Origin of the sequence: Leptolyngbya sp. GGD (genome assembly GCF_026735145.1) — a bacterium.
In the GTDB taxonomy this organism is placed as follows: domain Bacteria; phylum Cyanobacteriota; class Cyanobacteriia; order Leptolyngbyales; family Leptolyngbyaceae; genus Leptolyngbya; species Leptolyngbya boryana.
The window spans coordinates 57,672-173,014 of the sequence record NZ_JAPQKE010000004.1 but is presented as its reverse complement, the minus strand read 5'-3'; the positions used below and the strand labels follow the sequence as shown (position 1 = coordinate 173,014).

Annotated in this window: 116 protein-coding genes and 1 pseudogene (2 of these 117 cut by a window edge); 58 read left to right on the top strand and 59 right to left on the bottom strand. The window is 47.0% G+C overall.

The window, feature by feature from the left end:
- Positions 1-1,335, top strand: partial view of a tRNA uridine-5-carboxymethylaminomethyl(34) synthesis GTPase MnmE gene (gene mnmE, locus OU814_RS19985; protein WP_268241892.1) — the 3' portion only. It extends 24 nt beyond the left edge of the window; only the last 1,335 of its 1,359 coding nucleotides appear in the window; its start codon lies beyond the left edge, outside the window; it ends in the stop codon at positions 1,333-1,335.
- Positions 1,336-1,450: 115 nt separating this feature from the next.
- Here mnmE and eno read toward each other — a convergent pair whose 3' ends face one another.
- Positions 1,451-2,746: a phosphopyruvate hydratase gene (gene eno, locus OU814_RS19980; protein WP_017286988.1), complete on the bottom strand. Its 1,296-nt coding sequence runs from the start codon at positions 2,744-2,746 to the stop codon at positions 1,451-1,453.
- Positions 2,747-2,855: 109 nt separating this feature from the next.
- On the opposite strand from eno, the gene OU814_RS19975 reads away from it, so the two are divergent.
- From OU814_RS19975 to OU814_RS19950, 6 genes are all read left to right on the top strand, one after another.
- On the top strand, positions 2,856-2,996 hold the full coding sequence (locus tag OU814_RS19975; protein ID WP_268241891.1) for a hypothetical protein: 141 nt from the start codon (positions 2,856-2,858) through the stop codon (positions 2,994-2,996).
- 61 nt (positions 2,997-3,057) lie between these two features.
- Positions 3,058-4,587, top strand: coding sequence for a hypothetical protein (locus OU814_RS19970; protein ID WP_017286987.1), 1,530 nt, complete (start codon positions 3,058-3,060; stop codon positions 4,585-4,587).
- A gap of 47 nt (positions 4,588-4,634) precedes the next feature.
- Positions 4,635-5,447, top strand: coding sequence for a type I methionyl aminopeptidase (map, locus tag OU814_RS19965; protein ID WP_017286986.1), 813 nt, complete (start codon positions 4,635-4,637; stop codon positions 5,445-5,447).
- A gap of 4 nt (positions 5,448-5,451) precedes the next feature.
- Positions 5,452-6,567, top strand: coding sequence for an anhydro-N-acetylmuramic acid kinase (locus tag OU814_RS19960; protein ID WP_268241890.1), 1,116 nt, complete (start codon positions 5,452-5,454; stop codon positions 6,565-6,567).
- 44 nt (positions 6,568-6,611) lie between these two features.
- Positions 6,612-7,070: a hypothetical protein gene (locus OU814_RS19955; RefSeq protein ID WP_071596146.1), complete on the top strand. Its 459-nt coding sequence runs from the start codon at positions 6,612-6,614 to the stop codon at positions 7,068-7,070.
- Positions 7,071-7,156: 86 nt separating this feature from the next.
- Positions 7,157-8,710, top strand: coding sequence for a serine/threonine protein kinase (locus OU814_RS19950; protein ID WP_017286983.1), 1,554 nt, complete (start codon positions 7,157-7,159; stop codon positions 8,708-8,710).
- Here OU814_RS19950 and OU814_RS19945 read toward each other — a convergent pair.
- The 4 genes from OU814_RS19945 to OU814_RS19930 all read right to left on the bottom strand — a co-directional run bounded on the left by OU814_RS19945 (position 8,707) and on the right by OU814_RS19930 (position 11,780).
- The gene (locus OU814_RS19945) at positions 8,707-9,561 is read right to left on the bottom strand and encodes a universal stress protein (protein ID WP_017286982.1); all 855 of its coding nucleotides are present in this window, start codon (positions 9,559-9,561) and stop codon (positions 8,707-8,709) included. The genes OU814_RS19950 and OU814_RS19945 overlap by 4 nt on opposite strands.
- A gap of 366 nt (positions 9,562-9,927) precedes the next feature.
- A complete protein-coding gene (locus OU814_RS19940; protein WP_268241889.1) occupies positions 9,928-10,305 on the bottom strand; it encodes a hypothetical protein in 378 nt (125 codons plus the stop codon).
- Between the two features lie 97 nt (positions 10,306-10,402).
- Positions 10,403-11,029, bottom strand: coding sequence for a Holliday junction branch migration protein RuvA (ruvA, locus tag OU814_RS19935; RefSeq protein WP_017286980.1), 627 nt, complete (start codon positions 11,027-11,029; stop codon positions 10,403-10,405).
- A 7-nt stretch (positions 11,030-11,036) separates the two neighbouring features.
- Complete coding sequence (locus tag OU814_RS19930) at positions 11,037-11,780, bottom strand: sucrose-phosphate phosphatase (RefSeq protein WP_268241888.1); 744 nt, start codon at positions 11,778-11,780, stop codon at positions 11,037-11,039.
- Between the two features lie 156 nt (positions 11,781-11,936).
- On the opposite strand from OU814_RS19930, the gene OU814_RS19925 reads away from it, so the two are divergent.
- Both OU814_RS19925 and OU814_RS19920 read left to right on the top strand, forming a co-directional pair.
- Positions 11,937-13,910 (top strand): amylo-alpha-1,6-glucosidase, encoded by a 1,974-nt coding sequence (locus tag OU814_RS19925; RefSeq protein ID WP_268241887.1) that lies wholly within the window; start codon positions 11,937-11,939, stop codon positions 13,908-13,910.
- Between the two features lie 212 nt (positions 13,911-14,122).
- Positions 14,123-14,725, top strand: a complete 603-nt coding sequence (locus tag OU814_RS19920) for a hypothetical protein (RefSeq protein ID WP_268241886.1) — start codon at positions 14,123-14,125, stop codon at positions 14,723-14,725.
- On the opposite strand, the gene OU814_RS19915 is transcribed toward OU814_RS19920, so the two are convergent.
- The 3 genes from OU814_RS19915 to OU814_RS19905 are packed head-to-tail and all read right to left on the bottom strand — an operon-like array spanning position 14,722 to position 17,093.
- Positions 14,722-15,747 (bottom strand): ABC transporter permease, encoded by a 1,026-nt coding sequence (locus OU814_RS19915; protein ID WP_268241885.1) that lies wholly within the window; start codon positions 15,745-15,747, stop codon positions 14,722-14,724. The two genes, OU814_RS19920 and OU814_RS19915, sit on opposite strands and share 4 nt — an antisense overlap.
- A gap of 6 nt (positions 15,748-15,753) precedes the next feature.
- Positions 15,754-16,308 (bottom strand): thioredoxin family protein, encoded by a 555-nt coding sequence (locus OU814_RS19910; protein WP_017286972.1) that lies wholly within the window; start codon positions 16,306-16,308, stop codon positions 15,754-15,756.
- A gap of 29 nt (positions 16,309-16,337) precedes the next feature.
- Complete coding sequence (locus OU814_RS19905; RefSeq protein WP_268241884.1) at positions 16,338-17,093, bottom strand: HAD family hydrolase; 756 nt, start codon at positions 17,091-17,093, stop codon at positions 16,338-16,340.
- A gap of 98 nt (positions 17,094-17,191) precedes the next feature.
- Here OU814_RS19905 and OU814_RS19900 point away from each other — a divergent pair, with 98 nt between their 5' ends.
- A complete protein-coding gene (locus OU814_RS19900) occupies positions 17,192-17,971 on the top strand; it encodes a hypothetical protein (protein WP_017286970.1) in 780 nt (259 codons plus the stop codon).
- Here the strand turns inward: OU814_RS19900 and OU814_RS19895 are convergent.
- The 3 genes from OU814_RS19895 to OU814_RS19885 form a co-directional block, all read right to left on the bottom strand.
- A complete protein-coding gene (locus OU814_RS19895; RefSeq protein ID WP_268241883.1) occupies positions 17,968-19,002 on the bottom strand; it encodes a molybdopterin-dependent oxidoreductase in 1,035 nt (344 codons plus the stop codon). The two genes, OU814_RS19900 and OU814_RS19895, sit on opposite strands and share 4 nt — an antisense overlap.
- A 37-nt stretch (positions 19,003-19,039) precedes the next feature.
- Complete coding sequence (locus OU814_RS19890; RefSeq protein WP_017286966.1) at positions 19,040-19,957, bottom strand: bifunctional riboflavin kinase/FAD synthetase; 918 nt, start codon at positions 19,955-19,957, stop codon at positions 19,040-19,042.
- Between the two features lie 78 nt (positions 19,958-20,035).
- Positions 20,036-21,295: a glycoside hydrolase family 10 protein gene (locus OU814_RS19885; RefSeq protein ID WP_242044216.1), complete on the bottom strand. Its 1,260-nt coding sequence runs from the start codon at positions 21,293-21,295 to the stop codon at positions 20,036-20,038.
- A gap of 361 nt (positions 21,296-21,656) precedes the next feature.
- Between OU814_RS19885 and OU814_RS19880 the strand changes: the two genes are divergently transcribed.
- A complete protein-coding gene (locus OU814_RS19880) occupies positions 21,657-22,364 on the top strand; it encodes an SGNH/GDSL hydrolase family protein (protein ID WP_268241882.1) in 708 nt (235 codons plus the stop codon).
- Here OU814_RS19880 and uraH read toward each other — a convergent pair.
- The 4 genes from uraH to OU814_RS19860 form a co-directional block, all read right to left on the bottom strand.
- Positions 22,361-22,720, bottom strand: a complete 360-nt coding sequence (uraH, locus tag OU814_RS19875; RefSeq protein ID WP_268241881.1) for a hydroxyisourate hydrolase — start codon at positions 22,718-22,720, stop codon at positions 22,361-22,363. The two genes, OU814_RS19880 and uraH, sit on opposite strands and share 4 nt — an antisense overlap.
- A gap of 101 nt (positions 22,721-22,821) precedes the next feature.
- Positions 22,822-24,036, bottom strand: coding sequence for a lipid-A-disaccharide synthase-related protein (locus tag OU814_RS19870; RefSeq protein WP_268241880.1), 1,215 nt, complete (start codon positions 24,034-24,036; stop codon positions 22,822-22,824).
- Positions 24,037-24,061: 25 nt separating this feature from the next.
- On the bottom strand, positions 24,062-24,511 hold the full coding sequence (locus tag OU814_RS19865) for a salt stress protein, Slr1339 family (RefSeq protein WP_017286961.1): 450 nt from the start codon (positions 24,509-24,511) through the stop codon (positions 24,062-24,064).
- Between the two features lie 107 nt (positions 24,512-24,618).
- The gene (locus OU814_RS19860; RefSeq protein ID WP_017286960.1) at positions 24,619-25,641 is read right to left on the bottom strand and encodes a LysR family transcriptional regulator; all 1,023 of its coding nucleotides are present in this window, start codon (positions 25,639-25,641) and stop codon (positions 24,619-24,621) included.
- Between the two features lie 210 nt (positions 25,642-25,851).
- Between OU814_RS19860 and OU814_RS19855 the strand changes: the two genes are divergently transcribed.
- From OU814_RS19855 to OU814_RS19810, 10 genes are all read left to right on the top strand, one after another.
- Positions 25,852-26,604, top strand: coding sequence for a hypothetical protein (locus OU814_RS19855; protein ID WP_026148484.1), 753 nt, complete (start codon positions 25,852-25,854; stop codon positions 26,602-26,604).
- Positions 26,605-26,610: 6 nt separating this feature from the next.
- The gene (locus OU814_RS19850; RefSeq protein WP_017286958.1) at positions 26,611-27,096 is read left to right on the top strand and encodes a 2Fe-2S iron-sulfur cluster-binding protein; all 486 of its coding nucleotides are present in this window, start codon (positions 26,611-26,613) and stop codon (positions 27,094-27,096) included.
- Positions 27,097-27,156: 60 nt separating this feature from the next.
- A complete protein-coding gene (locus tag OU814_RS19845) occupies positions 27,157-27,630 on the top strand; it encodes a phycobilisome protein (RefSeq protein ID WP_190647455.1) in 474 nt (157 codons plus the stop codon).
- Positions 27,631-27,715: 85 nt separating this feature from the next.
- On the top strand, positions 27,716-28,396 hold the full coding sequence (locus OU814_RS19840; RefSeq protein ID WP_017286956.1) for a V4R domain-containing protein: 681 nt from the start codon (positions 27,716-27,718) through the stop codon (positions 28,394-28,396).
- On the top strand, positions 28,393-28,707 hold the full coding sequence (locus OU814_RS19835) for a hypothetical protein (RefSeq protein WP_190647457.1): 315 nt from the start codon (positions 28,393-28,395) through the stop codon (positions 28,705-28,707). The genes OU814_RS19840 and OU814_RS19835 overlap by 4 nt, the downstream gene beginning before the upstream one ends.
- A 13-nt stretch (positions 28,708-28,720) precedes the next feature.
- The gene (locus OU814_RS19830) at positions 28,721-29,218 is read left to right on the top strand and encodes a hypothetical protein (RefSeq protein WP_268241879.1); all 498 of its coding nucleotides are present in this window, start codon (positions 28,721-28,723) and stop codon (positions 29,216-29,218) included.
- Entirely contained in the window at positions 29,218-29,874 is a 657-nt protein-coding gene (locus OU814_RS19825) for a V4R domain-containing protein (protein WP_190647461.1), read from the top strand. The genes OU814_RS19830 and OU814_RS19825 overlap by 1 nt, the downstream gene beginning before the upstream one ends.
- Positions 29,875-29,880: 6 nt before the next feature.
- Positions 29,881-31,707 carry a serine/threonine-protein kinase gene (locus OU814_RS19820; RefSeq protein ID WP_268241878.1) on the top strand — a complete coding sequence of 609 codons (1,827 nt, stop codon included), beginning with the start codon at positions 29,881-29,883 and terminating at the stop codon, positions 31,705-31,707.
- A gap of 59 nt (positions 31,708-31,766) precedes the next feature.
- Positions 31,767-32,444, top strand: a complete 678-nt coding sequence (locus OU814_RS19815; RefSeq protein WP_268241877.1) for an NnrU family protein — start codon at positions 31,767-31,769, stop codon at positions 32,442-32,444.
- 51 nt (positions 32,445-32,495) lie between these two features.
- Positions 32,496-32,843: a thioredoxin family protein gene (locus OU814_RS19810; RefSeq protein WP_017286950.1), complete on the top strand. Its 348-nt coding sequence runs from the start codon at positions 32,496-32,498 to the stop codon at positions 32,841-32,843.
- Between the two features lie 70 nt (positions 32,844-32,913).
- On the opposite strand, the gene OU814_RS19805 is transcribed toward OU814_RS19810, so the two are convergent.
- On the bottom strand, positions 32,914-33,300 hold the full coding sequence (locus tag OU814_RS19805; protein WP_268241876.1) for a hypothetical protein: 387 nt from the start codon (positions 33,298-33,300) through the stop codon (positions 32,914-32,916).
- A 101-nt stretch (positions 33,301-33,401) separates the two neighbouring features.
- Between OU814_RS19805 and trxA the strand changes: the two genes are divergently transcribed.
- Both trxA and OU814_RS19795 read left to right on the top strand, forming a co-directional pair.
- The gene (gene trxA / locus OU814_RS19800) at positions 33,402-33,734 is read left to right on the top strand and encodes a thioredoxin (protein ID WP_017286948.1); all 333 of its coding nucleotides are present in this window, start codon (positions 33,402-33,404) and stop codon (positions 33,732-33,734) included.
- Between the two features lie 14 nt (positions 33,735-33,748).
- A complete protein-coding gene (locus tag OU814_RS19795; RefSeq protein ID WP_268241875.1) occupies positions 33,749-34,918 on the top strand; it encodes an LL-diaminopimelate aminotransferase in 1,170 nt (389 codons plus the stop codon).
- Here OU814_RS19795 and OU814_RS19790 read toward each other — a convergent pair.
- The 3 genes from OU814_RS19790 to OU814_RS19780 form a co-directional block, all read right to left on the bottom strand.
- Positions 34,915-35,199, bottom strand: a complete 285-nt coding sequence (locus OU814_RS19790) for a type II toxin-antitoxin system RelE/ParE family toxin (RefSeq protein WP_190647473.1) — start codon at positions 35,197-35,199, stop codon at positions 34,915-34,917. The genes OU814_RS19795 and OU814_RS19790 overlap by 4 nt on opposite strands.
- A complete protein-coding gene (locus tag OU814_RS19785) occupies positions 35,196-35,423 on the bottom strand; it encodes a hypothetical protein (RefSeq protein ID WP_268241874.1) in 228 nt (75 codons plus the stop codon). The genes OU814_RS19790 and OU814_RS19785 overlap by 4 nt, the downstream gene beginning before the upstream one ends.
- A 208-nt stretch (positions 35,424-35,631) precedes the next feature.
- Positions 35,632-36,315 carry a response regulator transcription factor gene (locus OU814_RS19780; protein ID WP_190647476.1) on the bottom strand — a complete coding sequence of 228 codons (684 nt, stop codon included), beginning with the start codon at positions 36,313-36,315 and terminating at the stop codon, positions 35,632-35,634.
- Positions 36,316-36,427: 112 nt separating this feature from the next.
- Between OU814_RS19780 and OU814_RS19775 the strand changes: the two genes are divergently transcribed.
- Positions 36,428-37,840 (top strand): sensor histidine kinase, encoded by a 1,413-nt coding sequence (locus OU814_RS19775; protein WP_268241873.1) that lies wholly within the window; start codon positions 36,428-36,430, stop codon positions 37,838-37,840.
- Here the strand turns inward: OU814_RS19775 and purU are convergent.
- Both purU and OU814_RS19765 read right to left on the bottom strand, forming a co-directional pair.
- Positions 37,790-38,644, bottom strand: a complete 855-nt coding sequence (gene purU / locus OU814_RS19770; protein ID WP_017286940.1) for a formyltetrahydrofolate deformylase — start codon at positions 38,642-38,644, stop codon at positions 37,790-37,792. The two genes, OU814_RS19775 and purU, sit on opposite strands and share 51 nt — an antisense overlap.
- Positions 38,641-39,237 (bottom strand): DUF4340 domain-containing protein, encoded by a 597-nt coding sequence (locus OU814_RS19765; RefSeq protein WP_268241872.1) that lies wholly within the window; start codon positions 39,235-39,237, stop codon positions 38,641-38,643. Before OU814_RS19765 ends, purU begins: the two co-directional genes overlap by 4 nt.
- A gap of 91 nt (positions 39,238-39,328) precedes the next feature.
- Between OU814_RS19765 and OU814_RS19760 the strand changes: the two genes are divergently transcribed.
- Positions 39,329-39,625, top strand: a complete 297-nt coding sequence (locus tag OU814_RS19760; protein WP_268241871.1) for a hypothetical protein — start codon at positions 39,329-39,331, stop codon at positions 39,623-39,625.
- A gap of 2 nt (positions 39,626-39,627) precedes the next feature.
- Complete coding sequence (locus OU814_RS19755) at positions 39,628-40,014, top strand: type II toxin-antitoxin system VapC family toxin (protein ID WP_268241870.1); 387 nt, start codon at positions 39,628-39,630, stop codon at positions 40,012-40,014.
- Between the two features lie 22 nt (positions 40,015-40,036).
- Here OU814_RS19755 and OU814_RS19750 read toward each other — a convergent pair whose 3' ends face one another.
- Positions 40,037-40,666, bottom strand: coding sequence for a rhomboid family intramembrane serine protease (locus OU814_RS19750; protein ID WP_268241869.1), 630 nt, complete (start codon positions 40,664-40,666; stop codon positions 40,037-40,039).
- Between the two features lie 44 nt (positions 40,667-40,710).
- Here OU814_RS19750 and OU814_RS19745 point away from each other — a divergent pair, with 44 nt between their 5' ends.
- Complete coding sequence (locus OU814_RS19745) at positions 40,711-41,793, top strand: acyl-CoA dehydrogenase family protein (RefSeq protein ID WP_268241868.1); 1,083 nt, start codon at positions 40,711-40,713, stop codon at positions 41,791-41,793.
- On the opposite strand, the gene OU814_RS19740 is transcribed toward OU814_RS19745, so the two are convergent.
- Entirely contained in the window at positions 41,759-42,631 is an 873-nt protein-coding gene (locus OU814_RS19740) for a pentapeptide repeat-containing protein (protein ID WP_017286934.1), read from the bottom strand. The two genes, OU814_RS19745 and OU814_RS19740, sit on opposite strands and share 35 nt — an antisense overlap.
- Positions 42,632-42,816: 185 nt before the next feature.
- Here OU814_RS19740 and lnt point away from each other — a divergent pair, with 185 nt between their 5' ends.
- Complete coding sequence (gene lnt / locus OU814_RS19735) at positions 42,817-44,286, top strand: apolipoprotein N-acyltransferase (protein ID WP_268241867.1); 1,470 nt, start codon at positions 42,817-42,819, stop codon at positions 44,284-44,286.
- Here lnt and OU814_RS19730 read toward each other — a convergent pair.
- Both OU814_RS19730 and OU814_RS19725 read right to left on the bottom strand, forming a co-directional pair.
- Positions 44,236-45,180 carry a bestrophin family protein gene (locus tag OU814_RS19730; protein WP_017286932.1) on the bottom strand — a complete coding sequence of 315 codons (945 nt, stop codon included), beginning with the start codon at positions 45,178-45,180 and terminating at the stop codon, positions 44,236-44,238. The two genes, lnt and OU814_RS19730, sit on opposite strands and share 51 nt — an antisense overlap.
- Before the next feature lie 49 nt (positions 45,181-45,229).
- Positions 45,230-45,640 carry a hypothetical protein gene (locus OU814_RS19725; protein ID WP_225885710.1) on the bottom strand — a complete coding sequence of 137 codons (411 nt, stop codon included), beginning with the start codon at positions 45,638-45,640 and terminating at the stop codon, positions 45,230-45,232.
- Positions 45,641-45,960: 320 nt separating this feature from the next.
- Between OU814_RS19725 and OU814_RS19720 the strand changes: the two genes are divergently transcribed.
- Together OU814_RS19720 and OU814_RS19715 are read left to right on the top strand one after the other, a co-directional pair.
- Entirely contained in the window at positions 45,961-46,176 is a 216-nt protein-coding gene (locus OU814_RS19720; protein ID WP_268241866.1) for a hypothetical protein, read from the top strand.
- A 3-nt stretch (positions 46,177-46,179) separates the two neighbouring features.
- A complete protein-coding gene (locus OU814_RS19715) occupies positions 46,180-46,584 on the top strand; it encodes a hypothetical protein (protein ID WP_017286929.1) in 405 nt (134 codons plus the stop codon).
- Positions 46,585-46,755: 171 nt separating this feature from the next.
- On the opposite strand, the gene OU814_RS19710 is transcribed toward OU814_RS19715, so the two are convergent.
- From OU814_RS19710 to OU814_RS19700, 3 genes are all read right to left on the bottom strand, one after another.
- On the bottom strand, positions 46,756-47,901 hold the full coding sequence (locus OU814_RS19710) for an AI-2E family transporter (RefSeq protein ID WP_268241865.1): 1,146 nt from the start codon (positions 47,899-47,901) through the stop codon (positions 46,756-46,758).
- Between the two features lie 154 nt (positions 47,902-48,055).
- Entirely contained in the window at positions 48,056-48,553 is a 498-nt protein-coding gene (locus OU814_RS19705; protein WP_268241864.1) for a GNAT family N-acetyltransferase, read from the bottom strand.
- Positions 48,553-49,149 carry a tRNA-(ms[2]io[6]A)-hydroxylase gene (locus OU814_RS19700; protein ID WP_326498320.1) on the bottom strand — a complete coding sequence of 199 codons (597 nt, stop codon included), beginning with the start codon at positions 49,147-49,149 and terminating at the stop codon, positions 48,553-48,555. The genes OU814_RS19705 and OU814_RS19700 overlap by 1 nt, the downstream gene beginning before the upstream one ends.
- Before the next feature lie 10 nt (positions 49,150-49,159).
- On the opposite strand from OU814_RS19700, the gene OU814_RS19695 reads away from it, so the two are divergent.
- On the top strand, positions 49,160-50,023 hold the full coding sequence (locus tag OU814_RS19695; protein WP_268241862.1) for a DMT family transporter: 864 nt from the start codon (positions 49,160-49,162) through the stop codon (positions 50,021-50,023).
- A gap of 50 nt (positions 50,024-50,073) precedes the next feature.
- Here OU814_RS19695 and OU814_RS19690 read toward each other — a convergent pair whose 3' ends face one another.
- The 5 genes from OU814_RS19690 to groES all read right to left on the bottom strand — a co-directional run bounded on the left by OU814_RS19690 (position 50,074) and on the right by groES (position 54,724).
- The gene (locus OU814_RS19690; RefSeq protein ID WP_190647536.1) at positions 50,074-50,568 is read right to left on the bottom strand and encodes a hypothetical protein; all 495 of its coding nucleotides are present in this window, start codon (positions 50,566-50,568) and stop codon (positions 50,074-50,076) included.
- Between the two features lie 175 nt (positions 50,569-50,743).
- On the bottom strand, positions 50,744-51,409 hold the full coding sequence (locus tag OU814_RS19685; protein WP_268241861.1) for a DUF3226 domain-containing protein: 666 nt from the start codon (positions 51,407-51,409) through the stop codon (positions 50,744-50,746).
- Between the two features lie 2 nt (positions 51,410-51,411).
- Positions 51,412-52,551 (bottom strand): AAA family ATPase, encoded by a 1,140-nt coding sequence (locus OU814_RS19680; protein ID WP_268241860.1) that lies wholly within the window; start codon positions 52,549-52,551, stop codon positions 51,412-51,414.
- A gap of 120 nt (positions 52,552-52,671) precedes the next feature.
- Complete coding sequence (gene groL / locus OU814_RS19675; RefSeq protein WP_026148478.1) at positions 52,672-54,312, bottom strand: chaperonin GroEL; 1,641 nt, start codon at positions 54,310-54,312, stop codon at positions 52,672-52,674.
- Between the two features lie 100 nt (positions 54,313-54,412).
- A complete protein-coding gene (gene groES / locus OU814_RS19670) occupies positions 54,413-54,724 on the bottom strand; it encodes a co-chaperone GroES (RefSeq protein ID WP_017286920.1) in 312 nt (103 codons plus the stop codon).
- Between the two features lie 240 nt (positions 54,725-54,964).
- Here groES and OU814_RS19665 point away from each other — a divergent pair, with 240 nt between their 5' ends.
- Positions 54,965-55,528, top strand: coding sequence for a hypothetical protein (locus OU814_RS19665; protein WP_190647501.1), 564 nt, complete (start codon positions 54,965-54,967; stop codon positions 55,526-55,528).
- A gap of 71 nt (positions 55,529-55,599) precedes the next feature.
- Here the strand turns inward: OU814_RS19665 and OU814_RS19660 are convergent, their stop codons facing one another.
- Positions 55,600-56,352 carry a phycobilisome rod-core linker polypeptide gene (locus tag OU814_RS19660; protein WP_017286918.1) on the bottom strand — a complete coding sequence of 251 codons (753 nt, stop codon included), beginning with the start codon at positions 56,350-56,352 and terminating at the stop codon, positions 55,600-55,602.
- A 544-nt stretch (positions 56,353-56,896) separates the two neighbouring features.
- On the opposite strand from OU814_RS19660, the gene OU814_RS19655 reads away from it, so the two are divergent.
- From OU814_RS19655 to OU814_RS19640, 4 genes are all read left to right on the top strand, one after another.
- Positions 56,897-57,415 (top strand): phycocyanin subunit beta, encoded by a 519-nt coding sequence (locus OU814_RS19655; RefSeq protein WP_017286917.1) that lies wholly within the window; start codon positions 56,897-56,899, stop codon positions 57,413-57,415.
- An 80-nt stretch (positions 57,416-57,495) separates the two neighbouring features.
- Positions 57,496-57,984: a hypothetical protein gene (locus OU814_RS19650; RefSeq protein ID WP_017286916.1), complete on the top strand. Its 489-nt coding sequence runs from the start codon at positions 57,496-57,498 to the stop codon at positions 57,982-57,984.
- Between the two features lie 134 nt (positions 57,985-58,118).
- A complete protein-coding gene (locus OU814_RS19645; RefSeq protein ID WP_017286915.1) occupies positions 58,119-58,934 on the top strand; it encodes a phycobilisome linker polypeptide in 816 nt (271 codons plus the stop codon).
- 172 nt (positions 58,935-59,106) lie between these two features.
- Complete coding sequence (locus tag OU814_RS19640; protein ID WP_017286914.1) at positions 59,107-59,967, top strand: phycobilisome linker polypeptide; 861 nt, start codon at positions 59,107-59,109, stop codon at positions 59,965-59,967.
- Between the two features lie 196 nt (positions 59,968-60,163).
- On the opposite strand, the gene OU814_RS19635 is transcribed toward OU814_RS19640, so the two are convergent.
- Positions 60,164-61,096 carry a manganese catalase family protein gene (locus OU814_RS19635; protein ID WP_017286913.1) on the bottom strand — a complete coding sequence of 311 codons (933 nt, stop codon included), beginning with the start codon at positions 61,094-61,096 and terminating at the stop codon, positions 60,164-60,166.
- A gap of 89 nt (positions 61,097-61,185) precedes the next feature.
- Entirely contained in the window at positions 61,186-61,689 is a 504-nt protein-coding gene (locus OU814_RS19630) for a DUF2243 domain-containing protein (protein ID WP_017286912.1), read from the bottom strand.
- Positions 61,690-61,841: 152 nt separating this feature from the next.
- Here OU814_RS19630 and OU814_RS19625 point away from each other — a divergent pair, with 152 nt between their 5' ends.
- The 9 genes from OU814_RS19625 to OU814_RS19585 all read left to right on the top strand — a co-directional run bounded on the left by OU814_RS19625 (position 61,842) and on the right by OU814_RS19585 (position 76,614).
- Positions 61,842-64,388: a DUF4132 domain-containing protein gene (locus OU814_RS19625; RefSeq protein WP_268241859.1), complete on the top strand. Its 2,547-nt coding sequence runs from the start codon at positions 61,842-61,844 to the stop codon at positions 64,386-64,388.
- Positions 64,381-65,478: an ATP-binding protein gene (locus OU814_RS19620; RefSeq protein WP_268241858.1), complete on the top strand. Its 1,098-nt coding sequence runs from the start codon at positions 64,381-64,383 to the stop codon at positions 65,476-65,478. Before OU814_RS19625 ends, OU814_RS19620 begins: the two co-directional genes overlap by 8 nt.
- Entirely contained in the window at positions 65,478-67,802 is a 2,325-nt protein-coding gene (locus OU814_RS19615; protein WP_268241857.1) for a DUF5682 family protein, read from the top strand. Before OU814_RS19620 ends, OU814_RS19615 begins: the two co-directional genes overlap by 1 nt.
- Positions 67,799-68,998 (top strand): VWA domain-containing protein, encoded by a 1,200-nt coding sequence (locus tag OU814_RS19610; RefSeq protein WP_268241856.1) that lies wholly within the window; start codon positions 67,799-67,801, stop codon positions 68,996-68,998. The genes OU814_RS19615 and OU814_RS19610 overlap by 4 nt, the downstream gene beginning before the upstream one ends.
- 1 nt (position 68,999) lies before the next feature.
- Positions 69,000-70,898, top strand: coding sequence for a hypothetical protein (locus OU814_RS19605; RefSeq protein WP_268241855.1), 1,899 nt, complete (start codon positions 69,000-69,002; stop codon positions 70,896-70,898).
- A gap of 79 nt (positions 70,899-70,977) precedes the next feature.
- A complete protein-coding gene (locus OU814_RS19600) occupies positions 70,978-73,530 on the top strand; it encodes a U32 family peptidase (RefSeq protein ID WP_268241854.1) in 2,553 nt (850 codons plus the stop codon).
- Positions 73,531-73,992 carry an MgtC/SapB family protein gene (locus OU814_RS19595; RefSeq protein ID WP_017286905.1) on the top strand — a complete coding sequence of 154 codons (462 nt, stop codon included), beginning with the start codon at positions 73,531-73,533 and terminating at the stop codon, positions 73,990-73,992.
- Positions 73,993-74,057: 65 nt separating this feature from the next.
- Positions 74,058-75,743: an ArnT family glycosyltransferase gene (locus OU814_RS19590; RefSeq protein WP_268241853.1), complete on the top strand. Its 1,686-nt coding sequence runs from the start codon at positions 74,058-74,060 to the stop codon at positions 75,741-75,743.
- A gap of 103 nt (positions 75,744-75,846) precedes the next feature.
- On the top strand, positions 75,847-76,614 hold the full coding sequence (locus tag OU814_RS19585) for a hypothetical protein (RefSeq protein ID WP_148668931.1): 768 nt from the start codon (positions 75,847-75,849) through the stop codon (positions 76,612-76,614).
- A 75-nt stretch (positions 76,615-76,689) separates the two neighbouring features.
- On the opposite strand, the gene OU814_RS19580 is transcribed toward OU814_RS19585, so the two are convergent.
- The 3 genes from OU814_RS19580 to OU814_RS19570 all read right to left on the bottom strand — a co-directional run bounded on the left by OU814_RS19580 (position 76,690) and on the right by OU814_RS19570 (position 81,415).
- A complete protein-coding gene (locus tag OU814_RS19580; RefSeq protein WP_051077776.1) occupies positions 76,690-77,523 on the bottom strand; it encodes a Ycf66 family protein in 834 nt (277 codons plus the stop codon).
- An 81-nt stretch (positions 77,524-77,604) separates the two neighbouring features.
- A complete protein-coding gene (locus OU814_RS19575; protein WP_026148475.1) occupies positions 77,605-78,531 on the bottom strand; it encodes an NAD-dependent epimerase/dehydratase family protein in 927 nt (308 codons plus the stop codon).
- Between the two features lie 94 nt (positions 78,532-78,625).
- Positions 78,626-81,415: an eIF2A-related protein gene (locus OU814_RS19570; protein WP_268241852.1), complete on the bottom strand. Its 2,790-nt coding sequence runs from the start codon at positions 81,413-81,415 to the stop codon at positions 78,626-78,628.
- 187 nt (positions 81,416-81,602) lie between these two features.
- On the opposite strand from OU814_RS19570, the gene OU814_RS19565 reads away from it, so the two are divergent.
- Complete coding sequence (locus OU814_RS19565; protein WP_268241851.1) at positions 81,603-82,508, top strand: MbnP family copper-binding protein; 906 nt, start codon at positions 81,603-81,605, stop codon at positions 82,506-82,508.
- Positions 82,505-83,635, top strand: coding sequence for a methanobactin export MATE transporter MbnM (locus tag OU814_RS19560; protein WP_268241850.1), 1,131 nt, complete (start codon positions 82,505-82,507; stop codon positions 83,633-83,635). Before OU814_RS19565 ends, OU814_RS19560 begins: the two co-directional genes overlap by 4 nt.
- A gap of 95 nt (positions 83,636-83,730) precedes the next feature.
- On the opposite strand, the gene OU814_RS19555 is transcribed toward OU814_RS19560, so the two are convergent.
- Positions 83,731-85,509: an iron uptake porin gene (locus OU814_RS19555; protein WP_268241849.1), complete on the bottom strand. Its 1,779-nt coding sequence runs from the start codon at positions 85,507-85,509 to the stop codon at positions 83,731-83,733.
- A gap of 131 nt (positions 85,510-85,640) precedes the next feature.
- A complete protein-coding gene (locus OU814_RS19550) occupies positions 85,641-86,345 on the bottom strand; it encodes a GntR family transcriptional regulator (protein ID WP_017286895.1) in 705 nt (234 codons plus the stop codon).
- Between the two features lie 443 nt (positions 86,346-86,788).
- On the opposite strand from OU814_RS19550, the gene OU814_RS19545 reads away from it, so the two are divergent.
- From OU814_RS19545 to OU814_RS19525, 5 genes are all read left to right on the top strand, one after another.
- Complete coding sequence (locus tag OU814_RS19545; protein ID WP_268241848.1) at positions 86,789-87,907, top strand: ABC transporter substrate-binding protein; 1,119 nt, start codon at positions 86,789-86,791, stop codon at positions 87,905-87,907.
- Between the two features lie 59 nt (positions 87,908-87,966).
- Positions 87,967-88,794, top strand: a complete 828-nt coding sequence (locus OU814_RS19540; RefSeq protein WP_017286893.1) for an ABC transporter ATP-binding protein — start codon at positions 87,967-87,969, stop codon at positions 88,792-88,794.
- Positions 88,795-88,799: 5 nt separating this feature from the next.
- Positions 88,800-89,561: an ABC transporter permease gene (locus OU814_RS19535; RefSeq protein ID WP_268241847.1), complete on the top strand. Its 762-nt coding sequence runs from the start codon at positions 88,800-88,802 to the stop codon at positions 89,559-89,561.
- A 226-nt stretch (positions 89,562-89,787) separates the two neighbouring features.
- Complete coding sequence (locus OU814_RS19530; protein ID WP_268241846.1) at positions 89,788-90,435, top strand: TMEM165/GDT1 family protein; 648 nt, start codon at positions 89,788-89,790, stop codon at positions 90,433-90,435.
- 290 nt (positions 90,436-90,725) lie between these two features.
- Positions 90,726-91,001: a GlsB/YeaQ/YmgE family stress response membrane protein gene (locus OU814_RS19525; RefSeq protein WP_017286889.1), complete on the top strand. Its 276-nt coding sequence runs from the start codon at positions 90,726-90,728 to the stop codon at positions 90,999-91,001.
- Positions 91,002-91,090: 89 nt separating this feature from the next.
- On the opposite strand, the gene OU814_RS19520 is transcribed toward OU814_RS19525, so the two are convergent.
- The 3 genes from OU814_RS19520 to OU814_RS19510 all read right to left on the bottom strand — a co-directional run bounded on the left by OU814_RS19520 (position 91,091) and on the right by OU814_RS19510 (position 94,530).
- On the bottom strand, positions 91,091-92,455 hold the full coding sequence (locus OU814_RS19520; RefSeq protein WP_268241845.1) for an FAD-binding oxidoreductase: 1,365 nt from the start codon (positions 92,453-92,455) through the stop codon (positions 91,091-91,093).
- Positions 92,456-92,597: 142 nt separating this feature from the next.
- On the bottom strand, positions 92,598-92,978 hold the full coding sequence (locus OU814_RS19515; RefSeq protein ID WP_017286885.1) for a response regulator: 381 nt from the start codon (positions 92,976-92,978) through the stop codon (positions 92,598-92,600).
- A gap of 67 nt (positions 92,979-93,045) precedes the next feature.
- Positions 93,046-94,530, bottom strand: coding sequence for an ATP-binding response regulator (locus OU814_RS19510; protein WP_017286884.1), 1,485 nt, complete (start codon positions 94,528-94,530; stop codon positions 93,046-93,048).
- A gap of 414 nt (positions 94,531-94,944) precedes the next feature.
- Here OU814_RS19510 and OU814_RS19505 point away from each other — a divergent pair, with 414 nt between their 5' ends.
- The 3 genes from OU814_RS19505 to OU814_RS19495 are packed head-to-tail and all read left to right on the top strand — an operon-like array spanning position 94,945 to position 97,246.
- A complete protein-coding gene (locus OU814_RS19505) occupies positions 94,945-95,421 on the top strand; it encodes a hypothetical protein (RefSeq protein WP_017286883.1) in 477 nt (158 codons plus the stop codon).
- A gap of 46 nt (positions 95,422-95,467) precedes the next feature.
- Positions 95,468-96,463, top strand: a complete 996-nt coding sequence (locus tag OU814_RS19500) for a methyltransferase (RefSeq protein ID WP_268241844.1) — start codon at positions 95,468-95,470, stop codon at positions 96,461-96,463.
- A 21-nt stretch (positions 96,464-96,484) separates the two neighbouring features.
- Positions 96,485-97,246: a hypothetical protein gene (locus tag OU814_RS19495; RefSeq protein ID WP_268241843.1), complete on the top strand. Its 762-nt coding sequence runs from the start codon at positions 96,485-96,487 to the stop codon at positions 97,244-97,246.
- A gap of 42 nt (positions 97,247-97,288) precedes the next feature.
- Here the strand turns inward: OU814_RS19495 and OU814_RS19490 are convergent, their stop codons facing one another.
- The 9 genes and pseudogenes from OU814_RS19490 to OU814_RS19450 all read right to left on the bottom strand — a co-directional run bounded on the left by OU814_RS19490 (position 97,289) and on the right by OU814_RS19450 (position 106,165).
- Positions 97,289-101,161: a PAS domain S-box protein gene (locus OU814_RS19490; protein ID WP_268241842.1), complete on the bottom strand. Its 3,873-nt coding sequence runs from the start codon at positions 101,159-101,161 to the stop codon at positions 97,289-97,291.
- A 4-nt stretch (positions 101,162-101,165) separates the two neighbouring features.
- On the bottom strand, positions 101,166-103,106 hold the full coding sequence (locus tag OU814_RS19485; RefSeq protein WP_268241841.1) for a response regulator: 1,941 nt from the start codon (positions 103,104-103,106) through the stop codon (positions 101,166-101,168).
- Positions 103,107-103,444: 338 nt separating this feature from the next.
- Positions 103,445-103,879 (bottom strand): annotated as a pseudogene (locus tag OU814_RS19480) (transposase family protein); the annotation flags it as partial.
- A gap of 201 nt (positions 103,880-104,080) precedes the next feature.
- Positions 104,081-104,290 (bottom strand): hypothetical protein, encoded by a 210-nt coding sequence (locus OU814_RS19475; protein ID WP_268241840.1) that lies wholly within the window; start codon positions 104,288-104,290, stop codon positions 104,081-104,083.
- A gap of 3 nt (positions 104,291-104,293) precedes the next feature.
- Positions 104,294-104,863 (bottom strand): rhodanese-like domain-containing protein, encoded by a 570-nt coding sequence (locus tag OU814_RS19470; RefSeq protein WP_071596208.1) that lies wholly within the window; start codon positions 104,861-104,863, stop codon positions 104,294-104,296.
- Positions 104,864-105,018: 155 nt separating this feature from the next.
- The gene (locus OU814_RS19465) at positions 105,019-105,213 is read right to left on the bottom strand and encodes a hypothetical protein (protein ID WP_017286875.1); all 195 of its coding nucleotides are present in this window, start codon (positions 105,211-105,213) and stop codon (positions 105,019-105,021) included.
- Positions 105,214-105,238: 25 nt separating this feature from the next.
- Positions 105,239-105,493 carry a hypothetical protein gene (locus OU814_RS19460; RefSeq protein ID WP_268241839.1) on the bottom strand — a complete coding sequence of 85 codons (255 nt, stop codon included), beginning with the start codon at positions 105,491-105,493 and terminating at the stop codon, positions 105,239-105,241.
- Positions 105,465-105,905 carry a hypothetical protein gene (locus OU814_RS19455; protein ID WP_017286874.1) on the bottom strand — a complete coding sequence of 147 codons (441 nt, stop codon included), beginning with the start codon at positions 105,903-105,905 and terminating at the stop codon, positions 105,465-105,467. The genes OU814_RS19460 and OU814_RS19455 overlap by 29 nt, the downstream gene beginning before the upstream one ends.
- A gap of 50 nt (positions 105,906-105,955) precedes the next feature.
- Positions 105,956-106,165: a hypothetical protein gene (locus OU814_RS19450; protein ID WP_268241838.1), complete on the bottom strand. Its 210-nt coding sequence runs from the start codon at positions 106,163-106,165 to the stop codon at positions 105,956-105,958.
- 400 nt (positions 106,166-106,565) lie between these two features.
- On the opposite strand from OU814_RS19450, the gene OU814_RS19445 reads away from it, so the two are divergent.
- Entirely contained in the window at positions 106,566-107,645 is a 1,080-nt protein-coding gene (locus OU814_RS19445) for a hypothetical protein (RefSeq protein WP_268241837.1), read from the top strand.
- Here the strand turns inward: OU814_RS19445 and OU814_RS19440 are convergent.
- The 6 genes from OU814_RS19440 to OU814_RS19415 all read right to left on the bottom strand — a co-directional run bounded on the left by OU814_RS19440 (position 107,610) and on the right by OU814_RS19415 (position 113,840).
- Complete coding sequence (locus OU814_RS19440; RefSeq protein ID WP_268241836.1) at positions 107,610-107,939, bottom strand: hypothetical protein; 330 nt, start codon at positions 107,937-107,939, stop codon at positions 107,610-107,612. The two genes, OU814_RS19445 and OU814_RS19440, sit on opposite strands and share 36 nt — an antisense overlap.
- Positions 107,929-108,114, bottom strand: coding sequence for a hypothetical protein (locus tag OU814_RS19435; RefSeq protein WP_268241835.1), 186 nt, complete (start codon positions 108,112-108,114; stop codon positions 107,929-107,931). Before OU814_RS19435 ends, OU814_RS19440 begins: the two co-directional genes overlap by 11 nt.
- On the bottom strand, positions 108,111-111,800 hold the full coding sequence (locus tag OU814_RS19430) for a PriCT-2 domain-containing protein (protein WP_268241834.1): 3,690 nt from the start codon (positions 111,798-111,800) through the stop codon (positions 108,111-108,113). The genes OU814_RS19435 and OU814_RS19430 overlap by 4 nt, the downstream gene beginning before the upstream one ends.
- Complete coding sequence (locus OU814_RS19425; RefSeq protein WP_268241833.1) at positions 111,800-112,273, bottom strand: hypothetical protein; 474 nt, start codon at positions 112,271-112,273, stop codon at positions 111,800-111,802. Before OU814_RS19425 ends, OU814_RS19430 begins: the two co-directional genes overlap by 1 nt.
- A gap of 104 nt (positions 112,274-112,377) precedes the next feature.
- Positions 112,378-112,542 (bottom strand): hypothetical protein, encoded by a 165-nt coding sequence (locus tag OU814_RS19420; protein WP_268241832.1) that lies wholly within the window; start codon positions 112,540-112,542, stop codon positions 112,378-112,380.
- A gap of 1,070 nt (positions 112,543-113,612) precedes the next feature.
- Positions 113,613-113,840, bottom strand: coding sequence for a helix-turn-helix domain-containing protein (locus OU814_RS19415; RefSeq protein WP_268241831.1), 228 nt, complete (start codon positions 113,838-113,840; stop codon positions 113,613-113,615).
- Positions 113,841-114,058: 218 nt separating this feature from the next.
- Between OU814_RS19415 and OU814_RS19410 the strand changes: the two genes are divergently transcribed.
- Together OU814_RS19410 and OU814_RS19405 are read left to right on the top strand one after the other, a co-directional pair.
- Positions 114,059-114,517, top strand: a complete 459-nt coding sequence (locus OU814_RS19410; protein WP_268241830.1) for a hypothetical protein — start codon at positions 114,059-114,061, stop codon at positions 114,515-114,517.
- A 323-nt stretch (positions 114,518-114,840) separates the two neighbouring features.
- Positions 114,841-115,343, top strand: partial view of a hypothetical protein gene (locus OU814_RS19405; RefSeq protein ID WP_268241829.1) — the 5' portion only. The gene runs 4 nt beyond the window's last position; the window shows 503 of its 507 coding nt (coding positions 1-503); it begins with the start codon at positions 114,841-114,843; the stop codon falls past the right edge of the window.

Sequence of the window (115,343 nt, the reverse complement as noted above, 5' to 3'; positions counted from 1 at the left end):
GCGACTGCAATTGTTCCAGAACAAGGCAGTGTTGGCATTGTCAGATTGTCTGGATCGGAATCAGTTGCGATCGCAAAAAATCTCTTCCACGCGCCGGGTCAGCAAACTTGGGAAAGCCATCGAATTTTATATGGATTTATTCGTCATCCTGAAACCGATCATCTGATTGATGAAGCGTTACTTTTACTGATGCTTGCTCCGCGATCGTACACGCGCGAAGATGTGATCGAATTGCACTGTCACGGTGGAATTATGGCAGTCCAGCAAGTTCTGCAACTCTGCATCGAGCAAGGCGCGAGACTGGCGCAACCTGGAGAATTTACACTCAGAGCGTTTTTGAATGGACGAATTGATCTGACTCAAGCGGAAAGTATTTCAGACCTAGTCGGAGCGCGATCGCCGCAAGCCGCGCAAACAGCACTCGCTGGATTACAAGGTAAACTCGCGCATCCCATTCGCCACTTGCGTGCTACTTGTCTCGATATTTTGGCAGAAGTCGAAGCGCGGATCGATTTTGAGGATGATTTGCCACCCTTGGATGAAGATCTGATTCGATCGCAGTTTGATCAAGTCTTAGCTGATGTCACTCGTATCTTAGACACTGCTGATCGCGGAGAACTGCTGAGAACGGGGCTGAAAGTTGCGATCGTCGGTCGTCCGAATGTTGGAAAATCGAGCTTACTCAATGCCTGGAGTCGCTGCGATCGCGCCATTGTCACGGATCTTCCTGGCACAACGCGCGATGTGGTCGAATCTCAATTGGTTGTGGGTGGAATTCCGATTCAAGTTTTAGATACGGCAGGGATTCGTGAGACTGAGGATCAAGTCGAAAAAATTGGCGTTGAGCGATCGCGTTTAGCCGCTGAATCTGCGGATTTGGTTCTGTTCACGATCGATGCTCAAGCCGGATTTACCGAACTCGATCGCGAAATTTACGATCGAGTCCGCGATCGACCTTTGATTCTTGTCATTAACAAAATCGATCTAGCTGAACCGACTTCAGCCCTACCTTCAGCCCTACAAATTGTGAAAACGGCTGCGGCTCAAAACCAAGGCATTGACGCACTCGAAACTGCGATTTTAGACACCGTTCAATCGGGACAAATTCAAGCCGCAAATATGGATTTGGCGATTAATCAACGTCAAGCAGCAGCACTGACTCGCGCAAAACTGGCATTGCAACAGGTGCAAGTGACGATCTCGAATCAGTTGCCCTTAGATTTTTGGACGATCGATTTACGCAGCGCCATTCAAGCCTTGGGCGAAATTTTAGGTGAGGATGTTACAGAATCAGTGCTCGATCGGATCTTTAGTCGATTCTGCATTGGTAAATGAGTTGAACTGGCTGCGTTTTGGTTGCGTTGCGAAGTGGGGAGTGGGGAGTGGGGAGAACCTAGACTCAGATTGCTCCCTATCCCTTTATCCCCCTATCAGATTGATTGTTGCCGGGTTACTGATAACTCGGAGCCATACCAATCGTTCCGGCATACACCGCACGATCGCCCAATTCATCCTCAATCCTCAGCAAGCGATTGTATTTCGCTACCCGCTCACTGCGACAGAGCGATCCGGTTTTAATTTGTCCTGCGCGGGTCGCGACTGCCAAATCTGCGATCGTCGTATCTTCCGTCTCACCGGAGCGATGGCTGATGATCGAGCGGAATCCATTTCTTGCGCCTAAATCGATCGCTTGCAAGGTCTCGGTCAACGATCCGATCTGATTCAATTTAATCAGAATTGAGTTGCCAGCTTTCTGCTCAATGCCTTTTTGCAAGCGCGTGATATTCGTCACGAACAAATCATCACCTACAAGCTGACACTTGCTGCCGATCTTCTCCGTCAGCAATTGCCAATGCTGCCAATCATCTTCGTGTAAACCATCTTCGATCGACACGATCGGATAGCTGCTGACCAATTGCGCTAAATAATCCACCATTTCCGTTGGTGCATGAGCCGTTCCATCGTAGGTGTATTGCCCATTTTTATAGAACTCACTCGCCGCCACATCCAGCGCCAGCGCCACTTGTTCACCCGGCTTATATCCCGCTTTCTCGATCGCCAGAATTAATAAATCAAGCGCCGCCTGATTCGACTCTAAATTCGGCGCAAATCCGCCTTCATCGCCTACGCCTGTCAGCAAACCTTTATCATGCAACACCTTGCTGAGTGAAGCAAAAACCTCTGCACCCCATCTCAGCGCTTCTCGGAACGTTCCCGCTCCCACTGGCACAATCATGAACTCCTGAAAATCCACATTGTTGTCTGCATGTGCGCCGCCATTAATCACATTCATCAATGGCACAGGCAAAACATTCGACAGCGGACCGCCCAAATACCGATAAAGCGGCAATCCCAAGGAATCTGCGCCAGCCTTCGCCGTTGCCAACGATACGCCTAAGATCGCATTCGCGCCCAAACTTGCCTTATTCGCAGAACCATCGATCGCGATCATCGTACGATCGATCAATTCCTGATTAATCGCATCCAGTCCAATCAATTTTGGAGCCAGCGTTTTTTCAACATTTTCAACGGCTTTCAGCACACCTTTTCCACCGTAGCGACTCTTATCATCGTCACGGAGTTCATGCGCTTCAAAACTTCCCGTCGATGCACCGCTTGGAACTTGTGCAATTCCATAGGCACCATTGGCAAGGGTAACTTCAGCTTCGATCGTCGGGCGACCGCGAGAATCAAGAATCTCACGAGCGCGGATGGATTCAATTGCAGTGTCTCGTGCATCAATCATTGGGATCAACCTTTATAAAGAGGGAGCAGAAAATAGGCAAATCGATTTTTGCCTTTGCTTAGAATACAGGCTATGGCGATAGGCTTGATAGTCTTGAATGTTTAAGTCTATGGCTTACGTAAAAGTCGGGAGAACAGGCACAGTCCAAAGTCCCGTCTCACCCGTTGCGATCGCGTCATCCAATCGTCAAATTTTCCTGACTGCGCCAGAGGATTTTCATCCTGATTCTCTATTGTGTTTGCAGATCTAAAGAGCTGGATTGCGTAGCGTAGAATCAGATAACGCTCGGAGATCTTCAATCTTATTTTCCTATGCAAACGTCTCGTGAATCGCTCCGCAAGTTTCCCCAACCGCTCGATCGAGTCGCGATCGCACTGATGCTCGCCACTGCCTTTTTGATCGGAATTCTGCTGCTGAGCGGCGATCGCAGTGCACCCAGAGTACGTGATTTTAATTGGCAAGGAAAACAAATTGGGGCAGACGATCGCGCCTTCCTGCTCACCTTTAGTCGCCCGATGGATCATGCCAGCGTTGAGAAAAATCTCCGCATCCAGCCCGAATTAAAAGGCAAAGTCAGTTGGGCAGGACGACGCATGGCGTACACTTTCGATCAGCCTGCTCCTTACGGAGCCGAATTCACAATTTCACTCGAAAGTGCCCGCGATCGCTTTAGTAAAGAAGGCTCAAGCAACGGCATTCTCCAACCCTTTCGCGAGACCTTTAAGAGCCGTGATCGCAGTTTTGCGTTTATCGGCGCAGAAGGCAATGAAACTGGGCGGCTGATTCTCTACAACATGACTCAGCAAGATAAAAAAGTCCTCACGCCGGAAAACCTGACTGTGATGGATTTCAAAGCGTATCCCGGCAATGACAAAATTCTATTTAGCGCGATCGAACGCACGAATCCACCGCAATCTCTTGCCGAACAGAAACTCTACACCGTGACAACGGGGATTCACATCAATGATCCGGTGCAGTTAGGCAGTGCCTCAACCTCCACCGCATCCGCTTCTCCCACTCAAGTCGGACAAATCACCGAGGTTCTAGACAATCGAGACTATCAAAACCTGAAATTCGATCTTTCGCGAGATGGCAGCGTGATTGTCATTCAGCGCTTGAGCCGTCGTGATCCCAATGATGCAGGCGCGTGGATTTTGCGAGAAGGGCAACCTGCACAACCGATCGATAATCGCCAAACTGGAGGCGACTTTCTGATCACACCCGATGGAGGATCGCTCGCGGTTGCTCAAGGACAAGGATTGGCAATTTTGCCCCTCAAACCCCAATCTGAACAATCTCAAGCTAATCCGCTCGATTTTCTTCCCAAATTTGGAACCGTGCTCAGCTTTTCGCAGGACGGAAGCGCTGCTGCCATGGTGAAATTCAACACCGACTACACGCGATCGATGTTCCTCGTTTCCCAAGGGGTGCAAAAAGAAATTCTCAAAATTCCGGGATCGATTATCAGTGCCGAATTTGATGCGAACAATCAATTTTTGTACTGTTTGCTGACCAATCTTCTTCCAGGCACAACCTTTCAAGAACAACCGTTCTTAGCCGCGATCGACTTGAAAGCAGCGCGAGAAGGCAAACCGATGGAACAGACCTTACGCCCGCTGGTCTTACTGCCGAATCAGCGCGAAACTACAGTTGATTTAGCACCTGACGGCAAAGCCTTAATTTTTGATCAAACTCAAGCAGACGATCGTGCCAAAGCTGAAGGCGGACAAGCAGTCGCCAACAGTAGACTCTGGCTCCTGCCGCTCAAAGACGATCTAACGGCTAAAACGCAGCCAGAAGAATTACCATTTGCTGGACTGCACCCGCGATGGTTGCCGTAGTTTGAGCTAAGTTAGTAAAGCAGATATTTCTCAATAAGCGCCCTTACATGAACATTCTGAGCAATCTTCTTCCGCAACCCTCGAAAAAACAGCGTCGGGGCATCGAACTCAAATCTCCTGAAGAAATCGCAATCATGCGCCAATCTGGGCGCATCGTTGCCACCGTGCTGAAAGAGATCTCAGAAATGGTTCAGCCAGGAATGACCACTTGGGATTTAGATGCTCATGCAGAAAAACGCATCCGCGAAATGGGGGCGACTCCAAGCTTTAAGGGATATCACGGGTTCCCGGCTTCGATTTGTTCCAGCATCAATCACGAAGTCGTTCACGGCATTCCCAATAAAAAGAAAGTGATTCACAAGGGAGATGTGCTGAAAGTCGATACAGGCGCATTCTTTGAAGGATTTCACGGCGATTCTTGCATTACGATCGCCGTTGGCGACGTTCCCCCAGATGCCGCTAAATTAATCCATGTGGCTGAGCAGGCGTTATACAAAGGCATTGAAAAAGTGCGCGCCGGGGCATTTTTGCTCGAACTCGCGGGCGCAATCCAGGATTATGTGGAAGAAAATGGCTTCAAAATCGTGGAAGACTTCACGGGACACGGCGTTGGGCGGAATCTGCACGAAGAACCGTCGGTGTTCAATTTCAGAACCTATCAAATGCCGAATGTGAAGCTGAGAGCAGGCATGACATTAGCGATCGAGCCAATTGTCAACGCAGGCTCCAAAAATACGAGAATTCTGCCCGATCGCTGGACAGCGGTGACGGTAGATCGTTCTCTGTCTGCACAATTCGAGCATACGGTTTTAGTCACAGAAACCGGATACGAAATCTTAACCGATCGCAATTTGGTCTAATCTCATGCGCGTTATTGGGCTAATGAGTGGTACGTCCGTCGATGGAATTGATGCGGCACTTGTTGATATTTCTGGCTCGACCGAGGATCTGCAAGCGACGTTAATCGCAGGCGCAACCTATCCCTATCCAGCAGACCTGCGCGATCGCATTCTCGCAGTCTGCGGAGGTGCGCCGTTGTCGCTGGCGGAACTTGCAGAACTCGACGACGCGATCGCGACCCAATTTGCCCAAGCCGCGCTGAAAATTCAAGCTAATCAAGCTCCGGCTGTGCTGATTGGCTCACATGGTCAAACGGTCTTTCATCGTCCGCCAAATGCTCAACTCGGATACAGTTTGCAGATCGGCAGAGGGGAGGTGATCGCCCATCAGACCAAAATTGCGACGGTGAGTAACTTTCGGGCGGCAGATATCGCGATCGGGGGTCAGGGCGCGCCGCTAGTTCCGCCGATTGATGCTGCATTGTTAAGACATCCAATCGAGCATCGCTGTGTGCAAAACATTGGCGGCATTGGCAATGTCACTTATCTGCCGCCGCTCAAAGCTGACCTGCCGATTCGAGGATGGGATACGGGGGCTGGCAATATGTTGATCGATTTAGCAGTTCAACGATTTTCCGAGCAAACGTATGATCGCGATGGAGCTTGGGCTGCCCGTGGCACTCCAAATCTAGAACTTGTCGATCGCTGGTTACAACAAGACTTTTTCCAACAACCGCCGCCCAAATCTACGGGGCGCGAACACTTTGGTGCAGCTTATCTCGATGCGTGTCTTGCAGACGCGTCTGGCTTAACTCAAGCCGACATCCTAGCAACCCTCACCGAATTTACCGCTGCCTCGATTGCCGAGAGCTATCAGAGATTTTTGCCGCAATTGCCCGATCGAGTACTCGTCTGCGGTGGAGGCAGTCGCAACACTTACTTAAAGCAGCGGCTGCAATTTTTACTGCCTGACAGCATCATTTGCACGACCGACGACCTGGGATTAAATGCCGACTTTAAAGAAGCGATCGCCTTCGCTGTGCTTGCCTATTGGCGATATCACGAGATCCCTGGTAATCTCCCGGAGGTCACAGGCGCACCAAAATCTGTTCTTCTAGGGGAAATTCACCACGTAGTATAGAAAGCGGCGTGATAGCATGTGGAGCCACCGATCTAAAACTTACCGTGAACCACACGTTTTTAATGCAACCCGGACGTTGGACGCTTCAAGGCAACTGGCTGGAGCGCGAAGAACTTCCGATCGCGGTCAAAGGCAGAATTCTCATCGCCTGGAGCCGCGATGATTGGTTCACAATGATTACGAAGCTCACCTTCCCCTATCACGATCGTGATGAAGTGACGTTGCAATATCGAGGACGCTTGAGTGCAGGCGATCGCCGTTATACATTCGTGCTTCAGCATAGCCAACTCGGACGGGTTGAAGGCGAAGGCTTGGTTGCACCGGAGTCGCTTGTGCAACGGCATTGGGTGTTAAGCGATCGCCAACAGCGCCGCAGTAGTTTTGAAACTCTGTATCGATTGAACGACGATCGCTATTATTTCTCAAGCACGACACTCACCGGACATCACCTGAACAGCACCATGGAAGCGACCTTAGAGCGGCAGGCAGAACAAAATACTTAAGTACAAGATTGTAGCTTCATAAAGTTATTACAAAATCGAAGCTGTCCATACTGAAAGCATCTTGTTCATCGATTCCCCTTCCCTGCATGGCTGACCCTAGAATTGGACAACTGCTCTCAAATCGCTACCAACTGATCCAACTGATCGGTCGTGGTGCGATGGGGCAAGTATACAAAGCAGAAGATGTCCTGCTCGGCGGGGTCATTGTTGCTGTGAAGTTTCTTTCACAGACGTTACTGACTCGCAAAATGCGCGATCGCTTCCGCAGCGAAGCTCGAACCTGTGCCTTGTTAAGTACAAAAAGTATGCACATTGTTCGAGTCATGGACTATGGCGTGGACGATCAAGAAGTGCCTTACTATGTGATGGAATATCTAGAAGGCAATAGTCTGAGTGATGTGATTGGGGTGCAGAATTTACCATTGCCGCGATTTTTAAGCCTAGCGCGCCAAATCTGCGCAGGGCTGCAATGCGCCCATCAAGGCATCACGATCGAGGGCACGACTTATCCGATTATCCATCGCGACATTAAGCCCAGTAATATTCTCGTCATTCAAGATCCAGGATTTGGGGAACTCGTTAAGATCTTAGATTTTGGCATCTCGAAGCTGTTGCAAAGTGATGCTAGCCAAACGAGTTCTTATATGGGCACGTTGGCATATTCCTCCCCGGAGCAAATGGAAGGGCGCGAACTGGATGCGCGATCGGACATTTATAGTTTGGGTGTGCTGCTCTACGAGATGCTGACTGGGAAAATGCCGCTCAAAGCAGATACGCATTCTTTTGGCGGTTGGTATAAAACGCATCATTTTCAAGCTCCAGAGCCTTTTGAAGCGATCAGTCCTTCAGCGAAAGTGCCAAAGATATTGGAGTCTTTGGTGATGAGTTGTCTGGCAAAATTGCCACAAGACCGCCCTGACACGATCGAAGATATTCTCAAAGCGTTGGAGCCGTTAGAACAACGCTACAATGCGACTCGTCAAATTAGTCATCGCATCGGGGAAGCGCTGCTCCGGCGACCTGTTGTGACACCGCCGAGAGATCCGAACGGTCTTTCGCCAGATGAAGCCTGTCAGTTAACGACTTGGCCTAAAAATAAACCGATCGCGCAAATTGTCTTTCCCCATATTCTCGAAACCAAGCGTGAGACTTCTGCAACGCTTTGGGTGATGTTATCGCAGCAAGAAATTGAGAACATTCAAATTGGGAAGCTCTACAATCAGTTTTTCAAAACCTTCTTGTGTATTCAATCCCCGCATCCAGTCATCATGTGGGTCACTGCGCTATACAATCAACTCCAGCATAAAGATGGCAATCCTCGCTGGCTCAAGTGTTTTCTGGATTTGAAGACCGAGCAAGGGCAAAAACTGACGCGATTACTGATCGAGAAAGAAAGCTACTACATCTTATTTTTTGCGATCGAAGATCCTCATCACTGTGCTTACGTGATGCCGTTACAGACAACACCAATGCAGCGATCGCAGTTGCTCGAATGGATGCTCGCGAGTCAAACTTGGGCATCGGTTGGCAATGCTGCTACGAGTAAAGAGTTGCTCAAAACCGAATTTGAGAAAGCAAAGCCAAAAATCATTGCAGAGTTAGCCAACCGCGATTCGCAGATTAAAACGCTGCTGCCTTAAGGAGCAGGAAACAATAAGATTGGATGCATACTTTGACGCAGGAGTTCAGCCGCAAAGCTTGGGATTGCGCCAAATGCATGATCGCTCAAATTAGAAGACAAGGCGATCGCGCTAATATCGTTTTCTTGGGCTGCTTGTAGAATTTGAGTCAGCGCATTCCCTTTACGAAGTTCAATTTCAGCTTGTAGTCCTGCTGCTTGTAGTTGTGCTTTCGCAGGCTCTAAGGTTTCAGTCAAGATCTGCTGTTCTTCTGCGGCTGAAAGTTCATAGTGTCCACTTTCAAGGACGCGACAAATCATACAAGCAGGAGAAGCATTGGCGCGTTTGGCAATTTCAGCGATCGTATGTTTGGACGCATCGCTGTCATCGTATGGAACGAGCAATTCTCGAAACAGATGCTGACAGCGTAAGCTCAATTCTTCGGAAGTCATGGCTGAGATCAACTGCGGACGAATTGCCAGGATGGGAATGGGAGATCGCTGAGCTAATTCTACCGTGGTACTGCCAAATAGCTTTTCTGTGAGCAGATTGCGGCTTTGAGTCCCCATCAAAATGACATCTGATTGATGCTTTTTGACTGCGCGAAGCATCACCTCAATCGGTTTCCCGCTTTCGACTTCGACTTGAACGTCAATCCCGGTTAGATTGTGCTCCAGTGCAGGAGCAAGTTGAGCCTGTGCGCGTTCAATTTTTGCTGCATCCGGTTTTGGCATACCCGGATCTGCCGCAATAGGCACACTGTGCAGAAAGGTAATTTGTTGTATTCCGCCCTGTGCAAGCTGCGGTACGAACCGCACGAGGCGCTGAAGACCGTCTGTCAAATCTGTGCAAATGAGAATTCTGTGAAACATAGGGAGTGAACGATCGCGGTGTTGCTTTTACTGTGCAACATTGGACGCAATCCGACAAGGTTTCGGTGATTTCTGTTGTGTCTTGCCTGTTCCTACTGAGTGCGACATCTTTCCACTTCACAGAATGATGTGAATTCGTTTGAATTAGGATGGCTTGGAATGGTCTTGCAATTCTTGAGGGTGGAGCACTTTGAGAAGTCAAGATCGCATGTTGCAAACGATAATATGCAAAATCCCCTCAGATCTGTGTTCACAAGATTGAGGGGATTCTGTATCTTCAAAGCTCGCTAAATTAGGGGATTTAGCGAACTGAACCGAACGACTGCGATGAGCGGATATTGCTATCCGATCGTCGTCCTGTCCGGCTTAGTCAAGCGCGTTTTTAACGCCACTCACTGCCTTATCAACAGCCTGTTTGGTGTTATCGATCGCTTTCTGAGTCCGAGATGCATCCTCGTTTGCACGCTTCTCGATCCGAGCTGCATCTTTTCGAGCTTTCTTCGCAAAGAAGCCGCCATCGGTGGCATCAGAAACCTTCGATGCATTGCTTCTCGCTGCATCTTTGACGGTCTCACGTGCTCCACGCACAAAGTTTTTGGTATTTGCCGTATCTTCACTCACTTTCGAGTGAACGGTATTCTCTGCATTCATCGGAGCCGCGATCGAGAACGCAGGACTCGCAAAAATCATCGCCGCAGCCAAAGCAAAACTCATCAACGCTTTCACAACATAGTTTAGTTTCATAGGATACACTCCATATGTAATTTCATCTTGTTGTACCTGGTTTGCGCTGTGGCTCAAATCGCTCGACCGATAGAGCTTAGAATATCTCAGGATGTAATCATTGACTCAACCAAGCGATCGCTTGTCGAATCCAAGCTTCGGTATCTGCTGATTTCGACAAGGCTGTATTCTGCCCAACTGCTTGCAACGCCTGTGAAATTTCTTGATCGGTATAGCCGAGCGCGAGTAGCGTCATTTCTACATCTTCGAGAATATTCGCCGCAGGTCCTGCACCCGGAGTCACGACAATTCCCGATTGTTGTCGCCATTCGGATAGCTTCGTTTTTAGCTCCAACGCAATCCGCTCGGCTGTTTTCGCTCCCACTCCTGGCGTTCGAGAAAGCAAGCGCGTATTGCCCGACACGATCGCTTGCACCAAGTCCTGCAATCCCAGAGTATCGAGCAACGCAACAGCTAACTGGGGTCCAATCCCGCTGACGCTCACCAATTGCCGAAATAGATCCCGCTCTGCTGCTGAGCCAAACCCAAACAACGTCACCTGATCTTCTCGCACATTCAAATGCGTAAAAATCTGCGCCTCTTCACCTTGACCTGGTAGAGATTGAATCAATCGCGGTACAACTTGAATGTCATACCCGATTTGATTCACCTCTAACGTCAAGGTGACGCGATTAGTGTTGGTTTTTTGAATTGCAGCGATCGTACCTTTAAGATAGCCAATCATAGAATTTTTACTGAAAGCCGAAGTATTTTAGCCCTTCTAAGATGCCAGCAGCACAATGAGATTGAGCCAGATAATGATGCGGAATCGGATGATCTCGATGCCAAGCGAGCAGTTCTGCTTGAGCATTGCCGACAATGATGCCGCGTTCTTCTCCGACCGCAAATAAAGCAATATCATTCCCCGAATCGCCACACACGATCGTTGCTTCAGGTGCAAAATTTAAGGTCTGCCGCACAAAGGTCAAAGCCGATCCCTTATTCGCATGACGGGGCAATATGTCTAAGTCTCTGCCGCTACTGTAAATCAGTTGTACGTCTAAACCTTGCTGGGTGAGCAGCGTATCGAGTTGTGGTAAAAGCTCGATCGATGCTTCTTCCGTCAAGAAAAAGCTAACCTTAAATTCGCTCTGCTCGGTATCCGGTTGCAGGACAAGATCGGCGAAATGTGCTGTGGTTGCTCTGACCTGTTCAACATTCCACCCGATTTTGAGCTTTTCTGACCAAGTTGCATCCGGCTCTCCTGCTAAATCTGTATAGATCGCAGTACCAACGGCGGCAATCAGCAAATCGGGTTCAAACAGCGGCGCTTCGGCTGCTAACTCTCGGTACAGCGCTAGCGATCGCCCGGTCGAATACACAATTTTGCTGCCGTGCGATCGCGCTTCTAGCAACCACTCATTCAAGGCTTCGTGAGCGAAGTCATCGCCCACCAACGTATGATCCAAATCAGTCACAAATAAAAACGGCGACACATTTCACCTCATAACTGCCACTGTACGAGTTTAGATCTCAACTGCAAAAATATCTTGATTCCCAAGATTGAGCTTTGAAATCCGAATTTCTTGTAGCGAAACTGCTCCTTCTTTGCGACCGTCTCCTAGAATCATTAGGCTGGCTAGATTATTTTTATGGTCATTGATTTTGGGCGGGAAATTTGCGGGGTTCTGCCGTCTGCGGAAACACGAGAATGGTTGGTCACAAACGGAATTGGTGGATTTGCATCCGGCACGATCGCAGGGGTTCTCACCCGCCGCTATCACGGACTCCTGATTGCAGCACTCAAGCCTCCCCTCGATCGCACACTGCTGGTGACAAAGCTGGATGAGTCCGTTCGATACGGTGAAGATGTTTACCCGCTCAGCACAAATCGTTGGTCAGATGGAATTGTTGGCCCGCACGGATACCGACATCTTGAACGCTTTTTTCTCGAAGGAACGGTTCCGGTTTGGCGATACGCTTGCGGCGATGCCATCCTCGAAAAACGCATCTGGATGCAGCAAGGTGAAAACACAACCTACGTTCACTATCAATTACATCGTGCAACACAGCCGTTAACGCTGACGTTCAAGACATTTGTAAATTATCGGGATTATCACGGTAATACCAATGGAAATGGTTGGCAAATGGAAATAGATGAAATTGAGCATGGTTTGAAGCTCTCTGCCTATCCTGATGCAACGCCTTTCTTTTTAATCTGCCGAGGTGCGAGCGTCACAGCCTTTCATGATTGGTACTACGGATTTGATTTAGCCGTTGAGCGATCGCGAGGACTCAGCGATCGAGAAGATCATCTGCATGCTGCAACATTTCAAACCACGCTCTATCCTGGTCAGTCGCTTACCTTCATTACGAGTACAGAAGCGAATCCGAATCTTGATGGCGAAACTGCCCTACGCGCCCAGCATAATCATGAACAAAGACTGTTTGACTGCTGGCGACTCGATCGCGTCAAACAAGTCGAAACCTCTCCCATTTGGGTGCGCCAACTGGTACTTGCGGCAGATCAGTTCATTGTGAATCGTGCTCCGAATGGGAAAACCATCATTGCGGGATATCCCTGGTTTGGAGACTGGGGACGCGATACGATGATTAGTCTTTCGGGCTTAACGCTAGCAACCGGACGAGTAGAAATTGCCCGATCGATTCTCTACACGTTCGCGCAATATCTCGATCAAGGGATGCTTCCGAATCGTTTCCCTGATGCTGGAGAAATTCCTGAATACAATACTGTCGATGCAACGTTATGGTACTTCATCGCGATTTTTGATTACTACAATGCAACCGAAGATCATGATGTAATCGATAATTTATTTCCCATGCTGTCTGAAATTATCGATTGGCATTGTCGTGGGACTCGGTACAACATTCACTTAGATTCAGCCGATGGCTTGCTGTATGCCGGAGAAGCTGGAACTCAATTGACCTGGATGGATGCCAAAGTTGGAGATTGGGTGGTTACGCCTCGGATTGGTAAACCGATCGAGGTCAATGCTCTTTGGTACAATGCGCTGCGAATTATGGCAAAATTCGCTCGGCAACTCGGGAAACCTTACCGAGAATATGACGCGATGGCAGAACGAGTGCTTGCCCGCTTTGAACGCTTTTGGAATGCAGAGGCAGGCTACTGCTACGATGTTCTCGATTCACCTGAGGGCAACGATGCCTCACTGCGCCCGAATCAGATTTTTACGGTTTCTCTGCCGGAAAGTCCATTGAATGTGAATCAGCAGAAAGGCGTGGTCGATGCTTGTTCGCGATCGCTGCTCACATCTTACGGATTACGATCGCTTGATCCACGCGATGCGAACTATCGAGGACGGTACAGCGGCGACTCAGTTCAACGAGATGGAGCTTACCATCAGGGCACAGTCTGGGGCTGGTTGATTGGATCGTTTGCGATCGCGCATCATCGAGTGTATGGTGATCCGGTCAAAGCCCGAGAATTTCTCGAACCGATGGCAAACCATCTGCGTAATCAAGGCTTAGGCAGCCTCAGCGAAATTTTCGATGGAGACGCACCGATGATGCCACAGGGGTGTTTCGCTCAAGCCTGGACGGTTGCAGAAGTCTTACGAGCTTGGATTACTTTAGCCAAGAGCTAAATCATCGATCGACAGAATGCATGAGCGAGGCTGTAATTCAGGCTCTCAATTCTCACAATTAAAGTTGGATTAGATTTGTTGGTACCGTTTCTAACTCTTGGCAGATTAGCATCAATGCCAGAAGACAGAGGGCGATCGTAGATTGAATTTCTACAGTAATAGCGTATCTATCATTACAAAAAATTCACATCTAACGACCTTCGAGGAGAAAAATGAATCTTTTACAACGCACCTTGGCAACCCTCAGTGCAACAGGTACAGCCGCATTGATGGCACTCCCTGTTTTCGCACAATCTGCTCCTACTGCTGCGGAGTGCTCAGCTTATATTAATGGTGGAGTTGGAGGTCCAGTGGATACTCAATCTTCTTCCAATTATTCCAATCAAACCTCGTCTTCTGGCGCTTCTAATCAGACCTCTCCTTCGAGCTACGATACGGCATCAAGCGGCATTCAAGGAAATACCTCAGTTCCACTCGGAAATGGTGCAGTTCCCCCTTCGCCTTCGAGTGTGAATCAATCTCCAAGTTCGACGAACATGGAGCAGTCGATGAATGCAGAAACGATTAGTTCGACTCAATATAATACAGTTCTGCAAGCCGCAGGCTCGCCTCAGCACCGTCAGTTTGATGCAAATAACCGCAGTGCTGCGATCGCATTCCGCAACAATGGTCCTGCTGGAACTTCAGGGCACGAAGCTATGATGAATCTCGAAGCTTACCGAGAAGGTCAGAACTTGATCGCATCGCGGAATTTGAATGAAACTGCGATTCGCACCTCGTCTAACCCGATTCCGGTTGCTTGTCTGCCTCGCTAGTAGCGGATTCGTGGATCAATATAAGCATTGATAATGTCGATCGCAATACTCGCGATCGACACAATTGCCGCAAAGAAAACGACAATGCCTTGCACCGTGGGATAGTCTCTTTGATTAATGGCTCGGTACAAGCGATTTGCAAGTCCCGGCCAAGAGAATGTCACTTCGGTGAGAATTGCTCCTCCTAACAACGCAGCCAGCGTCAGCCCCAGAATTGTAATCACTGGAATCATTGCATTTTTCAACGCGTGATTGATCAGGATTTTCGATTCTGGGATTCCTCTTGCGCGTGCCGCTTCGACATATTCGGCTTGCAAAGTCTGCCTAAGATTGACGCGCACAATTCGCTCAAAAATCCCACTAATCAGCACCCCTAAGGTGATCGAAGGTAAGGCGAGATAGTAAATCGCGATCGCAAATTGCTCGAAATTTCCACTCAGCAAACTATCAATCGTATATAAACCCGTGACATTCGTCGGCGGGCTGATCGTCACTGGGAATCGAGTCCCCAATGGAAACCATCCCAAACCGACTGAAAAAATTAGCTGCAAGACCATTCCAAACCAAAACATCGGAATGGAGTACGTAATAATGCCAAACAGCCGACCCGTCGCATCGAGTGAACTATTCGGACGTGAGGCAGAGATCGCGCCGACGGTTATGCCGACAACGAGCGCGATCGCTAAACCGACGATTGTTAGTTCAACCGTTGCCGGAAAGAACTTGCCAATAATTTCCCAAACTGATTGTCCTTGAGTCGTCAAAGACTTACCCAAATCGAAGCGCAAGAGCGCTCCAATATAATCAAAGTATTGAAATAGCAAAGATTTGTTCAATCCAAGCTGCGCCCGCAACTCGTCTTTTGCGGCTTGCGATGCCCGAGTGCCTAGCATGGCATCAACTGTATCCCCAGGCGTGGCTCTCAGCAGCAGAAATACGATCGTCGTAATCAGCCAGAGCATCAGCGGAGCCATCAATAGACGAGATAAAACGTAGTAGCGTAACGCACTCGATCGAGACATAGCTTTCTATGATTTTTCAACAACCTGGCTGCCATGACCTCGCGGATCGCTTGGCTTGGTTCCAACGGGCGATGAGAACGCCGAAGTTTGTCCAATACTCTGAGCGTGAGGTAAATCTGAACCAGAAGATAACGCTACCAGATTTTCTTCAATAATGGTGCGTGGTTGTTCCCCAATTGCTTGCGCGATCGCGGTTCCTTTGTCATTCAGATAAACGAAATGCGGAATACCATCGACGCGATACGACAAAATCTCTGGCAACCATTTCTCGTTATCCACATTCAGCATGACGAAATTAATGCGATCGCCGTAGCTATCTTTTAACGATTTGAGTTCGGGAGCCATTGCCTGACAGCTTGTACACCAATTGGCGTAAAACTCCATCAGCGTTGGGTTGCCATTGGTGAGTGCCACTTCCAGCGGAACTGCCTCGGCAGACATCGCATTCAGCGAAACGCCTGTAGTTTGAGTTTTCAGCCCAAGTGCGACGGCAACCGAAAGAGTGATTGCAACGATGGCAATAAGAAAGTTTCGGATACGATTTGGGGTTGAGGATTCCATGATTTCTGATATCAGCAATTTTCTATAGTTTACCGACCCTTTAAGACAGCATCGACGAATTCGCAAAATCCATTGCCTTCTTCTGCGATCGTTACATAAGTCGGCAAATGCTGAAGTTGATTCTGATAACGCTTCAGATTCGCAACTCCAATCGAGATGGGAAACTGGCTTGCATCAAATAAACTTTCGTCGTTGGGACTGTCGCCGATCGTGGCAATCTGTTCGCGATCGTAGTGGGTAAAGTCATGCTCTAAAATTCGGCTCAATCCCAATGCTTTGCTTTGTGCTACCAGTTTCAGGTGACATTGAATCGTGCTGTATGTGAAGCCCCAACCTTTGGTTTGGCACAGGAGATTGATGCGTTCGAGTTCTTCTAACGTCAAATCTGCCACATCAAATGTCCAATCTGTTCGCCGAAAGGCATTATCACTCGATTCTTGCAGATTAGGAAAATGAGTCTGCAACTCGGCAAACATCTCTGCTAATTTCTGACGATGCAAATTCACATCGAGAATTGGGACAAGGAATTCTTGAGTTTCACCGCGATAAAACAAGCCGCCATTCTCTGCGATCGCACCCCAGATCGGCAAATAATTCGCTAAGCTGCTCACCCAACCTGCCGATCGCCCCGTCACCACAAGGATTTGAATTCCAGCGTGATGGCATCGATCAAAGGCTGCTAACAGTTTCGTGCTGAATTTTTCCTGAATGGTCAGCGTTCCATCCATATCTGTTGCAATTAATCGAATTCGGTGTAAATTTTCAGCACAATCGAGTGGTGTCATTTCAAAAAAATCCTGACTTGATTTGTGTACAAATTATCAAGTTCCCAGTGACATCGGGGCATTCTGGAATCGACCACCTCTTCCTGTAAAAACGTCTTATGTCGATGGTGTCCCCCCTTTTGGCTCAGACTGCTGCAAAGCCTGTCAAAACTCAATCTGCATCGAGTCAGCCTGCTCGTCCGAATTCTCCTGCTGGCGGTAATGTTTGGATGATGACCTCCGGCGGGCTGTTTTTACTGCTGATCGTTTTAGGGGTTTTCTCGACACTGCAGGCGAATAAGCTGAAGAAACAGGTGAAGTTTGAGATCGTTAAAAATCGCGAAATTCAGAAAAAGCTGAAATATGCGGTGGAAATGATGGGGAAAATGGAGCGCAACCCCGATCTGATTCACTCGCGTGAATTTAACCTCGACTATCTGCGGATGAGAATGGCAGAAGAGGTCTTCCATTTCGCGATCGTCAATCAAATCAAAATCAGAGTCAAAGACAAAATTACATTGGCACTCCGCCCGACTCAAGCAAATCAGGGAGAAATTGGAATTGCGAGCACAGGTCGCCAAGTCGATGAGATCTTTGATGTCTTGTACAAATCTGGCGAATCGGCTCAATCGACTCGCGTCCTGTTTCGGATTCAAATCAAAATTCTCAAACTTCCAACTCAGCCGACTTCTGTGACGATCAATCAAATCATTGATTGCTTTGAAACCTTCCTCAGCCCCACGCATGAAAATGATACGTGGCAACCTGCGATTCAAGGCAGAATCGCGAACATGCGCTGGGATCAAAATGCAAAACCCACGCCGCTCCTAGTTTTAGAACAGACTCAAGAAGGCTCGAACGTCACCTTCAGAACAAATCGCATCGCGAGTAAAAACTAGGCTTCTAAAGTAGTTTGAATTTTCAGGATTCCAGAGCTTCCGTCTTTACTATTCTTATCCTCGATCGCTTGCTGCTGTCGTTCTGAGCTAGCGCGCGCTAATAGCGAATATTTTCCAGCCTGAGTTGGTTTCCACAGATAGCGCCACAATGTCCATTCATGCGGCGATTCTGGACGATTCTGCTCGGCAGCTTGCCAGGTTACACCGTCATCTGTACTGATTTGAATTGACGTGATCGCAGTCGATCGATCCAAAGCAACGCCTGCTAGTAAAACGCCTTTTTCCCAGTTATCGCGGGTGAGTTTGACTTGATGCTGCTTGTTCCAGACTCTAGAATCGTGAACTTGCCGCATCAACGAATGAGTTGGGATTTCGGCAGTATTCGACCAGCCTTGATTCTCCCAAAATCCGGTCTTCGTTTTGGCGATCGCATCAATTCCGACGATCCATTTCGGTTGCTTCTGCCCAAAATGTCCCGGAATGATAATCCGAACCGGATAGCCATGTGCTGCCGTTAAAGGTGTGCCATTCATTTGATGCACTAATCGCACTTCAGAACGCATTAATTCTGCAACAGGTAAAGTCGTTTCATACCAATCTGCGCCTTTCATCGCAAACTCGATCGCGCTTTTTTTCACACCTGCTTTCTGCAAAAACGGCAGCAATGGCGTACCTGTCCATTTCGCATTCCCGATTAAATTCCCACCTGCTGGATTGCCGATACATTCCATCGTTAGATAAAACTCTTCTTGCGGCGCATTGAGAATATCTTGAAAGTTCAAAGTCACAGGTGCATTGACTTCACCCCCAATCTTCAACTGCCATTTCTCAACATTCACCTGAGAAGGCAGTGCATAAGATTGCACATAAAATTCGCCAAGCGGCGTGATCAAATGATCGGGCAGGGCTTCAGCCGGATCCAGCGAAAAGAGTAAATCCATCGATTTAGCTTGACAGCCACCCAAAACACTTGCAGCAATCAGCCCGCCCGAAGTTTGACTTAATAATTTCAGAAGTTCTCGACGATTCACAACAAGCTCACAAGGTAAAATCTCAGACTTATTATCGCTAACTCATTGCAGCAAGTGTCGATCGTGCTGTTTCACAATCTGCTTGAATCTGCGCCTTCAACTCTTCTAGTGACGCAAACTTTTGCTCAGGACGAATAAACTCCTCAAGCTCCACAATCAGCGTCTTTCCATACAAATCACCCGACCAATCGAGCAAATGCACCTCGATCGTTTGACTGAGACCATTCACTGTCGGACGATTGCCAATGTTCATCACACCCAGAATCGAAGTCTCTCCAGCCCCTGACACTCTCACCGCATACACGCCCCGGCAAGGTACAAGCTTATCTCCTAAAAGCTGCAAATTCGCAGTTGGAAACCCGATCGTTCGACCCAGTTGTTGACCCGTTACGACCTGCCCAATCAGTCGATAAGGTCTGCCGAGCATTCGATTCGCAGTCTGCAAATCTCCAGACAACAGCGCTTCTCGAATTGCTGAACTACTAATCCGCTTGCCTTGAAAGAGTAACAACGGCACGATCGTTACCCCAATCCCAAACGTTGCCGCGATCGCTTTCAGATCGTCCGCCGTTCCCGTGCGTCGATGTCCAAAACAAAAATCAGCCCCCACACTCACCTGTCGAGCCTGAAGCTGATTGACCAAAATTTCTTCGACAAATTGCTGCGGCGTTAGCTTTGCCAGTTCACGGTTAAACGGCAGCAACACCAATTGTTGAACCCCGATCGCTTCTAGGTGCAACACTTTCTCTTCTTGAGGCGTGAGCAGCGATCGAGGTTCTCCAGTAAAAAATTCTTTCGGATGTGGACTAAAAGTTACAACCGTAGTCCGGGCAATCCCGTCATTTTCCAGCACAGGTGCAATGACTTGTCGATGCCCCAAATGGATACCGTCAAAGTTTCCCAGGGCAACGGCAGTCGGAGTTAAAGCAGTAGTCGGCGATGAAGTTATCCACACGCTTCACATTTTTACACACTTCGATCCGCAAAAGTTGGAAGACAGTCTTAAAAATAGACAAATCTACCCCTGCACGATCTACCACTGTGCGAGTCGAGTCGCAGGTTCAGGGAAAAGCGCCTGGAATCCCGCTTGGCGATCGCTGGCAGGCTCCGGAGCAATATCCCAAAGGCTCTCGTAATAGAAGTAGGCAACGCCTAACCCTCGTTCCTGAGCCGCTCGCGTTTGCTCTTGAATTTGGCGAATCGAAACGGGATTTGTTCTTTGCCCTGTGAAGACCCCAACCCCGGTTGAGATTCGTTTTTGGGCTTCTTGAATTTCAGGACGTGAAATCTTTTCAATGAAGCTTTGCAAATTCGGACGGTACACTTGCACAATCAATTCATCTGCAATCCCTTGCCGAACCCAAGCGAGCCAGTCCTGCAAATGGAATTTGTAGGCAAAGTCATAATAGTTAGGTGAAATTGAGAAAATTGCATTGGGTTTGCGGTCTCTCACGGCTTTCTTCAATTGCGCCATGAATGCCGTAATTTTGTTGGCTCGCCAACGCATCCAAGCTTGATCCGCTGGATTATTGGGAACGTCTTTTTTTGTCTCTCTCTTATAGAGCGCTCGGGTGTAAGCATCATAGCCAAACTCACGCGGCAGGCTCATATTGTCATCAAACTGAATCCCATCCACGTTGTACTGAGTCACCACTTCTAAGACTAAATCGGTGATGAACTGCTGCACCTGAGGATGAAAGGGATTGAGCCAAGCCACTTCGCCTGCTCCACTGATGGAAGTCTGGTCGCCATTGCGCTGCTGAGTCAGCCAGTCTGGATGATTCAGTGCGAGTTCTGACGTGAACGGAATCATGAATCCGAACTCAAACCAGGGAACGACGAGCAAGCCTCGACGACGGGCGCGATCGACAACATCCGCGAGAATGTCATGTCCATCTGAACCACGATACACAAAAGGCTGGATGCCCTGACGTTGGGCAACTGCACTGGGATACGTCACATAGCCAGAATTCCACACCACCGGATAAATCGTATTGAAATTCAAGCGTCCTAATTGATCCACTGCGTTCTGCACTTTCGTGCGATCTTTCATGACATCGAGATCGTTGAACGTCAGCCATACACCTCGAATCTCGGTGCGAGGAATTTGTGGAACGACGGGTGAAGGTTGAACAGTCGGGGTCGGAGTCGGTTGTGAAGGAAACAGGAGAGGACGTTGCATCTGAGCGATTGCAGGAGTACTCGCCCAAACAACAGTGATAAAAGATGCCAAAAAGAGCGGCATCAGAATCGTTTTTCTCCAGTGACGGAACCAGGATCGAAGCTTAATCATGAGCAACTCAATCAACATCAAAACAGGCAAAATGCACTAGCTCTACAGTTTACAAGCATGGAGGAAGGGCATCGGGATCTGATTTCGTGCAATATCAAAACTTTGTAAACTCAAAACTTTGTAAAATTTCAGATCCCAACCTGACGTGACGCATTTTCTCTCTGGAAGTGCCCGATCGCTTGCCAAGAGGAATGAACAATTCTATGGTGACTGGATATCAGAATTCGCCCTGATGGGATTCAGGGTTCTGGGAAAATCTAACTTGGGGCGACTGAGAAATGTGCTAATACGGATACGAAGTACTGAACTTTTATTTACCATACTAAGTCAAAGAAATTATTGATGATTGGAGTGTTTTTGCATGAAGCGTGTGCTCAAAATTGGCTTACTCTTTGGGTTTACACTTCTTGCTAGTTCGCCCTGTGTTTTGCCTGCGGTTTCGTCTCCGAAAGTAGATAAGCTGCCTTCGGTGGACTGGTGGCGTTCTAAGGTCAGTTCTCAAATTACTGCAAGTACGGGAAAGCGTTATACAGGTTGCGTTTTCGGGGATTCAATTTCTTCTGGATTGGGCAATTCGCTGGGTCAATCAAACTATAACTTTGCGATGGGCGGCATGAGTACTGTGTCGCTTCTCGAACAGTTGAAGCAGCTTAAAGCAGGCAATATTCAGTGCCAAAACGTGATCGTTGCGATCGGCACAAATGACGCGATGTATTCAATTAACAATGTCGATTTCAAAAATAATTTGCGCCAGATTGTGACGTTAACTCGTGGATTAGGAGCATCGGAAATCACCTTGTTGCCTGCATTTTACTCGACGGTTGAAGCGAGTAAAAATCCAAATGTGGCAGGTACACTCGAACGTGTCGATGAAATTAACACTTTGATTCGTCAAGTCGGAACAGAGCAAGATGTCACGGTGCGAATAGACGTGATTCAACCCTTATTTCGCGATCGAGCGCTGCGGGGAGATCTCACCTTAGATGGCGTACATTTAAATAATTCTGGCAAGCGCATTTATCGTCAAGCTTTGCTCGACCTTTTGAATTCGGCTGTGAGTTCGCGCTAACTACCTCGATAGGTGCTGTACGACCACGGGGAAGCTAGCAGTGGAACGTGATAATGGGCAGTCGCATCTGCGATTCCGAAACGGATGGGAACGCGATCGAGAAATGCAGGCTCTACAGGATGAGCGGATTTCGAGGCGAAGTATTCGCCGATCGCGAAAACTAGCTCATAGATGCCAACGTTGATCTCTGATTCATTCAACATTGGGCTATCAGTCCGTCCATCTGAATTTGTCAAAACTGTTTTAATCAAGGTTTTCTGATCCGTTTGCGAATCAATTTGCCAGAGTTCAATCTTGAGATCTGCGGCAGGACAGCCGTGAGCGGTATCTAGAACGTGAGTAGTCAGTTTTCCCATGAGTTTGATGTGGATGGATTCGCGTCGGGGTTCACGGTTTTAGTCCCTCAAATTCCTAAATTTGGGGACTTTAAAATGATGACTGCCGAAGTGTACAAAATCTAGCAGGTTTTCAAGATTTCGAGGAGACGATCGCTAATTCGATCCGCTGCACCCGGTTCTCCCATACGTCGATGCCCATTGTCGGCGATCATTTGAATGCGATCGGGATTTTCTAACAGCGATCGCACTGCATTCCCCATTTGTGAGGGTTGCTCAACCAAGGTAACGGAGGCACCTAGCAATCGAGTTTGCGCTTCAGCAAAAGCGGGCGTAAATTGTGGACCTTCTCCCGGCATGATGAATGCAGGCTTTCCAAGTCCAATAAATTGTTCAGTCGCCGTTCCCGCCATCGCGATCGCAAGTTCACTGCGCTGAATACATTCTGCAAATCGCCCTGGCATTAACTGGAGTGTGGCTTGTTTCTCGCCGTATCCATTAACGTAAATATTTGATTCTGTAGAAATCCAGCGATAACTTAGCAATAAATGATGCAGGTGATCGAGATCGATTCCGGGCGCGATCGCGCTTAAAAATCGCATGGGACGTTGAAAATCGCCCATCATCGCATTGAGCGCGCGCAGCATTAATTCCCAATTGGCAAAACATTCAGGCGGGCGCGAACCGGGAATCAACGCGATCGTCAAACAGTCAGACTCTTTTACACCCGACCACTCTAAGCCATCCATCATCGGATTGCCTAAATCAAACGCTGGCACATGAAAGCGCTTGAGAACTTGAGCCGTTAAGCGATCGCGCGGAAAAACAGCCTTACACTGCGGGCGTTTCATTAACCAACGATCCCAAGGTTGAAAAATACATCCCGTGGAACGTTCTAATCGATCGTCCCACCAGGATTTTCGAGGAATAAAGCCATTCTCATCGCGCAAGTAATACTCAGATTTTGCGGTCGCAACAAAGGCAAACGGCAAGCCACTTGTCCAGGCAAATAGCATCGGCACAATATCGCCAACGGCTAAAATCATCCCGCCTGATTTTGCCCAGGTATGAATCGCTTTAATTTGTTCAAGTGTTAATTTTACTAATCCCCCTTGTATGTCTCTCACGAGCTGTTTGTTATCCATATAAATAAATCCACCGGATGGCATAACTTTCACGGTGCCAATCACTGGAATATCTGCTTTTTGATATGCATGGCCTTCGCCTACGATCGGTAAAGCTTCGATCGTCACATCTGATTTCTGTTGTAAAGCTTGAAGAATCCGAATGGCGATCGTATCTTCCCCGTGACCATTACTTAAGCACAATAAACGCATAGTCGCTCCAAAACAGTAAAAATCCTCAATCCGAAGACGGGGTAATGTCTTGCAGAGCTTCTAAATAATCGATTGCGGCTTCTAGGCGAGACGAATAGTGACAAGCAAATTCCTCAAACCAGCGCCCTTCTGATGATTTTGGCTGAAGAGATTTTAGCCATTGTTCAGCTTGTGCAGCTAATTCAGCGCGGCGTTGCTGTTTGAGTTGCTCACGACGCTGCTGTTTTTGTTGTCGATCTAACTCGACCTGTCGTGCCACTTCTGCCTGCTGTTGTAAGTTTTCTGTTTTGATCTCCTCGACTAACTGCTGAGGAGGTGCAGCAGACCGCGCGGTTCGAGTCTCAGACACGTCAATCTGAGACAAAAGATCCTCGATCGATCGAGTTGAGAAATTGGCAGCAGGTGGAGAGGGTCTTGAAGCAGGGGGAGGTGGAGAGGGATGGAGACTTGCCAACAACTGATCGATTTCGTCCATAGTCGTGAGGGTGCAGAATTTCATCAAAGCTCAACTAAATTCTAGTCCAGCCCAAACCTGCGATCGACAAGCTGTTGAGACAAACCCCATCGCAATGCCGCCAGACTTTATTCCAACTCCGAAATCGCTCGATTACTCGCTGCTTGAAGCATTGCCTTTAAACTCTGTGTTTCTGGAAAAGCTGGAGTCGGACGCTCAAACTCGATCGGCTGATTTGTAAACTTCGGCAGTATCTCTCGACAGAACGCATCCGCTGCTTTTGATCGATAGCGAGTCGGATTAATAATCACTGAAAGAGTCCGCTTCACCACGACATCATCGATCTTAGCGCGATGCAACATCCCCATCTGCAATTCTTTCTCGATCGCGCTAATTGACACAAAAGAAGCTCCTAGCCCAGACTGAACAGCATTCTTAATCGCCTCGATCGAATTGAGTTCCATCTCGATCTTTAATCGGCGTGTCTCAATCCCACAACGCCCCAACACCTGATCAATGACTTTCCGAATCGTCGATTGCGAATCCAGGGCAATAAACTGCAATCGATATAAATCATCTTTTTGAATCGTCTCTAACCTTGCCAATGCATGATTGGGAGGTAAAATTAGCGCGAGTTCATCCTCAGCATAGGGAATAATCTCCAATGAATCTTGAAGTTCTGGAGAAATTTCACCGCCAATAATCGCCAAATCAATTTGACCATTGGCAACACTCCAGGAAGTTCTGCGGGTAGAATGCACATGCAACTGAACCGCCACATCTGGATATTGCTGACGAAACAGACCAATCATTCTGGGCAGCAGATAGGTTCCCGTTGTCTGACTTGCTCCGATAATCAGAGTGCCACCCTGGAGATTTTGCAAATCCTCGATCGCCCGGCACGTTTCCTGACACAGCGTTAGGATTTTCTCGCCATAATTTAACAGTAGATGTCCTGCCTCCGTTAACTGCGCCCGTCGCCCACCCCGATCAAATAAGGGCACATCCAACTGCCGTTCTAGATTCTGGACTTGCAAACTAACGGCAGGCTGAGACACATACAGACTATCAGCGGCCCGTTTAAAGCTACCCTCAGACGCGATCGCTCTTAGGATACGTAATTGATCAAGGGTGAAAGGAAGGTCAGACATACGGCTAAGCCTAAAGTTGTGGGGAGCTTAAAGCGAGTAAGAAATCAAATTTAGCAAACTGTGAGTGCGTTCACTCTAAACTGGGAAGCAAGACCGGAAATGCAAAAAATTGTAAACTTATCCTGAAGTCCGTTGCGTTATCGCACAAATTACATCTCCCTAAAAAATAGATGTGGCAAGTATTGTACAGAACGATGAGTAGATCAGCTTATGAACCAGGAAGTTATACGGGACTTTCTGAATGTACCAGGAATCGTGGGGATCGCCCTACTAAGTGGACACTCTGAGCCAGTTTTTTATACGCACCACCCTGCTTTTGCCGAAGGAAATAAATCTGATTTGCTCCAGAGTATCTTGCAACTCGTGGCAACGATTCCGCCGGAGTATGATGGGTTCGCGTTTCACTTCGCTGAGTACCAGATTGCACTCCATCGATTGCACTCTGATCTGCTTGCCTTAGTGATTAAAAACGATACTTTAAATTCTGAACAATTTATTTCTGCTTTTACGGTGCTGCGCTCCGCGATCGCGACGAATCCGACATTGGAGATCGTAACCAATTCGACATTAGAGATCGCGACGAATCCGACAGTCGAAACTGGCAATCTTCCGCCGCTTCCGTCTCCTGCCCATCCGAAACTCAAGGATGTCATGCAGGTCATGAACGAGTTGAGTGAGTTTACCCAACGATTTTTAGGCATCGCCGTCATTGCGAACTACTGGAAATCAAGCCGTCTAGACGATGTATGGTTCCAGCAATTTCAGATTGAGCGATCGGGGCAAATCATCTTTTTAGGGGAACCCTCAAGCCTAGAACAGTCTGTAACTGCTCAAGACCTCGAAGTGTTGCGACGTTGGATAGCCCGCTTTATTCAACGTTGTTCGCAAGCTGTGCGAGGTTATGCCGCTTTAGTCGAGCAGCAAGCGCTTACCGACTTGCAAAAAGCCCTCCTCTTGCCCTAAAAAATCATGGTAAAAACTGTCCGCCTCGAACCGATCGCCCAAGAGAGTGCGGTCGAAACAATGGGGAATCTCCTCTCGGTTCTAATCAACAAAGATCTAGATGTTCTCAAAGAATGCGGCGGTCGCGGCATGTGTGCGACCTGTCATGTCTATGTCAAATCAGGCATGGACGCTTTGACTCCCACAAATCGGCGAGAGCAACGCACATTAGAAGTGATTACATCGTGCAAGACAAACTCGCGATTAGCATGTCAGGCAAGAGTCATCGGCAGTGGAGTCGTCGTCGAACTGCCCCCAGGGATGTATATCAATTCGATCAAAGACATCGAAGCGTTGATTGGACGCAGAGCAGAACAAGATTTGCTGCATCCTCTGACCGGGCAAGTTTTGGTTGAAGCTGGCAAATTAATCACGCGATCGATGATGAAAAAGATCGAAGATACGACCACCTTCAATATGTCGAATTATTTCTCAAACTCCTCTGAAGTGTGAGTCTCTTAACCCAATCGGGAACGCTGCATACAAATGTAATTGCTGTAATTGCGACCCCCTATGCTGAGCCAAATCCAACGGTTAAGTCAAACAACCGAAGGACGTTACGCGACCGATGAGGAGCTTCGTTTTTTGGCGGAGTATGCTCGATCGTTTGAATTGCGCGTCCAAACCTATCAAAAATTACAAGCGAGCGAAGCTGCGATTGTTCAACAAGTCCTCGCCAAAATGAGAGCGATCGATCCAACCTTACTCCGCAATGGGAGCGAGGACGTCACAGCGAAATGGAAGCGCGACACTTTAAGAGTTTTGCGCTATTCTGCCGTCGCAATGCTGTTGGATGATTCAGAAACGTTGAGAGAACGATTTCTATTTTGGTTTCAGACCATTATGCGTGCCTTCAACGCTCAAAAATCCTGTGGCGTGACTTATACCGTGATGCAAGAAGTGGTCAAACAAGTGCTCACCCCGAGTGAAGCCAATTTGATCCTGCCGATTCTGGAAGTGAATCGTCGAATGCTTGGAACCGTCTAATTTCAGAGCTTGTTCTGGGCACACTGACCACTATCAGCGCAACCTGTTGTTGCTTCCTTTTTGTCCTTCCACCCTTGTCGCGACTATGGCGTTCTCCCTTGCTCACCAAACTCCCTCAAAACTCAAAAATCCCAAAAAGCACAACCATTATGGTTTCAAGGATTTTTTCCAGTTCGACCCCGATCAAGGCACGATCGTGGATTGGAATAATAGTCAGAACGTTCTGACAACTGAAGACTTTATCATTGGCTTAGTCGAAGGGCTAGAAGAAGAAGTCGGAGATGCCTCAGCCGCAACCATGTACACAATCGGGTGTGAGTGGGGGCAAAAAGACGCTTTCTTTTTCGAGAAGTGGTTTGAGAAAGAATACGATCGCTCGATTCGTCAGACGAATTTGATGTTTTTGCTCGAAACTTGGTGGTGGCCTTTCACGGCGCAAGGTTGGGGACGTTGGGAAGTCGATTTGGGCGATCGCAAACAAGGGTTTATGTTCATCAATGTCTTTGATTCGGCAGTTGCGAGAACCTTGGGCGATGTTGGGAAACCCGTCTGCTTTTTGTATGCAGGGTTATTCTCAGGTTTCTTCACGGAACTCGTCAAAAAGCAACTCAGCTGTATTGAGATTCAATGCTATTCGATGGGTGAGACTTACTGTAAATTCTTGCTCGGTGGGCAAGAGCGAATCGATGCGGCATCGTTCTGGCTGAATGAAGGTGCAACCGCAAGAGACATCGAAAAACGGTTACGTTCGGGAGAGTTGAAATGATTTCGTCACTCGCTCCCCAAGATACTCAGAATTGGCTACAGTCCTCCGTTCATTCTTTTTTCACGACTTGTAATTGGGAAAATCAAGCGCAGTATTCGACGGCTGAAGAAGTCGCGATGTTGGAGCAAGCCGTCGCGCCTGAAGTGCTGACCGAACTCTCGTTTGAGCTAAAAGTGAAGCAATTTTTTGCCGCAATGCGTTGGGATGGAACGCCAGCGGTCACGATGGCAGTGGCTCCTGAACCGGAAAGCTTATCTGATGAACTAACTGAGAGTAAGTTTACTCTGACTGATTTCTCTAACCTCTTCTAACTTCTCTAAAACGATGATGCAATCTCCTCTTGAAGGCGTATTTGACGAAGCCGAGAACCGCTATCTCAAACCCGAAGAATTACAAGTGATCGGGCAATATGTTGCTTCGATTTCAGAGCGCATGAGTGCATACCGTGCCCTCCGCAATCATGAAATCGATTTAGTTCAGCGCGCAGCCGATGAACTGCAACTCGAACTGCCGAGCATTGAGACAACCGCTTTGGAGCGCACGATCAAATATGGCATGTTAATCCTGCGTCAATGTGCCATGGGAATGTTGCTCAATGATGCCGAATATGTACAAAATCGCTTGCTGAGTTGGCTCAAGGATGCGATCTCATTGCATCAAGACCAAAAAATCAATGCTGTCTTCTTCCGATTGATACAGCAACAGCTTCGGTTCTCTCTCAATGCTCAGCAAGTTGCGCTGTTAGAACCTTTTCTGAGTCTTGTTGACCCTGTTATTCCAGCCCAGGAAGAAGAAATGCTCACTGTTGCAGGTATTTTCTAATGATTTCTGTTCGCGATTTATTAATTCACGATCGTCTTCCCGCAAACTATTACGCGAGCGATGTCTATGTGCGCGGCGATCTAGAAATGGGATTGCTCGAAAGTCGTCGGGGCGATCGCTTACTCGCACTTCCCGAGACTTTGATCCAAGCCATCTACTCGGGTTTGGCAAAGGAAACAGGACAAGCTTCTCGCCTAGTGTTGTTTAATTGCGGACGCTGGTGGGGAAAAAATTTCTTCAATCGCTTTCGAGATGAGGTGAGCGAGTACTACGAAACTCCGCTCGTCGATATGCAGATGGCGGATTTTCTTCAGGCATTGAAGCAATGCTGGATTACTTACGGACTGGGTCAGTTGAGTTTAGATCAGACCTATCACGATCGTGGGTTTCTGATTGTTGAAACTCAACATTCGCCTTTTGCAAGACTTGCAACCGAGGCTGAAGTGCCGTCGTGTTTTCTAGAAGCTGGCGTTTTGGCATCGGTTTTTAGTCAGCTGGCAGGGCGGGATTTACATTGTGTGCAGACTCAATGTGAATCGCTCGGAGCAGCAAGCAATCTCTTTATTATCGGTCTGCAAAAACGCCTAGAAGTGGCTGAAGCATTAGTCGATAAGCAACTCGACCACGAATCAATTTTGCCTCGTTTATTTGTCTAGCTTGGGATGAGTCGCGCGGATGTGTTGAGGTTACAGGAAGTCAAGCGATCGAACTATCGAATTTTAGGCTTGATTGGGCGGGGACAGTTTGGACGAGTGCATTGTGCAATGCACCGTCAAACTGGAAAGTTAGTCGCGCTCAAAGCCCTCGATTTGACTGGCTCTCCAACGAGCCAGTTTTTAAGAGAATTGAAGTTCTTAGTAACGCTTGAACATCCAAATATTGTTGCCTGTGAAGCGATCGAGCATTGGCAGGGAAAGCGCTGCCTCGTGATGGAGTATTGCGAGGGTGGAACGCTGCGGCAATTGATGGAAAATCATCATCGGTTAGATCCAGTCCTCAGTGTCAAACTGGTGTGTGATGTGCTTGCCGGGTTAGAACATGCGAGTCTTCAAGGCATTGTGCATTGTGACATTAAGCCTGAGAATATTTTGCTGAGTGTGGATGCTTCAGGTTGGAGTGCAAAAATCTCTGATTTTGGAATTTCACGCTTGAGTCACGACCTGACTCGTGAACCTGCAAATTTAACAGGATCACCTGCTTATATGGCTCCGGAGCGGTTTTATGGGCAGTACTCTCACTCAACGGATCTCTATGCAGTTGGTGTTTTGCTGTATGAATTGTTAGTTGGATATCGCCCGTTTTCAGGGGCGCCGCCTGACTTAATGGTGGCGCATCTCAATCAACCTGTGAATATTCCCGCGCATATTCCGACACGGCTACAGACGGTAATTTTAACGGCACTTCAGAAGTTAAAAGCAAGACGGTATCAGTCTGCAACCCAAATGCTTGAGGCGATGCAAGGGGCGATACAAGATCGATCTCAACCGCAATTCGCCCCGCACAACTTTGCAACGGCGATCGCGGCTCCAAAATTTACCTTGCAAACTTTAAGACAAGAAGCTTTACTTGATCGGGTTGATCAACTTTCCGTAATTGAAGTCTTGCCTGAATGCGATCGCGATTTGTGCGAGTCGAGCTTGATCTTTTACAGCCAAGATCAAGCGATTTCCGCTCGATCGTATGCCAAGGGATTCTTTGATCGCCGTGCCGGAAAGATTCGGCGCAACGATGCCATTGCAGAACCCATTCAGGACTTAATCGTGCGATCGAGCGGATGTTTTGCGGTCACGGAGCGTTCAATTTATCGACTGTCAGACACGACTGCGCAGCGAGTGGCTCAATTTAATCACCCTTCTCGTATTGCGATCGACCCATCTGGCAAATGGATGGCTGTTGCAACACTCAACCAAAGCCGAGCTAAATTTTTCAGCATTTGGACATTACCACAGGCGCAGCTTGCCTGTCGTCCTGCACTTTGCGAACCGAGATCTGGCGAATTCATTGCGATCGCAGCCCTTCATACTCGACACATTGCACTCGTATCTAGAAAACTGGTATCTAGAGAACTTGGCTCCACCCGATTCGATTTCTTCAATCGACATGGAAAAGCGTTTGGGACGTTCAGCATTCCTCTACAAATTGAGCGAGTCTTTCCAACGAGGAAGGCTCATTTTCTAATTGCGATTGAAACAGGGTTTGAACGATCGCTTGTGTTGCTCCATCTCAAACCGTATCGCGTGATCCGAGTTGGAATTCTAATCACCCCAAAATTCGTCACTGCTTATCCTTGGGGAATTGTCGTGTGTGATGATCATCATTTAATTGCGCTCGACTACAATGGACAGCAAATTGGGCAGGCAGAACTTCCTGCGGGGATTTGCGCGATCGCGGCGCACGGAGAAACGGGCTTAGCCATTGCTACCTGGAATGCTGGACAAAGTACACTGTATACTTTGAATCTTGAAGTGATCCGCTCCGCAAGCTTGTAAGCTAGATCTGGTCTTCATTTCAGTTGGGTATGTCTTGGTTTACGTCGAGCCATTTGATAATGTTCGGTTGGTTGGTTGGATTTGCGATCGCGCATAGTGGGTTAGCTTCGTTGCGAATGATGGCAGAGCAGCGGATTGGAGCAAGATTTTACCGTGTGATTTTTGCGCTGGTGAGTTTAGGGATTGCCGTTCCGATGATGATTTACTTTTTTAATCATCGGTATGATGGGCTGCAACTCTGGAATGTGCAAGGCATTCCGGGCGTGAGTGAAGCCGTTTGGATCGGATCTGCGATTTCTTTTCTGTTTCTTTATCCCGCGACTTTTAATTTGTTAGAGATCGCAGCGATTCAAAAACCGCAAGTGCATTTATACGAAAGCGGAATAATTCGGATTTCGCGACATCCGCAAATGGTCGGACAAATCTTGTGGTGCATTACTCATACAGTATGGATAGGAACCAGTTTCATGGTTGTGACCTCGATCGGGTTAATTTTGCATCATTTATTTGGGGTGTGGAATGGCGATCGACGGTTAGCACTTCGGTATGGCGAAGCGTTTGAAGCCGTGAAAGCGAGAACCTCGATCGTTCCGTTTGGAGCGATTTTTGCGGGGAAGCAGAAACTGGATCTAAAAGAATTTTTACGTCCTGCATACCTCGGTGTGACTGCATTTACGCTATTGTTTTGGTGGCTTCATCCGATCGTCATTCGTGCATCTGGGAACGTACCCTGGTAGCATGATCCCAAGCGTTAGTAAAAAGCAAATAATTAATCATTCTGGAGAACTATGCAAGCAGGCATTAGCGAAGGGGCGTTTAAACAAGAAGTTCTTGAGTCTACGACCCCTGTTCTTGTGCATTTCTGGGCACCCTGGTGTGGAATCTGTCGGTTGATTGAACCTTCGCTGAATTTGCTCCTGAAAGAATGGGGCACTCAGTTGAAATTAGTGGGTGTTAACGCAGACGAGAATTTGAAGCTCGCCAGTATGTATCGGATTACGACATTGCCGACGGTGCTTCTGTTTCAGGGCGGTCAGGTGCTATATCGGCTCGATTGCTATCAACGCCGTGAGGAGTTGAAGTCGATTCTCCAAGAAATTCTGGTTCCGGCAGCGAGCACGGCTCGGAAAATATAATTTTATTAGATAATATTTGCAAACGATCGTCTGGTTAGGCGATCGTTTTTTCTGTGAATCTGCGGCGAGTTCAAGCAGCTTTTGATTGCAGATATTGTTTCAGGCTCAATAACGTTGCGGTTTGTCCAAGATTGAGCGGAAGGAGAGAGATGCCTTCGATGCGCGATTGTACCCAGCCATCGCCCCAAGCCCATTCGTGAAAGCCGTCAATGCCCTGGCTAAGCAGAAAGCGAACGCGATGAGGTTCACTCAATTCGACTTCGTGCTGGATCGTGACCCATCCGACTTGCCCTTTGAGTTTTACGCCAGGAGTCAGGGTTTCTGGATAGCCGATCGAGAAGCGCTCAAACCAGAGCCATTTTTGTAATTCGTTCACATCGGTCAACGCTTTAGTCAGCGTGGCTTCAGAAGCTTCGACTTCGATGCGGAGACTGCTCTGCTGAAAAGTACCAAACATAGACGATCGAGACTGAATGCGTGCTTTCTCACTGTAACGCTTTCCCAGAACGTAGCGAAGGGCTTTAAAATTGAAAAGGCAATTTGTTGGGAAATCTCATCATGAGTAGCGTTCTTGTAATTGGTGATTCGGAATTTGAAGCTGAGGTATTGAACGCCACTCAACCCGTTTTGGTTTATTTTTGGGCAGAGTGGTGCGGGCCTTGTCGGCTGATGGCTCCAGTAATTGAGACGATCGCGAAAGAATACGGCGATCGCTTAAAAGTGGTGAAAATGGAAGTCGATCCGAACCCCGAAAGCGTGAAAAAATTCAAAGTTGAAGGCGTTCCGGCGTTTCGCTTGATTCAGGATGGCGAAATGAAGCAATCGGCGGAAGGAGCAATGAACAAGCAGAAGATTGAGGAATTGCTGAACAAAGGATTAGTGACCGCTTAATTAAGGTTAGAAAAATGCAGTTTGCCAAACGTTTAGCCCCCCTGCAAATGAATGTTTTTGCAGATATGGATCGGGCAAAATCGAGAGCAAGAGCGGCGGGACGAGAGATTCTTGATCTGTCGTTAGGATCTTCGGATTTGCCGACCGAGCCGCATGTGATTGACGCGATCGCTCAGTCTCTCCATAATCCATCTACCCATGGATATTTGCTCTTTCACGGCACAAAGGCATTTCGGCAAGCGGCAGCGGAGTGGTACACGAAGAAATTTGGCGTTTCGGTTGATCCAGAAACCGAGGTTTTACCCCTGATTGGTTCACAGGAAGGGACAGCGCATTTACCTTTGGCAATTTTGAATCCGGGTGATTTTGCGCTGCTGCTGGATCCGGGTTATCCCTCTCATGCGGGTGGGGTTTATTTGGCAAGTGGTCAGATTTATCCGATGCCGCTTTTGGCTGAGAATCAGTTTCTGCCTGTGTTCGAGGAGATTCCAGCAGAGGTTTTGGCGCAGTCTCGGATGATGGTGTTGAGCTATCCGCATAATCCAACGACTGCGATCGCGCCGTTGTCTTTCTTCCAAAAAGCGGTGCGATTCTGCCAAGAGCATGATCTGGTTTTGGTGCATGATTTTCCTTATGCAGATTTTTATCTGGGTAAGGAAACTATGCCTTCGGTGCTGCAAGCTGATCCAGATAAGACGGTTTCGATCGAGTTTTTTACCTTCTCGAAGTCTTACAAGATGGGCGGATTTCGGGTGGGATATGCGATCGGCAATTCGGAGTTAATTCTGGCGCTGCGACAAGTGAAAGCGGCGGTTGATTTTAATCAGTATCTTGGCATTTTGAATGGTGCAATTGCAGCGTTGCAAGGTGATCAAGCGGGGGTGCATCAAGCGGTTGAGATTTATCGGCATCGCCGGGATGTGTTTGTCGATCGCTTACATGAGATTGGGTGGCCTGTGCCGATGCCTGAAGCTGCAATGTATGTTTGGGCGAGGTTGCCGGAGCCTTGGGTAAAAGATTCGATCGACTTTGCGGTGAAGTTAGTTGAGGCGACGGGAGTTGCGGTTTCTCCAGGGGCGGGATTTGGCAAATCGGGAGAAGGATATGTGCGATTTGCGTTAGTGCATGAGCCGGAAATTTTGGTGGAAGCAGTCAATCGAATTGCAGGATTTTTGCGAGGTTAGTACACATCGTCGTGAGTTCCGATGTCGAGAAGGACAATGTACTCTTTTTCGGCTTCTGCATCTTGCTCGATCGAAAATACTATCCGGCAATCGTAACCACAAGAGCAAGCTTTCAATCCTTCTAGTTTGCCGGATAAGTTGTGCGTTCCCAAGCTTGGATCATAGATATCTGCTTGCATTTGAGTTAGCGTTGCTTCAATTTGCTGTTGCAGTTTTGGATTGCGACGGGCGAATTTTCGGAAGGCTCTGCTAAATTTTGACGTTGTTGTCAGTTCTCTCATTCGTCATCGCTTTCTAGAGATTGACGTAGGTCTGCAATGATTTCTTCGACAGGTTGTGGTTTGAGTTTGCCTTCACGAAACAGTTGGAGCGATTCTTTCGCATCTCTTGCGATCTCTTCTCGGCGCTGCTCAATATGCCGATTTTGCAAAATCTCGATCAGCATCTCTTGTTGGTCTAAAGGGAGTTGCATTGCGGTTTCAAGTGCTTGATCAAGTGTTGCCATCGGTTTAGAGGTAGAAATAGGAGATAGGTTGATCGTATTTCAATTTTACTAGGACTCTACGATCGACGTTTTTAGCCCAAAAATTTTGCTCTCACTTTCTGATGCGAGTGAGATAAGAACAGTTTAATCGGGCGAGACATGCAACAATTTTTCAGTAGAAGGTTATCTGTATTTGAGCCTCTCACTTCAAAACTCTCAATTTGCTGCACTAGAGTTGTTTCAAGCGGTAGCCAACGCCGTGAACGGTTTCGATCAAGTCTTCCGGTGCGCCTGCATTTCTGAGCTTTTGACGCAAACTTTTGATATGTGATTTGACAGTTTCTTCAGTGGGTGGATCTTGAAGTGACCAAATTCGATCGATAATTCCTGAGCGGCTCAGCACCTTTCGTCCACTAGAGACAAGCAACTCTAACAACGCATACTCTTTCGGGGTGAGCGTCAGCGGTGCATTGGCATAATTTACTTCATACGTACTTGAATCGATTTGTAAGTCGCCCCAGATCAGTTTCGGATTTGGGCTACTGGTTCCGCGCCGAAGTAAGGCACGAACTCGCGCCATCAGTTCCTCAATATCAAACGGCTTGACCATGTAGTCATCTGCGCCTGCATCGAGTCCTAAGATTTTGTCGGCGATCGTATCTCGTGCGGTCAACATTAAGACCGGGGTCGTTCCATTCTCATTGAGTGCCCCGCGTAGACGTTTGCATAAGCTAATGCCATCTAATTTTGGCAAGGTGACATCTAAGACGATCAGGTCATATACCAAAGAATTTAGCCAATCCCAGGCAGACTCACCATCTTTCACAACATCTACTGAGTAAGCGCGATCGCTCAGAGTTTCGGTGAGAATCTCTGCTAAATGCTGGTCATCTTCAACGACTAAAATACGCATATCGACAGGAAAGCTTGCATGATCGTTACTGTAATCAATCTAGCTGCACACAATAGTTAATTTTTCCTGCTATTTTTGCGGATAAACGGCTCGATCTGAAAAATTAGAAAATATGACTTTCTTAAATTCATCAGAACGAAACTGGCTCGTTGCAGGCTTTGGATTGCTGCTTGTGATTCTTTGTATCAGCAGTTTAATCTCATATCAAAATGTAAATCAACTAGTGGAAAGCAGTCACAAGTCTCAGCAAACTTATGAAGTGATTAAAAATTTAGATGAAGTGTTTGCAGAAATTACGAGCGCAGAATCTGCTCGGCGCGGATATATTTATCTAGGAAATCGCAGCGAATTCAATCGATATAAATCTGCTATTGATCGGATTCCAGTGAAGCTGAGCCAGTTGCATCAGCAGTTTTTGCTAGAGCCAAAAGAATTTTCAAGTTATCAAGAGCTACAAAAAATAGTCTTACAGCGAGTTGAGCTTTTAAACGAATCGATCGCGCTGTATGACATCAATCAAACTGCATTGATGCAGCAAAGCATTTTAACGAGTCGAAGTATTGCTTTGAGAGAACGAATCCACACTGTAATTTCCCAACTTTCTCAGCAAAAGCAGACAGAGTTAAAACAATCAATTGAGCAATCAAAACAAAGTATTCAGACGCGAAAAGTGATCGAAGTTTGGATGATGATTGCTGGATTTATGGCAATTTTTATCTGCTTTGCGGCTTTGTATAGTCAGGTCACTCAACGGCATCAAGCAGAATATCTAAAGCAGAAATTGATGCAGCAGAAGGAAATCAGCGATCTGAAAACTCATTTTTTCTCGATGGTTTCTCATGAATTTCGCACCCCGCTGAGTGTCGTTTTAGGATCAGTTCAATTGCTGATTAAAGGGAATTCAGATTGGAGTGAAGCCCGGCGATTGAAAAATCTCGATCGAATTCAATCTGCTGCAAAATCAATGCAGCAACTATTTATCGATGTGCTGACCTTAACTAGAGCAGATGCAGGAAAACTAGAGTGCAATCCAGAAACGATCGATCTAGAAGCATTTTGCTTGAATCTCGTGGAAGATTTTGAGATTTCGACGAATCACGTGATCCACTTTCAAACGCAAGGAAAATATACTCATGCCGATTTGGATGAGCGATTGTTGTATTCGATTTTGAGTAATTTGCTGGCGAATGCGATCAAGTATTCTGAGCCAGGCAGTAATGTTTTACTACTGCTCGATGGAACCAGCGATCGCATTCGATTTCAAGTCAAAGATCAAGGAATTGGAATTCCTTTAGAAGATCAGCCAAGGATTTGCGAACCCTTTTATCGGGGGCAAAATCTAAACTATGCAGCCGGAACAGGTTTAGGTTTAGCAGTCGTTAAAAAGTGTGTGGAGTTACAGCAGGGCGTGATGACGATTGAAAGCGAAAAAGGTCAAGGCACGACTGTCACGATCGAACTGGCTCGCCATCTTCTAACCAAAGACAACCGTTCGATTTCCATACACCAAAACGCGATTTTGTAGATGTAGTCGAACGGCTCTTGCAAGCACAATTCGCTCTAAATCTTTTCCTTTGCGAATGAGATCTTTGACATCATCTCGATGGCTGACTCTGACCACATCTTGTTCAATGATTGGACCTTCATCGAGATCTTTAGTTACATAATGTGCCGTCGCTCCAATGATTTTTACCCCTCGTTCAAAAGCTCTTTGATAAGGGTTCGCGCCTGCAAATGCAGGTAGAAATGAGTGATGAATATTAATCACATTCGAGAATTTTGAGACAAAATCTGCACTCAAGACTTGCATGTATTTTGCCAAGATGACTAAATCGATCTTGTACTGTTCTAAGAGTTCTAATTGTTTTGCTTCTTGCTCGAGTTTTGTTTCTTTTGTGATTGGAATGTGATGGAAATCGATTTCAAATTGTTTTGCGATCGCTCCAAGCTCTTCGTGATTGCTGATAATCACTGGAATTTCCGCTTTGAATTCTCCCGATCTCTGTCGCCAAAGCAAGTCATACAAACAATGATCTTGCTTGCTCACCCAAATCGCAATTCGCGGCACGGCATCTGAGAAATGTAATTTCCAACTCGCATTTAAAGGAGTGGCAACGGCTTGAAAAGCAGGCTCGATTACCTCACGTGGTAAATGAAATCCTTCAAGTTGCCATTCGATTCGATTGAGAAATAATCCTGCTGAAAAGTCAGTATGTTGATCAGCGTGAATAATATTTCCGCCATTTGAGTAGATAAAGTTCGCAAGCTTTGCAACTAAGCCTTTTTGATCAGGGCAGGAAATTAACAGGGTCGCGGTTGGAGTGTTCATTTGGGAGAAGGAGAAGCACTAGGGCGGATAGAGGGACTAGCTTTAGGTTTGGGTTTATCCCGTTTCCATTCTATTAAAGGGCGATCAACTGCATTTTGAAAGTTGATCGGAATGAGTAAAACAGAGAGATCTCGATTGTCAGGCGGATCAACTAATGCATACAGGGAATTTCGATTAAAGTTTGGTTTGCCAATTACTAAGCGATGATTTTTCTGATTATTTAGTTTTACTTCAACGATGGCAGAAGGTTGATCTAAACCGAATTCTGGCTTTTTAGCAGGGGGGACAGTAAAAGTGCGATCGCTTTTCCCCGTTGCGAGCAGATTGAGAAGAAATGCCACTGCACCTTCATCTGCGGGGGCAACTTCTGGCTTTTTCAATGTCCAATTGCCTGCTTTCTCAAAGACAAGGGTTTGTTTTGGAGTCTGCACCGTGAACGCTTGAACGTCTTGTTCTCTGAAGTTAAAAAGCGGCTTCTCGTCGGACTGGGCTTGATCGACTTGAGGCGGCTTTTTTGACTCGGTGTAATAAACATATCCACCTAGTGCCAAAGCAGCAAAGACGAGAGAGATCGAAGTGCGCTGAAATTTCATAGAAAGCAACAAATCACCGCAGCTATTTTAGAGGATTTCGCGACGAGGACGACTCGGTTAGAATTGAGTCAGGCATTTGGAGGGTAAGAAAATGACTCAAGCAACTGATTTAAAGCAAGTCGTTGAACATCGGATTACCCAAATTATTGATCAGCTTCAGAAAGCCCATCCTTTTCTTCAAGATCTCGATCGCACTCAACAGATTCGCGAACATACGGATGAACTGTTAGAACTTTGGCAACCGCAACAGATTCTAGAGATTCCACAAGAAGAGTTGGTTAGCATTGTTCAAGATATTATGGTCATGAATAGTGTTGCAGGAATGCTCAACGATTTGACACCAGCGCAGATGCAAATGTTTGATGAAGCGGTGAAGCGTGGAAATTAGAGATGGGTTACTTGCTGGATACAAATATTATCACCGCGATTTTGAAAGAAAACCAGCAAGCGATGCGTCAATTCAGACGCGCAAGGCAATCTCGCTCAAGGCTTTGTATTAGCTGTATGAGCTACTACGAAATCAAGCGCGGTCTTATCTATTCCAATGCAACTCGCCAGCTATCAAATTTTAAAACTTTTTGTTTATCAGTCGAAATCTTGCTGATTGATGATCTCGAAATCATTGAAACTGCTTCGAGAATCCATGCTGATTTGCGCAGACGGGGTCGACCGATTCAAGATGCAGATATTTTGATCGCGGCAACTGCGATCGTGAATTCTTTAACCGTTGTTTCTAAGTTTCTAATGATGCCGATTTGCAGAATGTGCAGTCGTTAAATCTAGAAAACTGGCTTTAAATTTATCGAATCCAAGCCTCGGCTTGCCTAAAAACATCTAGAAATTGACCAAATCCTTCTCGAAGTTGCGGCAGATATCGTGCAGCAAAAATGCCGCCAAGAAAGCCAAACAGATGCTCTTCCCAGGAAATGCGTTGATAGATAGGAAGTAAGCCCCAGAGATATTTGCTGTGAAAAAAGGCGGTGAATACTAAGAGGAGAACGGTTGGGATATTGCGCTCGAAGAATGCCAAAGACATTAAAAAACCTAAATACCCAAACGTTACGCCACTTGCACCAATATGATTGGTGCGATCGCGCCCAAGCAACCAGGTTCCGAATCCGCTCGTTAACGCAACAGTGACCGTTACGGCTCCAAAATTCTCAGGGTTTTGCAATAAAATCAGTCCACCGTAAGTGATAAACGCGATCGTATTGCTTTCTAAATGTCCCCAACTGCCATGCAAAAACGGAGCAAACAGCACACCCCATAATCCAGGCAATTGCCGAGGGCGAATCCCTAAATTATTCAAAGACTTTGCAAAAATGCCAAAATTGAGCACCGCCACAATCCAAGCGATCGCGACTAAATATCCAAGAATTTTGGCGCGTTCAACCCAGTTGAGTACCGCAGTTTGGCTAAAATCAGTCATACGCAAATCAGAATTCGCACATTCTCACATTCACCCTTTTATACATGCAAACTGCATCTCTTCTGGAAATCGCGAATACTTATCTGCGGGAAACGATTCAACCGATCGCCAACCAGCTCGATGAAGAGGTCAAAGCATTGCGATCGGCATTACAAGGATTGGGCGATCGTCAACTGCTGGCGCTGAGAGTTCCTAAACTTTATAACGGCGCAGAATTAGACGCTTCTGCGTTTCACTCCTTTCAAACTCAAACGGCTCGATTTTCTGGTGCGCTCGCCTTTCTCCAAACGCAACATCAAAGTGCTGGAGCAATTTTATCGAAAAGCGAGAATGAAGCGTTGAAGCAAGCTTACTTACCGAAGATGGGAACAGGTGAGAAGCTTGTGGGAATTGGGTTTTCACATTTACGGCGATCGAATCATCCGCCGCTTCAAGCGATCGAGACGGCTCATGGGTATGAGATTCACGGTCATATTCCCTGGATCACCGGATTTGGATTGTTTGAATCGGCGCTGATTGCAGCCGTCTTACCCAATGGTCAAGCGGTTTACGGCATGATTCCTTTTAAAGATACAGATGCACAGGGTTCAATTCGATTGAGTGAACCGATGCAGCTAGCGGCAATGAGTTCGACGAATACGGTGACGGCAGAATTGAGAAAGTGGCATCTTGCAGCTTCAGACGTGGCATTTGTGGCAGAAGCAGGGGCAATTTTCAAGCAAGATCGGGTGAATGTGCTCAATCACAGTTTCTTTTCGCTCGGGTGTGCTCAGGCTGGATTAGATATTCTCAAAGCGGCGATCGAAACTAAATCAGAGCTAGCGATCACACCTGCCCATGCCGCGCTTTTCGAGGAATGGCAACGCTGTCAGCACTTGATTACTACGGCTCAAGATCAAAGCTTCGAGGAACGTTTGAAATTGCGAGCTTGGGCGATCGAACTCGCAACAAAGTGCGCTCATGCCGCCGTTGTAGCTTCGAGTGGAGCGGCAAATTCTAAAGGACATCCAGCCCAGAGAGTTTATCGAGAAGCATTAGTGTTCTCTGTTTCGGGGCAGACGGCAGCCGTCTTAGAGGCAACGTTGGATCGCATCACACGATTGCATGAGATTGATCAGCGAGCGTAATATATCGGCGAGCCAGATCTGAGAAGACGGTATCGGTAAGAATGGTTTCTTCGAGTTTGACTCCGAGAATTCGGGCGTTACTGAGATCCGATCGCGTTAAATTTGCGCGGCTCAGATTTGTCCATTGCAAGTTTGCGCCATAGAGAAAGGCAGCTTCTAAGTTTGCTCCCGTCAGATTTGCACCTGAGAGATTCGCTCCATGCAGACGGGCATTTCTAAAATTTGAGAGCGATAACGACGCACCCTCCAAATTTGCACCACTAAGTTTTGCTTCGCTGAGGTTGATTCCCGTGAGATCGATACCGCTGAGATCGGCTCCATTTAAGAAGGCTTCGGCAAGGTTGGTATCGCTGAGAAACGCGTTTTTGAGCGATGCACCGCTGAGTTTTGCAGCTTGCAGATTTGCCCAGTTGAGGTTTGCGCCATCAAGCTTAGCTCCGCGCAGATTGGCTCCGATCAGCTTCGTGCCGCAGAGATTCGCTCGTTCCAAGATAGCGCTACGAAGGTTCGCATGGCTGAGATCGGCTCCACTTAGCCGCGATCGCGTAAAGTCAGATTTGACCAGAAATGCGCCATTCAAGCGAGCTTTCGTCAAATCGGTATCCGTAAAATTGCCTTCAGTGAGTTTGACAAACTGGAAATTTGCCCAGTTGAGAAAAGCGCCTTTGAGGTTGGCTTTCATTAAGAACGATCGACTGAAGTTGGCACCAGTAAGGTTGGCGTTTTCCAAATTGATATCGACAAGGGTGAGATTGCTGAGGTCTGCATTCCTGAGATTGACTCCAGAGAAATCTCGATCGCCGTATTCATATCGTCGGAGTAGCTCGCTGACTTCCATGTCTGCTTCCAATCTTAAGATTCTCTTCAGCTTATGCGGTTTATCTAAAATTGCGCGGAGATAGAAACAGAATGAAACGGTTGCTTACTAAAGTTCATATCGAGATTGAATTCAAAAAATCCCCAGCAGCAGGATTTATAGGTTAACTGGTAGTATCGATCGCACAAGAGTTAGTGTTGTGTTTTATGAAGCTGAAAATAGCTTTACCGATCGCAATTTTCAGCGCTGGATTGATGGGATGTGCGCCTGCGCCGATTGGGCTTTGGAGTCTGGCTTGGGTAGCGTTGGCTCCCTTGTGGGTCGTGACAGTTAAGACTCGATCGAGAAAGCCTGCCATTCTTTGGGGAATTGTTTATCACGGATTTGCGCTGCATTGGATTACGGGCTTGCATCCGTTGATGTGGCTCGGAATTCCGTGGATTGCCAGTGTGGCGGTCGTCGCATTCGCTTGGACATTTATCACAGGATGGGGAGCGCTGTGTGTAGGGCTGTGGGCGTGGGGCGTGAGAACGCTTAAAGCTCCAATGTTGCGAATTCTCATCGGGGTCGCGCTCTGGTGTGGGCTAGAAACGGTGCGACAGTGGAGCGCTCTCGATTGGACATCGCTCGCTTATACGCAGAGTCCAGCGAATCTAATTATTTTACATTTGGGAAGAATTTCAGGGACTTTGACTGTCACCGCCGCGATCGTGCTGGTGAATGGATTGCTTGCAGAGGCTTGGTTAGCTAAAGAGAAGCGGTTATATGGAATTGCCATTGCGAGTTTTCTTGGGCTGCATCTGATCGGATTTGGACTTTATCAAAGCGAGATCGTACAGAACCCGGAAGCCAAACTTACCGCAGGCATTGTGCAAGGCAATGTGCCAACGCGAGTCAAACTTTTTGCAGAAGGGTTGAAAAAAGCATTAGACGGCTATTCTTCAGGCTATCGAACTCTTTCAGATCAAAATGCTGATTTTGTCGTCACGCCAGAAGGAGCATTGCCGTTTTTGTGGCAAGGGCAGAATTTGAAAAATAGCGTCAATCAAGCGATCGCGGACAAGAAAACGCTTGCATTGATTGGCACATTTTTTCCAGAGGGCACGCGATATACCCAAAGCTTGATCGCGATCGACCAAGGCAACACGATCGCTCGATACAACAAAATCAAATTAGTTCCTTTGGGCGAATATATGCCGTTTGAGGAAGTTCTCGGGCGGTTATCGCCGATTGAATCCTCGATGTCGCCGGGAGACTTTAATCAAGACTTTCAAACGCCATTAGGACGAATCGCGATCGGGATTTGCTTCGATTCTGCATTTTCAGAAGTGTTTCGCCGTCAGGTGGCAAAAGGCGCGCAGTTTTTGATCACTGCCTCGAATTTAGATCCTTACAGCACCGTACTCATGGCACAACATGAAGCACATGATGTGATTCGAGCGATCGAAACTGATCGGTGGGCAGTGCGGGTAACGAACACAGGATACTCCGGCATTGTTGATCCACATGGTCGGGTGCAATGGCGATCGCACCCGAATCAATATGCAGTTCACGCAGACACCATTTATCGCCAGCAAACCCAGACTTTGTATGTGAAATGGGGCGATTGGCTGACTCCGACTCTACTAGGAGCGAGCGTTACGTTGCTGTTCTTCGTAGGTCGTAATCAGCGATAGATCTTGAGGGTTAATACTCGGCTCTAAGCTGATTAAATCGATAATATTTTTCAGCATCGTTTCACAGATTGCATCGAGGGGTAAATCATTTGGATCGCGTCCAAATGGATTTTCAATTTCAATGCCGATCGCTTCAATTCCAAACAACGTAAAGCTAATTAGCACAACCACTGGAGCCGTCCACCAGCCTAAATTTCCCACCATTTGAAAGGGCAAAGATAGGCAATAGAGCAAAATTAACTGTTTGAGGTGAATGGCATAAGCGATCGGCATCGGGGTTTTGAGAATTCGCTCACATGCGCCTAAACAATCGACTAATCCATTTAGGAGTAGCTGCATCTCAACGAGTTGATGAATTTTGACACGATCGTGCTGATGCTGTAATTGCAAATAATCGCCAATCCAAAACGCAACTCTCAAAGGTGGATTCGTCACCGTTTTCAGTTTTGAAACATGCTCAGGAGTTAATAAACTTTCTAACTCTGAGTCTGCAAGTTCTTGGCGAAGATGTGCTTTTGTGGTTACTGCAAAAGCAACTAACAAATGCAGAGCTTCAATTTTTTCGATACGATCGCGCTCTGTTTTCTCGCACACGGTTACCCAGATTTGTCGAGCGAGATTTCGGGTATCGTTGACCAATTTTCCCCAAGCTTTTCTGCCTTCCCAAAAGCGATCGTAGGCTGTATTAGTACGAAACACTAAGAGCAAGCCTAAGACAATATTAGGAATTAAACTCGCTAAGGCAGGAACTGAAACCGGAATCCCTTGACCAAATGCAATCGAGACAATTAGCCCAAAAAAACCGCAAAAGAGCGATCGCGGTAAAACATCTAAAACAACTGATCCTTTCAGTTGAAGTGCCGTTCGCAGCCAACGCTGTTTTTCAAAACTCATACATTCGATCGCATTGCAACCGCTTCATAATACTTGACCATTTGCGATCTTAACGACGGACTGTTCCCGTAAATCCAGCCGCTTTGAACTGTAAAAGCTTTAACGGCAAAGGCTGACTCTCTGGCACATTAATCGGAAATTCAAATTCACTGACTCCAGGTGGCACTTCTGGAATTGAACCTAAGCGAGTCCGATTTTCAATAATCGGATCTTCATTCGCATCGTAAATTCGTCCAAAAATATCTGCGTTGACGATCAATTTATTGGTCGGATTGGTTGCCTTGCCAAACACCATAAAACAGCGCGCCGATTGAGGTACACCGCCCGCTGTAATCGCTCCTTTGGCTAAATCCTCGGGACATTCTCGATACGATACATCTGAGAGTTTAATCTGCACCAATGCCCACGCATCGAATGTCCCCAACAGCCAAATGCACGCTGCCAGGAGGATTGCAACCATCGATCGCATTCTCATAACTCAACTATTCCAGATGTGATACAGGCTCAAGTTTAGCGCACTAGTCGTTCACCATAATCAATTTGTTAGCTGGCTTCGTTCTAGTTGGTAGGGGCGTTATTTGGAAATGCAGAGTTAGATATGAAGATCAAGTTGCTTGCGTACATAGTTGGCATAAGAATGTATCATTTGAATCGTTGAGTGGGCGGATTTATGGACGATCAGGATATAGCATTCGCGTACTAGCAAGCCAAGGCGTGTCTTCTGGTCAGTTTGATATCGAGTAAGCTGTAAGTGTGATTGCTTGAAAAGAGGTACACGACATGACATTAGCTGATTTGCTTCCTGATGCAAGACGACTCTCTGCCGCAGAAAAACTTAAGCTGATTCGGATTCTAGCTGAGGATTTGGAGATGACTGAGCAGATTGGGCCATTAGAACCCTTCAAAACCTATGACTTGCCAACTCCATATGATTGCTATGGCGCGGGTGCAGTTTTGATGGAGGCTTTCAAGCAGCCAGATGCAAGTCAGCAATAGTGTATGCGATTCAAATATTCAACCAACAGTCCAGTTCAAAATGAGTTTGATAGTTTGCCGAGACTTCCATTAATGTTACATCGAGAAGCTCGGAGCGTTGAAGCAGTCGGTCTCGTAGATAGCGGAGCAACAGTTAATGTCTTATCCTATGAACTCGGTCTTCAATTGGGGGGAGTTTGGGACGATCGCAGAGCCATTATTCAGTTAGCAGGGAATCTCAGTAATCAGCCAGCGATGCCTTTTTCTGCGATTGCCCAAATCGGTGAATTTCAACCCGTTGAATTACTCTTCGCATGGGTGAAGCGCCCAAACACTCCGTTAATCTTGGGACAGACAAACTTCTTTCTTGAATTTGATGTTTGCTTCTACCGCTCCAAGATGGAGTTTGAAGTCAATCCAAAATCCTAGTGGCTAGCCAGCTGACCATTCTGTTAGAGCGGCAAAAAATTCTCCTCGCTTCGTTTCAGTCATACTTGCCGCCACTCAACAGAACCGATAGGGAGATGGAGGAGTGGGGGAATAGGGAGCTTTCTGTGCCTGGGTTTGCCCTATTCCTCCACTTCGCAAGATTGCAGTCAACTACTCCTCTTGAGACTCGCTCGGCGGTTCATCTTTTGGTGCAGTCGAGCTGTGGATTTGTGTGGCTGCTGGCAGCTTTTGTAATTCTGGGGGGGTGGGTTCGAGCAGTTCTGCTTCGATTTCGTCTTTGCGCCAGCGATCGAGGATGTCCCGCACTAATGCCTCACGCACCCAAATCTGACCCACAATCACAAGCGGAATGGCTAAAAACAAGCCAAGAAAGCCAAAGAAAACCGTGAATACAACTTGTGACATCAACGTTACCGCAGGTAAAATTGCCACCTGACGCGACATCACAAACGGAACGAGTAAATACTGCTCTAATTGCTGAATCACAATGTACAGCACTAGCACGGCAACGGCTTTCCAGGGCGCATCGAGTAATGCCACTGCCATTGGCGGAATCACACTTAAAACAGGACCCACATTCGGAATTGCTTCCAACAATCCGGCTAAAAGCGCATTGGCTAATACCAGCGGTACACCTAAAATCAGCAGCGCGATTCCGCTGACTAGACCGATCACAATCATATTGATCATGATCCCAATTACCCAATTGACCAATGAAACTTCGCACATCGACAGAATTTGATCTGCCCGTCTCCGATAAAACGACGGAAATAGTGCGATGAATCCTCGTCGATAAGATTGAGGATCAATCAGCAACATAACGGTCAGAATCAAGATCAATAGAATATTCAACAGAACGTTGAATGTGTTCGAGAAGAATGAAAAGAAGTTACTGAGTAACCGCGCTACAAGCGGTTGACCCTGACGGATCAAATCTTCTACATCCGGGATATATTGCGCCATTCCTCCAGGAAGCGTGTTCTGCATTTGTTGCGCCCAGATCTGAACGCGATCGAGTCCCCGGGGCACAATTTCTACTAACTGCTGGAACTGTGCAATAAACGGCGGCACAATCAGCGCGACGAAAAAGATCGCCGCAGTCAATAAGGTCACAATTGCAATGAGAACAGCTCCGCCTCGCTTGATTTTGAAGCGCTGCAATGTATTGACAAAACTATTTAATGCGGTCGCAAACACAACTGCTGCATAGACGAGCAGTAAAACCTGTCGCATCTCCCACAGCACATAGAGGGAAATCGCTAATGCTAGAAATCCGACCCACTTGCCAAGTCCCACAATTTCTCACCCCTAACACGAGCAAACTAATCGAGTTTAGCTGCTCTGGTCGTATGTGAGTCTGATTTTTTAAACTTCATTACGGGAGGGGGGATGGATTTTTTGACGTAAGGCGATCCTGAATTTGGTGGGGAGTGGGGAGTGGTTTTGACATTTACAACTTAAGGAAGGCAGGTTGATTCTCAGTCAGGTATTTGACATACACTCGATCGCATCGGGCAGTTTCAACACCTGTTGCGGGTTGATAACCATTTTTTTCGTAGAGTTGAACGGCTTCTTTTAAGACACTCGCGGTTTCGATCCAAATTTGTTCAAAACCTTTTTGAGCGATCGCGTTTTCCAATTCACTGAGTAAAAACTTTCCTAATCCCAATCCTCGCACTTCGGGTCGCAAGTACATTTTGCGAATTTCAACTGCGTTTTTGCTTCTAGAAATTGGATAGTAAGCTGCTGTTCCCACCAGTTGATGATTGCGCTCAACGACCCAGAATTCGCCACTTTGATAGAAAGTTTCGACTTCTAAGACATCGCGATCGGCTCCTTCGGGTTCCTGAATCAGTCCATACTCTGCCAACACTGAGCCAATCAGGTTGAAAGCAGCCATGCGATCGTGCGGCTGCCAAGCTCGAATTAGAAAGTCTTGGTACTGCATTAGCTATGAATTCTGGGCTGAGGATATAACGTCGAGAGAATTTGACTTTCGATGGTTCCGAGTTCTTCGAGGCGTTGAGTGATCAGCGATCGCTCAAAGTAAGTATCCGCTAATGTCCAATACACTCCGTAATGTCGAGCTTCAGAAGCCATCAAGGCTCGATAAAATTTCGCTAATTCTTGATCCTCGCAATGCGTGGCGAGAAGTCCCAACCGCTCATGACTCCGAGCTTCGATCAAGCCAGAAACCAAGAGAGAATCTAACATGCGATCGGGTTCTTCGCGACGAATTTGTTTGTTCAAACTTGCACCATAAGGCGGCGGTGCAAGCGGTGCAAGCGGAATGTTGCGACGCTCTAAAATTTGGTTGACTTGCTCAAAGTGTTCGAGTTCTTCTTGAGCGATCGCAGTCAGTGATCGCACTAATTTTGCACTGGAAGGATAGCGAAACATTAAATTCAACGCAACTCCAGCCGCTTTACGTTCGCAGTGAGAATGATCTAGCAAAATTGTGTTTAGATTAGCCAAGGCTTGCTCGACCCAAGCAGAACTCGTCGGCTGTTGCAAAAAGCGAATCGTCGGCAAAGAAGAAACCACGGAAACTCTCATGATTTGGTTGGCATTTGCAATTCTAACGGCTTTTTTTGAGTCTTTGAAGGATGTTTCGAGTAAATACAGTCTGAGAAACTTAGATGTTTACATCGTGGCTTGGACTGCCAATATCTTTGCTGTTCTTTTTCTGATTCCCTTACTATTTGCGGCTGGTATCCCAAAAGTTGAGCCTGGATTTTGGGTTGCATTGCTGATTGGTGGAACGTTGAATGTCATTTCTTTTACGCTTTACATTCGCGCAATTCAAATCGCAGATTTATCGCTAACGGTTCCATTAGTGACGCTGACTCCATTATTCTTGCTGGTCACGTCGCCGTTAATTGTGCAGGAAAATCCAACCTTTGCTGATGCGATCGGAATTGCTCTGATCGTGATTGGCTCTTATGTTTTGAACTTACGCGAGCGCAAGAAAGGCTACTTTGCACCCTTGAAAGCCTTGCTGAAAAATAAAGGCAGCCGATTCATGTTGATGGTTGCCTTTATCTGGAGTATTACGTCTAATTTCGATAAGGTTGGAGTCGTCAATTCCTCCCCGCTCTTTTGGTCAACAGCACTTTATGCTTATTTAGCAGTCGGCATGTTTCCGATCGCGCTGTTCAATTCCCGCCACAAGTTCAAGCAGATTTTGCCAAATTTGCAGCCGCTGATGTTGATTGGGTTCTTTCATGCGATCGCAATTACATTTCAGATGATCGCGGTAACTTATACTTTGGTCACGCAAGTCATTGCGATTAAACGGATGAGTGCGCTCATCAGTGTGCTATTTGGGCATTTCCTATTTCGAGAAACAGGGTTAGAGGAGCGGCTCGGTGGAGCCGCAATTATGGTGTTCGGCGTAATTGTGTTGACCTTGTTTTAAAGGATGCTTGGTTCTTTCGTGTTAAAGCTCGATCACACGGAATTTCTGATTTAATCGGTTCCTCCCCAACTCCAGGTTGGATTGCCATTTCGCACTGATTTCTGCAAGATCACCGTTGTGAAGTCGTTGGCATCTGCCTGTCCAGTCATATCAAGGATCAGGTAAACCTTTCCATTCATGAAGCGGAGGCGCAGATAAGAATGTCCTTGATAAGCTTCATTGCCAATACGAGTGATGCCAGCCGTTGCGGTGCATTTGCTGTACTTAGGTTTGAGTTTGCCGACCCAAGTGACACTATAATCGTCAGTCGCAGCGATCGTCATGTTCTCTGCGATCGCCTTAAAGTTTGCTGACCCATCGATCGTATAACCTCCCTCACGATAGGGTCGCGGAGTTTCTGTCAACGTCACCTTATCAGGACAGATCGCGCCAGTATCGTTTGCTGTGAGGACTCGCATTTCAACATTGGCGGCGCTGGCTGGAACGGCTGAGAAAATAGATAAAGCAACAATTCCTAAACCCAATCGAGCAATATTCGATCTCATAAAATAGCTCAGTCTTTTGCATTGTGGTGGTTTCGTTAAATACACCACCGCTAGAGCAATTTCCTGAATTCAAAAAAGCGCGATCGCGCTGATGGACTAACCGCAGCGCCATTTTTCGGTTCATGCTTATTCACAGCAAGACATTCAGTTATCAGAACTATTGCCGCGATCACAATTAAACGTTATACAAATTCTTAAACCAGCGAACGAATGCTTGTGCTGTTGGATGCTGTGGCTGCAAAATTCGTTCTTGGATTGCCTGATGAAGTTGTCTTCCCGGTGGAGCTTGCCAAGCTAACCAGGTATACAAATTAGCTTTATCTGTATGCGTTAGCTTGAAAGGAGCAAATTTAGTGGCGGCAATTTGTGTCGCTTCCTGAGCATATTGCCAGAGTTCCTGTTTGTCATCCTCAATGAGGTTTGCCAGAAAAGTTTCTAGCATCCCTTGTAATCGATTGTCAGGCATCAGCCAGATTCCAAATTTGATTGGATCACCGATAGAGTTCTGAGCTTGATGAATCAGTCCAGCTTCTGGAAGTTGACTCGGCAAATCTGGAATACTTTTACGAGCGGCATTTCTAATACTTTGCCATCGAGAATCAGGTTGCTCATCCGCATCAATTAAGATGCCAAGTATCTGTAATCCAGATGCATCCAGTTGAACTGCTAATTCGTCAGGATCAGTGAGCTTTTCATACCCATCGAGTGCCTGAATTTGAACAATAGGATGGTTCTCCTCATCTACCCATATCACGTCATTTTTCTCGATCAGTTCAGGAATGACTCTTTTATCTTCGTTGCCTTCTACAAGAAGCTTCTTCGGAAAAACTTTCTTCGCCACGCTCACCGAACCTCAATATCTTGTTCAGCCGCAATCACAATCCTTCGTTCATTAAAGACAACCGAGCGTTGTTTATTTTTCTCAATTCGATGAATTGTAATTCCTTGTTCTTCGGCATCTTGCGAGCGCGCTATTTCAGAGAGGCTCTCCCAGCAATCGCGGCTATGAGTAGTCGCAAATACCTGAACATTAAGTCGATTTGCTACATCCCAAATGAGCTTCCACATGTTAGATAGGGCAGTAAAATGCAGTCCTGTGTCAATCTCATCCACAAATAACACACCTCCTTTAGCAGCAACCGCAGATAATGTAAGTCCTAGCATTCTCCAAATTCCATCACCCATACTTCCGATTGGGACACGCTGATTCTTATCTGACAATTTCACTAAGAACCCAGCGCGTACACCTAATTCTGTATAGCGAGCTTTTCTAGAACTTATCGGAGCAATGCGTTCAATTTCAGGTTCGATATTACGAAGTGCTTGATTTATGACATCTTCTTCTGGTGTCAAAACAATTTGCTCTTCAAACATTTCTATCATTCTATCTGCTGGAAGAGAGAAAGGAGTGACAAACTGCATATTGATCAGGGGAACACTTGAATCGGCACGAATTCGTCTTAGATAATCGGTGCGAAGTGATAAATCAGAAGAAAGAGTAAAAGACCGTTCCTCAACTTTATCGGTTTGATGTCCATATTTCCATTGAGCAACCAATTTCAAGATTGGATCGTCAATCAGTCCTCCGCGATCATCAAATTGCCCTTCTACATCATCAAAACTAGCCTCTTCGAGAGACAGGATCAATTCTTCATCATTACCATCTTGTTTTCCTGAGATAACTAATTTACTGTCTACTTTAGCTTCATATCCATGAAAGAGATTGCAGATATCTAAGGCAGACAGATCGCGACGTAATCGACTGCCAAGAGCATTAGGATCGCCCAATGAGTATTCACCACGATTACCCATTGTTTTAATAAGTGGTTCAAGATTGGTTCTTGAACAAAGAAGCTGAATTGCCTCAAGGAGTGATGTCTTCCCACTATTGTTTGTACCAACTAGCAAATTAATCCTGCCAAGTTGTTGAAGCTCGAAGTTTTTGAACCCTCGAAAGTTTTCTATTTTTGCTGACTTCAACATAATTTCTTGCAGATACCAGTGGATTTGCTATTAGGATAAGCGATCGCTAAACATTCCGCTAAAAAAAGCGCGATCGCTCCTTTGCAGAAACGATCGCGCTAAATTGTTTAGAGACTGAGATTAGTAATCGAAGTCGCCCATGCCGCCACCAGCGCCAGCACCAGCCGCAGCACCATCTTTCGGCTCAGGCTTGTCTACAACGATACACTCGGTCGTCAAGACCATTGCCGCGATCGATGCAGCATTTTGCAATGCAGAGCGAGTTACTTTCGCAGGGTCAACGATACCAGCAGCCAGCATGTCAACGAATTCACCCGATGCAGCATTGTAGCCAACATTGAATTCTTTCTCTTTCACACGCTCAGCAATCACCGCACCGTTTTGACCTGCGTTTTCAGCAATTCTCTTCAGAGGAGCGGTCAACGCACGAGCCACGATTTGAGCACCGATCAACTCTTCGCCGCTGAGGTTGCTAGAAGCCCAGCTTTCGAGTTCAGGAGCCAAGTGAGCCAAGGTTGTACCACCACCAGGAACGATACCTTCTTCAACAGCAGCTTTCGTTGCGTTGATAGCATCTTCGAGGCGGAGCTTACGATCCTTCATTTCGGTTTCGGTTGCAGCACCGACTTTGATCACTGCAACACCACCTGCCAACTTAGCCAAGCGCTCTTGCAGCTTTTCTTTGTCGTAAGAAGACTCGGTTTCTTCCATTTGACGGCGAAGTTGCTCGACGCGAGACTTCACTTGCGCTTCGTTGCCTTCAGCGACGATCGTGGTGTTGTCCTTGGTGATCGTGATGCGGCGAGCTTTACCTAATTGGTCAAGCTTAGTCGTATCGAGTTTCAGACCTGCATCTTCGGTGATCAATTGTCCACCAGTCAGAACAGCGATATCTTCGAGCATTGCTTTCCGACGATCGCCAAAGCCAGGAGCCTTAACTGCTGCAACGTTCAATACGCCACGCAGACGGTTCACAACCAAGGTTGCCAGAGCTTCTTTCTCGATATCTTCTGCAATGATGATCAGGGGACGACCTGCACGAGCGACTTGCTCAAGCACAGGAACGAGGTCTTGAACCAAGTTGATCTTCTTGTCGGTGATCAAGATGAAAGGTTCTTCGAGAACTGCTTCCATGCGCTCGGTGTCGGTTGCGAAGTAAGGCGAGATGTAGCCTTTGTCGAAGCGCATCCCTTCGGTGACTTCCAATTCGGTCGTCATCGATTTGCCTTCTTCGAGCGAGATAACGCCTTCTTTACCGACTTTATCCATTGCCGAAGCGATCATTTGACCGACTTCTTCATCATTCCCTGCTGAGATGGTTCCAACTTGCGCGATCGCTTTGGAATCTTCAACCGGACGAGCATGTGCTGCAATTTTTTCAACCAAGAATGCAGTTGCTTTGTCCATACCACGCTTCAAGAGGATTGCGTTTGCACCAGCGGCAACGTTGCGCATTCCTTCTTTGACGATCGCGTGAGCCAAAACGGTTGCAGTCGTGGTTCCATCTCCAGCCGCATCATTGGTTTTGGAAGCCGCTTGACGAATCAAAGCAACGCCAGTGTTTTCAACGTGATCTTCGAGTTCGATTTCTTTCGCGATCGTTACACCGTCATTGACGATCTGAGGTGCGCCGAACTTTTTCTCAAGCACAACGTTGCGTCCTTTGGGACCCAAGGTGACGGCAACTGCTTCAGCGAGAATGTCCATACCGCGCTCTAGAGCACGACGAGCGTTTTCGTTGTAAATGATGCGCTTAGCCATAGTGGAGTTAAAAGCTTTGTAAGGTTTACAGAGAGAAAGAAGAGAGAAGAGAAATTTGGATCTGCGACTTTAGATTGCTGCAATCCAAAATCGAGAATCGTTATGAAACAACAGCCAAGATGTCTTTTTCAGACAACAGAACATAGTCGTCGCCACCGAGTTTGATGTCGGTTCCTGCATACTTCGAGTACAGAACTTTGTTGCCGACTTGAACTTCCATCGGTTGGCGTTCGCCTTTTTCATTGAGCTTGCCGTTTCCAACTGAAACGATTTCGCCGACTTGGGGCTTTTCTTTAGCGTTATCCGGCAAAATAATTCCGCCAGCAGTTTTTTCTTCTGCTTCGCTCACTTTCACAAATACGCGATCGCCCAACGGTTTGACGGTGGAAACGCTCAGAGACACAGCTGCCATACAAATTCTCCAAACAATCTAAATGGACACGAAACGATCAAATACTGTTAAGCTGGATGTCCCATTTCACAACAGGTTCAGCCAGTTGCCGCAGTACGGGTAATTTTTCAACGCTTACCAGTCTACAGGCATTTGGATCTTTGAGTTAGCACTCTCATCTCCTGAGTGCTAATTTAACGAAGTGCGGTGTTAGATGCAACTTTTGGATGAGTACGGGTTCCCGAACGGGTGAGCAGTTTTATGAGTGTTGAGATTCTAAATCAGGCGGCAAGGGCGTTTCGCTCCGGCACATCCCGACCGGATGCAGAGCAAGTTGTGGATGCGCTCTTACAGGCAGAAAAATTTGCGAAACAACATCCACCGCAATTTTCTTTTGATCAGCTTGTTGGTCAATGGCGACTCTGCTTCGCGACTGGAACCCGAAAACTTCGACAAGGCGGTATTCAGTTAAAGAAAGGCTATTACGTGCCGAAATTGGCAAAGGCTCAGATTTCTTTTGCGCGAGATGAAGCGGAGCGCATCGGAAATCTGGCACAGCTTGGCGCATTGCAATTGAAATTTACGGGACCTGCCCGATTTCAGACGAAGAAAAATTTGTTGGCGTTTGAATTCACACAGATCCAGGTGACGTTTGGATCGATTGTGCTGAAAAAAGGTGCGGTTCGAGGTGGAGAAGCAAAAGAACAAGAATTTGAAGAGATGTCGATCGCTAAACTGCCTTTCTTTGCATTCTTTTTGATCACTGACGATTTAATTGCAGCGCGCGGTCGTGGCGGCGGGCTGGCGCTCTGGATTCGCGAATAGATGGATGAATCCGATTTAGACGATGAAGTAAAGTTCCTCAGCATCCAAATCGGATGACGATCGCAGACTAATTAGCGTTTGCGATAAGGAACAGACTTTTCAATGTCAATGTCATACACAGAAGTGCGACCTGGGTTTCCGCCTTGAGTGTTGACACTTCTCGCCATATTGAGGAACAGCGAAGGATCGCCATTTTTGGGTCGATTCTCGTAAGATGTGAAATTGCGAACCACTTCTTGCCAGATCGTTTGAGGGAAGCCCAACTTCGCCCGATAGTAACCATCGTAGCGGGGAGAAGTAATGTTAAAGGGCGTTTCACCCAATGTCCGGCTTGGTAGAGTCCGACGGCGATGATACGGAACAGTGTTCTCACCAAAGTTTTCGATGTACTCTTCACTGTTCAGCAAGTCATCGACAAACCCTTTGACCCCTTTGGTCATCACAACGGCTGACCAAGCAATCTTCTCAGCTTCGTTGTAAACTTTCCGTCCCAGAACTTTCTGGACACAGTGTTCCACGAAGCGATAGTTACTATTTTTGTTATAGAAGCTATCGATAAAGGTATTCGAGAGCAACAGTCCGCGAATGAAATCACGCACCGTGATCTGTCTATTGCGAAGTTGAGACTCAAGAATGGTTTCTCGATCCCATCGAAAAGCATGGAAGAAGATCTGGCGATACGCCGCATTAATCAGATCTCCCATCTCCGTGGGTGAATACTGATTATCAGTTGAATAAATGATTGCTTCATCATCGGGTGCGCCTAATGCATCAACCCGCTGGTTAGGACAAGTAGGAGAATAGGCTAAGAGAGGAATTGCCACGTTATACAAACCTCCAACTTTATAAAACTTGAAAAAATGGCACCTTCGATCATAAAAGATAAGGGGATTTCAACAGACATCCGTTCGATAAAACGTTACAGACCTTAACTTCGTCAACACAGAATACCAGATAAAGCCAACAGAAACCTCGCTATAAATTCGTAAAAAACCATTACGAAATGACGCTGAAAATGATGCCCTGAAAGCATTTCGTCGTTTAATTTCGTTTTTCTTAATGACTAAACTTTGAAATAGAAAGCTTCAGAAATCCTGAGAAAGCTTACAAAAACTGGCTTTTGTTTCAGTTTATATTTCTTAACTAAGTTTGTATCTTATCTGCTGAAAATTGCACAAGTTTTGCACAAGCAGACTGCTCTAATTAATTCAGCAAGAATAGTCAAAAGAAGTAAATCTTTAACAGAAAAGCTTAAGACTTTAATTCTTATGGCTAGTCTTAATGAGACGGTTGCTCTCCAGGTGCGACTGATTCTCACAGATTTAAACAGGAAGTTTACTCAATCCAACACATTAGGAGATTGAATCAATGCTAGATGCCTTTACTAAGGTCGTTTCACAGGCTGATACACAAGGTCAGCTCGTCAGTGGCGCACAAATCGACGCTCTCTTGGCAGTCGTAAAAGACGGTGCAAAGCGCACCGATGTTGTGAACAGAATCACAGGTAGCGCTTCGACGATCGTTACGAATGCAGCACGGGCATTGTTTGAAGAACAGCCTCAATTGATTGCTCCTGGTGGAAATGCTTACACCAACCGTCGTGTTGCAGCTTGTATGCGCGATATGGAAATCGTTCTGCGCTACGTTACCTATGCAGTCTTCTTGGGTGATGCAAGCGTGCTCGACGATCGCTGCTTGAATGGTCTGCGTGAAACCTACATTGCTTTGGGCGTTCCGACCTCTTCAATGGCGAACAGCATCGTCAAAATGAAAGAAGCTGCGATCGCAATTGCCAACGATCGCAACAATATCCAACCGGGTGATTGTAGCTCTTTGATTGCTGAATTGAGCAGCTACTTCGATCGTGCTGCTGCTGCGATCAGCTAACTCCCTCAATTCTCGGCGATGCGATTCATCGCACTCGCTTTAGTTTGAAAACTTCTACAACACTACGGAGAAAGAATCCAATGAAAACACAATTGACAGAAGCAGTTGCTGCTGCTGATTCACAAGGTCGTTTCCTCGGTAACACCGAGCTGCAAATCGCTTTCGGTCGCCTCCGCTTGGCAACCGCTGATCTCGAAGCTGCAAAAGCTTTGGGTGACAAAGCAGATTCACTCGCTCAAGGTGCAGCAAACGCTGTATACCAAAAATTCCCCTACACCACCCAAATGCAGGGTGCGAACTATGCTTCCGACGCACGTGGTAAAGCAAAATGCTTGCGTGACATCGGTTACTATATCCGGATGATCCAATACTGCTTAATCGCAGGTGGAACTGGACCTGCAGATGAGTATCTGTTGGCAGGTTTGGCTGAAATGCACAGCCGTTTTGAATTGGTTCCTGCTTGGTATGCTGAAGCGCTTCGCTACATCAAAGCAAACCATGGCTTGAGCGGTGACCCTGCACTGGAAGCAAACTCCTACATCGACTACATCATTAACGCACTTGCATAATTGTGCGGTTTGCCCAGGACGATCAGCATTCCTGTCTGTGAGAGAGCTATGTTTATCGTTCTGGGCAACTTTTGTCGGCATGAACGCTTAAGAAACAATTGATTAGTCCTTTGTAAGATTGGGAGAACCAAACTATGCCTGGTTTACAAGAAGCTGCACGGTTAGGGATTACGCCTTTTGAAGAAGCAAAGCCCGTTGAACTCCGTGCGAATTGGACTCAAGATGAAGTGCAGGCGGTGATTCGCGCAGCATATCGGCAAGTGCTTGGCAACGAGCATCTGATGCAAAGCGAACGGTTGGTTGCAGCAGAATCGCAGCTCGTTCAGGGTGTGATTTCGGTGCGGGACTTTGTGCGGGCGATCGCAACGTCTGATCTCTATCGCGAGAAGTTTTTGTATCCGAACTTCCATGTGCGCTTTATCGAGCTGAACTATAAGCATTTCCTAGGACGTGCACCTTACGAGCAGGCTGAGATTTCCTACCATTTGGACTTGTTCCTGAATGAAGGCTACGAAGCTGAAATCAACTCTTATCTGGATTCAGTTGAGTATCAAAGCAGCTTCGGCGAAAACATTGTTCCTTACCATCGCGATTTCCAAGTCGATCACCCTGGCTCACGGGCGATCGGCTTTAGTCGTTTATTGCATCTCTATCGCGGATATGCAAATAGCGATCGCTCTCAGGGACAAAAACAGCCTCGTTTAACCTGGGAAGTTGCGAAGAACCTAGCAACCCCGATCTCTGCTCCTTCGGCAACTGCACTTTCAGGTGCGTTAGGTGGCAACCGTGGTGATGTCTATCGTCTGCGGGTGTTGCGCTCTGCATCTCCAAACTCAGCCGTTGTGCGGCAGGCAACCACGGAAGTGCTTGTTTCTTATGATCAACTGTCCTCGAAACTTCAACAGTTGAATCGTTCGGGCAGCAGAGTGGTCAGTGTGACTCCTGTCTAAATCGATTGAGGGAATTGCTAATCGATGAAGTCCCAGGAACGATTTCTTTAATCTCGATTCTATCCCGCCCTAAGCTCAACTTCGGGCGGTTTCTGCAATGTAGCAGTGGGATTCTAATGAATGGCAAGTCCCTTATTCAGTTCATTTCCTACGATATAAAGGAGAGTTTTAGGTGGCTATTACAACAGCAGCAGCTCGCTTGGGTATCTCCAGTTTGGATGATGCCAAAGTCGAATTGCGTCCTTATGCGACTCAGGACGAGATCGAAGGCGTGATTCTTGCGGTTTATCAGCAAGTTTTGGGAAATCCTCATCTCTTAAAGTCTGAGCGCCTGACCATTTCAGAGTCTTTGCTCCGCAACCGTCAGATCACCGTGCAAGAGTTTGTGCGCCAAGTTGCTAAATCAGACTTGTACAAGGAGAAATTCTTTTACAACTGCTTCCAAAGCCGGACGATCGAGTTGAACTTTAAGCACCTGTTGGGTCGTGCGCCTTACGATCAGTCTGAGATCACTGAGCATCTAGATCTGTATCAGTCCAAGGGATTTGAAGCAGACATTGATTCTTACATTGATTCGGATGAGTATCAATCCAGCTTTGGCGAAAACATTGTGCCTTACTATCGGGATTTCACGACGACTGGCGTTGGTCAACGCACGGTTGGATTCCCTCGCTTGCTGCAACTGTATCGCGGCTATGCCAATAGTGATAATGCAACTCTGACCGGCAGTGCACCTCGCTTAGCGAAGAATATTGCTCAGAAATCTGCTCCGACGATTATTCCGTCTTCGGCACCGGGCTTTGCGTTCTTGTCTGCTCAGAAAGGAGATGCGACAGCGAGTGCATTTGGTGGCTCTAAGGCGCACGGATCGGGGCAATTCTACCGGGTGGAAGTGGCTGGTATTCGCGGTGGTGGTTATCCAAAAGTTCGCCGGGTGAATAAGGTTGTGGTGATTCCTTATGAGGAACTGTCGGCACATATGCAGCGAGTTCAGCGTCAGGGCGGTAAAATCGCGAGCATTACTCCGCTGTAGGATGTGAATTAGTCGTCAACTGCATTGATTTTGCAGAGTGGGGAGTAGGGAGTAAATAGCAATCCTGTTTGAGTTGCAAAGGCTAAAAAGAGTGGGGAGTAGGGAGCGACCACGGGAACAATTCCCCACTCCCTACTCCCCACTCCCCACTTCATGCCTAATTTAGGGCTGTTACACAAGAACTCCCTACACTCTCTTACTTCGTAATCTGTTTGACTGTATCGACTGCGCTATCGACAAAGTTTTTGGCACCGTTATCGCTGGTCTTCTGCATGGCAGGAGTCGCGGGAGTGGCATGTAGTTTTGGATCGGGTTGCGGTGGTTCTGGGATTGGACCAACGGCTTGGGGGTTAGCTACATACTCAAATTGACCTTTACCATCGATCGATTGTCCTTTTGCCCATCGACCTTCAGCGCTTTCTTGACCTTCGGAGTTATTCCAGAATTGATAAGCGTACTCTTTCTTGCCATATTCGTGGGCAATCTTGGGAGTGACCGTCTCTTCAAATCCGTCGCTCTGCAATTCTTCGATCGCGGCTAACCATTGATTCTGATGCATCGTATCCCGTGCAATCATAAAGCTCAAGTGGTCTCTCACACCTGGATCGTCGGTCATTTCGTATAACCGAACCGCCTGCATTAGACCTTGTGATTCTGCGTGCAGGTTCGAGCGAAAATCTGCCAGCAAGTTTCCACTGGCAACAATAAAGCGACCGTTCCAAGGGAAGCCGACACTATCGGCGGGCATTGCACCTTGTCCAGACACAATTTCGTGCTGAGGATTCATCGCTGCTGCAATTACATCGCGGGGATTGGTTCCGCCCATGACTGCACCGACAACTGGATCTTTTGCGCCTTCTTCCTGCATTTCTACAGGTGCTTTATCGAGAAGATGAGCCACCATTGTTGCGAGCATTTCAACGTGACCAATTTCTTCGGTTCCCGTATCTAGCAATAGGTCGCGATATTTTGCAGGACCGCGACAGTTCCAGCCTTGGAATAAGTACTGCATCATTACGGTCATTTCACCCATCGAACCGCCAATTAATTCTTGTAGCTTTTTGGCGTAGATTGGGTCGGGCTTAGAGGGAGGAGTAAAGTACTGTAAACGCTTCGTGTGTAGAAACATAAGATTCCTCTAAAAAAGAGTTAATTTCATGCGAACCTCTCCGTTTTAGCGATGCAATCTAACCGTTGAATCAGCCTATAGTTGAACACTCAGGGCATAGATTCAGGAGCGTTTTTCCAGCGATCGAGTAATTTCAAACCCGCTATAATCAGCCCAATTCCAAACATTAAAAAACCAATGTCCCAAAGCAGGTAATGTGTGCCTGAATGGACATGATGAATTCCTAAAATTTCGTGATCAATGAAGCCTTCGATCGTATTAAATAATCCTGCCCCAAATAGAATTAATCCGATAAATGGTTGGGAAGATTTTGGTAGTTGATCTTGGAGATGCGATCGCCAAAGTAAAGTAACACCCGCGATCGTCAATCCATAATCGGCTAAATGAAACAATCCATCTGCGACTGAATGGACTTTGACATCACTCATGTTCGTCATCGGTCGCACACTGCTTAACATGTGATGCCACTGCAAAATCTGATGCAGCACAATTCCATCGAAAAATCCCGCAAATCCCATACCGAGCAAAATTCCAGCAAGCATGAATTGCTTAGAGAGGAGCCGCGATTGTTGAGGTTCTAGAACTTGAGTCATAGGGCTAAAACCTAAATCCTAGTCAGGAGAAACTGAGCGATCGTCTACCTATAGAGCCAAATGAACCTGACGAACAGGATGCATTGCGAAGTTGCGTGCTATGATGACGAGTCAAATCTCTGTGATAGTATACTTGAACCATCAACCAGATGATGCTGTATGATTCTTTCGATGCCAGTGGCACATATCCATGTGACCGTCATCCTCTCATCGATCTTGATCCAGCAGACTGGTGTTGGGCAACTTGGCGCAAACGTCCCCAGTTGGTTCGTCCAGAGCCACAACCTTTTGAATTAGAAGTCGCGATCGCGAAATTAAAAAAAGTAAAACGATTGAAAAGTAGACATTGGCAATGGGAGGCTTGTGAAATTCCGGTTTCAATGTCGATCGAGGAAGCCTTTTTTTGGTATGAGGCAATTACGAAAGCACATCACTTCGATCGCGTTCGAGACTTAGTAAAACACTGTGAAACTGTAAAACACTGTGAAACTGAGCCTCTAGCTACTCCAGTCGAGATTGCTGAAATACAGGAATGGTTTACTCTCGTTGAAAGTAACTATGCGCCTGCTCAAATGACGTTTATCCTAAGCTATTTTCTATCGATTGAACAGCTATTAGATAAATTAACTGAGCATCGGCAATATCAACTATTTGTAGGATTCAGGCAGCATATTTTGCCTTACTTGAATGAGACGAAATTTGAAGCAATCAAAACTTATATTAGGGCAAATTGGGAGCCTCAAAGGTTCTACTTTCGACCTCATCTTTCCGCCTTATTAGGTATACATGACTGGCTTGAAGCCTTAGTTGCAAAATGGAAGCCTGAAAGATCCTATGCTGCTTTCGATCGCAATTTTAGACTTGAAGTTATTTTTGGGCTAGAAAGTGCGGATTTAGTTGTGCATCATGTTCGTCGTTTAAGATTACGGTTGGGGACAGCCGAACAGGTTCGAGCATGGTTGGCACATACGGAATTAACTGCACTAGAACTTGTCACAGAGAGCATTGCTGCGCTCAATAGCAACAAAGAAGTATCAAATGCTGCTGAGATGTTTGATGTGCTGACTTTGATCCGATCGCCCATTGTCGCTCCCCAAATTCTTGCTCTTGTTCAGCGATCGCGAATTCGCGATCGAGCACAGCAATGGCTAGAAGAGAATCTAGAATTGTCGATCGCGGGGTTACTTCCCCTCACGATTCAAAAACATCCTTTAAGAGAAACCGCGATCGCTTGGCTCAGAATGATGCAGCGACAAGGATTTGGTAATTTGATCCGTGAAAAAATGAATGATGAATATCAGCAGATCGAACTGCTCATTTTTGATGCTCCGCAGCGAGAAGAACTGGGCAAAACGCCTAAGTGGTTTAAAGCGATCGTAGATGCGGCTCCGAAGCTTGAGCCACTAGATTGGGTGAAAGTGAGTGATTTACCCGCGATCGTCGTTGGTGACACTCGACTCTCAACAACTCACCATCAAGCAATCTTGAATCTACTCCAAGCTGATCCTGACAATTGCTCATCAATTCTGAGACAACATACAAATGCTGATTCACTCAGCCAATTTGTGTGGCAACTCTATGAACAATGGAGCTTAAAAAAGCCGAAAGGTCGAGCAGACTGGGTAGTTTTAGCATTAGGGCGATTAGGCGATGATGAGATTCTTCTCAAGTTAGCTGATTTGATTCGAGCCTGGTGTAAAGCATCAAAGCATCAGCTTGCAACATCGGGAATCGCTGCACTAACATTGCATGCGTCAGAGACAGCAATTTACCAATTGATGCAATTCGCATACCCACCGATTTCTAGACTGATTCGACCTGAACAAGCACTCGATGAGATTGCAAAAGCGCGCAATCTATCTCGGCGACAGTTAGAAGATTGTGCAATGCGAGAAGTTCTTGAGAGGCATTGCACTACGATTGCGAATTCGGGAAGCCCCCGCAAACGTAGACCCAAGACCCATCAAACCCAACTCAGCAAAACCCAACTCAAGCAATTTCTCACCCTGCAATCGCTACGATTTGAGCAGCAAATGATTCACAGAGCTGCTTATACTGTTGCAGAATTTCAGTCCTTCGTCTTTCATCCGATCGTACGTCCAATGGCTCAGAGTTTGATCTGGCAAGCCGAATCGACGTGTTTTCGTATTGCCGAGGATGGAACTCTCGCGGATAGCTCTGATATGCCTGTAGAACTTCCCTCAGAAGCCGATATTTACTTGCCGCATCCGTTAGAGATGCCAGATCAATCGACCTGGGCAGAGTTGTTGTCTGACTATGAATTGATTCCGCCCTTTGCCCAAGTCAATCGCCCAATATATTCTGTGTCAACCCAGGAACAAGATGCTACGATTGTCACCCGGTTCGCCGATCGAGGCGTTTTCACTGTCAATTTAACTCAATCTCTGATGAAGCTAGGCTGGACTGAAACCTATATCGGGCGCGGACATTGGCGCGGGTATTGTAAGCGATTTCGTGCTGACCATACCGCCGCTATTCTCAGTGTCTCGGAGATGCCCCGCGAACACGGGTATCAACGCATCGATCGCATTTTCTTTGTTGCAAATGATTGGGATGGTAGGCGTGTCCCCACTGAGCGCGATCGCATTCCGCTAACGACAGTTTCTCCACTTGTTTTTAGCGAAGTGCTCCGCGAAATCGACCACCTGACCCACCGTTCCAAAAAACGTCATGCCTAAACGCGCTCAGATTGAACTTCAACGCCCCGCTGCCGAATCGCTCTACGCAACCGAACTGAAGAAACTTGCCGAACTCGATAAAGATGCACCTCGTCCGGGGGGATGGAAGCTCACGCCGCAATCGGTTTTGAAATTTATTTTGGGCGATCGCGCACTGGGAATTACTCAAAAATTCGTTGGCAGTCGTGCCCAATTGGAACGCTGCATTGTCGCACTCGCAACGAATCGCGGTTTGATGCTGATTGGTGAGCCGGGGACTGCAAAAAGCTATCTGAGCGAGTTGCTCGCGGCAGGAATCAGTGGAGATTCAACTCTCACGATTCAAGGCAGTGCGGGGACAACTGAGGACAATATCAAATACTCTTGGAACTATGCTTTATTACTAGCAGAAGGCCCAAGTTCTCGATCGCTCGTTTCCGCCCCACTTCATCGCGGAATGAGCGAAGGTAAGATTGTCCGATTTGAGGAAATTACGCGCTGTCCCTTAGAGATTCAAGACACTTTACTGTCTGTGCTCAGCGATCGTATGATGAGCATTCCAGAATTACCCGATAGCAATCGGAGCTTATATGCAAAAGTCGGATTTAATGTGATTGCAACTGCTAATACTCGCGATCGCGGAGTCAATGAAATGAGTGCAGCCCTGAAACGGCGCTTCAATTTTGAGACGTTGCAACCGATTTCAGATTTGCAGCAAGAAATCGAGCTAGTCCAGCGAGAAACAAATCGAATGCTAGAACAAGCAGCGATTCCAGCGAGTTTGAATGAAGATTTAACCGAAGTTTTAGTTACCACATTTCGCGAGCTTCGCACTGGACAAACTGAAGACGGTCGAACATTTGAGCCACTGACAACTGTGATGAGTACGGCTGAGGCAGTTTCAGTTGGATATGCTTCGGTAATTCATGCTTATTATTATGGCGATCGCGCTCCCACTCCTGAAAATCTTTTACACAGCTTAGTCGGTTCCGCTTTAAAAGATGCAACTGATGATTTGAAGAAGCTCCGGCATTACTTCAACCATGTGGTAAAAAATCGCCAAGACCAGCTTTGGCAAGACTATTACACGGCTCATCATCAGGTGTTGTAATGGATTTTGATACTTCAATTCTGAATTTAGATGCGAAGGTGATCTTTTTTCCAGTTCGCCATCATAGTCCTGCTTGTGCGCGATTTGTTCGAGAGCTTGCAACGAAGATTCGCCCTGCTGCAATTTTGATTGAAGGACCTGCGGATTTTAATGATCAAATTTCCGAGCTTAACTTACCGCACCAATTACCGATCGCGGTTTATAGCTATGCTCATTTTTCGGATAATACTCGCTTAGCTGCGTTCTATCCTTACTGTGTCTATTCTCCAGAATGGCAAGCGCTACAAATTGCTAAAGAGTTAGACATTTCGGCTGAATTCATTGATCTGCCCTGGTCGAAAATGGCGACGACAAAAACGGCTCATCATCGTTATAGCGATCGCGAACTTCGCCAAAGTCAGTACGTCAGCCAATTATGCGAAACGCTTGGAATTGAAGGGCTGGATCATCTCTGGGATCATTTATTTGAAATTGATCCAGCAATCACTTTGGAAACTTATCTCGATCGAGCGCATCAGTTTTGTTTCCACTGTCGAGCTTTAGACGAACCCACACTCGAAGATCAACAGCGTGAAGCCTTTATGACCGAGAAAATTCGGCAAGCGATCGCGCGATACGGGGGTCAAATCTTAGTCGTAACGGGTGGCTTTCATAGTTATGCACTTCACACTCAGCTTTTGAATCCACCGACTGAGCCACAAGCAAGTCTAGTCTTTTCCTATCTTGAACAGTGCCTTAAACCTGCGATCGTTCAGCAAGGCATTGCGCTAACTCCTTTTTCTTACGATCGCTTAGATAGCCTGACTGGATATGATGCGGGAATGCCGAATCCAGGCTTCTATCATCAGGTTTGGCAGCATCGTTATCAAAGCTCCGCTCAAGAAGATACTTACACTCACAATGCGATCTATCGCGAAGTATTTGCTCAAATCGTGACAGCATTGCGATCACATCAACAACTGATCAGCGCGGCAGATTTGATCGCCGTTGAATCTGCTGCCCATGCTCTCGCTGCTTTGCGAGGTCATGCAGAGATTTGGCGACAGGATATCATTGACGCGATCGTCACTTCTTTAATCAAAGAAGAAGTCACAACTACTCACCCCTTACTCCGGGCGGTGCATGAAGTTTTTCGCGGGTCAGAACGAGGGAAACTTGCTGCGGGAATTTCTGTTCCGCCTTTAGTTCAAGAAATCAAGCAGCAATTAAAACAGCATGATTTAGAACCTCAGCCGATCGGGCGAATTGTTCAACTCAATTTACTAGAAGAACCCACCTGCTCTAAACTTTTGCACCAACTGCGAATCTTACAAATTGCGGGCTTTAATCGCACAGGTGGAATCGATCTGGCTGCACGTCAGGATCTCTCGATTCAGTGGGAGGAATGGTCGATCGCGTGGAGTCCAGCCTATGAAGGTAGTTGCATCGAAGCTGCAATTTATGGGTCTACTTTACTTGAAGCGGCTGAGATGCGATTGCTAGAGCTTGCGAAAAAATGTGAGCAACAATCTGAAAGTGCTGCTTTACTCTTACTCGATGCTTGCTTAATGGGAGTTCAATCACTGATTCCTCCTCTCTATCAGCAGCTTCTCACGCTGATTCAATCTGATAGTGATTTCTTTGCTGTTACTAGCACATTAACGCATTTACTTTATCTCTATAGCTATGATGAACTTCTGGGAATTGCAGAACATACAGAACTTGGCTATCTCTTGCAGGTTACTTTTACTCGCAGCCTTTGGCTTTTAGAAAGCCTTGGACAAGTTCGAGATCAAGATCAACAGCTTCTCAATGCGTTCAAAACTCTTCTTGAAACGATGCAACGATGCGATCGCACACTGAATCTCGATCGTGAAGCCTTTATCGCTGTTCTTGCCCGCACGAGCCAAGAGCAAATTCAAAATCCAGTTCTACGAGGTGCAACCATCGGCGCACTATGGGTACTTGATGAAGCTCCCACTGAGCAAGTTTTAACCGATTTATATGCGATTTCTAATCACTTAGGCGATTTCTTAACAGGTCTTTTCAGCATTGCGCGTGAGATGATTCAGCGTTCTCCAGAACTGTTAAATCAAATCGATCGCATCATTGCACAGTTTGATGACGAAGCATTTCTCGAAGCTCTGCCCTCACTGCGACTGGCGTTTACTTATTTCACCCCTAGAGAACAGCACATGCTTTCACACACGCTGACTCAATTTTGGACAAACACACCTGCACCAGTCTTGGAAATCTCATCTGAACAGATTGCTCAGGTTAAAGCACGAGAAGCTAGATTACTGAGCACGATCGCACAATATGGACTGCGAGGTATCCGCGAATGAATGATCCACTCACTCAAGCCATGCGTTGGAAAGTTATTTTATCGGCTCATCCAGATTTCAACATCGGAGAAGATGCCTCTGAAACTTGGCAGCGACGAGCCGAAGCACTATCGTTTTTGTACGATCGAGAATATCAATCCCGCAATGTTCGCCCCAACTCAAGCAATTCTCGGATCAATCAAAAAGATCGACCGAGCAACTCTCAAAATCCATCTGACCCAAACCATTCTCGTGAAGGTGGACTTGCAGGCTCAGCACTAACCATTCCAGAGTGGATCAATGAAATTCATGAACTCTTCCCGAAAAAGACGATTGAGCGTTTAGAAAAAGATGCCTTAGAGCGCTATCGTCTCGAAGAAATGATCACCGATCCAGATCTCCTGAGTCGTGCAGAACCAAGCTTAACGCTACTCAAAGCTGTCCTCCGAACAAAACACTTAATGAATCAAGCCGTACTTGCTATGGCGCGGCAGCTTGTTCAAAAAGTGATTGATCAATTACTAGAAAAACTTGCGCGTGAGGTTCAATCTCCGTTCTTAGGCACGCTCGATCGACAACATCGCTCCTGCCTAAAAATTGCGAAAAACTTTGACCCGAAAGCTACGATTCATCATAATCTCAGCACCTATGACCCTGAGACCAAAAGACTTTATATCAAAAGCCCACACTTCTATTCTCGAATTCGTCGAAATCTCGATCGCTGGCAGTTAATCATTCTGGTCGATGAATCTGGCAGCATGATCGATAGCATTATTCACGCCGCAGTAACAGCTTCTATCTTTTGTCAATTGCAGCAGATCCGCACTCATCTTTGTATTTTCGATACCTCGATCGTCGATCTCACCGAACAATGCCGTGATCCGGTTGAAACCTTAATGCAAGTTCAACTCGGAGGCGGCACGAACATTGGGCAAGCGTTGAACTATGCAGAAACACTGATTGATCATCCTCGCAACACGATCGTTGTTCTCATCACTGATTTCTATGAAGGCGCACCTCGCGAAACGCTGTTTAGTACCACTCGCCGTTTAATTGAAAGCGGTGTGACGATGCTAGGACTTGCTGCACTCGACTCTGATGCCAATCCAAACTACGATCGCACAACTGCCCAAGCGCTCGTCAATCTGGGAATGCACGTTGGTGCAATGACTCCCGGAGAACTTGCAGAATGGATTGCTCGAACAGTGAGGAAGTAGCATGTCTCGGACAGATTTACTTGCATTAACCACAGATGATCTGACCCTCCTAACCAATCGCGGCATTGTCAATCGCGCTAAACGAGAACTCGAACAATTCACGGTTGAGATCACTGAGGACGATGACTTCGTGCGTCTGAAATGGTCAGATTCAGTTGAATGTACCTTTCCGAATGGAGAACCTGTCAGCGATCGACACTGTAACTGTTCCGCAAACACAATCTGCCGCCACCTCATCCGCTCAATTCTCGCCTACCAACAATCCAACTCTTTTACTCCTGAACCCTGGAATCCAGGCGACATCTCAGACGCAGAACTTGCCAACCATTTCACACCTTCGCAACTCGATCAGCTCAAACAACAATTTGAAACCGATCAAGTCATCGAAGTGCGATCGAGTACAAAGCCGATCGCATATCTGCACTCTCTTGGTCACACCCTCCGCTTTCTCGTTCCTCATGATCTCCGATATACCCACTGCGACTGTTCCGAGCCTTCTCCTTGTCAGCATGTGCCTCTCGCAATTTGGGCATTCCGCCAATTGCAGGATCAAACGAGTGCGATTATTTCTACCGAAACGAATTTGACATCCCCAACTCAGCTACTCGACGACATCGAATCAGCCCTCGAAACCCTACTCCAGCGAGGACTGAACAATCTCACTGCAAGCCTACTGAGTAAACTTCAACGCTGTGAACAACACTGTCGTCAATCTAATTTGATCTGGTTTGCTGAGATTCTCGTCGAACTCTTGGAACAATGCGATCGCTATCAAAACCGAGATGCTCGCTTTTCTCCTCACGAAGTCATTGCTTTAATCGCTGAACTTTGTATCCGTAGCGATGCTCTGCGCTCTAACACAGGCAAAGTTCCTCGTCTCTTCATCGCTGGTACACAGCGCGATCGCACAACCGCCATCGGAACTGCCCGCCTCATCGGTCTAGGCTGTGGTGTCCAACTCAAACAAAACAGCACCACACTCACCAGCTACTTTCAAGATGCCAATACTGGAATGCTGACGGCATTTTCAACCGAGTTCGATGCTCCCGATCCCTTCTCCGATCTCGCTCAAAAACCTGTTCTCAAACAGCACACGTTCACTGAACTTGGCTCAGGACAACTGCTTATTCAATCTGCTAAACGTTCTCCCGACTTCCGTCTTATTCCCGGACGTTCTCCGCTCTCTCTCAATCCTCAATCCTTCCAATGGAGCCAACTCCGCTCCCCGCTGCTCGTCGAAGACTTTTCTGAACTTTCTGCCCATTTACAACTTCTCCCTCCTGCTGATCTCCGCCCTCGTCATCTCACTGAGAATTTGTATGTGCTAGCGATCGACAAAGTAACCTCGGTTGAATTTTCCTCAATCGAACAAGCTGTGACTGCAATGCTCTGGGATTCTCAACAAAACACGATTCGGTTGAATTTTCCGTATCACGATCGTGCTCAAGCGGGCACAGAAGCACTGCTGACCCAACTCACCCAAGAGCGTCTTCGCTTTGTCTCCGGTCACATTCGTTCCGGTCATCAACTGACAATTTCGCCCATTGGACTTGTGTTCGAGGATTCCTTTTTGCAACCCTGGATCGCTGAACATGCCTCAGAAAGCGTATTGGTTGCAAATTCAACTTCGATCGAGCTTGATCCGATTGAGACTTATTTAGAGAGCGTGTTAAATGCGATCGCGGATCTTCTCCTTATCGGAATCGAGCACTCCAATTCTCAGACCTTACAAACTTGGCGAGAGATCAATGAGATCAGCCACAAGTTAGGATTTCAAACACTGACGGCGACGATCGACCCGATTACCTCTCAATTAACCGCACCCCATCAGAACCTTCAATCTCTCAGCCAATCCATTCTCACCCTGTCCGTTCTGCACCATCTTGTCGATCGAGAATAAAGAGCGAAATTCTCAGCCAATCTTTGTAAGAACATCTTAGGATTGAAAAGCCTCTCTATCGAATGACGATCGACTAACCATGAACACTCCAGAACTTCTTTCACCTGCGGGAAATTGGGACTGTGCCAAAGCAGCGATCGAGAATGGCGCAGATGCAATCTACTTTGGACTGGAGCGGTTTAATGCTCGGATGCGGGCAGAGAATTTTACAGAATCCGATTTGCCAGAGCTAATGGAGTTTCTGCATTGGCGCGGCGTGAAAGGATACGTCACCTTGAACACGTTAATCTTTCAAAATGAATTAGTCGAGGCAGAACAATATTTGAGATCGATTATTGCTGCCGGAGTCGATGCTGTAATTGTTCAGGACATCGGAATTTGTCGTCTCATTCGCCATTTGTCACCGGATTTTCCGATTCATGGCTCGACACAAATGACCGTGACCAGTGCAGCAGGAGTCGAGTTTGCAAAAGAATTAGGCTGCCAGTTAGTCGTTCTAGCGCGCGAATGTTCGATCAAAGAAATCAATAAAATTCAAAAGCAACTCACGGAAAGTAACATTACTTTGCCGCTGGAAGTATTTGTGCATGGAGCGTTGTGCGTTGCTTATTCAGGGCAATGTTTGACAAGTGAAGCATTGGGCGGTCGATCCGCAAACCGAGGCGAATGTGCTCAAGCCTGCCGAATGCCTTACGAATTAATCTCTGATGGCGAAGCTGTGAATTTGGGCGATCGACGATACTTACTCAGTCCACAAGATTTGTCAGGCTTAGCTGTTCTACCAGAATTAGTAAAATCAGGAGTCACTTGCCTCAAAATTGAAGGACGACTGAAATCTCCTGAATACGTGGCAAACGTTACGCGAGTCTATCGTAATGCGCTCGATCAAGCGATCACTGATGTGAATGCTGAACGATACAACTTGGAAATGGCATTTTCGCGCGGATTGCATACCGGATGGTTTGAGGGCATTAACAATCAAGAATTAGTCCATGCCAGATTTGGGAAAAAACGAGGCGTTTATCTCGGCGAAGTCACCCAGATTCAGCACGAGCAAATTACGATCGCGACCAAAGCCCCCGTCAAACCCGGTGATGGCGTTGTATTCGACAGCGGACATCCCGAAGCCAAAGAAGAAGGCGGCAGAATTTATGCCGTCGAGCAACATCGCAATCAAACAGTGCTGACCTTCGGCAGAGATCAGTTGAATTTGAGACGAATTGATATTGGCGATCGCGTTTGGAAAACCAGCGACCCAGAACTCGATCGTCAAATTCGCCAAACCTATGCAGGAGATCAGCCAAAATTCCAGCGCCCGATCGACATCGAAATTCATGGCGAAATTGGCAAAGAATTAATTGCGATCGCCAGAGATACGAGCGGGCACATTACCCGCATTGAATCCGAAATGCCCCTAATCGAAGCGCATTCCAAGCCATTAACCACAGAACGACTGCAAGAACAATTTGGCAGATTAGGCAACACCCCTTTCTGTTTAGGCAAATTCGAGAACCATCTCACAGATGCAGCCATGATCCCCGTGAGCGAATTAAATCGAATGCGGCGGGAAATCGTCGATCGCTTAGAAAATCTCAGAATGCAGCCAAAACAATGGCAGTTAGACGAAGCGCGATCGCATTCAGAATTATTGCCTCGCATCGATAACGAATCTGAGAAATCCCCTGAATTCTCAATTCCGGCGGACTTCGAGCCGAAGACTTCCGATTCAAAGTCTCCCACGAGTGGGGGATTTAGGGGGCAGAAACCCCTCCAAACGCAGCCAGAACTCACCATCCTAGTTCGCAATCTCCAGCAACTCGAAACCGTTCTCAAACTCGGAATTCAAACCATCTACTGCGAATTTGAAGACCCGCGCGCTTATCGCCAAGCCGTTGAACTCACCCGCCAACGCTCAGATGCAGAAATTTGGGTCGCTCCCCCTCGCATTACCAAACCCAGTGAACAATGGATCTTAGAACAAGTTCGCAAATCCAACGCCGATGGATATTTGATCCGAAACTATGATCATTTGAAATTCTTTGAACACGATCGCAAAATTGGCGATTTTTCTCTCAACATCGCCAACGCCATCACCGCAAATTACTTCAAACAATTTGGCTTAGAACATCTCACCGCGTCCTACGATCTCAACGTCCAACAACTGATCACACTGCTGAAAAGCTGCCCTTCAAATTGGTTAGAGATTACCATTCACCAGCACATGCCGATGTTTCATATGGAGCACTGCGTTTTCTGTGCATTTCTCTCGACTGGAACTGATTTCACCAATTGCGGACGACCTTGTGAGCAGCATGAAGTGAAACTTCGCCTTGCTTCTGGCATGAGTGGAGGAAAACATCCCGGCATTGAACACATTCTTCAAGCAGATGCAGGCTGTCGAAATACTGTATTCAACGGAACCGCACAAACCGGAGCAGAATTTCTGCATCACCTCGTTCACAGTGGCGCACAACGATTTAGAGTAGAATTTCTGAACGAATCGTGCCAGCAGATTACGCAAACGATCGCACTCTATCGCCAACTGCTCAATCACGAAATCACAGGTGCTCAACTCTGGCGCGATCTCAAACTCCAAAATCAACTCGGTGTCACGCGCGGAACTTTGACTTAGATGCACAACTGGGACAATTTAGTGATCCGATTAGCCCTTGCCATACTTGCAGGAGGCATGATCGGGTGGGATCGAGAACAACGACATAAGGCAGGTGGACTGAGAACGCATATGCTCGTCAGTTTGGGAGCGGCGTTGTTTGTGCTTGTCCCGATCGAAATCAATGGTTCGGGAGAGGAGTTAAGCAGGGCAATTCAAGGGATTGCAACTGGAGTCGGATTTTTGGGCGCAGGGGAAATTTTGCATCAATCGCGCCCTGATCAACGCAATCCTAAAGTCAAAGGGTTAACGTCTGCTGCCTCGATTTGGGTCACAGCCGCGTTGGGAATCACTTCAGGAGCAGGACTTTGGCTATTGACGCTCTTAGGTACGGTATTGACTCTGCTAATCTTAATTGGGGTCAAACAAGTTGAACAACGCGCGATCGTTTCCCGCCGAAATGACCTAGATGAAGAAGAATGATGCAGAATAAATGATACATTGCATCGACTCAGTGACATTTAGCCTAACAATTCAATATTTCCAACATGGATCATGAGATCTCCTCCGGTCAAAAATCAGGGATTGCGACAAAATACCAAGCTTGGATTGATCCGGCTTGGTCGATCGGGCTTTGGGCAGCCGCGCTCTTGTTATTCACAATCAATTTAGGCGGACTGCCCTTACGCGATTGGGATGAAGGAATTGTCGCGCAGATCGCCCGCGAAATTTCTAAAGCCCCATTTGATACGCTGGCTTGGCTCTTTCCGCTTGACCCCAATGGCGCACCCTATTGGAATAAACCACCGCTAGTGCATTGGATGGTGGCGCTGTTTTATCGAATTTGGGGCGTGAATGAATGGACATCTCGCCTTCCAGGAGCCTTGTTAACCGCAACTTCTGTACCCTTACTCTACGGAATCGGGCGCGAAATCTTTTTCCAACGCAGTCCCGCAATTTTTGCGGCTTTGGTGTATCTCACCTCACTGCCAGTCGTGCGGCAGGGACGCTTGGCAATGCTTGATGGAGCCATTCTCTGCTTTTTCTTGGCAATGATTTTGTGTGTTTTACGATCGCGCAGAGACTTGCGTTGGGGATTGGGCATTGGGCTTGCCTTTAGCTGCATTTGTTTAACGAAAGGAATTTTAGGAATTTTATTAGTGGCGATCGCGATCGCGTTTCTCGCGTGGGATACGCCTCGATTGCTGACATCAGCGTATTTGTGGAGTGGATTTGGATTAGGGTGCATCCCGGTTGTGCTGTGGAATGGTGCGCAGATCGTTCGCTATGGCAATGAATTTCTAGGCATCCATTTCTGGAACCAGTCTTTGAAACGAGTGTCAGACCCCGTAGAAGATAATCGCGGCACAGTCTTCTATTACGCTTTGGAAGTTCTGAAACATGGCGTTCCGTGGGTGTTATTTCTACCCGTTGGATTGCGGCACGCTTGGGAAAATCGCAATCTCAGTTGGGCAAAACTGGCACTGGTTTGGAGCGGCGTGTATTTCGTTGTGATTTCGGTGATGCAGACAAAGCTGCCTTGGTATGCGATGCCGCTCTATCCTGCATTTGCGCTGATGATTGGCGCACAGATTCAGGAATTCTGGCAACCCGCAATGTTTTCCGATCCGCGCCCGATTCCCAAAGCCCGGATTTGGATGGCAGTGTTTTTGGTTTTATCGATCGTGGCTTGGGCAGGCACAATTTATTACGGCATGAGAGCGCAGCCGGATGTGCAGCTTGTATTCTCGACTTTAGCGTTGACGCTGACCGTAGCCTCGATTTTAGTTGCACGGCAGGATATTCAATTTATTGTGGTGTTGATTTGGGGAACGTATCTGACGCTGCTCGCGCTGATGATGTCAAATCATTGGGTATGGGAATTACAAGAAACGTTTCCAGCAAAACCCGTAGGCGTGATGATTCAGAGAGCAACTCCGAAGGGGCAAACCATCTATACGTCATATTCTTATTTCCGTCCGTCTTTGAATTTTTATAGTCAGAGAACGATCGTCCCTGAAACTCCTGAAGGGTTACTCAAACGCTGGAAAGAAGATGCTCATCCGCATTTGTTACTGGACATGGAAGCCCTGAAGAAGTTGCCGCAGAAACAGATGCAGTGGTTGGGAACGACCGAGAATTGGGTACTGGTGAGCCGAAATCCTGCGGTCAAAACCACCGTAACGGCAAGGAAAAAACCGAAAAAAATGCTCCCTCGATCCGCACGCAGGTAGTGCATCTTTGCATAATTCGATCCGCTGAATCGTGAGAAGAACCAAGACCAAATGAATCGCAACCCGCAATTGATTTGGCAAGTTGATCTCAAGGAGATTCATGATGACTCGATTCTGTGTTCCCTCTCGTTCAATTAGCACGATCGCCAGCCTCGGATTGATTACACTCGCAGGAATTGCTAGTCCTGCACTGGCTGTGATTGATTGCGATAAAACCCCAGATGCCCCTTTATGCACTGGTGAACCGAGACCCAGACCCAAGCCCAAACCCGTTCCTGCCCCAGTTCCGCCTTCTCCCATCGTGCAACAAGTTTTAGCTCGATCCGGTCAAATCCAACAAACGATCGATACAGCTTGGAGCGAATTTGGCAAAGGCGTACTGGCGCAGCAAATCAAAGATGAGCTGGATGGAAAACGCGTTGGCAAAATCATCAAAACCATTCACCTGAAAAATGTCTCAGTCAATCTGCGAGATCTCGCGGTCAAAGAGGTGAAAGCTGGTCCAGGAGCGAATCAAATTAGTGTACGTCTCGTTGCTCCTCGGAATAATGTCAACGCTTCTGCGAATGTGTTTGCATTACCTGATCCGTCGTATCGTGTGTTTTTCGATTTAGAGCTAGACCTAACGCTGAGTTTGGATAACTCTAGTAGTCCAATTCGAGTTGATACGTTCAATGCTCGATCGACCAATCTCGATGTGCGCGGTTCCAATCTCGTCGGCACGGTGACTCAATCGATCGGAGACTTCTTCACTGGGGGTGGCTTTAGCCGCAATATTACTGCTCGCGCGACTCAAAGCATTACGAAAGAACAGTTGGCAGCCAATATTCGAGCGATCGCTGATCGCTTCAGTGTGTTCGCTGGATTGTAATTCTTTCGCTTAAAAAATGAGGTTCTTCTCCTGGTACCGGAGAGAACCTCATTTTCTCAGCTTCTCAAAACTGATCTACGACTCTGGCTCTTGTTTCTCATGCTCCGTGGCTTCATACGCCACTTCTTCTTCGATCACCTCATCGGCTGTAACTGCCGAATCAGAAACGCCAGCCACTTCTACAGGAGAAATCACCGTTGGTGTTTCAGCGATCGTGTCTTCCTCAAATCCGAAATCATCATCTTCATCCGTCACAACTTCAGTCGGAGTTGCAGGAATTGCTGATTCAACCGGAGTTGCAGGAGGAGTTGATTCAACCGGAGTTGCAGGAGTTGTCGATTCTTCGCGAAACTCTTTGCGAACGTAGACTTCTTTATTTTTCTCAGGCTTCTTAAATAAACCAGCGACCGCGCCGCCTACTGCCCCGATCGTTCCCATCACATCCGGCTTACCCACTTCAGGATTGGGATTCCCAAAATCCTCGCGGGTCAAAGGCTGATAGGGTTCGGCTGTGGTCGTCGTTTGCTCTCCTCGATTCAACAAGGATTGCGCGCGATCTTTCACCGTTGAGAACAGTTGTTTTCCTTGCTCGACTGCTTTCGCCGTCTTTTCCGAGTTGAGTGCTTCTGTAAATTTTGCTTGCAATTCAGCAGTCGAAGGCGTGTAGCCCAATCGAGAAGTCAGCGATTGATAGCCAAACCACCCAATCAGCGTCACACTTGCCATCTGTCCTAACAACACCCCCCCGGTAATACGATCGGCACAAATCCAAAGCACCAATGCGTAAAACAATCCCACTCCTGCCAGAGTTAGATCGCCTTTACGATAAATTTCTGGGTAAAAAAACGCGGACATGTAAAGCCCGAAGCTACCCAATGCAACGAATAACGCTAAAAGAAATGTCAGCATTTTGCTGCCCTCAACTCGGAAAAACTACATTAAATGTACTCTGAAGCGCCAGAGTACACAGGTAGGGTTAACAGAACTGCACTAAGCGAGAATTTGATCATCGAGTGAGAAATCAATCTCTTTGCGATCGCGTCCAGTCTTTAAGTAGTCGTTCTGGAAAGAGTCTTTCAGCCCTGAAATCAGATCAAACTCCGGTGTCCAATTGAGTTCGGTGATCGCCTTGTGCACATCTGCAAAGAAATGTTGCGTCCGCATCGGAAAGGCTTTTTTCTTGCCAAAGTCAAACGATTTTGGATCGTAATGCACGATTTTAAGACTGCCTGGATCTTTGCCAACCGCTGTTGCACAAGCTCGCGCCAATCCATCAAAAGTGACTTCTCGTGTACCTGACACGTTATAGATTTGTCCGATCGCGGTTTGATTCCCTAGCACCTTCGCCATTGCCGCCGCCAAATCTTTCACATGTCCAAATTGGGTGAAATGTTGTCCATGTCCAGGAATCGGAACGGGACGATCGCGCACAATGCGATCGAAGAACCACGCTTCCAAATCGTTATAATTTTGCGGCCCATAGATGTAAGTCGGACGAATCGACGTGAACGGAATTCCAGCATCCGCCAAATAAGATTCGGTGTCATGTTTGCCTTTATGCCGACTCTTCGGATCGACGGCATCGCCTTCGACATGGGGCATTTGATCGGATTTGAGATAGACTCCCGCCGAACTCATATAGACAAAATGTTGAATCCGCCCTTTAAACAGTTCGGCTAAAGGCTGAGTATCACTGAGTTCCCGCCCATTATTGTCAAACACGGCATCAAAATCGAGGCTTGCCAACTGTTTCAAATCATCTGCATTCGTGCGATCGCCCGTCACTTGCTTTACGCCTTCGACTGGAGCGGGCTTATTGCCTCGATTGAACAGAGTCACATCATGCCCTTGCTGCACCAAAAGCTGGGTGAGATAGACTCCGATAAACCGAGTCCCACCCATAATTAGAATTCGCATCGCGATCGCGCCTAATTTACAACAAGTTTTATCTTAGGGCGATTGGGGGAGTGGGGGAATGGGGAATTTCTGCATTCGCTGCTGTGCTGTTCGATTACGATCGCTGGAATAGCTTTGTCAGAAAAGCGAGGGGTTTTCCCCAAAGATTCGGATCATCACTGATAGACTTCGGAACAACATCCCTGCACAGGTCTTGGTATTGCTTGCCATTTGGATTGTATTTAAGATAACCATCGAGCCACTGACACCCTTGCTGTTGCAAGTCATCTAAGTCGAAATTCCAGAGAATAGCTGCTCCATCTTCACCCGCAGAAGCAAGCAGAAGATGACTCGGATTTGGACTGAAACTGATACTCTTGATCGGGCTGTTCTGCCCTTTCAAGGTACTCAGCATTTGTCCGTCTAGATTCCACAATCGGATCGTCTTGTCTTCACTCCCCGTCGCGATCGTCTTGCCATCAGGACTAAAGCTCACACTGTTCACAGAACCACTATGCCCTTTGAAAGTTCTAAGAAGTTGCCCGTCCAAATTCCATAATCTTGCTGTCTTGTCACCACTACTTGTCACAAGCAGTTTGCTATCAGGACTAAAGCTCACACTTTCTACAGACCAGTCATGACCTTTGAAGGTTTTGAGAACTTGCCCATCCAAATTCCACAACTTTACAGTCTTGTCATAGCTACCTGTGGCAAGCATTTTACCGTTGGAACTGAAGCTCACACTTTTTACAGACTCATCGTGTCCCTTAAAGGTTTTGAGAACTTGCCCATCTAAATTCCACAACTTTACGGTCTTATCGTCACTGCCTGTCGCGATCGTTTGACCATCTGGACTGAAGCTCACACTGGTCACAGTATAATCATGCCCCTTCAAGGTTTTAAGTTCTTGCCCTTCTCGATTCCAGAGTTTGACTGTATCGTCATAGCTAGCTGTCGCGATCGTTTTACCGTCCGGACTAAACCTGATAAACACGACACCGGAAATATGTCCTTTGAGGGTTCTGAGAACTTGCCCGTTTCTATTCCATAGCTTGACTGTGTTGTCCTGACTACTCGTTGCGATCGTCTGACCATCGGGACTAAAACTCACACTATGTAAGCGGTCATCATGCCCTTTGAGAGTTTTCAGCCCTTGACCTTCAATGCTCCATACTCTTGCTGTACCATCATTACTGCTTGTCGCGATCGTTTTGCTATCAGGACTAAAGCTGAGACTCAGCACATACTCTTTATGTCCATTGAATACACCCAGTTCTTGCCCCTCAATGCTCCACAATTGAGCAGCATTCTCACTCGCGCCAGCAATCATCTTGCCATCGGGGCTAAAGCTCACACTAGAGATTCCCCGACCCAGCCCATTGAGCGTTCTCAGGACTCGACCTTCAAGGCTCCACAGCTTAACCGTATTGTCACTACTGCCTGTGGCAAGAATTTTACCGTCAGGGCTAAAACTTATACTATGTACAGTACCACTATGACCTTTGAGTGTTTTAAGGAGTTGTCCATCTTTACTCCACAGTTTCACTGTTTTATCATTGCTGCCTGTCGCAATTGTTTGACCATCAGGACTAAAACTCACACTGAAGACAGGGTTGCTATGACCCTTGAGCGTTTTGAGTAATTGCCCATCTCTGCTCCAGAGCTTGATTGTATTGTCAAAACCGCCTGTTGCGATCGTCGTACCATCCGGGCTGAAACTCACACTGTTGACATAAGATTCGTGCCCTTCAAACGTTTTGAGTAATTGTCCATTCAAATTCCAGAGTTTAGCTGTGTTATCCCAACTTGCAGTCGCGATCGTTTGACCATCGGGACTAAAACTCACACTATGGACAAAGCCAGTATGTCCTTCAAGGGTCTTGAGTAATTGACCATCTTTGCTCCAGAGTTTGACTGTATTGTCTCCACTGCCAGTCGCGATCGTGTTGCCATCGGGACTAAAACTCACACTATTGACAGCAAGGCTATGTCCTTCCAGTCGAGTGCGTTCCTTCACCCCGTAAATTAACTGGTGCAGCGTTGTCGCAACCTGCATTGCTGTATTGTCGATCTGAAGGTTTGATTGTTTGATCTGTTGTCCTGCCTTCAGCCCTGCGAGTAAAGCCTCAATCTCCAGATGAGATGAGAACAGATTTAACGCGCTGAGGCTTTGAGCATTTAACTCTGCATTGACTTTTCGCTCGATCGCTTCTTGTCGCTGTTGAAAGGCAACCCCCGCAGATCCTAAGGCTAGTAACGCGAATGTTCCGACCCCAGTCAAAAATGCTTGTTGCCGTCTCGCTTCTTTGCGCCGTTGCTTGCGCTCTGCCTCACGGCTTGCATTCACATACTGTCCCTGTCGTTCGGTCGGTTGCGGGTGCTTTCCTGTCCCGCGCAGCAATGCAGTTTCTGCGGCTTCTAAATCTGCTCCTCGTAACAAATAGCTCTCGTTGCGCTGATGTTGCTCCCACTCGATCGCTCTAACTTCCAAGCGAGTATGCGATTTCACGTACTCTAAATCCGTCTCGATCGCAGTTGTTAACTGCTGAAACCCACGATCGAAGTCATCCAATTCTCGAAAAAACAGCCAGTTATGTCTTGCGAGTGCCGGATGAGTGTGCCCAAAGCCTTCGCGATACACAATCGGCACAAGTCGCTTGTTATGTTTGACCGCATGATTGATTTCACGAGTGCAGACTTCTGACGCGATCGAATCTGGACTCAAGATAAACACAAAGGTCGCAGTCCCTTCAATTCCACGCTCAATCTCCTGCCACCAATCTGCGGTAAGGGGAATATCCTGCCAATCCACCCAAGTTTCGCGTCCTTGGTCTTTCAGCGCATTGTGCAGTCGCTCCACAAAAAGCTTATCTTTCCGAGAATAGGAGATAAAAACGTCAGTCATGGCAGCAAAAGCGGGTCTCTGCGTGGGTAAAAAAGATACTAAATTCTACTCGCGTTTTACGGAGATGCTCGAAGCATTTTTAGGTCAGCGATCGAGTGTAGTAGGGAGTGGGGAGTGGGAAAACGACAGAGTACTACAAGCCGTCTTTTGAATCCAAGCTACGCCTGTTTTAGAGTTGGAACGACCTGTGAACGTGCAGTTTATGAAGATTGGTGTTTCTCTGTTTGGACTTTCGATCGCGTCTTGTTTGATGGCTCAACGTGTAGCGGCGCAGGAAACGCAGCCGATTACGATTCAGTTTCGCGGCATGGCGGGGCAGCAAGTTTTTCGATGCGATGCCGCTTACTCGCTTGGGACACCTGCGATTTCTGTTAACCCAACTGATTTTCGGTTCTATGTCTCGGAAGCCGCATTGATTGATGCTCAGGGTCGCACAGTGCCCGTTACCCTCACACAAGATCAGAAATGGCAGTATCAGAATGTGGCATTGATCGATTTTGAAAACAAATCTGGCATGTGTTCTAATGGCACGATCGACACCAACGATCGCATTGTTGGCACAGTTCCGAAGGGGACTTACAAAGGCGTGAAATTTACTTTAGGGGTGCCGTTTAAGCTCAATCACAATGATGCTGCGATCGCGCCTTCTCCGCTGAATCTGACTTCGCTCTGGTGGAATTGGCGAGCAGGCTACAAATTCGCTCGAATTGACTTCACGCCTGCGATGTCAGCACATTCCAAGCATGATGCTCCAGGTAAAACGCCTGCCCATCATCGCGATCGGGCTGGATTTATCATTCACTTGGGAAGTACTGGCTGTATGGGTGGAGCGCAAAAACCAGAAAGCTGCAAAAATCCCAATACTTCAACGATTACTTTGAATAATTTCAATCCAGAACAAGATGCAATTGCTGCCGACATCACGGCGCTCGTTGCCAATACAAATCTTGCAAAAAATCAGCCTGAAACACCACTCGGCTGCATGTCTGATCCAAAAGACGGCGATTGTGCTGGAGTGATGAGAAACTTCGGTTTACCTTGGAACGGACAACCTGCCCGTCAAACCTTCTTTCGTGTTGCTCCGAAACAATGAAGCGCTTTCTCCCGTTAATCGTTCTGGCAGTTCTCTCATTCTGCTTGTCTGTGGGATTGAGTTCGGCTCTTGCAATCGAGCGCTATCAATGGAATCTGCCGGATTGGACACCCACGCCTATCGTCCCGGCAGATAATCCCATGAGCAATGCCAAGGTTGAGCTAGGACGACATTTGTTTTATGAAAAACGCTTGTCGATTACAGGTGAGTTTTCTTGTGCAACTTGTCATGAACAATCGAGAGCATTCACCGAGAAGAAATCTGTCTCGATCGGAGCAACAGGGGATTCTCATCCTCGCAATGCGATGAGCTTAACCAATGTTGCCTACAATTCGGTACTCACTTGGGCAAATCCCAACTTGATCAATTTAGAAGATCAATTGCTCGTGCCCTTGTTTGGAGAGCATCCGATCGAGATGGGCATGGTCGGCAAAGAGCAAGAAATCCTGGCAATGTTGCAGAACGATCCGAAGTATTCCAAATTGTTCAAAGCTGCTTTTGATGGAGAGGTCAGCATTAAAAATTTGGCAAAAGCGATCGCAGCTTTCGAGCGCACGTTAGTATCATTCAATTCGCCTTACGATCAGTATCGATATGGAGGCAACGATCGCGCCATTTCAGATGCAGCAAAACGGGGTGCAGCCTTATTTGAAAGTGAACGGCTCGAATGTTTTCACTGTCACGGGGGAATCAATTTCTCGGATTCTGTAAAACATTCGCGTTTAGCTTTTCATGAGATTGCGTTTCACAATACTGGGCTTTACAACCTAGATGGAAAAGGCGCTTATCCAAGCAATAACACTGGAATTCAGGAAATCACACTCAAACCCTCTGATATGGGTCGATTCAAGGCTCCGAGCCTCCGCAATATTGCTTTGACTGCGCCTTATATGCACGATGGCTCGATCGCATCTCTCGAAAAAGTGATTGAACATTACGAAGCAGGCGGACGAACGATTCACGCAGGCGCATTTGCCGGGATCGGCAGCGAGAATCCTTTCAAAAGTTCATTTGTCAAAGGGTTTCAATTGAGCGATCGAGAAAAGCAAGATCTCCTCGCTTTTCTGCAAAGCTTGACTGATGAATCGTTCATCCAAAATCCAGCGTTTAGCAATCCAAATTCCTGAGGATTGCAAATAAAAGACTTTATTCTGCTGCTCTCTCAACGATCCTGTTAAGAGAGCAGCAGAATATCTTTAACGCTTCGAGTCAATCGTTACTTCTAGAAACTAAACTGGGTGCGAACATTTCCTACAAACACGGTCGGATTACTCTCGAAATTGTTCGCGTTAAAAATCGCATAGAACGAAGGCACGATCGCAATATTTCGCGTCAACGGATAGTAGTAAGACACTTCTAAATCGTACTGCGTTCCCCCATCACCTCCACCTGACAGTAAAAATTCCCGACCATCAATGTAGTCATGTGGCATCACAAACGAAATCACGCCTAACGCCCCTTTCTTACCCAAATCCGGGAAACCCAATCCCGCTTGGAAAGATTGCACCTTCACATCACCACCCGCGCGCACAGGATTCACCGGATTGATGTTGGTACGTCCATAAGAATACCGCCCAAAAATTCCAAATCTCGGCGTAATCAACCAATCAAAGTTTGCAATAAACGCATCCGAAGTTGACTCTCGGACTCGCCCCCCAAATCCATCATCTGCAAAACCGTAAGGCAACGGTTCACCTGCTGAACCTCCTGCAAAGCCATTCGTCGGGTCAAGATTCGATCGTGTATACAAAAACCGGAAATTAAAGCTAGGACTCGGAGCATAAGCTAATTCAGCACTGAGCGTATTTGTGCCCTTGAATAGTCCTCTAGCCGGATTGCTCGAAGTATTGAACCCCGCAGCAGAGTTGAGAAACTCTGTATTCTCAGCTAAATAAGCTGCTGTGAGGCGTAGTTGTTTATTAATGTTCCAAGCAACAACCGCTCCCGAACCACGATCGACTGCATTGGACAACGTACTTCCATTCGAGTTAAAGCTACTTGTCCCTGTCAAGTAAAAGGTAAACCGATTTTGATCAAAGTGGCGATAGAAGTTGACTCTCGGACCAACAACAACTCGAACTGCATCATTGAGCGGAAACGAGTAAAACAACTCACGAATTGCTAGTCCTGAATTCGGAGGCAATCCGGTTTGATCCAAGAAAGGAGTTCCCCAAGAGTTAAAAAAGCCCGAAGATACTAACTGATTGGCTGGGGAGTTGCCGTTTCCAGAAACAAGCTGAGTGACTAACTGATCTCGCCCTGTAAACGAAGTGGTTAAGTTTAAGAACGTATAGTAGCTAAATGTCGGATTTACATTGCGGCGCTGAACCCGCGAAGGCACTCCACCCGCTCCTCGCACAGGCGGCGCAAAAGCACTATTTCCCCCGCCTGCGGGATTTCGTTCTGCGGTGATATCTCCACTGGGAAAAGCGCCCGTGAGATTAAACCAGACATTCCCGGTAAGCTTTGTCGTGGTTGAGAATTGTTGTTTTTCGAGCGTCGTTACTTTTGCTTCTAAAGCATCGACTCGACCTCGTAACGTTGCAAGTTCTGCAGCAAATTCTTCTTGCAGTTTCTGTAGTGTTGCTAAATCTTCTTTCTTGACTAAATCAGCAGTTGCAGCCGCAATCAGTTCATTCACTCGATCGAGACACGCATTTAACCCGGCGGCAAACTCGTATCGCGTCAACGCCCGATTGCCGCGATAGGTTCGGTCAGGATAGCCTGCAATGCATCCATATCGCTCAACCAAGGATTGCAGAGCTTGAAACGCCCAATCGGTCGGTCTCACGTCTGAAAGTTGCGAAACAGAAGTAACCTGACTCACGCTTGCAGGCACAAACTTCGATTCAGAAGTCTCAAGCTGGGAAAGAGGAGCAAAGCGCTGCATTCCATCCGCTGCTGGTTTTTGCTCGATCGCTGATTCTGCACTCACACTCGAAGCGAACCCAAGGCTCGCTATCCATGCAGCAGCCGGGGCTAACAGAAGCCGCTTATTCATAGATTTATTCACTCCACCACCACCCGGATCGTATCCGGTATACAGACTTATTACTGACCTAATAAATACAGCGAGCACAATTTAATCTTCTGTAGTGCTGTATACATACTTTTGCTGGAGAACAGCATTTCCTAACTTTCCGCCTCTGTCGTAAGTAAGGCTTCTAACTCTTGAATTTCTTGTACGACTCGCTCCTTACTCGCGATTAAGTGATACTGAATGGCTTGCATCGCGGCGAGAGCATCCCGCTGGCGAATCGCTTCTAAGACGCGGCGATGTTCCCCGCGAATTTCTAAAACATTCGGGTTATGCTCGATCGTTCTCAATCTCAGCAGCGCCATCTTATCGAACACCTGATCTAAAATCTGCACCAGCCACGTATTACTAGAACTCTCCGCAACTGAGCGATGAAATTGATAATCCAAATGCAAAAGCTGATACGGAGTGAGCGAATTTGCGGGAGTCAAACTTGCTTTTTCTGCTTGTTGCAAGGCGCTTTCAATGCATTGAATTTGCTCATCACTCGCAGTTCCACACGCCGCAGAAACCGATAATTGCTCTAGCGCAATCCGGCAATCATAGAGTTGGATTGCATCCTTGATCGATAACACTGCGACTCGCATCGCTCCCTGAGCATCAGTCGTCACCAAATGATCGCGTTGCAATAACCTCAGGGCTTCTCGAATCGGCGTTCGGCTCACTTGCAACTGGTCGGCAAGTTGGGTTTCAATCAAACGACAGCCAGCAGCCAGTTCCCCAGACAGAATCGCACTGCGCAACATTTGATAGGTCTGTTCATGAAGCAATTGAGCACGTTGGAGAGATTGACCAGACATCAGCACAATAGAGTCCTCGCTCTAAAAAACTTGATAAGCGATCGGGCAATATTTTCGACGCTAAACCACAAAAATTTACTTCGTAAACGTTGAAAGCGTGAATGGTCGAGTTTCTTCATCATTCATCTTTCAAACTGGCAGGAAAGGGAAGTATATAAAAATTTTTATATTAGTTTGGAAATCATCCAAGCGCTTAAGAAACTCTAAACCCAGTAACGAAAGATACAGAAAGCAGGATAGATGATCTCAATAATGCTCTAAGGGAAGTTTTGTATCCTGTATGCACTACAAGCCTTGTTATTTACGGGCTTCGTAAGAGCAGCGATGCTGTACTCAATCCGCAACGCCTTCACTCAGCGCGCTATCTTCCTAACCCTACAACCCATCTTATACATCTTTGCGGATTTTGCGGTTTCGCTGACATTTAACGCTGGAGAATGATTGTGAGTAAGATATCAAGACGTTTATCAAGCCTATCCTTAATTGCGGCATCGATCGTGGTTTTCGGAGGATGCGCCTCTCAGCCCACGGCTACGGCTCCAACAGGCAGCACTGCTAACTCGGCTAGCCCTGCCGCCAATCAGCAAGGACTCAAAGCCGTTCGCGTGCAACTTTCGTTTTTGAAACAGAGCTTAGATGCTCCCTTGATTGTTGCCATGAACAAAGGCTACTTCGCTCAAGAAGGCTTGAATGTCTCCTATGAACGAGGATTCGGCAACGCAGACACCATTAGCAAACTCGGGACTGGAAAATTTGATCTGTCTTTCAGCGACATGTACAACGCGCTGGAATTCAATGAGAAAAACCCGAATGATAAAGTGATTGCGGTGGCGGTGACGCAGAGTAGAGCACCTTTTGCAATTTTGACCCTCAAGGAGAAAGGGATTAATTCTCCCAAAGACCTCGTTGGCAAGAAGCTAGGCGCACCCACCGGCGATGGGCCTCGCAAACTCTTTCCCGTGCTCGCCAAGGAAGTCGGCTTTGATCCCAAATCTGTGGAGTGGACGACCATGGAACCCCGACTTCGGGAAAGCTTCTTACTTCAAGGTCAAGTCGATGCGATCAGTGGATTCTCAACCTCTGCATTGCCCAGTCTGCTCAAAGGCGGCAAGAAGCTAGAGGACATCAATATTTTCTACTACAACGACAATGGCATGGACTTTTATGGCAACGCTATTTTAGCCAAAGCCAGCTTTGTCGAGCAAAATCCTGACACCGTGAGAGCATTCGTCAAAGCTTACATGCGTGGCTTGCAGGATGTGCTGAAAGACCCAACGGCAGGACTGGATGCGGTCATGGCATCAGATGATTCAAAGCTGATGGATCGCGAAGCTGAGAAGGTGCGACTACAAGTCGCTTTAGAGCGGATGTTTATCAGTCCTGAAGTGGAGCAAATCGGGCTAGGCAGTGTTGATCCGGCGCGGCTAGAGAAAACCTTGAAGCAAACCGCCGAAGGGTTTGGCTTAAAAACGACGCCATCTGTCGCAGATATTTATACCGACAAGTTCTTGCCCCCGAAAGAGCAGCGGACTTTGCCCAGCGATCGTAAACCGTTGTCCTAACCTCGTTCACACCAGGGCTGAACAGTTCAGCCCTTTTTTCATTTACATCTTGAGGAATTATGCAGCCACAGGTTGATTCTCTATCGGTCAATTCTGGTTCGTCATCTGGAGAGCCATTATTGGAGTTTGATCGGGTTGGATTGGAGTATCCGTTTGAAGGAAAAATGCGACGGATTATTCAAGAAGTGAATCTCTCGATCCAACCGGGTGAGTTTGTGTCGTTTGTCGGTCCCAGTGGATGTGGGAAGACTTCAATTTTGCGAATGGTCTCAGGCTTGAGTCCGGCTCCGATCGGGGAAATTCGCTATCGCGGCACACCGATTAAAAAGCCCCTGCGCAATACTGGAATTGCCTTTCAGAATCCAGTCATGCTGCCGTGGCGCAATACGATCGACAATGTGATGCTGCCACTCGAAATCGTCGATTCGTACAAGAAAAACTATCGTCAGCGCAAAGAAGAGTATGTGCGCATGGCGCAAGATCTGCTGGCAACGGTGCGCTTACAAGATTTTCAGAAGCAATATCCTTGGCAGTTGTCCGGTGGGATGAGACAACGGGCTTCTTTGTGTCGATCGCTGATCCACAGCCCAGAAATTCTGCTCCTCGACGAGCCGTTCGGAGCATTAGATGCTTTTACCCGCGAGGAAATGTGGGGCATGTTGCAAAACCTGTGGATGAAGGTCAAATGCGTCGGTATTTTGATTACGCATGACTTACGAGAAGCGGTCTTTTTATCCGATACCGTCTATGTGATGGGCGCGCGTCCTAGCTCGATTATCTATGAAGTCAAGATTGATCTCCCCCGTCCAAGAACCTTGGAAATGGAGCTAAGCGACGAGTTTAATCACTACTTTGCCAGCATTCGCAAACACATTCAGCACAACTAGCACCGATGGAAAAATTTCTGAAATCAAAGTCAGCAGGCTTTGTGTTGCCATTCATTGCAACTGTTGTCCTCTTCATCGTCTGGGAATTGGTCGTGATCATTTTTAAGATCCCGCCCTTCAACTTGCCTGCACCCACCAATATCCTCAATGCTTTGATCAATTTTGCACCGCAGCTCACTGTCAATGCGATCCGCACGCTTTGGACAACGATGCTAGGGTTCATTATCGCCGTTGCAGTCGGAGTGGTACTTGGATTCATTATTGGGTATTCACGGGCGGCTTATCTGACGCTGTACCCGCTGCTTGTGGCATTTAACACGATTCCCAAAGCTGCATTAGTGCCGCTGCTCGCCATTTGGTTTGGCGCGAATGCAATTCCAGCGACGTTAACTGCATTTTTGCTGGCTTTCTTCCCGATCGCGGTGAATGTGGCGCTCGGATTAGACACCGTTGAGCCAGAAATGAAAGATGTACTGCGGGCGCTGGGAGCCAATCAGGTCGAAGCGTTCCAAAAAATTGGTTGGCCTCACACTCTCCCTTACATTTTTGCATCGTTGAAAATTGCTGCTTCGTTTGCATTTATTGGAACAGTGATTTCTGAATCCGTGGCTTCTAATGCAGGACTCGGATTTTTGATTGTTCAAGCCACCTCGGATTTCAATGTTCCCTTAGCCTTTGCAGCACTGCTGATTCTGGCACTGATGGGAATTTTGCTGTACGGCTTCTTCGTTCTGGTTGAGAAAAAAGTAATTTATTGGGCGCGGTAAACCATTTCCTGTATAATCAGTTCAGTTTGAAGGGGAGTAGCTGCTGACATTCGTTCAGCCCGCTTGAGTCAACATACTGGCGATGAGCCTGGTTCAAGCGACAAGAAGCTTTTTTACTTGGAAGCGAGACCTTCACTAAGTTCACGAATTGCAGTGAGCTTGGTGAGGTCTTTTGTCTTTCATCAAGCTTGCTCAGTTCATTATCACTGACCTGAGAGGAAGCCTGATGTTAGAGGCATTTACAGCTGGATTATTGTTTATCACGATCGGGGAATTGGGCGATAAGACGTTCTTTATCTCGATGTGTTTAGCAATGCGACATTCGCGGCGGTTTGTATTTCTGGGATCAATGTTGGCGCTCGCGACCATGACGATCCTGTCAGTTCTACTCGGACAAGCTGCAAATGTTTTGCCTCAAAATTGGGTGCATTACGGCACGATCGTGCTCTTCACAGTGTTTGGATTCAAAATGCTCTACGATGCCAGCAAAATGAAGCCCGAGTGCCAAGACAAATCGCTGCTGGATAACTCGGAATGTGCTTCTGAGGCGGAGAAAGAAGCCATAGAAGCGGTTTTCCAAGCAGAGGCAAATCTCAAGAAGAAAACCCGTCTTGCAATTATGTTGGAAGCCTTTACGCTGACCTTTATTGCCGAGTGGGGCGATCGCACTCAAATTACCACGATGGCACTAGGAGCCTCGAAGAATTTAATCGGAGTAACGCTCGGTGCAATTTTGGGACATGCGATCTGTTGTGCGATCGCCGTATTTGGCGGTCGATTGATCGCGTCTCGAATTTCAGAGCGAACAGTGACGATCGTGGGGGGCTTATTGTTCTTCGTGTTTGCGATCGTAACTTGGGTACAGCCTGCTTAACTTCTTCTTTACTAAAACCTGCACTGCTCAGTTTCGCAGTGCAGATTCCTCGCGATTGCGCCCGCACTAGAATGATCATTTTCTCGAATTCCGTTACTCTACCCCAAGTTTTCAAGTTCTCAATGATTTTCCTTCTCAAAGCTGAGTGACCTTCTCTCTCAAGGAAGGTCGCTTGAGCTAGAGACATCCTATATATTGCGCATAGATGGCAAGCATCTACACGACAGAACGAAACCGTTAAAACAAATTACTGAAGAATTCTATCTTTATTCAAACAGGAGATTATCACTATGGGTATTCTGGCTTGGGTTATTTTAGGACTATTAGCTGGAGCGATCGCCAAAGCAATTTATCCTGGCTATCAAGACAGCAACATTTTAGGAACAATGCTTTTGGGAATTGTTGGTGCTTTTATCGGTGGCACCTTGTACACCTTGTTGACTACAGGAACGTTATCCCTCAGTGCAGTAGGCTTCACCCTGCCTGGGCTATTGATTGCAGTAATGGGTGCTATCGTTGCCTTGTGGCTCTACTATGCTTTCGTCAGCCGCCGAAGAATCTACTAACGTCATTGAGCGAAGGTAAGGATTTGTCGTTTTCGCTGCAGCAGTCTTTCTACACCTAGTCCTAAGACTGCTGCGAAAACGAGTATTACTCAGGCCAATCCACGACCGCCGGTATTCGCAGGAATACTTTGTTCAAAACTGAAAAAATTACCCGGATCGTATTGTTGTTTCACCCGCTTTAATCGTTGCCAATTACTTCCGTAGTAGGCGGTTTGCCAGTTTTTAATCGAGCGATCGCAGTAATTCACATAGCATCCCCCAGTAACATACGGCTGCATGGCTGAGCGGAAATTTTGCACCCAATTGATATGGGCAGCTTGCTCCTGCGGTTTTGTCCAATATGCTTGATATTGAATGTTCCACTTCACTTGGCGATGGCAGAACGCTGTGGCATCAGGGGGAATTTTGGCGATCGCGCCGCCATAACTATCAAATTGCAGCACGACATTTCGACTGGGTGCTTGCTTGAGGAATTTAACAACCGTGGCAATGCCCTCTGCATTCAACGGACGGGCAACATAATCAGAAGCATTCTTAAATTTCGTCTGTGAACCATGCCAATGAGCTAAGCGTTTTGGATAATCTGGCTTTAATCCAGCAAAGGCATAGACTGCTTCAAGGTAAGGCAATGTCTCGATCTCGGTTTCTTTCGGTGCGATCGCGAATAAAGGCGCGAGCACAGTGCGTAATTCTGCTTCGGTTCCCACAAATTGACCCACGATATAGACCGAGTTTCCCGGTGTGAGTTTCAAAATGCTCGTATGACGATCGTCACTGTCTGGTGCAAAAGCTTGCCATTGTTGAATCACCCGTTCTATCTCAGTCGCATCCCATTTGAGTTGATAGACGGTGACTTTATCGATCGCATGAGTTTGAAATTTCAGCGCAGTCACAATGCCAAAATTTCCACCTCCGCCACCCCGCAACGCCCAAAACAGATCAGCATTCTGAGTCGCATCCGCAACAATGAGTTTTCCCTTAGCCGTCACCATTTCTACGGCTTGCAAGCTATCGCAAGTCAATCCTTTCCAGCGAGCGAGTAATCCATAGCCGCCTCCGAGCGTTAATCCGGTAATGCCTACCGTCGCACAAGATCCACCTGGAATTGTGACCCCCTCTGCCGTAAGAGTTTCATAGATCGCAACGAGTTCTGCGCCAGCTTGGATGGTAGCTTGTCCTGTGGTTCGATCAAATCGAATCTGCTCCATATCGTTGAGATCAATAATCAGCGCATCATCTGCAACCGAAAACGCCTCATAACTGTGTCGTCCACTCCGAACTCGTACCGGAACTCCACTCATTTGCGCCCAATTTACAGCGTTGACGACATCTTGCACAGACTGACAGAAGACAATCAACAGCGGCGAGGCAGCAAATCGCGCATTGAAGTTCAGCCGCGCATCTTCATACCCTGCTTCGCCTGCGTAAATGACTTTTCCAGTAAGTTCAGCCATTGCATTGTTCCAAATCGCTTGCCTTTCATAGACACAAACACACTGAGGAGCATTTCAGAAAATTCGCAGAGGATAATGACAGTTCAGCTGTCAAAATTCCCTAAGTACATCGGGCAAATACTACATTTCAAGTTGCGTTGCTTCAATCATCATGCCAAGCTAACGCATCAGCAATCTGTTGGGCAAGCGTGAGGGGACGAAATGGCTTAGTAAACACAGCAGCGATTTTTAAATCGTGGAGATTATGTTGCTCTGAAGCTTGCACTTTAGCAGTCATCAAAATGACAGGGATAAGCTGGGTCTCAGGATTTTGCTTAAGGTGATGTAACGTAGCACAGCCATCCATATCCGGCATCATCAGATCCAGCAGAATTGCATCCGGTTGATGTTGAGTCGCGATCGCAATTCCTTCTGCACCCGAACTTGCCGTTAAGACGTTCCAACCTGCTCCCATTTGCAGACCGAGTGTGGCGATCGCTCTCACATCTTCTTCATCATCCACAATCAAAATTTGCTTGTTCATTTCTAATCTTTGGAGGTCTGATATTCACAAAGTAGCAATGAATCGAGGAGAAGTCGGGGAGCTATTCTTAAATCGTTTCATCGCTAAGCGGCAATTCAACATGAAATGTACTGCCCTGATTGACGATGCTTTCAACCCAAATTCTGCCGCCATGTTGCTCGACGATGTTACGACAGATCGCAAGTCCTAGTCCAGTTCCTCCCTTTTGTCGGGCATCCGAGGCATCGACCTGCTGAAATCGCTCGAAGATGGTCTGGATCTGATGAGCAGGGATGCCTCGTCCTTGGTCACAAACACTAATACAGATGCTTGAAATCGTCGATCGTGCCTGCATCCAAACTTGATTGTTAGGTTGTGAGAATTTGATCGCATTGCTGAGCAGATTGGTTAAGGTCTGCACAATGCGATCGGGATCAACTGTGAGAAACAATGATAGCGGCTCTGTAATCAGTTGAATGTTTGAGCCATTCGCCATTGATTGCATTTCTTCGGTGGCTTGTGTCATTAAGTCGGCTAAATTGCACGATCGTAGATTCATCGTGATTTTGCCTGAGCGAATCCGTTCGAGATCGAGAATGTCATTGATTAATCGAATCAATCGTTCAGCATTCTTGATGCCAATATTGAGAACCTGTTGCCCTTGTTCGGTGAGGTTGCCTAACTGTCCGCTGCCGAGTAGATCCAGCGAACCCATCATTGAAGTTAGCGGAGTCCGAAGTTCGTGGCTGACCAAGGAAATGAATTCGTTTTCAAGGCGTTTGCGTTCGGTAATGTCATTCGCAATCAGCAGCGCATAGGATGTGCCATTGAGGTCAATGTGATCAACCGAAAGTAAAATATTTTTTCTAGTTTGAGAACGAGTGAGCAATTCAAACTCTAGATTGTGAAAAGCAGTCCGGGTTTGAAGCCGACGCATGAACGCATCAATATCACGACCTAGATGTAATTGCGCGATCGTACAACCAATCACTTCATCCAGCGAGTAGCCGCTAATGCTCAAGAAACTAGAGTTGACTTCGATGAATTGACCTTCAGGAATGGTCACGATCGCGATTGGGTTTGGACTTTGCCGAAAAATGGTTGCAAACTTTTCTTCTGCGTGTTGACGATCTCGGATCTCTTGCTGGAGTTGTTCATTTTTCGATTGCAGTTGATTTTGTAATCGCCGCAGTGTTAGATGGGTTTCAATTCGAGCCAGCACTTCTTCGATTTGAAATGGTTTTGTAATGTAGTCAACGCCGCCCGCTTGAAATGCTTTTACTTTGTCGTTGACCGCTTCTAAAGCACTGATAAAAATAATGGGGATGTCACGAGTGCGATCGTCGGCTTTAAGCTGTTCACAGACTTCGTATCCATTCATCTGCGGCATATTGACATCGAGCAAAATGAGATCCGGCGGCATCACCTGTGCGCCTCGAATGCCCGTGGAACCCTTTGTCACGCTCCGAACTTTGTAGCCGCGATCGATCAGCATTGTTGAGAGCAGATTGAGATTTTCCGGGGTGTCGTCAATGACTAAAATGTCAGCTTTCGGCAAATCGGACTCGGTCATTACAAACCTTAAGTAGAACGCTCATCAGATTTTATGACGTGACCGTAAGTCTCCAAAGAACCTTCATCAAAACAAAATTTCTTTTCTCGATGTTGTTCCAAATTTTTTCCACCTGCAAATTTCGGATTGATTTGTTGCTCTCTCTCTCCCGCACAGGGTTTAAAACCCCGTGCTAACTGTGCGAAGTCCCTGAAGGGACTGCATCGCTGTATTCTGGCAGTCTCTTTAGAGACTTCGCACGGTTAGACCGTGATTTTCAATCACGGGCGGGAGAGCGCGATCAACGTTCAACCGAAATTTACAGGTAGATTTTTTTCAGCATCTCCCCGACTTTTCCTCGATCGTTCCTTACTTTAAGGGTCATCAGCAAGTTAAAGCTGATGTATCCAATTCAGAACTTTCTCAGAGGTTATTATGTTGCATCATATTTCGGTTGCCGTGAATCAGCCATTACACGTTGGAAATGTACTAGCAGAAGTTTTACAAGGTCGTTGTTTTCCTTTTCCGCCGCATCCGGGAAGCTATATGGTAGTCGTTGGAGACGAGTATGGAACTGGAATCGAACTTTATCCGGCGGATACTCAACTGACTCCAGGGCTAGAAGAAGTTGAATTCTCTACTGGAAATATGGCTCAATCGTTTACTTCGATTCATGCAGCGATTTCCGTTCCTACTTCTTTAGAGCAGATTGGAGAAATTGCAAACCGGGAAGGCTGGCTGGTTAGACTGTGCGATCGCGGCCCCTTCAAAGTGATCGAATTCTGGGTGGAAAACAAGTTAATGCTTGAATTTCTCACGCCTGAACTGGCGAAGGACTATTTACAGTTCGCACAGCCAGGTGTCTTTGAGGCATTTTTCAATCAAGCTGCCGCCCAACTCGTTGAAGCTTAACTATTACTGTTGAACATTACTTGGAGTGAAAGACATCATGTTGACAATGGAAAGAATCGAAGTTGCTCCTCAAGAAGCAATGCTCAATCTCATTAGTGGATTCTGGATTGCTCGATCGCTCTATCTTGCAGCCAAGTTAGGAGTTGCCGATTTATTTGACGACCAACCGAAAACGATCGCTCAACTTGCCGCCGGAACCAATACTGATCCGCGATCGCTGTATCGACTTCTGCGTGCTTTAGCCAGTATTGGTGTCTTTACTGAAGTATCTGATCAACAGTTTGCGCTGACTCCGCTGGCTGCAACCCTCAAAAGTGATCATCCAGCTTCAATGCGGTATGCAGTCATGGCGCAAATGGGATACGACCATTCTTTAGGCTGGAACAATGGATTACACAGCTTGAAAACAGGCGAGATTGCGTTTGATCAGGCTGCGGGAATGAACATTTGGCAGCACTTCGCTCAACATCCTGAAGATGGACACATCTTCTCACAATCGATGTCGAGTATGGGAATTGCGATCGCGCAAGCGGTGACTGCAAGCTATGACTTTTCTCAGTTCAATACGATCGTTGATGTCGGTGGAGCGCAAGGCAGCTTAATTTCTACGATTCTGCAAGCGAATCCTCATCTTAAAGGCATTCTGTTCGATTTACCCGAAGTGATTGGGAATATTGAGGACGATAGAAATCTTCAACGGATTGCTGGAAATTTCTTTGAGTCTGTTCCAACGGGGGGTGATGCTTATGTGATGCGATGGATTATTCATGATTGGAATGATGAAAAGTCCTCGATCATTCTGAACAATTGTCATCGAGCCATGCCAGATCACGGCAAATTGCTGCTAGTTGAAAGCATTCTTCCACCCGGTAATGAACCGTCTCCAGCCAAGTTGATTGACATGATTATGTTGTTGATGACGGGTGGACGGGAACGCACTGAAGCAGAATATCGATCGTTGCTGCGATCGAATGGCTTTGAACTGACACGAGTCATTCCCACACCTTCAATGCTCAGCATTATTGAAGCTGTCAAACTTTAACGTATCTCCTTCCCAACCGTTATGAAGCGCCATTTTGCTCTCCTGCCGTTGACTGCTGCCCTTGCTTTAGGCTCCAGTGCCTGTCTGAACATTTATGCATCTGCTCCACCTTCTAAAAGCAGTCCGGTTGAAGTAGCATCTGCTCCACCCTCTAAGAGCAATCGTTCGGTTGAAGTTGCACAGAACTCGAATCAATCGGTGCAAGTTTCTCACGATGCTAGTACTGTTAGTTCTGACAACTCTCAATCAGAGCAAATCGGGGGCTTGAGTCCGTCTCAGCAAGCTTCACTCAAATCGTTAGGGATTGCGATCGCAGTGCCAAGCGCGATTCCAGCAGGCTATACGGTCATCAAAGTTGATACCGAACCTTGCCCTGAAAATGCGTCTCGTTCAGAGAAAGGCACTTGTCGGTTTGGGCCACAATACGGCATTGTTTATCGCAATGCTGAACAGAATAGCTGCTTTGCCATCGAAGCGACAGGCGGCGGAGTGGGTGGTGTGCCGAGAGAGTATGCAGCGAAAGTCAAGACCGAGTTGTTGGGAGAAACTTCGCTGCTATTCGGTCAAGAAAATGGTGAATTCAAAATGCCTTCAGCAGAGCAGCTTGATTCACCACAGCCCAATTTATTAACGGATTGGGCAGGTGTGGGTCCGTTCTATCGCATCAGTGGAGGCGATATTGCTCGGAACGCTTACTACAAAGGTGGATCGCCTCTGTGCCAGAATACGATTACTCCAAATCAAGCGATTGAGATTCTGCAATCAATCACTTGGCTCAATTAGCTTGTTATATTGCTCATCGCTGAGCACAATCTCGATCGCGCATCAGACTGTGTAATCCTCGGATTGAGAAAGCTCGGCAATTTCGTCAAAGCAAAACTGTTGAACTAGCTCGGTTAATGCGATCGCGATTTGCTGCTCAGATTCTGGAATTTGCTGAATTAATTGCAAAATTTGATCAGCATCTACCGCGAGCGATGCTTGATGTAGTTGGGCAATCCAAGCAGAAGGCATCGCATCTAGGATGTCACGAGTTAGTTCTAACGTTGGTTCAGTTGAGGGTGTTGTCTCTTCCTCGTAGACATAGTTCACGCCAAGATGCTGAGCTAATTTCTCAAATAAGTGAGCTTCTCGAAACGGTTTTGCTAATAAGTCATCACAGCCAGCCGCCAAGATCGAAGCGCGTTGTTCTTCAAAGGCACTGGCAGTCAACGCTAAGATCTTCGATCGAGTCTGAGCCGATTCCAGCGCGCGAATTTGTCGAGTTGCTTCATAGCCATCCATGACGGGCATTCGCATATCCATCAAAATTAAGTGCGGCTGCCATTGTTGCCATTGTGCGATCGCATCTTCTCCATTGATTGCCGATCGCGTTTCAAATCCCACCATTGTGAGCAATTGTTCTACGAATTCTCGATTTTCAGCGCGATCGTCTACGACTAAAATTCGATAGCTCGATTGTTGTGGTGTAAGCTGCAACACCCGTTTTGAATTCAGCATGGGTATAACATCTTTGGGATTCGCGATCGCGATTTGAATCCCAAATGAAAACGTTGATCCTTGTCCGACTGTCGATTCAACCTGAATATCACCGCCCATCAATCGCACAAAGCGACGACTAATCGTTAATCCAAGCCCAGTACCTTCTCGCAATTGGGAACCGCTATGAGTTTGAATAAAGGGGCGAAATAGCTGGTCAAATTCTTCGGGAGCAATGCCCTGTCCCGTGTCTTGGACTTTGAATTGGAGCATTGTTTCGGATTGCACCGTTGCTTCGAGCGTAATGCTGCCGTGGTCTGTAAACTTCATCGCATTGCTGAGCAAATTGATCAAGACTTGTCGGAGCTTGTTTTCGTCGGTTTGGATGTACTGCGGAAGATTAGGTGCGATCGTAAAATTCAACGCAAGATGCTTTGCTTTTGCCCGCATGAGAAACATTTCTTGTAGCGTGTACAAAAGATGATGCAAATCAAAGGAAACCAGGTTTAACGTCGTTCGTCCGGCTTCAATCTTGGACATCTCCAACACGTCATTAATCAGATCCAGCAAATGTTCACCACTGCGATTGATAATGGCAAGCGAATTGCGTTGTCGATCGGACAGTGCAACCTCACGCTCCATCAATTGAGCAAATCCAAGAATTGCATTCAACGGCGTTCTCAGTTCATGGCTCATGTTGGCAAGAAACGTACTCTTTGCGAGATTTGCTGTTTCCGCCGCTTCTTTCGCGATACGTAAATCGGCTTCGGCTTTGTATCTGGCTCGTCCGATCGCAATGAGTTCACCCACCAATCTGAGGCTGTTAATATCCTCCTGACTCCAAGCTTTCTGAAAATGAGTCGTATCCACGCCCATAAAGCCCGTCACGTTTCCCTGGTACATCACGGGGACTGCCATTAATGATTGAATCGACTGTTGCATAAATAACCGTCGCTCTGGAGAGTCCGGAATCATTGCGATATTGGTCGTATATAAGGCTTCTCCTGAAAGAATCTGCTGATGTAACACTGGAAATTCAGGAACACTCGATCCTCTTGCTTCAAGAGTCAAGGGAGCAATATTCTCACCACACCATTCGTACAACAATTGACATTCACTGTGATTGTTCCGGTACTCGAAAATGCAGCCGCGCTCTGCACCAATATGGCGAGTAATCAGCTCCAAAGCTTCCCCAATTGCGGTTTCTGCATCCTGGTCAATGAACTGCCGAGAGATTTGACTGAGTAAGTTATCGAGTCCAGCGCGACGTTGCAGTGATTCTTCGGCAGCTTTACGATCGCTAATATCCACAATCACGAACTCAAAGCAGCCTTCTTCTAAGCTCGGACGCAGCGAAAACAAGCCCCAACCTGTTGAATCGTCTGCTCGACGCAATTGCGTTTCTAAATCGCGTACTTCTTCGTTTTGCTGAAGGGCATTCAACATCAACTGCCGTGCCTGCGGATCAACCTGAAACTCGCTGGTGTAGCGTTTATCAATCAAGTCGCTTGCCGATTCAAGCCGCAGAATATCCGCACAGCGTTGATTTGCATCGAGAAATAAACCATCTTCGATGCGGGTGCGTCCAATCCCAACTTGAGAATTCTCGAACAAATGACGGTATTTCAGTTCACTCCGCCGCAGCGCTTCTTCGGTTTGTCTGCGGGAGGTAATATCGGTAAAGACAGACTCTAAAACATTTTCGGCAGCATTGATCGACAAAGTAAACATTCCCCATCGCAATGATCCATCCCGATAACGAAACTGCATTTCATAGTTCGTGACTTTGCCATGCTTTTGAATTTCATCGAGAATGATGTCTCGATCGCTGAGATCGGCATAGAAATCGATCGTGTATTTCTTACCTACGACTTCATCAGCGCAATCGTAACCAAGAGCCGCGATCGCATACGGATTTGCTTCTAGAATTAGCCCATCTTCTAAGCGAATTCGGTAGATGCCAACTTGAGCGGTTTCAAACAGATTGCGATATTTGAGTTCACTGCGCTGTAAGGCTTGTTGTTGTGCTTGGAGTAAAGCATTTTGACGACGCAATGATTCTTCCGCTTGTTTTTGTTCAGTGATATCAGTTTGGGTTCCAATCCATTCTTGAATGTTGCCTTGATCATCAAAAATTGGGACACCTCGCACCGCAAACAATCGATACTCACCCGATGCTATCTGCACCCGTTGTTCAACTTCATAGATTGTTCCAGAGCTAACTGCGTCTAACCAAACCTGTGCGGTAGGAGCGCGATCGTCGGGATGAACGCTTTCAAGCCATCCCCAGCCTTTTGCACTTTCGGCGCTGCGTCCCGTGAGCGCACACCAAAGCGGAATATCTTCGACTACTTCTCCTTGAGCATTGGTCATCCAAACCGCTTGAGCCGTTGCGGTGACAAAGGCACGATATCGACCTTCACTGCGACGAAGTGCTTTCTCAGCACTCTTACGCTCGGTGATATCTCGAAAGAACGAAATCCGCCCGTAATATTCGCCTGTTGGAGACTTTACTGCTTTACTATGGCGTTCGATCGTTCGTCCATCTTTCAACAAAAGCTCATCGTGCAGAACTTCATCTAAGTTCTGATAAAGCGCTTCGATGTCTGCTAAAAAAGCTTCTGGGTCTTCCACCTGGTCTGCAACCATTTCTGCAATCTGACGCGAGCTTCTAGCCGTTAGAATTTGTGGCAATCGCCAGATTTCACAGAACTTTTGATTGTAATCAACAATGTTGCGGTGTTCGTCTGCAACTAGGATGCCATCGATCGAGGCTTCTTGCTGAGCCTTGAGCAACGCATTACTACGTCGAAGTTGTTCTTCGATCGCTTTTTGCTCAGTGATGTCTCGCATCATTGAAGAAACGAACTTCAACGAGCCATCTGGATTCTTGTGCGTCATGATCACTTGGGACGTTGGAATCTCTTGTCCATCCGTCCTCAGCAGGCGCGTTTCGCCCATCCAAATCCCGTGTTGTAAAGCAATCGGAAAAGCTTCTTCCATCAAAAACTTAGCAGCTTCGGGGGAATGATAGTCTAGAATGCGTTTCTGTAAAATGTCTTCGGTCTCTCCAAACCCCATGACTCGGCGGGTTGCGGGGTTGACATAAAGCGTTCTGCCTTCTGCATCGGCAATTCCAATCAAATCAACGGCTGACTCCAGAACAGTAATCAAATCGTCGCGTTGGAGTTGCGGAACTGAATTAGAGGCGTTACTCATAGGTTTAACCTTCTAAGCAGAGACTTGCAGCTTGATACAGCGCTTGTACGGTAAATCCATCGACTGGATATTGCACAATTGCAAATTCATACCTCATTGGGATGGCTGAGAGTTGTTTTTGCAAAGCTTCTTTTGAAGTGTGAGAAAGTGCGATCGCAAATTCTCCATTCCCCCAATATCCTAAGATTGCCGTGTTGTTAAAAGTCATTTCTAAATGTTGACTTAATTGTTTCAAGGTTTGATTTCCAGCCGCGTGACCCTGTTGAATATTGATTTGTCTGAGTGTTGGCAGATATGCGATCGCAAAATAGCCCGATTGGGTTTGTGTTATGAGCGTCGCGATCGCTTGACTCGAATGATATTGATTGGAAAGTCCAGTGATCGAATCTTTAGTGGACAATGTTTGCAGCAATCGAATTCGCTCTAATCGTTGGGTAATCCGTGAAATTAATTCGTGCCCAACCACAGGTTTAACCACATAATCATCGGCTCCCGCTGCAAAAATTTGCTGAACCGTTGCAGGGTCTTGATGAGCAGTGAGGAAGACGATCGGCAAACTTTGCCAAGTTGGATTCGCTCGAATCGCTTGACAGAGTGCGACTCCATTGAGTTGCGGCATTTCCACATCCAAAATCATCAGATCCGGATTAACGCTAGGTAAAATTGTCCAAAATTGTAAGGGATTCTCGATCGCCGTGACGCGCATTCCCCAAGGTTCAAGTTGTTGCTCTAAAGCGGCGAGAATGATCGGATCATCATCGACTGCGAGAATGTTCCACGATCGAATCGAAGCAGGTGTCGTAATGGGTTGAACTTCAATTTGAACTTCAATCTGCTCGATGCTCGACTGCTCAATCTCCAATACTTGACTCAACTGTTGAACGAGCAACTGGAGTGCGGGGTGCTGTTGAGAATTTAGTTGTCCTGAAAAAAGTTCCTCAAGCTGACGAGCAATCTGAGTTCCTTCGGGACGATCGAACATTCCCAATACACCTGCCAATTTATGCGCCGCTCGTTCTGCCGCTTGCTGCATATCCTCGGTTAACGTCTCAGTCCTCAACGCTTGAACGGCTTGCTGTAGCACTGTTAGGCGTTCTTCCATTAACCCACGATACTGATTCCAAAGTTGCTCTACCGCTTGATTGTATGGTTCAGAATCGGGGACTTCGGGTTCAGAAACCGGAGAAGCGATTGTTTTCGCGTCATCGATCGTCGTTTTCTTCTCTTCTTTTCCGATGGTTTGATTCAATCGATAGCCTAATCCGTAGACATTCTCAATCCAATTGACTGCACCGACGGCTTTTAATTTCTGTCGCAAGCCTTTGATATGGGATTTAACGCTGTCTTCTTGCGGGGGATCATCAAACGTCCATAGATGCTCAATAATGTCTCCACAGCTAAATACACGGGCAGGATGACGCAGAAATAGCTCTAAAAGGCTATATTCCTTCGGGGTCAGCGATAATAGTTCCTCGGCATAAGTAACTTGGCACGATTGCGGATCAAGCCGCAAATCTCCAACTTCTAACAGCGACGCTCCCACAACACCGCGTCTCAGGAGTGCTCGAACTCGTGCTTGTAGTTCTCCCAAGTCGATCGGCTTGACTAAGTAATCATCTGCTCCTGCATCCAATCCTCGAATGCGATGTTCGGTTGCATTTTTTGCGGTCATCAACAAAATTGGCGTTTCACAGCGGCGATCGCGAAGTTGCTGACAAAGTGAAATGCCATCGAGTTTGGGCAAATCCACATCGAGCAGAATTAAGTCATAAGTGGTGCTTTCTGCGCATTCCCAGCCGATCGAACCATCATCAGCAATATCAACTGCATAGTGATGTGCTTTGAGCGATTGCGCAACTAAATTCGCGATCGCCTCATCATCTTCAACAATTAAAATCCGCATCCAATCCCAACATCCAACGCTGATTGCATTGTACGGGTTCACGATGCGAGGAAGCCTTACGGAATGCAACAAGCCCCCTAGTTCTCCCCGATTTGACTTTATGCGAGCGAGTCCTTTCGGAGTGCTGAAAATTCTCTTTTTGAGCAAGTTTCTCCACAGCTTCTCCCCAATAAATTGATTCAATTCAAATCAGTTCAGGAATGCGACGGAGACACAACTTAACGCTGCCACCGATAACATTCAGAACCAAGTCACAAATTAGGGGAACATCCACGCTTCAAACTCTCAAAGAATTGCTACAAAACGCACAGTTGCAACAGCAACTCAAAACCACAGCCAATCAAGCAGAAGTCATCGCACTATTAGACCTCCTGCACGAATCAGTTTGAGTGAGTAAGCTCGTAGTTGAGTAAGCCTGCAATCAGGTTGAAGCGTAGCCCAAAGCGCTTGCGTCGATTGCGATAGCGCTCCGATAAGATGCGAAAGATCTTCAGCTTGCGAAAGGTGTGTTCTACCGTGATGCGAACTTGCGCTAATTGGCGATTGAATTGCCGTTCCGCTTTGGAGAGGGAGCGCTTGCGCGACTTTTTGAATGGAGTACACCTGTAAGCATGAAACTTGGCGATGCCTTGATAGCCTCGGTCTGCGACCCAGAGTTGCTCAAGTTGAGTCGGAAGTTGCGAACCCTTGAAGATGCGAAAGTCATGTTTTCGCCCTTTGTCAAAAGCAGTACAGATAATCATCCCGCTGAGATAGTCCACAACCACTTGAGCTTTTAGCGTGTGCCATTTCTGCTTGCCACTGTAGTAAGGTCGTTGTTTTTTTGGGGGCGTTCAATTGGACTCTCACTCACATCGACGACGAGGATGTTCCATTCGGTCTGGGCTGAGTGCAGCGCTTTTTTACCTGGCAAGCAGAACTCACCCGACTGAATCAAGATGTTTTCAATCTTGCGGACAATGTGTCCAACCGTCGTTTCATGAATTCCCCAACTTTGCCCGATGTGGAACTGGCGCTCAATCCTGTAGGAGGGTTTCCCTCCGTAGGGAATTGAGTAAGATGGTGCGATATTCTCGCCAATATGCCATCGCAATGAGCAGTTGGTCTTCGACACCAAACTTGCCTTGTCCGCCACGTTTCCCCTTGCGCATGAGCTTTGGTTTAGCGATCGCACTCGGAGCCATAGAGGATTGTTCTTGTGCCAGACAGGGAGAATGCGATCGCATCATTTAAGGAACGATGCTTCCATGAGACGAGGTTGAGACGGGAGCCGATTCAAAGGGAAGTTTGGACACCTTTGGGTCAATTTGGGGAGCCAGTTCGTAGATATTGCGATAGCCGTAGTTATACAAGGCAATGTAGGTTGAGAGATTGAGGGAAGCCGTTGGTAGTTTTGAAGGAAAAGGTTCTTCAGCGTTGATGAAATTGTTGTTGCAATAGATGAGAATTCGCGCTGATTTGTCAGGAAACGTTTTTTTCAAACTTTCAACCGTAATGTCTGGAAAGCTCAGGTTAATCGCCCCTTTGATATGCAGCAAATCATACTTCTCGCGGCTCCGGGCATCCAGGATGATCGTATTCGGTTCACGGCTCATGCGAATAAAGTCGTCCTCAGAAATTCGGCGTGTCTCCCGATGCTTTGCAGCTTCATAGGAAACGCGCAAATACCCTGGCATATCAATTGCCGGATTATCTAAAGGGGGTTTGGGAGCGGCGATCGCTGCCTGATTTCTAGAAGTAGCCAGCATCTCACTGGACAGAACGATGCAAGAGAGGAGAGCCACTGCGAGATATTTCATCACTGTTTCCTTATCAAAGAAGATCGAAGAAGCTTGACTGGCACCCATTTTCCATAACTCTGCTGCAATCCTACTGATAGAGATCCCGTCAGAGCTACTCAAGCTTATCAAACCAGAGAAAAACAAGGCTGGACTATCTCAATCTGTTAACGATCTCACTCGAAGCCGTAGAGGACTTTTCCCGATCCATCTGGAGAAAATCTGACGCACCATTCCCCATCCGCCAGCCAGATACGCAACGGGTGATGAATGAACTTGCCATAGATGAAGGCGAGAACCACGATAAGCAGGAATGAGATCCCCACACCTTGAAATACTTTCCAAGGTCGGGCTGTCCATTGATTTTCCATTAGCGCAAATCTTGAGGGAACGGGCTTAGGGTTCCCCTGCCATGCCTGAAGATTTCCGAAACGCTTCCCGATGCCGCCGCCGAAGCGACTTCACAAGTTTGCGAAAATCCTCGGTTAACTCAGGTTCCTCCCAGTATTGAGGGATCAGCTTTAATTGAAAATTCACCCATTCATACGAGGCTTCGTCTTCGCTATAGTTTCTGGCAGTGTAGAGAGCGGTTACGATCGCGGCTCTAATGATTTGGACTTCTTCAGTACCGCATGCTCGGAAGGAATACAAGGTCGAACACCTCGCCTAAACCGATTCCTAATCCAGCGATAACGACAAGATAAATCCATATCTGACGCTGCTCAAACCCCGCAGAACGCAGGCTGAGATCCGCTAGAACCGCTGTCACAAGTGGCAGAAAGACTAAACCCAAGAACTCAAACTTGCTGACAAATAGAAATGCACAGACACTAATCAAAAAGCTCAGGAATACAACGATCAATAAAGTGCGAGAAATCACCCCGGACAACTGCTCAAGCAAAGCCCTGCCCGTTCCAGAAATGATTACAATTGCAAGGATTGCAGCGGCTCCAACAAGCCAGATAATATGATGCGCCGCAAGATACCATCCGAGCATGGCATAAGCGCACCAAAACAGTCCTAACGAGAGCCAGGGCAACGAACGAGAAGATTCGCTATTCATGGGATAAAAGCAATCGCTCAACGAAATGGGTAAGAAAAAGCCTCCATGCTTCAGCGTACCGTAACCAAGCTAGTACCGCGTAGATCCGAAGCACGATCGCCAGAATCAGCTATGCTGCGGTCGTCATCGGCGCCGATGCAGACTCGAAATTTATCATCAAATCGATTCCTTCCATTGCCACTGGAATAGGGAACGGGCTTATGTTTTCTAGAGGCAAATTTTGTCGATCGCGCTTGATACAACTGAACTTTAGTACGCACGTCCACAACTTGCAGGTTGATTTTATAAGTGCAAGTTGTGAACGTAACAAATGAAAAATGCGGTATCAGTCTAGGTATTCATAGCTTTTTGTTGGGGTTTCCCCCTTAAGAAGCTGTGAATACGCTTTGATATCGCGTCTCACTTATTCGGTTGTAACTCGGTTTTAGGGATGTTTTAGGGAGCTATGAAACTCGGTATCCTGAAATTGATGGGCGATACTGGATTCGAACCAGTGACTTCATCCCTGTCAAGATTGAAGTCGTTTAACCTTAAAACGCCTGAGATTCTTATAGAAAAGTGCTTATAGTTCGGTTTTGATAAGTGTACAAACGTTCTAAAACGTCCTAAAATGACACTAAATCACCTATATTTTTAGGGATAATTTAGGGATTTTTGAAAATGCCGAAGTTTGATATCCAGAGCGCGATCGAGGCTGCAAACAATCGACTTAAATCCGGCGCTGTCGCTGCTCAAATTCGTCTGAATGGTCAGAAGTTGGTCATTCGCGCTACAGTGCCTTTATTGGGGCAGAGAGACTTTAGTTTGGGTATTTCCGCAAATAAGGACGGTTTGAAGGAAGCGGAGCGCAAATGTTCCCAACTCGATCAAGAATTATCAAAAGATACATTCAATATTGGGAACTGGCAGAAAAAGCGAAAACTCAAGCCGCATGAGCAACCTACGGCAGAATTGATCGAGAATTTTCGCGTCGAATATATGCGATCGCATAAAATCAGCGCGGAAACCTGGAAACAGAACTGGATGGGTACGTTTAAGCTTCTGCCACAAAACGCGCCATTATCCGAAGTCGCGATCGTTGCTGTAGTTCTATCAAAAGCTGATCACAGTTGCGCTAGACAACGTGCCTGTCAGCGATTACAGGCACTTGCTGACTTTGCCGGGATTAAAGTCGATTTAAAGCCTTACGCAGGCGAATATGGGGAATCTCGATTGCAGCCACGAGATATCCCCAGCGACGAATTGATTCTTGAATATCGCGATCGCATTCCTAATGAACGCTGGCGATGGTTCTACGGAATGCTGGCTACGTTTGGACTAAGACCACACGAAGTTTTTTTCTGCGAATTCCTAAAACCGCATAAATTATTGGTGAGCGATGGCAAAACTCAAGATCGGCTCACCTATGCGATTCCGTTTAAATGGGTTGACTTGTGGAATTTGACAGACGTAAAGCGCCCAAATGTAACAGGCAAGACGTTCTCAGACTACGGCAGACGTTCTCAACGAACATTTTATCGATACGAAATCCCGTTTCCCCTGTACAATCTGCGGCATCGGTTCGCGATTCGAGCCGCTGAAACGACAGATTTTGGTGTGGAACGAGTATCGAAAATGATGGGTCACTCTGCCAAGGTTCACTTGCAAACCTATCAACGGTGGATCACCGATGCGATGATCGATGAGCAGTACGAGCGGGAAATATTAAACTGCTCGAATCCGCCGAAAATGCCGTTGTAATGCCTTGCGGCAATTCGGGACATGATATTGCCAGGTCGGACGATCGCCCTTGCTCACGTTCCGAATCTCACCTTTACATTCGCTAAAAGCACCGTCTAACCGTACTGTTTGAAGATGTCTCTTTGATTTGATACCTTCTGGTTTAAGTGCGATCGCTGCGTCTTTGGCATCCATCCATCCATCTGCGATCGTGGGATGTCCTTCGAGTTGCGCTCTAAATTCCCTAAACTCAGCCATAAATTTCTGCTGGTCAAGGTACATTTGGGCAAGTATCTTCTCAGAGTCAGGTGTCATAGCTGCGATTCGCCTTGTAATTTGCAAAATTAGTCAATGCTTTCTCTGCCAGTTGCAGAAGTCTTGCCGATCCGGGACTTTTAGCGACGCGATCGATCAATCTGGGGCATCTCAAGCGCACCTCATTCATTTGAGAGGGTTGCTCGTTATCATTCGATTCGGAGTTATCAATCATGCCGCTGCCCTGCTCCTATGAAGGATTGCTTTCTCCTGCGTTGTTAATCGATTCCATACTTCTTGGCGATCGCGCTCATTCAAAGCTGCAAAAATCCCCATAACCTCAGAAACAGTGCCACACTTGATTGCATCACGGGTCATCGAGAGCATGTCTGCCACTGTTTCTGAGAGTGAAACCCAAGATTCAATCTCTTGCTCTTTCCGCTGAACCTTCTCGTTAAAACGCTGTTGCAGCGATTCTAGAATCAGGTTGCGATCAATCTCGGCTTGCTCGTCTGCAATTGCCCAAACTCGATCTCGGCTGCCTGTTCCACCTGGACGCTTGATCGACTGAGGATCAAACCCAAGTTTACGCAGAATCTTGTTCACCACCTTTACAGGCGAATGTTCTGGTTTGATTTTCAGGCGAAGGTAGCGATCAAATTGCCGCGCGTGGAATAGTGCCCAATCCTTTACAGCGATCGCTTCAGACGAATCATTAGTGTAGTGATCAATCTCACCATCGATAAATGGCTTCAGTGGGCACTCATTCAAAAGTTTGGCTTGTCCGGATCGGATCGAAAGCTTATGCAGAATGACAAATTTCCTATCCTGTCCAGCTTGGCTGAATTGATTTTCCCAATTCCAGCGATCGAGATGTTTCGCGATCTCTGGATTCTGCGCCATCCAAAACAGTTCGGTAGCCTTCAGGAATTTGCCGTGATGTTCGACGATCACCCGTTTTACAAACTCTGCATCATCCAACGGACATCCCGGCAACTTATCTTCTAGGATTCGTTTCCGTGCTTTTAGTCGCTGCTCTGGCGTTGTTTGATTGTTCGATCGTAAAATTTCTCGTGCTTCAGAAAGAGATGTTTCTGATACGTCACACGCGGCAAAATTATCAGCTTCCGCTTGCTCTAGATCTTTGCGGAATTGCTTCCGAAGATCCGCCATCTCTTTGTTCGGCGCGGTGTCAACAAACGAAACTGAGTAACCTTTAGCCTCCCATCGCTCGATCAGTCCTTCGCGAATTCGCCCTTTGTTGTAATTTCCTCGCGCCTTGTACTTACAGTAAAAGTCCAGATACCATCCGAATGTCGTATTGATATTGTCTTTTTCTGCGTCTAGACGGGCGATCGCATCAAAGATAGGTGTTTGGTATGCTTCCCCTCCGATGCCCATTGCAGAAGCTTTTTCGGTGACATGGGGTACAAAATTCGTGAGTTTCGCAATCCCGTCACGGTTGCGAAACAGACTGCGCTTAATCACATCTGGACGACTGGACGAATACGCATCATCATCCACGAAAGATGATTCGCTTACGTAGCCATATCGAGGCGCATTCGATCGTAACCGCTCCGAAATTTGAATCGCGTCACGAGGTTCTAGCTGCGTCAGATGTAGCGCCATTGCATCGAAGTGTCCGGTCGGATCATCTATCGAAACGCCTGTACCGATCGCTGGACTAAAGCCGATGTACCGCGGTTTGTACTTGTTGATGAATTCAGCGCGATTGTTGATGAATTCATCAAAATATGGCTCATGCGCAGTCTGTGCAGTGAACAGGAACACCTTATCTTTAGGAATTTCCATGCTCAAAACAAGCTTCTCAACCCGTTCAAGTTCTCGTCGAACGTCAGAACCTTGAATGACGTTTTGTCCGTCTTCTAGGCGCTGTTTCGTTTCCGCCCAAACGTTACCAGTGCGATCGTGGAGTTGAATTTCTCTGGACTCTGGCTTCTTGTGAAAGTCAAGAAACTCGACGACTTCCAGTCCGGATGCGTCACGAATAAAGTCAATCTCTAAATTCGTAACTGTATCTTCAGTCAAAACGATCTGCCCACCGAGATCGGCAACAGCCTTGAATACAGTTCTTAGGTGCTCCAGTACAAAAGGCTGATTATCCTTTGTCGTTTGTCCTTCAAGGATTTGCTTAAAGGTCATCGACGGTTCATCAAAGAACAAAAGCGGTGGAGTATCGCCCCAATCATCAGGATTACAAACCCCGATCGATTCGGCGCAAGCTGTATAGTGATTTGTTATGCCATCTTTGTGCAGAGGTAATCCCAAATCTTTGCCTAATTGCGCCGCTAGTCTGCGACGTGGAACCCAAGCGGAGACGTGCCCGTAAACACCGTGCCGCTTGTAGTGCTGGCTGAGAAATTCTTTCAGCGCGACAGACGATTTTCCGGATTTCGTACCAGCCTGGATGACGATAATCCCGCTTTTCTCTGGAAGCTTAGTTAATTCAGGCGTGATGAATTCACCGCATACCGAAAGTGTTGGTTCAACACTAATGCCGTTAAGCTCTTGATGAATTCGTTCGGTTTCAGCGCGATATCTTTCACGCCGTCGATCGTCCGCGCTACCTTGCTGCTTCTGCTGTTCCTTCTCTTCTGCCTGCTCAGCGCGATCTCGCTCAATTTGTTCAGCAACATCGCATGAGAGTTTAGACTCAAGCCGGCTGCGCTGATGCTCCAAATCGGCTAATTGCAGCGACTCTAAGGCAAAAATGCAAGAGTTGCGGGGAACTGGATTGCCTTCCTCAACTTCGATTAGTTCGCCTGGGTCGGCTTGAGCAACGGAGCAAAGTTGAGAAACAATGTGTTTTTGGGTGGAAATGCGATCGATTAAATCGCCAAGCTCGATCGAGAGTTCGTTCAGTTTGGCAAGTTCGCGATCTCGTTCACCAATCTCAAAAAATTTGCTCTTAGCTTGGGGGAACCTAAAGCCGTACTCTTTCGCAATACGAAAGACAGTTCCGAGCGTTGCAGGTCTAGCTGCTCCCTTCCGAAACGATCGCGCTTTTCTCGGAACGTCCCACGTCGTACCTTTAATCGTGGGTGAAAATCGTTCGACTAACGCGATCGCATCTGCCTCGCCAAACTCATGCACCAATGCCGCGAGAATCCGCATCCACTCGTCATAATTTCCGCTTCCTGTCTGCCGTGGAGGAATTGCCGCTAAAGCTTGTTCTACGAGCGAAAAACGTTCTTGCTCGGACTGTTTGCCGTATTGCCGTCTGCGCTCCTCAGATTTTCTGCAAGCTTCCCGATATTGCTCCTCAGCAATTCTTTCTTGCTCGGAATGCCATACGAGAGCGTCGTTCACAAACGATTCAGGCAATGATGCTGATTCATTCAAGATGAACGGCTCACGCCCTACAGCTCCAAAATAGAAGCGACTAGCATCTTTACAAGCCTTGTCTGCAACTTGAATCGAATTTTGCAGATACAAAGTACAGATTTTGATCGTTCTCCAATCTGTTAAAGCTGGCTGTTTCGGATGGAACGGGAAAACCGCACGGTATTTATTAAGCACTGGCGTTGATGATGCAGTTTCAATCCCAAGTCCACACCATTTTGAAATTAGGGGATGCTGTTTTGCTTCCTCGATCGACATTCCGCCGTCAACGTCGAGAACCAGCATTTCGGCAAAGTTCGCGTGATGCTGAAATCGTCGCGCTCCCTTGTCGAGTACAGACGGCATCCAAGGATGTCCTTTTTGTCCGCAGTGAATCGATAATTCTCGCAGGGTCAAATATTTCGGGATGAATGCACCGGCGTAGCTCAATTGCTCAGGTGAAGTCTTGCCGACAATTTTTGCATTGATACCGATTTTGTACGATAGCTCTGTTTTAGTTCTTGCTGAACCGCCGATCGTTTCGACTTGAGTTTTTCCAAATCCTTTAGAGACAACCATTAATCAAGTCCTCCCTCGATCGTCTGCTGTGCCGCTGCCCAGATTCGATCAATATCCATCGGAACGCCACGATCATCCAGGCTCCAGTCAAGTCGAACAGTCCGATCGAGTAGTTCGTAAGCTTGAGCTTCTGGCAGTTCAAGTTGAAGCTTGAAACTGCCAGAACGTAGACGGTAGCGATCACCCTCAAACTCTGAAGGCACTAGATCGATGACTAGATCGAGTTTTGGCGAAGGAGCGCAAGAGAACACTAGCGCAAGCTGTATTGGGGGATCGGTTACTTGTAACGCACCTCCGCAACTGCCTAAGATAGAATAAGTATCAATATCTTTTCCTGGCGAGGAACTTGAGGCTATCATAGGGATAGCTTCTTCAACTTTTTGGGGGAGTGTCCGCGCTTGCAAGCGCGGAAAATCGTAACTCCGTCCCATCGAACACAGCGCGTGCTGCTCGATTTGCGATTGATCTGTCATGGCATTCATATTATTTGAGTGCAAGCGAACCCTTGATTTAGCGAAAATCTTTGACCGGATAGCGCTATTCAAGGTTGAACAAGAGAATCCCTTGATTGTTGGCTCTAAGCCACTTTCGGGGGATTCTCGCTATTGAGGTAACCTTCTCGGATGAGCAGTTCTCGAATAACCCTTGATCGCTGCTGACTTGGAATGTTTTCCCGTAACTGCGCCATCTCATTGGGTCTTAACATCAAAGGAAAAATCACTTGCCTCCGCTTTTGGCTCATGATTAACTTCGCTCCTAGTGCATATGTGGTTATAGGGCAATCTTCAATCGAGTAGAGACGATAAAGCTGACTTGGAACTGAATTGGCAACATCAACCTTTGACAACCCGCAATTACAGGCTGGTTACTGTCACTATTCAGTTGCTCGGGATAAGGGTTAATTACTCTTCGCTGTGATTTAGTTTTTTGGAGATTCTGCGCCTTCGTGATCCGATCCACGCGATCCACAATTTTTCATCCTGTGGCAGTCTCTACGGATCAAGTCCGGAGTTTCGCAGAGCTTACATAAGATATCCGTCCTTGTTTTTCAGCAGCGATTCGCAGCTGAAGGTGGACTCCCAAGGTGTATTGCCGTTGAGCACTGCCTGCAATTTTGTTCCGGATCAATTTCTAGCCGCTGACTTGCGCCACATCGTCCGTGGTAGTAACCGCCATCTCCACCCACGCACCGCTTGATGTCAGATGCCCGATCGTTACGGTAGTCCCTCTAACTTGAATCCGTTATTCATCTCAGTCCCTGGTATTAAAATTTGGATGAGCGCCTTCTGGCAATCTGAACCCGGCGATCCTTAGATCTCCAGAATCCTTGAGTCATCATCTCCGGAATCCACAATACCGCTTCTCCCGCCTCAGAAATTCATTCGAGGAATTCACTGAGCTGGACTCGCTAAGCTGCACAGATTTTGTTCAGGTCTGCGTTAAGTCGAGCACGTCAAGCTTTTGCAGCGGGCAAAGCTTGGGAGCGAGAGATAGTCTTGTCAAAGCGCGATCGGAGATTCCAAGATGTTCACGATCTCGCTTTTGTCCCGATGAATTCTCTCTTCGTTTAAATTCACACTTTTCTCATTTGACTTCGATGCTGTACCAGCAGCAGCCGATAATACCTTGATCCATAATTTGTATTAGGTTCGGGATTCCCGTCCGTATTGAGAAGGGTGCGGAGACGATTCTTGATCGTTTGTGAGTTACTCATGATGATGTTCTGTGAAAATGAGCAAGCAAAATTTTTGTGAATCAGGTGAGTGACCCATAATCGGACGTTTTAATAGAGAGTAATTCTGATTTGAAGCGCTAACTTGCGATCGCTTCACCCTGCGGATTCTGCTTCACCCATTCCAAAAGCTCACCTGGCTGAATTTCGTAAGTGTCGCAAATTTTGCTCAGCACAGTTGAGGACGGCAGTTGCTCCGGATTGTTATACAGGTCATATGCTGTACGTTGAGCAATGCCTACCGTCTTTCTAAATTGGTAAGGCGTGATTCCTCTTGTATCAAGGAATATTTTTATTTTGTTTTTCACAGGCATTCCTCCAATTTACCATTACAATAATACTACTATTTAGTTAGTAATATTATCTAGTTAGTATTTCTGATGCGATCTGGAGTGTTTAATAAGTAGTTAATATTGCTATTTAATTAATACTATTGCTAATTAGATGATAGCATCAAGACATAGAGAAAGCGCTCCGGTCTGGACAACTAAAGCGCTTTCTCTACGAACCTATATTTCTCAAACCCATGATGGCACAAAACTCCGTTCTCGACTTGCCCGAAATTCTCAAAGATCACACCCACAGCTTGGGTTACATCCATCCCGAAACAGAACAAATTCTGTATGGTTCCAGTTGCCCCCAGTTAAATCGATGCGATCCTCGTAACCTTGCCCCCATCGAGTTGAAATCGAAGGGGTATCGCGATGGATCTGCTGGCATAGTTTCCAGTGCGCTTTCTCAAGATCCGCACTATTCAAGCGGTTGGGATGTGGGATACGCCGATCGCCAAATCCACCTACTCCAGCAGGACGGCTTAGGCATCATCTTTGGTGATCCCGACCTCGACAAAGTTCTCACAGGCTTGCCTGTTTGGCAGGCAAAAGCAATCGGAGGTGAAACCGTTGAGATTCGCTATTTCACTACCGAGAAGCGCTATGTGCTCTGCACTTCTATTTCACTCCTAGATCGAGAACTCGATTTCTAATTTCCCAAAGTCTTGCTGCGTTGGGGCAGATTCACGTGCAAATCTGCCTTTCTTCTTCAACTTGCAACGGCTGCGGACTTCTCAATGAAAAAGAGATCTTCAGCCACTCATTCGCCAGCCAATCGAAGCGACAGACAGTCCTCATCCATTATCTGAACAATCAAGAACGCGATCGAACTCATCAATTTCAAGCTCGCCGCTGAGTTGGATGAATTGACTCTCAGCCAGGAAGTGCTGAGATCACCAACTGCCCCTCTTGCATTCCCAGGAATTGGCGAAATGTGAGGAGATCGCATTCCTCAGTTCCATCCAGATCCGACCCAATGTTCAACGCTCAGCGAAGAGCGATTCTGGGACGGCGGGATTCGCGTGTGCGTTGGATGAGTGGATCAAAAATTCGAGACTTTACGCTGCCAACCTTTTTGTGGTTTCTACACGCACGACTGCCCAAATCTTGCAATCCGCTCCTCAAGGGTATGAACAGACCGAACCTCTCGGAAGTGGCAATCCTGATTGCCCTCCGCGACCTGGAACTTCTTGACGCGCAGACCTACTGTGATCGCTGGCACCGACTTGATCAGCTGTCGGACTTAGACCAACTGCAAGCCAGAGCGAAATATGGCTATCGAGCTAAGTGTGTGCGGCTCCTCTCCGCAGTCCTGCGTGTGAAAGAGAGCACCGTCACGACTTGGGGAGAACACTTCGAGCGGATGCCAGACCACTACAAACCTGCCCTACTCTATGCCGATGTGCTCCGCCAAACCCTCAGCACCTCCAATCAGCGGGGCTGGCTCGATCTGTACCTCAATCCGCAGGGTCAACAACA

Bases quoted from the DNA above. Each gene is read 5' to 3' on its own strand.
- OU814_RS19550 (WP_017286895.1), bottom strand. From the start codon at position 86,345: ATGTCTGGTCAATCTCTCCAACGTGCTCAATTGCTTCATGAACAGACC.
- OU814_RS19490 (WP_268241842.1), bottom strand. From the start codon at position 101,161: ATGAGTAACGCCTCTAATTCAGTTCCGCAACTCCAACGCGACGATTTG.
- OU814_RS19585 (WP_148668931.1), top strand. From the start codon at position 75,847: ATGACTCGATTCTGTGTTCCCTCTCGTTCAATTAGCACGATCGCCAGC.
- OU814_RS19665 (WP_190647501.1), top strand. From the start codon at position 54,965: ATGAGTGTTGAGATTCTAAATCAGGCGGCAAGGGCGTTTCGCTCCGGC.
- OU814_RS19690 (WP_190647536.1), bottom strand. From the start codon at position 50,568: ATGAGATCGAATATTGCTCGATTGGGTTTAGGAATTGTTGCTTTATCT.
- OU814_RS19865 (WP_017286961.1), bottom strand. From the start codon at position 24,511: ATGGACGAAATCGATCAGTTGTTGGCAAGTCTCCATCCCTCTCCACCT.
- OU814_RS19600 (WP_268241854.1), top strand. From the start codon at position 70,978: ATGAACACTCCAGAACTTCTTTCACCTGCGGGAAATTGGGACTGTGCC.
- OU814_RS19425 (WP_268241833.1), bottom strand. From the start codon at position 112,273: ATGACAGATCAATCGCAAATCGAGCAGCACGCGCTGTGTTCGATGGGA.
- OU814_RS19975 (WP_268241891.1), top strand. From the start codon at position 2,856: ATGGCTTACGTAAAAGTCGGGAGAACAGGCACAGTCCAAAGTCCCGTC.
- OU814_RS19705 (WP_268241864.1), bottom strand. From the start codon at position 48,553: ATGCAGTACCAAGACTTTCTAATTCGAGCTTGGCAGCCGCACGATCGC.
- OU814_RS19530 (WP_268241846.1), top strand. From the start codon at position 89,788: ATGTTAGAGGCATTTACAGCTGGATTATTGTTTATCACGATCGGGGAA.
- OU814_RS19850 (WP_017286958.1), top strand. From the start codon at position 26,611: ATGGTAAAAACTGTCCGCCTCGAACCGATCGCCCAAGAGAGTGCGGTC.
- purU (WP_017286940.1), bottom strand. From the start codon at position 38,644: ATGAACACTCCAACCGCGACCCTGTTAATTTCCTGCCCTGATCAAAAA.
- OU814_RS19465 (WP_017286875.1), bottom strand. From the start codon at position 105,213: ATGGAAAATCAATGGACAGCCCGACCTTGGAAAGTATTTCAAGGTGTG.
- OU814_RS19760 (WP_268241871.1), top strand. From the start codon at position 39,329: ATGACTCAAGCAACTGATTTAAAGCAAGTCGTTGAACATCGGATTACC.
- OU814_RS19720 (WP_268241866.1), top strand. From the start codon at position 45,961: ATGACATTAGCTGATTTGCTTCCTGATGCAAGACGACTCTCTGCCGCA.
- OU814_RS19715 (WP_017286929.1), top strand. From the start codon at position 46,180: ATGCGATTCAAATATTCAACCAACAGTCCAGTTCAAAATGAGTTTGAT.
- OU814_RS19500 (WP_268241844.1), top strand. From the start codon at position 95,468: ATGGAAAGAATCGAAGTTGCTCCTCAAGAAGCAATGCTCAATCTCATT.
- eno (WP_017286988.1), bottom strand. From the start codon at position 2,746: ATGATTGATGCACGAGACACTGCAATTGAATCCATCCGCGCTCGTGAG.
- OU814_RS19785 (WP_268241874.1), bottom strand. From the start codon at position 35,423: ATGGCAACACTTGATCAAGCACTTGAAACCGCAATGCAACTCCCTTTA.
- map (WP_017286986.1), top strand. From the start codon at position 4,635: ATGAACATTCTGAGCAATCTTCTTCCGCAACCCTCGAAAAAACAGCGT.
- OU814_RS19590 (WP_268241853.1), top strand. From the start codon at position 74,058: ATGGATCATGAGATCTCCTCCGGTCAAAAATCAGGGATTGCGACAAAA.
- OU814_RS19475 (WP_268241840.1), bottom strand. From the start codon at position 104,290: ATGCGATCGCATTCTCCCTGTCTGGCACAAGAACAATCCTCTATGGCT.
- OU814_RS19430 (WP_268241834.1), bottom strand. From the start codon at position 111,800: ATGGTTGTCTCTAAAGGATTTGGAAAAACTCAAGTCGAAACGATCGGC.
- OU814_RS19870 (WP_268241880.1), bottom strand. From the start codon at position 24,036: ATGCGTTTATTGTGCTTAAGTAATGGTCACGGGGAAGATACGATCGCC.
- OU814_RS19615 (WP_268241857.1), top strand. From the start codon at position 65,478: ATGGATTTTGATACTTCAATTCTGAATTTAGATGCGAAGGTGATCTTT.
- groES (WP_017286920.1), bottom strand. From the start codon at position 54,724: ATGGCAGCTGTGTCTCTGAGCGTTTCCACCGTCAAACCGTTGGGCGAT.
- OU814_RS19625 (WP_268241859.1), top strand. From the start codon at position 61,842: ATGCTGTATGATTCTTTCGATGCCAGTGGCACATATCCATGTGACCGT.
- OU814_RS19835 (WP_190647457.1), top strand. From the start codon at position 28,393: ATGATTTCGTCACTCGCTCCCCAAGATACTCAGAATTGGCTACAGTCC.
- OU814_RS19790 (WP_190647473.1), bottom strand. From the start codon at position 35,199: ATGAGAGAACTGACAACAACGTCAAAATTTAGCAGAGCCTTCCGAAAA.
- OU814_RS19960 (WP_268241890.1), top strand. From the start codon at position 5,452: ATGCGCGTTATTGGGCTAATGAGTGGTACGTCCGTCGATGGAATTGAT.
- OU814_RS19840 (WP_017286956.1), top strand. From the start codon at position 27,716: ATGGCGTTCTCCCTTGCTCACCAAACTCCCTCAAAACTCAAAAATCCC.
- OU814_RS19940 (WP_268241889.1), bottom strand. From the start codon at position 10,305: ATGAAACTAAACTATGTTGTGAAAGCGTTGATGAGTTTTGCTTTGGCT.
- OU814_RS19610 (WP_268241856.1), top strand. From the start codon at position 67,799: ATGAATGATCCACTCACTCAAGCCATGCGTTGGAAAGTTATTTTATCG.
- OU814_RS19645 (WP_017286915.1), top strand. From the start codon at position 58,119: ATGCCTGGTTTACAAGAAGCTGCACGGTTAGGGATTACGCCTTTTGAA.
- OU814_RS19945 (WP_017286982.1), bottom strand. From the start codon at position 9,561: ATGTTTCACAGAATTCTCATTTGCACAGATTTGACAGACGGTCTTCAG.
- OU814_RS19435 (WP_268241835.1), bottom strand. From the start codon at position 108,114: ATGATTGATAACTCCGAATCGAATGATAACGAGCAACCCTCTCAAATG.
- OU814_RS19515 (WP_017286885.1), bottom strand. From the start codon at position 92,978: ATGAACAAGCAAATTTTGATTGTGGATGATGAAGAAGATGTGAGAGCG.
- OU814_RS19830 (WP_268241879.1), top strand. From the start codon at position 28,721: ATGATGCAATCTCCTCTTGAAGGCGTATTTGACGAAGCCGAGAACCGC.
- OU814_RS19815 (WP_268241877.1), top strand. From the start codon at position 31,767: ATGTTCGGTTGGTTGGTTGGATTTGCGATCGCGCATAGTGGGTTAGCT.
- OU814_RS19915 (WP_268241885.1), bottom strand. From the start codon at position 15,747: ATGTCTCGATCGAGTGCGTTACGCTACTACGTTTTATCTCGTCTATTG.
- OU814_RS19445 (WP_268241837.1), top strand. From the start codon at position 106,566: ATGCCGAAGTTTGATATCCAGAGCGCGATCGAGGCTGCAAACAATCGA.
- OU814_RS19860 (WP_017286960.1), bottom strand. From the start codon at position 25,641: ATGTCTGACCTTCCTTTCACCCTTGATCAATTACGTATCCTAAGAGCG.
- OU814_RS19455 (WP_017286874.1), bottom strand. From the start codon at position 105,905: ATGAATAGCGAATCTTCTCGTTCGTTGCCCTGGCTCTCGTTAGGACTG.
- OU814_RS19740 (WP_017286934.1), bottom strand. From the start codon at position 42,631: ATGGAAGTCAGCGAGCTACTCCGACGATATGAATACGGCGATCGAGAT.
- lnt (WP_268241867.1), top strand. From the start codon at position 42,817: ATGAAGCTGAAAATAGCTTTACCGATCGCAATTTTCAGCGCTGGATTG.
- OU814_RS19905 (WP_268241884.1), bottom strand. From the start codon at position 17,093: ATGACACCACTCGATTGTGCTGAAAATTTACACCGAATTCGATTAATT.
- OU814_RS19575 (WP_026148475.1), bottom strand. From the start codon at position 78,531: ATGCGAATTCTAATTATGGGTGGGACTCGGTTTATCGGAGTCTATCTC.
- OU814_RS19970 (WP_017286987.1), top strand. From the start codon at position 3,058: ATGCAAACGTCTCGTGAATCGCTCCGCAAGTTTCCCCAACCGCTCGAT.
- OU814_RS19910 (WP_017286972.1), bottom strand. From the start codon at position 16,308: ATGGAATCCTCAACCCCAAATCGTATCCGAAACTTTCTTATTGCCATC.
- groL (WP_026148478.1), bottom strand. From the start codon at position 54,312: ATGGCTAAGCGCATCATTTACAACGAAAACGCTCGTCGTGCTCTAGAG.
- OU814_RS19765 (WP_268241872.1), bottom strand. From the start codon at position 39,237: ATGAAATTTCAGCGCACTTCGATCTCTCTCGTCTTTGCTGCTTTGGCA.
- OU814_RS19745 (WP_268241868.1), top strand. From the start codon at position 40,711: ATGCAAACTGCATCTCTTCTGGAAATCGCGAATACTTATCTGCGGGAA.
- OU814_RS19920 (WP_268241886.1), top strand. From the start codon at position 14,123: ATGAATCTTTTACAACGCACCTTGGCAACCCTCAGTGCAACAGGTACA.
- OU814_RS19950 (WP_017286983.1), top strand. From the start codon at position 7,157: ATGGCTGACCCTAGAATTGGACAACTGCTCTCAAATCGCTACCAACTG.
- OU814_RS19535 (WP_268241847.1), top strand. From the start codon at position 88,800: ATGGAAAAATTTCTGAAATCAAAGTCAGCAGGCTTTGTGTTGCCATTC.
- OU814_RS19635 (WP_017286913.1), bottom strand. From the start codon at position 61,096: ATGTTTCTACACACGAAGCGTTTACAGTACTTTACTCCTCCCTCTAAG.
- OU814_RS19605 (WP_268241855.1), top strand. From the start codon at position 69,000: ATGTCTCGGACAGATTTACTTGCATTAACCACAGATGATCTGACCCTC.
- OU814_RS19820 (WP_268241878.1), top strand. From the start codon at position 29,881: ATGAGTCGCGCGGATGTGTTGAGGTTACAGGAAGTCAAGCGATCGAAC.
- OU814_RS19825 (WP_190647461.1), top strand. From the start codon at position 29,218: ATGATTTCTGTTCGCGATTTATTAATTCACGATCGTCTTCCCGCAAAC.
- OU814_RS19505 (WP_017286883.1), top strand. From the start codon at position 94,945: ATGTTGCATCATATTTCGGTTGCCGTGAATCAGCCATTACACGTTGGA.
- OU814_RS19780 (WP_190647476.1), bottom strand. From the start codon at position 36,315: ATGCGTATTTTAGTCGTTGAAGATGACCAGCATTTAGCAGAGATTCTC.
- OU814_RS19730 (WP_017286932.1), bottom strand. From the start codon at position 45,180: ATGAGTTTTGAAAAACAGCGTTGGCTGCGAACGGCACTTCAACTGAAA.
- uraH (WP_268241881.1), bottom strand. From the start codon at position 22,720: ATGGGAAAACTGACTACTCACGTTCTAGATACCGCTCACGGCTGTCCT.
- OU814_RS19900 (WP_017286970.1), top strand. From the start codon at position 17,192: ATGTCGATGGTGTCCCCCCTTTTGGCTCAGACTGCTGCAAAGCCTGTC.
- OU814_RS19655 (WP_017286917.1), top strand. From the start codon at position 56,897: ATGCTAGATGCCTTTACTAAGGTCGTTTCACAGGCTGATACACAAGGT.
- OU814_RS19520 (WP_268241845.1), bottom strand. From the start codon at position 92,455: ATGGCTGAACTTACTGGAAAAGTCATTTACGCAGGCGAAGCAGGGTAT.
- OU814_RS19880 (WP_268241882.1), top strand. From the start codon at position 21,657: ATGAAGCGTGTGCTCAAAATTGGCTTACTCTTTGGGTTTACACTTCTT.
- OU814_RS19525 (WP_017286889.1), top strand. From the start codon at position 90,726: ATGGGTATTCTGGCTTGGGTTATTTTAGGACTATTAGCTGGAGCGATC.
- OU814_RS19810 (WP_017286950.1), top strand. From the start codon at position 32,496: ATGCAAGCAGGCATTAGCGAAGGGGCGTTTAAACAAGAAGTTCTTGAG.
- OU814_RS19725 (WP_225885710.1), bottom strand. From the start codon at position 45,640: ATGGTTGCAATCCTCCTGGCAGCGTGCATTTGGCTGTTGGGGACATTC.
- OU814_RS19540 (WP_017286893.1), top strand. From the start codon at position 87,967: ATGCAGCCACAGGTTGATTCTCTATCGGTCAATTCTGGTTCGTCATCT.
- OU814_RS19560 (WP_268241850.1), top strand. From the start codon at position 82,505: ATGAAGCGCTTTCTCCCGTTAATCGTTCTGGCAGTTCTCTCATTCTGC.
- OU814_RS19845 (WP_190647455.1), top strand. From the start codon at position 27,157: ATGCTGAGCCAAATCCAACGGTTAAGTCAAACAACCGAAGGACGTTAC.
- OU814_RS19805 (WP_268241876.1), bottom strand. From the start codon at position 33,300: ATGTTTGGTACTTTTCAGCAGAGCAGTCTCCGCATCGAAGTCGAAGCT.
- OU814_RS19570 (WP_268241852.1), bottom strand. From the start codon at position 81,415: ATGACTGACGTTTTTATCTCCTATTCTCGGAAAGATAAGCTTTTTGTG.
- OU814_RS19795 (WP_268241875.1), top strand. From the start codon at position 33,749: ATGCAGTTTGCCAAACGTTTAGCCCCCCTGCAAATGAATGTTTTTGCA.
- OU814_RS19695 (WP_268241862.1), top strand. From the start codon at position 49,160: ATGATTTGGTTGGCATTTGCAATTCTAACGGCTTTTTTTGAGTCTTTG.
- OU814_RS19750 (WP_268241869.1), bottom strand. From the start codon at position 40,666: ATGACTGATTTTAGCCAAACTGCGGTACTCAACTGGGTTGAACGCGCC.
- OU814_RS19775 (WP_268241873.1), top strand. From the start codon at position 36,428: ATGACTTTCTTAAATTCATCAGAACGAAACTGGCTCGTTGCAGGCTTT.
- OU814_RS19440 (WP_268241836.1), bottom strand. From the start codon at position 107,939: ATGACACCTGACTCTGAGAAGATACTTGCCCAAATGTACCTTGACCAG.
- trxA (WP_017286948.1), top strand. From the start codon at position 33,402: ATGAGTAGCGTTCTTGTAATTGGTGATTCGGAATTTGAAGCTGAGGTA.
- OU814_RS19420 (WP_268241832.1), bottom strand. From the start codon at position 112,542: ATGAGCCAAAAGCGGAGGCAAGTGATTTTTCCTTTGATGTTAAGACCC.
- OU814_RS19555 (WP_268241849.1), bottom strand. From the start codon at position 85,509: ATGAATAAGCGGCTTCTGTTAGCCCCGGCTGCTGCATGGATAGCGAGC.
- OU814_RS19755 (WP_268241870.1), top strand. From the start codon at position 39,628: ATGGGTTACTTGCTGGATACAAATATTATCACCGCGATTTTGAAAGAA.
- OU814_RS19925 (WP_268241887.1), top strand. From the start codon at position 11,937: ATGGTCATTGATTTTGGGCGGGAAATTTGCGGGGTTCTGCCGTCTGCG.
- OU814_RS19510 (WP_017286884.1), bottom strand. From the start codon at position 94,530: ATGACCGAGTCCGATTTGCCGAAAGCTGACATTTTAGTCATTGACGAC.
- OU814_RS19470 (WP_071596208.1), bottom strand. From the start codon at position 104,863: ATGAAATATCTCGCAGTGGCTCTCCTCTCTTGCATCGTTCTGTCCAGT.
- OU814_RS19495 (WP_268241843.1), top strand. From the start codon at position 96,485: ATGAAGCGCCATTTTGCTCTCCTGCCGTTGACTGCTGCCCTTGCTTTA.
- OU814_RS19885 (WP_242044216.1), bottom strand. From the start codon at position 21,295: ATGATTAAGCTTCGATCCTGGTTCCGTCACTGGAGAAAAACGATTCTG.
- OU814_RS19680 (WP_268241860.1), bottom strand. From the start codon at position 52,551: ATGTTGAAGTCAGCAAAAATAGAAAACTTTCGAGGGTTCAAAAACTTC.
- OU814_RS19650 (WP_017286916.1), top strand. From the start codon at position 57,496: ATGAAAACACAATTGACAGAAGCAGTTGCTGCTGCTGATTCACAAGGT.
- OU814_RS19595 (WP_017286905.1), top strand. From the start codon at position 73,531: ATGCACAACTGGGACAATTTAGTGATCCGATTAGCCCTTGCCATACTT.
- OU814_RS19410 (WP_268241830.1), top strand. From the start codon at position 114,059: ATGATGGCACAAAACTCCGTTCTCGACTTGCCCGAAATTCTCAAAGAT.
- OU814_RS19620 (WP_268241858.1), top strand. From the start codon at position 64,381: ATGCCTAAACGCGCTCAGATTGAACTTCAACGCCCCGCTGCCGAATCG.
- ruvA (WP_017286980.1), bottom strand. From the start codon at position 11,029: ATGATTGGCTATCTTAAAGGTACGATCGCTGCAATTCAAAAAACCAAC.
- OU814_RS19580 (WP_051077776.1), bottom strand. From the start codon at position 77,523: ATGCTGACATTTCTTTTAGCGTTATTCGTTGCATTGGGTAGCTTCGGG.
- OU814_RS19855 (WP_026148484.1), top strand. From the start codon at position 25,852: ATGAACCAGGAAGTTATACGGGACTTTCTGAATGTACCAGGAATCGTG.
- OU814_RS19630 (WP_017286912.1), bottom strand. From the start codon at position 61,689: ATGACTCAAGTTCTAGAACCTCAACAATCGCGGCTCCTCTCTAAGCAA.